The 109,485-nt window shown below is 66.7% G+C and carries 112 protein-coding genes, 1 tRNA gene, 1 other RNA gene, 1 pseudogene and 1 riboswitch (1 of these 116 only partly in view); of the genes and pseudogenes, 57 read left to right on the forward strand and 58 right to left on the reverse strand.

Annotation, left to right across the window (positions count from 1 at the left end; genetic code table 11):
• Positions 1 to 335: pseudogene (locus ABGI63_RS16485) on the forward strand (methyl-accepting chemotaxis protein); the annotation flags it as partial.
• A gap of 6 nt (positions 336 to 341) precedes the next feature.
• Here the strand turns inward: ABGI63_RS16485 and yihG are convergent.
• Positions 342 to 1,265 carry a 1-acylglycerol-3-phosphate O-acyltransferase, YihG family gene (gene yihG, locus ABGI63_RS16490; protein ID WP_349743437.1) on the reverse strand — a complete coding sequence of 308 codons (924 nt, stop codon included), beginning with the start codon at positions 1,263 to 1,265 and terminating at the stop codon, positions 342 to 344.
• Between the two features lie 52 nt (positions 1,266 to 1,317).
• Here yihG and ABGI63_RS16495 point away from each other — a divergent pair, with 52 nt between their 5' ends.
• Positions 1,318 to 1,968 carry a gamma-glutamylcyclotransferase gene (locus ABGI63_RS16495; RefSeq protein ID WP_349743439.1) on the forward strand — a complete coding sequence of 217 codons (651 nt, stop codon included), beginning with the start codon at positions 1,318 to 1,320 and terminating at the stop codon, positions 1,966 to 1,968.
• Here the strand turns inward: ABGI63_RS16495 and ABGI63_RS16500 are convergent.
• Positions 1,945 to 2,574: a nucleotidyltransferase family protein gene (locus ABGI63_RS16500; protein ID WP_349743441.1), complete on the reverse strand. Its 630-nt coding sequence runs from the start codon at positions 2,572 to 2,574 to the stop codon at positions 1,945 to 1,947. The two genes, ABGI63_RS16495 and ABGI63_RS16500, sit on opposite strands and share 24 nt — an antisense overlap.
• Positions 2,575 to 2,725: 151 nt before the next feature.
• Here ABGI63_RS16500 and pdxH point away from each other — a divergent pair, with 151 nt between their 5' ends.
• Positions 2,726 to 3,364: a pyridoxamine 5'-phosphate oxidase gene (gene pdxH, locus ABGI63_RS16505; RefSeq protein ID WP_349743442.1), complete on the forward strand. Its 639-nt coding sequence runs from the start codon at positions 2,726 to 2,728 to the stop codon at positions 3,362 to 3,364.
• Positions 3,365 to 3,391: 27 nt separating this feature from the next.
• Here the strand turns inward: pdxH and ABGI63_RS16510 are convergent, their stop codons facing one another.
• The 6 genes from ABGI63_RS16510 to ABGI63_RS16535 are packed head-to-tail and all read right to left on the reverse strand — an operon-like array spanning position 3,392 to position 10,288.
• Positions 3,392 to 3,913, reverse strand: a complete 522-nt coding sequence (locus ABGI63_RS16510) for a DUF3299 domain-containing protein (protein ID WP_262972845.1) — start codon at positions 3,911 to 3,913, stop codon at positions 3,392 to 3,394.
• Positions 3,903 to 4,178 carry a hypothetical protein gene (locus tag ABGI63_RS16515; protein WP_269841457.1) on the reverse strand — a complete coding sequence of 92 codons (276 nt, stop codon included), beginning with the start codon at positions 4,176 to 4,178 and terminating at the stop codon, positions 3,903 to 3,905. Before ABGI63_RS16515 ends, ABGI63_RS16510 begins: the two co-directional genes overlap by 11 nt.
• Before the next feature lie 21 nt (positions 4,179 to 4,199).
• Entirely contained in the window at positions 4,200 to 5,408 is a 1,209-nt protein-coding gene (locus tag ABGI63_RS16520) for an FtsX-like permease family protein (protein WP_349743443.1), read from the reverse strand.
• Positions 5,405 to 6,073 (reverse strand): ABC transporter ATP-binding protein, encoded by a 669-nt coding sequence (locus ABGI63_RS16525; RefSeq protein ID WP_349743444.1) that lies wholly within the window; start codon positions 6,071 to 6,073, stop codon positions 5,405 to 5,407. The genes ABGI63_RS16520 and ABGI63_RS16525 overlap by 4 nt, the downstream gene beginning before the upstream one ends.
• 10 nt (positions 6,074 to 6,083) lie before the next feature.
• Positions 6,084 to 6,617: a peptide-methionine (S)-S-oxide reductase MsrA gene (msrA, locus tag ABGI63_RS16530; RefSeq protein WP_349743445.1), complete on the reverse strand. Its 534-nt coding sequence runs from the start codon at positions 6,615 to 6,617 to the stop codon at positions 6,084 to 6,086.
• Between the two features lie 53 nt (positions 6,618 to 6,670).
• A complete protein-coding gene (locus ABGI63_RS16535) occupies positions 6,671 to 10,288 on the reverse strand; it encodes a DUF748 domain-containing protein (RefSeq protein WP_349743447.1) in 3,618 nt (1,205 codons plus the stop codon).
• 63 nt (positions 10,289 to 10,351) lie between these two features.
• Between ABGI63_RS16535 and ABGI63_RS16540 the strand changes: the two genes are divergently transcribed.
• Positions 10,352 to 11,152: a YdcF family protein gene (locus tag ABGI63_RS16540; protein ID WP_349743448.1), complete on the forward strand. Its 801-nt coding sequence runs from the start codon at positions 10,352 to 10,354 to the stop codon at positions 11,150 to 11,152.
• Between the two features lie 229 nt (positions 11,153 to 11,381).
• On the opposite strand, the gene ABGI63_RS16545 is transcribed toward ABGI63_RS16540, so the two are convergent.
• Complete coding sequence (locus ABGI63_RS16545) at positions 11,382 to 12,935, reverse strand: UbiD family decarboxylase (protein WP_349743449.1); 1,554 nt, start codon at positions 12,933 to 12,935, stop codon at positions 11,382 to 11,384.
• Positions 12,936 to 13,203: 268 nt separating this feature from the next.
• Here ABGI63_RS16545 and ABGI63_RS16550 point away from each other — a divergent pair, with 268 nt between their 5' ends.
• The 17 genes from ABGI63_RS16550 to tolA all read left to right on the forward strand — a co-directional run bounded on the left by ABGI63_RS16550 (position 13,204) and on the right by tolA (position 27,358).
• A complete protein-coding gene (locus tag ABGI63_RS16550) occupies positions 13,204 to 14,061 on the forward strand; it encodes a lytic transglycosylase domain-containing protein (protein WP_349743450.1) in 858 nt (285 codons plus the stop codon).
• Between the two features lie 44 nt (positions 14,062 to 14,105).
• Positions 14,106 to 14,228: riboswitch (ZMP/ZTP riboswitch) on the forward strand.
• A gap of 63 nt (positions 14,229 to 14,291) precedes the next feature.
• Positions 14,292 to 15,542, forward strand: coding sequence for a serine hydroxymethyltransferase (gene glyA / locus ABGI63_RS16555; RefSeq protein WP_349743451.1), 1,251 nt, complete (start codon positions 14,292 to 14,294; stop codon positions 15,540 to 15,542).
• A 14-nt stretch (positions 15,543 to 15,556) separates the two neighbouring features.
• Complete coding sequence (gene nrdR, locus ABGI63_RS16560; RefSeq protein WP_137943482.1) at positions 15,557 to 16,000, forward strand: transcriptional regulator NrdR; 444 nt, start codon at positions 15,557 to 15,559, stop codon at positions 15,998 to 16,000.
• A gap of 108 nt (positions 16,001 to 16,108) precedes the next feature.
• Positions 16,109 to 16,660 (forward strand): GspH/FimT family pseudopilin, encoded by a 552-nt coding sequence (locus ABGI63_RS16565; RefSeq protein WP_349743452.1) that lies wholly within the window; start codon positions 16,109 to 16,111, stop codon positions 16,658 to 16,660.
• Positions 16,661 to 16,763: 103 nt separating this feature from the next.
• Positions 16,764 to 17,222: a type IV pilin protein gene (locus ABGI63_RS16570; RefSeq protein ID WP_349743453.1), complete on the forward strand. Its 459-nt coding sequence runs from the start codon at positions 16,764 to 16,766 to the stop codon at positions 17,220 to 17,222.
• The gene (locus ABGI63_RS16575; protein WP_349743454.1) at positions 17,219 to 17,884 is read left to right on the forward strand and encodes a prepilin-type N-terminal cleavage/methylation domain-containing protein; all 666 of its coding nucleotides are present in this window, start codon (positions 17,219 to 17,221) and stop codon (positions 17,882 to 17,884) included. Before ABGI63_RS16570 ends, ABGI63_RS16575 begins: the two co-directional genes overlap by 4 nt.
• Positions 17,885 to 17,886: 2 nt before the next feature.
• Positions 17,887 to 19,206, forward strand: a complete 1,320-nt coding sequence (locus ABGI63_RS16580) for a pilus assembly PilX family protein (protein WP_349743455.1) — start codon at positions 17,887 to 17,889, stop codon at positions 19,204 to 19,206.
• Entirely contained in the window at positions 19,203 to 20,417 is a 1,215-nt protein-coding gene (locus tag ABGI63_RS16585; RefSeq protein WP_349743456.1) for a type IV pilus modification PilV family protein, read from the forward strand. The genes ABGI63_RS16580 and ABGI63_RS16585 overlap by 4 nt, the downstream gene beginning before the upstream one ends.
• 44 nt (positions 20,418 to 20,461) lie before the next feature.
• Complete coding sequence (gene ribD, locus ABGI63_RS16590; protein WP_349743457.1) at positions 20,462 to 21,577, forward strand: bifunctional diaminohydroxyphosphoribosylaminopyrimidine deaminase/5-amino-6-(5-phosphoribosylamino)uracil reductase RibD; 1,116 nt, start codon at positions 20,462 to 20,464, stop codon at positions 21,575 to 21,577.
• A 48-nt stretch (positions 21,578 to 21,625) separates the two neighbouring features.
• A complete protein-coding gene (gene ribBA / locus ABGI63_RS16595; protein WP_349743458.1) occupies positions 21,626 to 22,717 on the forward strand; it encodes a bifunctional 3,4-dihydroxy-2-butanone-4-phosphate synthase/GTP cyclohydrolase II in 1,092 nt (363 codons plus the stop codon).
• 22 nt (positions 22,718 to 22,739) lie between these two features.
• Positions 22,740 to 23,204: a 6,7-dimethyl-8-ribityllumazine synthase gene (gene ribH / locus ABGI63_RS16600; RefSeq protein WP_349743459.1), complete on the forward strand. Its 465-nt coding sequence runs from the start codon at positions 22,740 to 22,742 to the stop codon at positions 23,202 to 23,204.
• Positions 23,204 to 23,701: a transcription antitermination factor NusB gene (nusB, locus tag ABGI63_RS16605; protein ID WP_349743460.1), complete on the forward strand. Its 498-nt coding sequence runs from the start codon at positions 23,204 to 23,206 to the stop codon at positions 23,699 to 23,701. Before ribH ends, nusB begins: the two co-directional genes overlap by 1 nt.
• An 18-nt stretch (positions 23,702 to 23,719) precedes the next feature.
• Positions 23,720 to 24,904 carry a pyridoxal phosphate-dependent aminotransferase gene (locus tag ABGI63_RS16610; RefSeq protein WP_349743461.1) on the forward strand — a complete coding sequence of 395 codons (1,185 nt, stop codon included), beginning with the start codon at positions 23,720 to 23,722 and terminating at the stop codon, positions 24,902 to 24,904.
• Complete coding sequence (gene ybgC, locus ABGI63_RS16615) at positions 24,904 to 25,314, forward strand: tol-pal system-associated acyl-CoA thioesterase (RefSeq protein ID WP_349743462.1); 411 nt, start codon at positions 24,904 to 24,906, stop codon at positions 25,312 to 25,314. The genes ABGI63_RS16610 and ybgC overlap by 1 nt, the downstream gene beginning before the upstream one ends.
• Entirely contained in the window at positions 25,311 to 26,006 is a 696-nt protein-coding gene (gene tolQ, locus ABGI63_RS16620; RefSeq protein ID WP_266004919.1) for a protein TolQ, read from the forward strand. The genes ybgC and tolQ overlap by 4 nt, the downstream gene beginning before the upstream one ends.
• Before the next feature lies 1 nt (position 26,007).
• Positions 26,008 to 26,442: a protein TolR gene (gene tolR / locus ABGI63_RS16625; RefSeq protein ID WP_349743463.1), complete on the forward strand. Its 435-nt coding sequence runs from the start codon at positions 26,008 to 26,010 to the stop codon at positions 26,440 to 26,442.
• 13 nt (positions 26,443 to 26,455) lie between these two features.
• The gene (gene tolA, locus ABGI63_RS16630; protein ID WP_349743464.1) at positions 26,456 to 27,358 is read left to right on the forward strand and encodes a cell envelope integrity protein TolA; all 903 of its coding nucleotides are present in this window, start codon (positions 26,456 to 26,458) and stop codon (positions 27,356 to 27,358) included.
• Here tolA and ABGI63_RS16635 read toward each other — a convergent pair.
• From ABGI63_RS16635 to ABGI63_RS16650, 4 genes are read right to left on the reverse strand one after another with little or no spacing between them, the layout of a single operon-like run.
• The gene (locus ABGI63_RS16635; RefSeq protein ID WP_349743465.1) at positions 27,336 to 27,830 is read right to left on the reverse strand and encodes a DoxX family protein; all 495 of its coding nucleotides are present in this window, start codon (positions 27,828 to 27,830) and stop codon (positions 27,336 to 27,338) included. The two genes, tolA and ABGI63_RS16635, sit on opposite strands and share 23 nt — an antisense overlap.
• Positions 27,830 to 28,594, reverse strand: coding sequence for an HvfC/BufC family peptide modification chaperone (locus ABGI63_RS16640; RefSeq protein ID WP_349743466.1), 765 nt, complete (start codon positions 28,592 to 28,594; stop codon positions 27,830 to 27,832). Before ABGI63_RS16640 ends, ABGI63_RS16635 begins: the two co-directional genes overlap by 1 nt.
• Positions 28,591 to 29,460, reverse strand: coding sequence for an MbnB/TglH/ChrH family RiPP precursor modification enzyme (locus tag ABGI63_RS16645; protein ID WP_349743468.1), 870 nt, complete (start codon positions 29,458 to 29,460; stop codon positions 28,591 to 28,593). Before ABGI63_RS16645 ends, ABGI63_RS16640 begins: the two co-directional genes overlap by 4 nt.
• Positions 29,461 to 29,479: 19 nt before the next feature.
• Positions 29,480 to 29,752, reverse strand: coding sequence for a BufA1 family periplasmic bufferin-type metallophore (locus ABGI63_RS16650; RefSeq protein WP_349743469.1), 273 nt, complete (start codon positions 29,750 to 29,752; stop codon positions 29,480 to 29,482).
• Positions 29,753 to 29,874: 122 nt separating this feature from the next.
• Here ABGI63_RS16650 and ABGI63_RS16655 point away from each other — a divergent pair, with 122 nt between their 5' ends.
• Together ABGI63_RS16655 and ABGI63_RS16660 are read left to right on the forward strand one after the other, a co-directional pair.
• A complete protein-coding gene (locus ABGI63_RS16655; protein ID WP_349743470.1) occupies positions 29,875 to 30,438 on the forward strand; it encodes a sigma-70 family RNA polymerase sigma factor in 564 nt (187 codons plus the stop codon).
• On the forward strand, positions 30,435 to 30,635 hold the full coding sequence (locus ABGI63_RS16660; protein ID WP_349743471.1) for an anti-sigma factor family protein: 201 nt from the start codon (positions 30,435 to 30,437) through the stop codon (positions 30,633 to 30,635). The genes ABGI63_RS16655 and ABGI63_RS16660 overlap by 4 nt, the downstream gene beginning before the upstream one ends.
• A 16-nt stretch (positions 30,636 to 30,651) precedes the next feature.
• Here ABGI63_RS16660 and pcp read toward each other — a convergent pair whose 3' ends face one another.
• Complete coding sequence (gene pcp / locus ABGI63_RS16665) at positions 30,652 to 31,290, reverse strand: pyroglutamyl-peptidase I (RefSeq protein WP_349743472.1); 639 nt, start codon at positions 31,288 to 31,290, stop codon at positions 30,652 to 30,654.
• A gap of 125 nt (positions 31,291 to 31,415) precedes the next feature.
• Here pcp and ABGI63_RS16670 point away from each other — a divergent pair, with 125 nt between their 5' ends.
• From ABGI63_RS16670 to selD, 6 genes are all read left to right on the forward strand, one after another.
• Positions 31,416 to 32,384, forward strand: a complete 969-nt coding sequence (locus ABGI63_RS16670) for a TRAP transporter substrate-binding protein (protein ID WP_349743705.1) — start codon at positions 31,416 to 31,418, stop codon at positions 32,382 to 32,384.
• A gap of 19 nt (positions 32,385 to 32,403) precedes the next feature.
• Complete coding sequence (locus ABGI63_RS16675) at positions 32,404 to 32,916, forward strand: TRAP transporter small permease (RefSeq protein WP_349743473.1); 513 nt, start codon at positions 32,404 to 32,406, stop codon at positions 32,914 to 32,916.
• A gap of 4 nt (positions 32,917 to 32,920) precedes the next feature.
• A complete protein-coding gene (locus tag ABGI63_RS16680; RefSeq protein WP_349743475.1) occupies positions 32,921 to 34,225 on the forward strand; it encodes a TRAP transporter large permease in 1,305 nt (434 codons plus the stop codon).
• 103 nt (positions 34,226 to 34,328) lie between these two features.
• Positions 34,329 to 36,860, forward strand: coding sequence for a GspE/PulE family protein (locus ABGI63_RS16685; protein ID WP_432767432.1), 2,532 nt, complete (start codon positions 34,329 to 34,331; stop codon positions 36,858 to 36,860).
• A gap of 92 nt (positions 36,861 to 36,952) precedes the next feature.
• Entirely contained in the window at positions 36,953 to 38,107 is a 1,155-nt protein-coding gene (locus ABGI63_RS16690; RefSeq protein ID WP_349743476.1) for a sigma-54-dependent Fis family transcriptional regulator, read from the forward strand.
• A 40-nt stretch (positions 38,108 to 38,147) separates the two neighbouring features.
• On the forward strand, positions 38,148 to 39,206 hold the full coding sequence (selD, locus tag ABGI63_RS16695; protein WP_349743477.1) for a selenide, water dikinase SelD: 1,059 nt from the start codon (positions 38,148 to 38,150) through the stop codon (positions 39,204 to 39,206).
• Between the two features lie 47 nt (positions 39,207 to 39,253).
• On the opposite strand, the gene ABGI63_RS16700 is transcribed toward selD, so the two are convergent.
• Positions 39,254 to 39,724, reverse strand: coding sequence for a CBS domain-containing protein (locus ABGI63_RS16700; RefSeq protein WP_137943506.1), 471 nt, complete (start codon positions 39,722 to 39,724; stop codon positions 39,254 to 39,256).
• Between the two features lie 95 nt (positions 39,725 to 39,819).
• On the opposite strand from ABGI63_RS16700, the gene ABGI63_RS16705 reads away from it, so the two are divergent.
• The 4 genes from ABGI63_RS16705 (at position 39,820) to ABGI63_RS16720 (ending at position 47,224) form a co-directional block, all read left to right on the forward strand.
• A complete protein-coding gene (locus ABGI63_RS16705; protein WP_349743479.1) occupies positions 39,820 to 41,127 on the forward strand; it encodes an O-acetylhomoserine aminocarboxypropyltransferase in 1,308 nt (435 codons plus the stop codon).
• Complete coding sequence (locus ABGI63_RS16710) at positions 41,124 to 41,930, forward strand: alpha/beta fold hydrolase (RefSeq protein WP_349743481.1); 807 nt, start codon at positions 41,124 to 41,126, stop codon at positions 41,928 to 41,930. Before ABGI63_RS16705 ends, ABGI63_RS16710 begins: the two co-directional genes overlap by 4 nt.
• A gap of 66 nt (positions 41,931 to 41,996) precedes the next feature.
• Positions 41,997 to 46,811 carry an NAD-glutamate dehydrogenase gene (locus ABGI63_RS16715; protein WP_349743482.1) on the forward strand — a complete coding sequence of 1,605 codons (4,815 nt, stop codon included), beginning with the start codon at positions 41,997 to 41,999 and terminating at the stop codon, positions 46,809 to 46,811.
• A 92-nt stretch (positions 46,812 to 46,903) separates the two neighbouring features.
• Positions 46,904 to 47,224 carry an Mpo1-like protein gene (locus ABGI63_RS16720; protein WP_349743484.1) on the forward strand — a complete coding sequence of 107 codons (321 nt, stop codon included), beginning with the start codon at positions 46,904 to 46,906 and terminating at the stop codon, positions 47,222 to 47,224.
• Here the strand turns inward: ABGI63_RS16720 and ABGI63_RS16725 are convergent, their stop codons facing one another.
• Complete coding sequence (locus tag ABGI63_RS16725; protein WP_432767433.1) at positions 47,225 to 48,178, reverse strand: NAD-dependent epimerase/dehydratase family protein; 954 nt, start codon at positions 48,176 to 48,178, stop codon at positions 47,225 to 47,227.
• Positions 48,178 to 49,383 carry a glycine C-acetyltransferase gene (gene kbl / locus ABGI63_RS16730; RefSeq protein ID WP_349743486.1) on the reverse strand — a complete coding sequence of 402 codons (1,206 nt, stop codon included), beginning with the start codon at positions 49,381 to 49,383 and terminating at the stop codon, positions 48,178 to 48,180. The genes ABGI63_RS16725 and kbl overlap by 1 nt, the downstream gene beginning before the upstream one ends.
• Before the next feature lie 95 nt (positions 49,384 to 49,478).
• Here kbl and ABGI63_RS16735 point away from each other — a divergent pair, with 95 nt between their 5' ends.
• Positions 49,479 to 50,057, forward strand: a complete 579-nt coding sequence (locus ABGI63_RS16735; protein ID WP_349743488.1) for a helix-turn-helix domain-containing protein — start codon at positions 49,479 to 49,481, stop codon at positions 50,055 to 50,057.
• Here ABGI63_RS16735 and ABGI63_RS16740 read toward each other — a convergent pair.
• Complete coding sequence (locus ABGI63_RS16740) at positions 50,034 to 51,281, reverse strand: YihY family inner membrane protein (RefSeq protein ID WP_349743489.1); 1,248 nt, start codon at positions 51,279 to 51,281, stop codon at positions 50,034 to 50,036. The two genes, ABGI63_RS16735 and ABGI63_RS16740, sit on opposite strands and share 24 nt — an antisense overlap.
• Positions 51,282 to 51,300: 19 nt before the next feature.
• Between ABGI63_RS16740 and ABGI63_RS16745 the strand changes: the two genes are divergently transcribed.
• Both ABGI63_RS16745 and ABGI63_RS16750 read left to right on the forward strand, forming a co-directional pair.
• Positions 51,301 to 51,714: a DUF2069 domain-containing protein gene (locus ABGI63_RS16745; protein WP_137943514.1), complete on the forward strand. Its 414-nt coding sequence runs from the start codon at positions 51,301 to 51,303 to the stop codon at positions 51,712 to 51,714.
• A complete protein-coding gene (locus tag ABGI63_RS16750; RefSeq protein ID WP_349743490.1) occupies positions 51,711 to 53,111 on the forward strand; it encodes an FAD-binding oxidoreductase in 1,401 nt (466 codons plus the stop codon). Before ABGI63_RS16745 ends, ABGI63_RS16750 begins: the two co-directional genes overlap by 4 nt.
• Positions 53,112 to 53,124: 13 nt before the next feature.
• Here ABGI63_RS16750 and ABGI63_RS16755 read toward each other — a convergent pair whose 3' ends face one another.
• The 26 genes from ABGI63_RS16755 to ABGI63_RS16880 all read right to left on the reverse strand — a co-directional run bounded on the left by ABGI63_RS16755 (position 53,125) and on the right by ABGI63_RS16880 (position 80,456).
• Positions 53,125 to 56,343, reverse strand: a complete 3,219-nt coding sequence (locus tag ABGI63_RS16755; RefSeq protein ID WP_349743491.1) for an efflux RND transporter permease subunit — start codon at positions 56,341 to 56,343, stop codon at positions 53,125 to 53,127.
• A 1-nt stretch (position 56,344) separates the two neighbouring features.
• The gene (locus ABGI63_RS16760; protein ID WP_349743492.1) at positions 56,345 to 57,505 is read right to left on the reverse strand and encodes an efflux RND transporter periplasmic adaptor subunit; all 1,161 of its coding nucleotides are present in this window, start codon (positions 57,503 to 57,505) and stop codon (positions 56,345 to 56,347) included.
• A 168-nt stretch (positions 57,506 to 57,673) separates the two neighbouring features.
• Positions 57,674 to 58,120: a DUF1178 family protein gene (locus tag ABGI63_RS16765; protein ID WP_349743493.1), complete on the reverse strand. Its 447-nt coding sequence runs from the start codon at positions 58,118 to 58,120 to the stop codon at positions 57,674 to 57,676.
• A 25-nt stretch (positions 58,121 to 58,145) separates the two neighbouring features.
• Positions 58,146 to 58,745, reverse strand: a complete 600-nt coding sequence (locus ABGI63_RS16770) for an NUDIX domain-containing protein (RefSeq protein WP_349743494.1) — start codon at positions 58,743 to 58,745, stop codon at positions 58,146 to 58,148.
• Positions 58,735 to 59,043, reverse strand: a complete 309-nt coding sequence (locus tag ABGI63_RS16775) for a DUF2818 family protein (protein ID WP_349743496.1) — start codon at positions 59,041 to 59,043, stop codon at positions 58,735 to 58,737. Before ABGI63_RS16775 ends, ABGI63_RS16770 begins: the two co-directional genes overlap by 11 nt.
• A gap of 13 nt (positions 59,044 to 59,056) precedes the next feature.
• Positions 59,057 to 60,538, reverse strand: coding sequence for an NADH-quinone oxidoreductase subunit NuoN (gene nuoN / locus ABGI63_RS16780; RefSeq protein ID WP_349743498.1), 1,482 nt, complete (start codon positions 60,536 to 60,538; stop codon positions 59,057 to 59,059).
• A gap of 16 nt (positions 60,539 to 60,554) precedes the next feature.
• Complete coding sequence (locus tag ABGI63_RS16785; protein ID WP_349743499.1) at positions 60,555 to 62,036, reverse strand: NADH-quinone oxidoreductase subunit M; 1,482 nt, start codon at positions 62,034 to 62,036, stop codon at positions 60,555 to 60,557.
• A gap of 19 nt (positions 62,037 to 62,055) precedes the next feature.
• Complete coding sequence (gene nuoL / locus ABGI63_RS16790; RefSeq protein WP_349743501.1) at positions 62,056 to 64,107, reverse strand: NADH-quinone oxidoreductase subunit L; 2,052 nt, start codon at positions 64,105 to 64,107, stop codon at positions 62,056 to 62,058.
• A gap of 5 nt (positions 64,108 to 64,112) precedes the next feature.
• Positions 64,113 to 64,421 (reverse strand): NADH-quinone oxidoreductase subunit NuoK, encoded by a 309-nt coding sequence (gene nuoK / locus ABGI63_RS16795; protein WP_137943576.1) that lies wholly within the window; start codon positions 64,419 to 64,421, stop codon positions 64,113 to 64,115.
• 2 nt (positions 64,422 to 64,423) lie between these two features.
• On the reverse strand, positions 64,424 to 65,077 hold the full coding sequence (locus ABGI63_RS16800) for an NADH-quinone oxidoreductase subunit J (RefSeq protein ID WP_262972804.1): 654 nt from the start codon (positions 65,075 to 65,077) through the stop codon (positions 64,424 to 64,426).
• A 58-nt stretch (positions 65,078 to 65,135) separates the two neighbouring features.
• Positions 65,136 to 65,624 (reverse strand): NADH-quinone oxidoreductase subunit NuoI, encoded by a 489-nt coding sequence (gene nuoI, locus ABGI63_RS16805; RefSeq protein ID WP_137943525.1) that lies wholly within the window; start codon positions 65,622 to 65,624, stop codon positions 65,136 to 65,138.
• Between the two features lie 10 nt (positions 65,625 to 65,634).
• Positions 65,635 to 66,744 (reverse strand): NADH-quinone oxidoreductase subunit NuoH, encoded by a 1,110-nt coding sequence (nuoH, locus tag ABGI63_RS16810; RefSeq protein ID WP_349743502.1) that lies wholly within the window; start codon positions 66,742 to 66,744, stop codon positions 65,635 to 65,637.
• Between the two features lie 16 nt (positions 66,745 to 66,760).
• Positions 66,761 to 69,088: an NADH-quinone oxidoreductase subunit NuoG gene (nuoG, locus tag ABGI63_RS16815; protein ID WP_349743503.1), complete on the reverse strand. Its 2,328-nt coding sequence runs from the start codon at positions 69,086 to 69,088 to the stop codon at positions 66,761 to 66,763.
• Positions 69,089 to 69,106: 18 nt separating this feature from the next.
• Positions 69,107 to 70,459: an NADH-quinone oxidoreductase subunit NuoF gene (gene nuoF, locus ABGI63_RS16820; protein ID WP_349743504.1), complete on the reverse strand. Its 1,353-nt coding sequence runs from the start codon at positions 70,457 to 70,459 to the stop codon at positions 69,107 to 69,109.
• Positions 70,460 to 70,467: 8 nt separating this feature from the next.
• Positions 70,468 to 70,974, reverse strand: a complete 507-nt coding sequence (locus tag ABGI63_RS16825) for an NADH-quinone oxidoreductase subunit NuoE family protein (protein ID WP_171018300.1) — start codon at positions 70,972 to 70,974, stop codon at positions 70,468 to 70,470.
• An 8-nt stretch (positions 70,975 to 70,982) separates the two neighbouring features.
• A complete protein-coding gene (locus ABGI63_RS16830; protein ID WP_349743505.1) occupies positions 70,983 to 72,236 on the reverse strand; it encodes an NADH-quinone oxidoreductase subunit D in 1,254 nt (417 codons plus the stop codon).
• Between the two features lie 3 nt (positions 72,237 to 72,239).
• On the reverse strand, positions 72,240 to 72,833 hold the full coding sequence (locus ABGI63_RS16835) for an NADH-quinone oxidoreductase subunit C (protein ID WP_349743507.1): 594 nt from the start codon (positions 72,831 to 72,833) through the stop codon (positions 72,240 to 72,242).
• Positions 72,834 to 72,846: 13 nt separating this feature from the next.
• Positions 72,847 to 73,323 carry a NuoB/complex I 20 kDa subunit family protein gene (locus ABGI63_RS16840; RefSeq protein ID WP_046113908.1) on the reverse strand — a complete coding sequence of 159 codons (477 nt, stop codon included), beginning with the start codon at positions 73,321 to 73,323 and terminating at the stop codon, positions 72,847 to 72,849.
• A 27-nt stretch (positions 73,324 to 73,350) separates the two neighbouring features.
• The gene (locus ABGI63_RS16845; RefSeq protein ID WP_137943531.1) at positions 73,351 to 73,710 is read right to left on the reverse strand and encodes an NADH-quinone oxidoreductase subunit A; all 360 of its coding nucleotides are present in this window, start codon (positions 73,708 to 73,710) and stop codon (positions 73,351 to 73,353) included.
• 212 nt (positions 73,711 to 73,922) lie between these two features.
• Positions 73,923 to 74,007: transfer RNA gene (locus ABGI63_RS16850), tRNA-Leu, on the reverse strand.
• A 155-nt stretch (positions 74,008 to 74,162) separates the two neighbouring features.
• Entirely contained in the window at positions 74,163 to 74,534 is a 372-nt protein-coding gene (gene secG, locus ABGI63_RS16855) for a preprotein translocase subunit SecG (RefSeq protein ID WP_269841419.1), read from the reverse strand.
• A gap of 62 nt (positions 74,535 to 74,596) precedes the next feature.
• Entirely contained in the window at positions 74,597 to 75,337 is a 741-nt protein-coding gene (gene tpiA / locus ABGI63_RS16860; protein ID WP_137943533.1) for a triose-phosphate isomerase, read from the reverse strand.
• Positions 75,338 to 75,351: 14 nt separating this feature from the next.
• Positions 75,352 to 76,338, reverse strand: a complete 987-nt coding sequence (locus ABGI63_RS16865) for an NAD(P)H-quinone oxidoreductase (protein WP_349743508.1) — start codon at positions 76,336 to 76,338, stop codon at positions 75,352 to 75,354.
• Between the two features lie 10 nt (positions 76,339 to 76,348).
• Positions 76,349 to 78,490, reverse strand: a complete 2,142-nt coding sequence (gene pnp, locus ABGI63_RS16870) for a polyribonucleotide nucleotidyltransferase (RefSeq protein WP_262972798.1) — start codon at positions 78,488 to 78,490, stop codon at positions 76,349 to 76,351.
• A 226-nt stretch (positions 78,491 to 78,716) separates the two neighbouring features.
• Entirely contained in the window at positions 78,717 to 78,977 is a 261-nt protein-coding gene (gene rpsO, locus ABGI63_RS16875) for a 30S ribosomal protein S15 (protein ID WP_416234705.1), read from the reverse strand.
• A 201-nt stretch (positions 78,978 to 79,178) separates the two neighbouring features.
• Entirely contained in the window at positions 79,179 to 80,456 is a 1,278-nt protein-coding gene (locus tag ABGI63_RS16880) for a branched-chain amino acid ABC transporter substrate-binding protein (RefSeq protein ID WP_349743509.1), read from the reverse strand.
• A gap of 121 nt (positions 80,457 to 80,577) precedes the next feature.
• On the opposite strand from ABGI63_RS16880, the gene ABGI63_RS16885 reads away from it, so the two are divergent.
• Positions 80,578 to 80,985, forward strand: coding sequence for an Hsp20/alpha crystallin family protein (locus ABGI63_RS16885; RefSeq protein ID WP_349743511.1), 408 nt, complete (start codon positions 80,578 to 80,580; stop codon positions 80,983 to 80,985).
• 6 nt (positions 80,986 to 80,991) lie between these two features.
• Here ABGI63_RS16885 and tsaD read toward each other — a convergent pair whose 3' ends face one another.
• From tsaD to uvrB, 9 genes are all read right to left on the reverse strand, one after another.
• Positions 80,992 to 82,035, reverse strand: coding sequence for a tRNA (adenosine(37)-N6)-threonylcarbamoyltransferase complex transferase subunit TsaD (gene tsaD / locus ABGI63_RS16890; RefSeq protein WP_349743513.1), 1,044 nt, complete (start codon positions 82,033 to 82,035; stop codon positions 80,992 to 80,994).
• Positions 82,036 to 82,037: 2 nt separating this feature from the next.
• Complete coding sequence (fdx, locus tag ABGI63_RS16895) at positions 82,038 to 82,376, reverse strand: ISC system 2Fe-2S type ferredoxin (RefSeq protein WP_349743515.1); 339 nt, start codon at positions 82,374 to 82,376, stop codon at positions 82,038 to 82,040.
• A gap of 14 nt (positions 82,377 to 82,390) precedes the next feature.
• A complete protein-coding gene (hscA, locus tag ABGI63_RS16900) occupies positions 82,391 to 84,247 on the reverse strand; it encodes a Fe-S protein assembly chaperone HscA (RefSeq protein WP_349743516.1) in 1,857 nt (618 codons plus the stop codon).
• 2 nt (positions 84,248 to 84,249) lie between these two features.
• Positions 84,250 to 84,768, reverse strand: a complete 519-nt coding sequence (hscB, locus tag ABGI63_RS16905; protein WP_349743517.1) for a Fe-S protein assembly co-chaperone HscB — start codon at positions 84,766 to 84,768, stop codon at positions 84,250 to 84,252.
• A 75-nt stretch (positions 84,769 to 84,843) separates the two neighbouring features.
• Entirely contained in the window at positions 84,844 to 85,167 is a 324-nt protein-coding gene (gene iscA, locus ABGI63_RS16910) for an iron-sulfur cluster assembly protein IscA (RefSeq protein WP_349743518.1), read from the reverse strand.
• A gap of 12 nt (positions 85,168 to 85,179) precedes the next feature.
• Positions 85,180 to 85,566 carry a Fe-S cluster assembly scaffold IscU gene (iscU, locus tag ABGI63_RS16915; RefSeq protein WP_137943544.1) on the reverse strand — a complete coding sequence of 129 codons (387 nt, stop codon included), beginning with the start codon at positions 85,564 to 85,566 and terminating at the stop codon, positions 85,180 to 85,182.
• A 26-nt stretch (positions 85,567 to 85,592) separates the two neighbouring features.
• The gene (locus tag ABGI63_RS16920) at positions 85,593 to 86,813 is read right to left on the reverse strand and encodes an IscS subfamily cysteine desulfurase (RefSeq protein WP_349743520.1); all 1,221 of its coding nucleotides are present in this window, start codon (positions 86,811 to 86,813) and stop codon (positions 85,593 to 85,595) included.
• 29 nt (positions 86,814 to 86,842) lie between these two features.
• A complete protein-coding gene (locus ABGI63_RS16925; RefSeq protein ID WP_137943546.1) occupies positions 86,843 to 87,376 on the reverse strand; it encodes a Fe-S cluster assembly transcription factor in 534 nt (177 codons plus the stop codon).
• A gap of 195 nt (positions 87,377 to 87,571) precedes the next feature.
• On the reverse strand, positions 87,572 to 89,704 hold the full coding sequence (gene uvrB, locus ABGI63_RS16930; protein WP_349743521.1) for an excinuclease ABC subunit UvrB: 2,133 nt from the start codon (positions 89,702 to 89,704) through the stop codon (positions 87,572 to 87,574).
• A gap of 136 nt (positions 89,705 to 89,840) precedes the next feature.
• Between uvrB and ABGI63_RS16935 the strand changes: the two genes are divergently transcribed.
• From ABGI63_RS16935 to ABGI63_RS16975, 9 genes are all read left to right on the forward strand, one after another.
• Complete coding sequence (locus ABGI63_RS16935; protein WP_349743522.1) at positions 89,841 to 91,043, forward strand: amino acid aminotransferase; 1,203 nt, start codon at positions 89,841 to 89,843, stop codon at positions 91,041 to 91,043.
• A gap of 128 nt (positions 91,044 to 91,171) precedes the next feature.
• A complete protein-coding gene (locus ABGI63_RS16940; protein ID WP_349743523.1) occupies positions 91,172 to 92,464 on the forward strand; it encodes a polyhydroxyalkanoate depolymerase in 1,293 nt (430 codons plus the stop codon).
• A complete protein-coding gene (gene rsxB / locus ABGI63_RS16945) occupies positions 92,461 to 93,129 on the forward strand; it encodes an electron transport complex subunit RsxB (protein WP_349743524.1) in 669 nt (222 codons plus the stop codon). The genes ABGI63_RS16940 and rsxB overlap by 4 nt, the downstream gene beginning before the upstream one ends.
• Before the next feature lie 24 nt (positions 93,130 to 93,153).
• On the forward strand, positions 93,154 to 93,816 hold the full coding sequence (nth, locus tag ABGI63_RS16950) for an endonuclease III (RefSeq protein WP_349743525.1): 663 nt from the start codon (positions 93,154 to 93,156) through the stop codon (positions 93,814 to 93,816).
• 15 nt (positions 93,817 to 93,831) lie between these two features.
• Positions 93,832 to 94,047, forward strand: a complete 216-nt coding sequence (locus ABGI63_RS16955; protein WP_349743526.1) for a cell division protein ZapB — start codon at positions 93,832 to 93,834, stop codon at positions 94,045 to 94,047.
• Positions 94,044 to 94,352 (forward strand): cell division protein ZapA, encoded by a 309-nt coding sequence (locus ABGI63_RS16960; protein WP_137943553.1) that lies wholly within the window; start codon positions 94,044 to 94,046, stop codon positions 94,350 to 94,352. The genes ABGI63_RS16955 and ABGI63_RS16960 overlap by 4 nt, the downstream gene beginning before the upstream one ends.
• 15 nt (positions 94,353 to 94,367) lie before the next feature.
• Positions 94,368 to 94,545: non-coding RNA, 6S RNA (ssrS, locus tag ABGI63_RS16965), on the forward strand.
• Positions 94,546 to 94,573: 28 nt separating this feature from the next.
• Positions 94,574 to 95,032 (forward strand): EVE domain-containing protein, encoded by a 459-nt coding sequence (locus ABGI63_RS16970; protein WP_349743527.1) that lies wholly within the window; start codon positions 94,574 to 94,576, stop codon positions 95,030 to 95,032.
• A gap of 6 nt (positions 95,033 to 95,038) precedes the next feature.
• The gene (locus ABGI63_RS16975; protein WP_349743528.1) at positions 95,039 to 95,851 is read left to right on the forward strand and encodes a sulfite exporter TauE/SafE family protein; all 813 of its coding nucleotides are present in this window, start codon (positions 95,039 to 95,041) and stop codon (positions 95,849 to 95,851) included.
• Here the strand turns inward: ABGI63_RS16975 and ABGI63_RS16980 are convergent.
• Positions 95,843 to 96,877 carry a GGDEF domain-containing protein gene (locus ABGI63_RS16980; protein ID WP_349743529.1) on the reverse strand — a complete coding sequence of 345 codons (1,035 nt, stop codon included), beginning with the start codon at positions 96,875 to 96,877 and terminating at the stop codon, positions 95,843 to 95,845. The two genes, ABGI63_RS16975 and ABGI63_RS16980, sit on opposite strands and share 9 nt — an antisense overlap.
• Positions 96,878 to 97,178: 301 nt before the next feature.
• Here ABGI63_RS16980 and ABGI63_RS16985 point away from each other — a divergent pair, with 301 nt between their 5' ends.
• The 7 genes from ABGI63_RS16985 to ABGI63_RS17015 all read left to right on the forward strand — a co-directional run bounded on the left by ABGI63_RS16985 (position 97,179) and on the right by ABGI63_RS17015 (position 102,412).
• Complete coding sequence (locus ABGI63_RS16985; protein WP_349743530.1) at positions 97,179 to 98,411, forward strand: BaiN/RdsA family NAD(P)/FAD-dependent oxidoreductase; 1,233 nt, start codon at positions 97,179 to 97,181, stop codon at positions 98,409 to 98,411.
• Between the two features lie 180 nt (positions 98,412 to 98,591).
• Complete coding sequence (gene rpsU / locus ABGI63_RS16990; RefSeq protein WP_007833691.1) at positions 98,592 to 98,804, forward strand: 30S ribosomal protein S21; 213 nt, start codon at positions 98,592 to 98,594, stop codon at positions 98,802 to 98,804.
• Positions 98,805 to 98,941: 137 nt separating this feature from the next.
• The gene (locus ABGI63_RS16995; protein ID WP_349743531.1) at positions 98,942 to 99,388 is read left to right on the forward strand and encodes a GatB/YqeY domain-containing protein; all 447 of its coding nucleotides are present in this window, start codon (positions 98,942 to 98,944) and stop codon (positions 99,386 to 99,388) included.
• Between the two features lie 11 nt (positions 99,389 to 99,399).
• Positions 99,400 to 99,741, forward strand: coding sequence for a protein tyrosine phosphatase family protein (locus ABGI63_RS17000; protein WP_349743532.1), 342 nt, complete (start codon positions 99,400 to 99,402; stop codon positions 99,739 to 99,741).
• A 190-nt stretch (positions 99,742 to 99,931) separates the two neighbouring features.
• A complete protein-coding gene (locus ABGI63_RS17005; protein WP_349743533.1) occupies positions 99,932 to 100,471 on the forward strand; it encodes a TRAP transporter small permease subunit in 540 nt (179 codons plus the stop codon).
• Positions 100,468 to 101,967, forward strand: a complete 1,500-nt coding sequence (locus ABGI63_RS17010; RefSeq protein WP_349743534.1) for a TRAP transporter large permease — start codon at positions 100,468 to 100,470, stop codon at positions 101,965 to 101,967. The genes ABGI63_RS17005 and ABGI63_RS17010 overlap by 4 nt, the downstream gene beginning before the upstream one ends.
• 7 nt (positions 101,968 to 101,974) lie before the next feature.
• Positions 101,975 to 102,412: a hypothetical protein gene (locus ABGI63_RS17015; protein ID WP_349743535.1), complete on the forward strand. Its 438-nt coding sequence runs from the start codon at positions 101,975 to 101,977 to the stop codon at positions 102,410 to 102,412.
• A gap of 89 nt (positions 102,413 to 102,501) precedes the next feature.
• Here ABGI63_RS17015 and ABGI63_RS17020 read toward each other — a convergent pair whose 3' ends face one another.
• Positions 102,502 to 103,587 carry a TRAP transporter substrate-binding protein gene (locus ABGI63_RS17020; protein WP_349743536.1) on the reverse strand — a complete coding sequence of 362 codons (1,086 nt, stop codon included), beginning with the start codon at positions 103,585 to 103,587 and terminating at the stop codon, positions 102,502 to 102,504.
• A 198-nt stretch (positions 103,588 to 103,785) separates the two neighbouring features.
• The gene (pmbA, locus tag ABGI63_RS17025) at positions 103,786 to 105,177 is read right to left on the reverse strand and encodes a metalloprotease PmbA (RefSeq protein ID WP_272644464.1); all 1,392 of its coding nucleotides are present in this window, start codon (positions 105,175 to 105,177) and stop codon (positions 103,786 to 103,788) included.
• Positions 105,178 to 105,256: 79 nt separating this feature from the next.
• On the opposite strand from pmbA, the gene yjgA reads away from it, so the two are divergent.
• The 3 genes from yjgA to ABGI63_RS17040 are packed head-to-tail and all read left to right on the forward strand — an operon-like array spanning position 105,257 to position 106,849.
• Positions 105,257 to 105,805: a ribosome biogenesis factor YjgA gene (yjgA, locus tag ABGI63_RS17030; protein ID WP_349743537.1), complete on the forward strand. Its 549-nt coding sequence runs from the start codon at positions 105,257 to 105,259 to the stop codon at positions 105,803 to 105,805.
• Positions 105,798 to 106,376, forward strand: coding sequence for a molybdopterin adenylyltransferase (gene mog, locus ABGI63_RS17035; RefSeq protein WP_349743538.1), 579 nt, complete (start codon positions 105,798 to 105,800; stop codon positions 106,374 to 106,376). The genes yjgA and mog overlap by 8 nt, the downstream gene beginning before the upstream one ends.
• Positions 106,373 to 106,849, forward strand: a complete 477-nt coding sequence (locus ABGI63_RS17040) for an FKBP-type peptidyl-prolyl cis-trans isomerase (protein WP_349743539.1) — start codon at positions 106,373 to 106,375, stop codon at positions 106,847 to 106,849. The genes mog and ABGI63_RS17040 overlap by 4 nt, the downstream gene beginning before the upstream one ends.
• Positions 106,850 to 106,852: 3 nt before the next feature.
• Here the strand turns inward: ABGI63_RS17040 and cysE are convergent, their stop codons facing one another.
• Together cysE and ABGI63_RS17050 are read right to left on the reverse strand one after the other, a co-directional pair.
• The gene (cysE, locus tag ABGI63_RS17045; RefSeq protein ID WP_349743540.1) at positions 106,853 to 107,629 is read right to left on the reverse strand and encodes a serine O-acetyltransferase; all 777 of its coding nucleotides are present in this window, start codon (positions 107,627 to 107,629) and stop codon (positions 106,853 to 106,855) included.
• A gap of 98 nt (positions 107,630 to 107,727) precedes the next feature.
• Positions 107,728 to 108,453 carry an RNA methyltransferase gene (locus ABGI63_RS17050; RefSeq protein WP_349743542.1) on the reverse strand — a complete coding sequence of 242 codons (726 nt, stop codon included), beginning with the start codon at positions 108,451 to 108,453 and terminating at the stop codon, positions 107,728 to 107,730.
• Positions 108,454 to 108,573: 120 nt separating this feature from the next.
• Between ABGI63_RS17050 and ABGI63_RS17055 the strand changes: the two genes are divergently transcribed.
• A protein-coding gene (locus ABGI63_RS17055) for an inositol monophosphatase family protein (protein ID WP_349743543.1) crosses the window boundary here: on the forward strand, positions 108,574 to 109,485 show its 5' portion. It continues 21 nt past the right edge of the window; 912 of the gene's 933 nt are visible here — the first part of the coding sequence; the start codon lies at positions 108,574 to 108,576; its stop codon lies off the right edge, out of view.

The raw sequence follows: 109,485 nt of genomic DNA on the forward strand, positions 1-109,485 counted from the left end.
CCCAGCGCGCCGGCGAGGCCGCGCGCGAGATCAAGACCCTGATCAGCGACACCACCGAGCGCACCGAGGCCGGCTCGCGCCAGGTGCGCGAGACCGGCCAGACCCTGCAGCAGATGGTGGCCGAGATCCAGCAGCTGAGCGGCCTGATGCTGCGCCTGGACCAGAGCTCGGGCCAGGACGGCCAGGACATCAGCGAGCTGCAGCTCCAGGTGCAGGAACTCGACCGGGTGGCGCAGCAGAACGCGGCCCTGGTCGAGGAGATGGCGGCATCCAGCGAGCAGCTGAAGGACCAGGCCGGCCGGCTCGCGCAGGCGGTGCAGGTCTTCAGCGTCTGAGCGCGCTCAGTCGGCCGGCGTCGTCGCTGCCGGCGTTGCGGTCGCAGCGCCGGCCTTGGCCGGCAGCACGCTGTCGATCAGCGCATCCTTGTCGCTCCACTGGCCCTTGATCCAGTTGGAGATGCGCACCAGCTGGCGCTTGTCCTCCATCGGATTGCCGCCCACCAGCTCGGCCGGTATCGCGCGCTGCTGCACCCGCACGATCACCGGGCCGCAGCGGCCGCTGAGCAGCTGCCAGAAGCTGGGCGCGCCCTCGGGGTAGATCAGGGTCACGTCGAGCATGGCCTCGAACTGCTCGCCCATGGTCGCCAGCGCCATTGCCAGCGCGCCGACGCGGGGCTTGAGCAGATGGCGATAGGAGCCGTTCTGCTCGGCATGCTTGGCGGCGGTGAAGCGCGTGCCCTCGACGAAGTTGATCACCGTCGTCGGCATGGTCTTGAACTTCTCGCAGGCCTTGCGCGTGGTGGCCAGGTCGGCCGCCTGCGAGGCGGCGTTGCGGCCGCGCTTCATGAAGGGGAAGTCCAGCGCCCACCAGGCCAGGCCGATCACTGGCACCCACATCAGCTCGCGCTTCAGGAAGAATTTCAGGAAGGGAATCCGCCCGTGGAAGATGCGCTGCAGCACCAGGATGTCGACCCAGGTCTGGTGATTCGGCGACACCAGGTACCAGCCGCGCCGGTTCAGGCCGTCCAGCCCCTGCACATCCCAGCGCTGCGGGTTGACCAGGGCGATCCAGCCGTTGTTGACCGCCACCCAGCCGGCCGCGATGCCGTTGAGCAGCTCATTGCACAGCCGGCGCACGGCCGGCAGCGGCAGCAAGAGCTTGAGCAGGGCCGGCGGCATCATCAAGGCCACGCCGGTGACGGTGTTGAGGGCGAGCAGCAGGCCGGTCAGGGCGCCAAGCAAGGGAGCGGGTATCAGCTTCAGCATGGCCCGCAATGTAGCGCAAGCCCGGGCCGAGGTTCTTTGGCATCATGTCGTGATGTCTGATTCATGTCCGGATGATGAAGCCCTGCAACGCCCTCAGCTGCTGGCCCAGCACCTGGCCCGGCTGCGCGCCGGGGGCCGACCCCAGGACCTCTGGCTGTTTGCCTACGGCTCGCTGATCTGGCGGCCCGAGATCGAGGTGGCCGAGCAGCAGCTGGCGCGGGTGCGCGGCTATCACCGAGCGCTGCGCATGCAGTCACGGCTTTATCGCGGCACGCCCGAGCAGCCCGGCCTGGTGCTGGCCCTGCTGTCGGGCGGCAGCTGCCAGGGTCTGCTGTACCGGGTGGCGGCCGCGCAGGCCGAGACCGCGCTGCGCCAGCTGTGGGCGCGCGAGATGGTGACCGGGGTGTATGAGCCGCGCTGGCTGCGCTGCCATGGCGCGCTCGGCGAGCAGCGCGCGCTGGCCTTCACGCTGTCGCGCCGCAGCAGCCATCTGACCGACCCGCTCGACGAGGGCCAGCTCCTGCAGGTGTTCCGCCATGCCCAGGGCCGCTACGGCAGCACGCTGGACTATCTGCAACGCACCGTGCACAGCTTGCGCGGCCACGGCATCCGCGACCGCGAGCTGGAGCGCCAGTACCATCTGGCCGCCAGCCATGGGCTGTGCGAGCCGCTGCGCGAGTCAGTCGGGCAAGGCGGAGGATGAGGCGGCTGAGGACGCGCGCAGCCGCGCCAGGTCCTCGGTCGTGTCGATGTCCAGCAGCACGCCGGGATCGTCCACCTCCAGGCCTTGCGAGGGGTAGCGCGCGATCAGCCGGCGTGCGCCCTCGTCGCCCTGCAGCCCGACCAGCTCGGAGAACAGCTCGGCGTTGAAGCCCACCGGATGGCCGCGCCGGCCCTTGTACTGGGCAAAGCTGATCGGGTACTGCTCCAGCCCCTCGGCCACCCTGAGGATGCTGCTGGCGCGCAGCATCGGCATATCGGCCGGCACGATCAGCCAGCCCTCGGCGTCGCCGGTCGCGGCCACACCGGCCGCGATCGAATGCCCCATGCCGACCGGGCTGGGGCGGCCCTTCTCGTCGAGCTCAGGCATCACGATGATGTCGCGCACGGCCACCGTGTCGCGCACCGCGCCGGCCAGGTTTTCGCTGGTCACCACCACCACCCGCAAGCCGGTCTGAACCGCATTCTTCAGGGTTTGAGACAACAAGGTCTCCGGCCCCAGCGCCTGCTCGAGCTTGTGCCCTTGGCCACGAAAGCGCATGCCCCGTCCTGCCGCCAGCACGACGACTACCGGCCGTCGTTTCATCATTCGCCCTGATCCTTCACAAAGTCCCCCGAGGCGCTGACCGGTCTGTGCCGGCTCGCCCGTTACTACCGTTGACAGCATGCCCACCGCCCCGGGGCCCTGCCAGTGGGGCGTTTACCTAAGGCTTTCTACGCGCTCGGGGCATACTGCCCCCATGAGCAAACTCTCTGATCTACGCAAAAGCTATGAGCTCGGCGAGCTCGACGAGACCCAGGTGGCGGACCGGCCGCTGGCCCAGTTCAAGCTGTGGCTGGAGCAGGCGCTGGCGGCCGAGCTGCCCGAGCCGAACGCGATGACGCTGGCCACGGTGGGCGCCGATGGCCGGCCGTCGACCCGCATCGTGCTGATCAAGGACTGCGACGAGCGCGGCATCGTCTGGTACACCAATTACGACAGCCGCAAGGGCCGCGAACTGGCCACCCATCCCTTCGCCGCGCTGCAGTTCCACTGGGTGGAGCTGGAGCGGGTGGTGCGCATCGAGGGCCGGGTCGAGCGGGTCGACGCGGCCCAGTCCGACGCCTACTACCGCTCGCGCCCGCTCGACTCGCGCCTGGGCGCCTGGGCCTCGCCGCAAAGCCAGGTGATCAGCTCGCGGGCGGTGCTGGTGGCCAATGCAGCCAAGGCCGCCGTCCAGCATGGCCTGAACCCGGAACGCCCGCCGCACTGGGGCGGTTATCGCCTGGTGCCGGAGCGCTGGGAGTTCTGGCAGGGCCGCAAGTCGCGCCTGCATGACCGCATCAGCTACCGGCTCGGCGACACCGGCCAGTGGCTGCGCGAGCGGCTGGCGCCCTGAACGCGGCCCCTAACCAGCCTATCCGGCCTACTCGGCCGGCTGCGCGTCCAGCACCCGGTAGAACAGGCCGTAGGGATCGTTGCTGAGCACGGCCATCTGGCCTTCGACCGTGACCGGCTCCAGCGTGTAGCGCACCGGGGTCTTGCTGCGCACCTCGATCAGGCCTTCTGGGCCGGCCGGCACGCAAAACGAGCAGCTGGTCGGCACCGAGGACAGCAGGAAATGGCGCTGCTTGTCGCCCGGCTCCAGCGGCATCATGAAGCCCTGCACCTTGACCTTCTGCTTGTCCAGCGCCTGCACGCCGGCCGGGAAGCTGGGCACCAGCCGCTTTTTCTCGGCCTTGACGGTGACCGAGGACAGCAACGGCCAGGACACCACGCCCTCGCGTTCCTGCAAGGGCTTGATCGGGCTGCGCGGGTCGTGATAGCCGGGGCCCTGGCCCAGCGCGGTGGCGGCATTGCTCGATGGTTGTTGCTGAGCCTGCGCGCCCAGGCTCAGGCAGGCCGCCAGCAGCAAGGGGACATGGCGCGACAGTCGTTCAATGTTCATGTTTCAACCCACAGTACTTGCCGATGGCCAGGCCGCGGCAGGCGGCCAGCAGCGTCTTCTGGCAGCGTTCCTCGGTCTCGCCCGATTCCAGGCAGCGCGCCGCGTCCTCATGGGCCTTGGACATCGCGCGGTGGCGTTCGATGTCCTTCTTCGCGTGCTCGCTGAGCGCGGGCTTGGCCGGCGCCGGCTTCGATTGTGCCTGGGCCGCGCCGCTGAGGCCGGCCGCCAGCCAGAAGGCCGCCAGCACGAGGTGCTTGTTATTCATCGCATTCCTTTGTTGCTCGGTTCAATGAGGGGCTTGCAGCAGCTCGGTGACATCCAGCTTGTAGGCCCGCCAGGCCGGCCAGGCCGCGCTGGCCAGGGCCAGCAGCAGGGCCAGCGCCGGCACCAGGGCCTCCCAGGCCGACCACCCACTGCCGCTGATGCGCAGCGACTGCTGCGACGCCAGCACCCAGCCTAGCAAAGCCGTCAAGCCATGGCCCAGGGCCAGACCCAGCAGGCTGGCCAGCAGCGCCAGCCACAGCCCCTCCAGGCTGACCAGGGCCGCGACCCGCCAGGCCGGCGCGCCCAGCATACGCAGCATCGCCAGATCGCCCTGGCGCTCGCGCACCGCATGCAGCAGGGCGACAAAGACCGACAGCGCCGCCGCCAGCAGCAGCACCGCGCCAAAACCGCGCAACACCTCGGTGCCGACGCCCACCATGCGCAGCAGCCTGGCGGTCTCCAGCGCCGGCGCGGCCGCCTGCAGGCCGTCCTGGGCATTGACCCAGCGCGGCAACGCGATCGCGGCCAGCGGGCTGCGGTAGCTGAGCAGGGCCATCGTGATCTCGCGCTCGGCCTCCAGCGCCGCGCGGTCCTCGGCATCGACCGCATGCATATCCTCATGCACCTGCCAGACCGAGGCTAGATCGGTCAGCACCAGCCGGTCCAGCACGCCACCGGTCTCGGCCAGCAGACCGACGACGGTGTAGCGGTGCTCGCCGTGCTCATGGCCCTGCTCGCCCAGGCCATGGCTGCCGGCAAAGCGGTCGCCCAGCTTCAGCCCGGTGCGGCGCGCCGCCTCGGCGCCCAGCACCGCCTGCAGCGGCTGCTGCCAGAGCTGGCCCACAGCCAGCCGGGTCTGGTAGAGATCGAGATAGTCGGGCGTGGTGCCAACGATGCGAAAGCCGCGCAGGCTGTCGCCCAGCGAGATCGGCACCGCGCGCGCCACCAGCGGCTGGGCACGCAGCGCGTCGAGCGTGGCCAGCGGGATATTGCCGGTCGGCACATCGAGGTGGAACACGCCGGCCAGCATGATCTGCATCGGACTGCCCTTGGCGCCGACCACCAGATCGATGCCGGCCAGATCGCGCCGCACCCCGCCCTCGATCTGCTCGCTGACCAGCAGCACAAAGGTGATCGCCGCCAAGCCCAGGCTCAAGAGCAGCAGATTCAGCGCCGACACCAGCGGCCGCGCCCACAGATAGCGCCAGGCCAGGCTTGCCAGACTGGTCATCGTGCGGCCTCGCTCGTGTTCACCAACTTGGGCAACCGCATGTCTTGCAGCTCGCCGCCCAGGGCCTGGGCCACCCGGCTGTCGTGGGTGGCCAGCACCAGGGTCGCGCCCTGCTCCCGCGCGGCCTGGCTCAGCAGGTTCAAAGCGGCGCCAGCGCTCTCGTCGTCAAGATTGGCGGTCGGCTCGTCGGCCAGCAGCAGCTTGGGCCGGCGCAGCAGCGCGCGCGCCAGCGCCACCCGCTGGGCCTGGCCCAGGCTGAGCTGATGCGGCCGGCGCTGCGCCAGGGACTGCAGTTCCAGGCGCTGCAGCAGCTCGTCGACGCGGGCATGATCAAGAGGCAGGCCGGCACTCAGATACGGCAAGGCCAGGTTGTCGCGCACCGTCAGCGCCGCGCTCAGGTGCAGGCGCTGCGGCACAAAACCGAGGCAGGCACCGCGCCAGGCGTCGCGCTGGCTCGGGCTCAAGCGTCCCAACTCGGCGCCGGCCATCTGCAGCCGGCCGGCGCTGGCGCTGAGCAGGCCGGCCATCAAGGCCAGCAGGGTCGATTTGCCGCTGCCCGAGGCGCCGCGCAGCAGCAGACCCTGGCCGGGCGGCAGACTGAGGTCGGCAAAGGCAATCTCCGGTCCCTGCGCATAGCGGTAGCGCAGGCCCTGCAGCACTATCATGGTCGCTCAGTCACTCACGCACATGGCGCGCGAAGCTCGCCAGAAACTTGTCCACCTTGCCGGCGACGACGAAAGCGCAATAGCCCTGCTCGGGGTTGCGGGCGTAGTAGTGCTGGTGATAGGCCTCGGCGGTGCTGTAGTTGCGCTCGGGCAGCAGCTCGGTGACGACCCGGCCCTGGTGGAAGGCCTGGATCTCGTCCAGCACCTCGCGCGCCACGGCCAGCTGCTCGGGACTGCGGTAATAGATGCCCGAGCGGTACTGGGTGCCGACATCGGCCCCCTGCGCGTTCAAGGTGGTCGGGTCGTGGATGGTGAAGAAGATCTCGAGAATCTCGCGCAGCGAGATCAGCCGCGCATCGAAGCTGACACGCACCACCTCGGCATGGCCGGTCCGGCCCGAGCAGACCTGCTCGTAGCTGGGGCGGTCGACATGGCCATTGCAATAACCCGACTCCACCGCAGTGACGCCGCGCACACGCTCATACACCGCCTCCAGGCACCAGAAGCAGCCTCCGCCAAGGGTGATGGTGTCTGTGTGGCTCATGCTGTCATCGAAGGTCGGGCTGGGCTGGGGCCGCCAGCATAGCCCAGAGTCGCTCACTGCGTCGCCAGCGCCAGCTCCACATGCGGGGTCCAGGTCTTGCCCGCCTCGGCCGCGTGCAGCTTGGGCGAGGCCAGGAACAGCCGGGCGTTCGGCACGCCCTTGGCGATCAGCGCGTCGCGCACCACGACGGCGCGCTCCAGCGCCAGCTGGCGCAGCGCCTCCTCGCTGACCTCGTGGCTGGCCGCCAGCATGGCCTGCATCTCAGCCGCCGGCACCTCCTTGAGCATGCCGACCAGATTGCGCGGCCGGTTCGGCAGGCTGCTGGCCTTGTAGACCACGCGCAGCAGGCGCTGGCGCTCGGCTTCGCTGAGCTGGAGCGCGCCGGCCTCGGCAGCCGCCTGGCCGCTGGCGTTCTGCTGGCGGCGCAGCTCGCGGCGGTGCTCGGCCAGCAGCGATTGCTCGACCTTGACCGCCTGCACCGCCGCACGCTCGGCCGCCGGGTCGGCCCAGCCGGTCAGCGTCAGGTTGAGACTGGGCCGGTCGGCCAGCGCCTTGGCCAGCTTCTCAAGATTGGCCGGCGCGCTGTCGGCCAGGCCGGTGCTGCCGGGCCGGAACTCGGCCTGGCTCAGGTCGGTCGAGCCACCACCGGCCAGCAGCGAGAACGGCGAGGTCAGCGCCTTGCCCAGCAGATTGACGATGAGCCGGAAGATCAGCCCGCCGATGCTGAACTCGGGGTCATCCAGCGAGCCGCTGACCGGCAGGTTCAGATCGATCACGCCATTGCCGTCCTTCAGCAAGGCCACGGCCAGCAACACCGGCAGCTTGGTGGCATCGGGGCTGTCGATGCGCTCGCCAAAGGTCAGCTGGTTCAGCACCAGCTGGTTGTCGGCCTGCAAGGCGCCACCCGGCGCGATGCGGTAGTGCACGCGGGTCGAGAGTTTGCCGCGATCGATCGCATAGCCGGCGTATTTGCCGGCATAGGGCGACAGCGGCGCCAGCTCGATGTCGGTGGCGCTGGCCTGGATGTCCATCAGCAGCGGTGCGCCGGCCGGGTTCAGCTCGCCCTTGATCTCCAGCAGCCCGGTGCCGGCCACCTTGCCGCTCAGGTTCAGCGGTGCCATCTGCGTCTGGCCGCTGGCGAAGGCGCCGAGGCTGCCGCGCAGCTCGCTGAGCTTGGCGCTGTAGTTGGGCTTGACAAAGCGGTCGCTGAAATCCACGCTGCCGCCGGCCAGGCGGGTCTGGCCGATCTGCAGCTGCAGACCCGGCCCGGGCGAGGCGGCAGCAGCAGGCTTGGGCGCACGTTCGCCCAGATTGAAACGCCCCTGCTCATCGATGATCAGCCGGGCGTAGAAGTCGCTGAGGCTGGCCTCGCCGATATCGAGCTTCAGCGGGGTGGCGGGCCGCAGGTCCAGCTTGAGGCCGGCCAGATTCAAGGCCTGCCAGCTCAGCAGCTCTTCATCGATGCGGCGCGCACCGTCGGCCTCGGCCCGGGTATGCAGCAGCCGCAGATCGGCCAACAGCAGATCGCCCTGCACCTGCGCCGCCAGACCCTGAGGGCCTTGCGCCAGCGCCAGCGTGCCGCGAAAACCCGCCTCGGCGCGGCGCAGATGCAGGCCCAGCGCCGGGTCCAGATAGGGATCGAGCAGCTGCAGCGGCAATCGCTCGGCGCGCAGGCTGCCGCGCGCCGAGGGCTGCGGCGACAGTGCCAGCTCGCCCTCCCATTGCAGCTTGCCCAGCATGGCGGCCGCCGCGCCCCCGCTGCGGCGCTGGCCGCCGGCAGGCCGGCCCAGCTGCGCAGACAGCTGCAGCGGCGCACGCGCCTGCCCCAGCTTCTGCGCCCGCAGCCGCAGCTGCTCCAGCACCAGCAGATGGGGCTGACCGGGCACGCCGGCCAGCGGCTGCACGGCCGCATCGGTAAAACGCAGCGCGCCGCCATCGATCGCCAACGCCGCCAGCTGGGCCGACCAGGGCGCCCCCGGCTCTGCGGCCTTGTCCGGCATCAAAGCCAGCGCGCTCAGCACACCATCGGCCGAGCGCTGCAGGGCCAGGCGCGGTTCGCGCAGGCTCAGCTGGCCGAGCATCAGGCGCCGCGCCGCCGGCTCCAGCACCAGCTCATCCAGGCTCAGCTCCGCCATGCTGAGCAGTTCCTGCCGGCCGCTGCCGGCCAGCAGTTGCTGGGCCCGCAGCGCGTCGAGCTTGATGCCCGTGATCGTCAGCTTGGCGCGCTGCCCGGCGTTGGCCGCCAGGGGCTGGGCAAGATCGAGCCGCAGCTGGCCCGCCAAGCGCCCCTGCATGGCCAGCGGCAGCTCGGCCTGCAGATAGGGCGACAACCATTCGAGGGCCAGGTCTTGCCATTGGCCCGTCAGGCTCAGTGCCTCGGCCGTCAGCTCGCCGCTGCCGGACAGGGTGGCGGGCTTGCCACCCTTGAGCTTGTCCAACTTGGCCTCGAAGCTCAGGCCGGTCTTGTCACGCAGCGGCCAGCTCAGCGCACTGAGCTTCAGCCCCAGCTCGCTGAAACCCAGTTCGGCGGCCGGCCGCAAGGAGTCGTCGCGCCAAGCCAGGCCAGCCTGGCGCAGCTCGAACTGCTTCAGCGCGAAACGCCATGCGGACGGCGCATCGGGCCCCGGCCCGGGCTTGGCCGGCGGCGCAGCAGCGAACTGCGGCAGCAGCAGACGGCCGGCGGCATCGCGCTGCAAGGCCAGCTTCGGTCCCGTCCAGACCAGCGTGTCGAGCAGCAGCTGCTTCTTCAGCGGCTGCACATCGCCTAGCCCCAGCTGCAGCCTGTCCCACACCAGCCAGGACTTGTGTTCGCCCAGGGCCAGACCCACCTCGTCGACATCGACGCGGCCACCGAGCTTGAGTTCGGGCACCTGGCCCGGCGGCTGCGAGAACAGCAGCTGCAGCTCGGCGCTGAGCCGGCCGCGCTCGGGCCGCAGCGGCAGCTGCTGGGGCCAGTACGCCAGATAAGGCGCCAGATCGAAGCCCTTCAGGCTGAAGTCCAGCCGTGCCTGCCGCGTCTGCGCAAACGGCAGGGCCTGGGCCTTGGAGCCGAAGGCCACACCATTGAGCCGGCCCGAGAGCTGCGGCTCGACACGAACCTCGACATGGGCATCGAGCAGGGACACAAAGGGCAGATCGATGCGCAGATCGCTCAGCTCGTGGCGCCGCCCCATCGGCTGGTCGTCCAGCAAGACCTGGCCCCCGGCGAGGCTGAGGTTGTAGAGCGCCAGGCTCGCCCCGCCCTCGGGCTCCGCCTTCGCCGCAGGCTGGCTCCAGCGCTTGAGCAGATCGTCGATGTCGTAGCGACCGTCGGCCACGCGGCTCAGGCGCAGCAGCGGGCGCTCGATGTGCAGCGAGTCCAGCACCGGGCTGCGATGCCAGAGCGAGCGCAGCGACAGCGTCGCCTCGGTGCTGGCAATCTCCAGCAAGGCCGCATCGCCGGGCGCAGCGCCGGCCACCTTGACCCCATCAAGCGCCAGACCCAGGCGCCAGGGCTGGAATCGCGCCTTCTCCACGCTGACTTCGCGGCCGAGCGCCTGGCTGGCCAGGCGCATGCCGGCGCCTTCGACCCACCAGGGCACGGCCCACCAGGCCAGGCCGCACAGGACAAGAATGACGAGGGCCGAGCCGGCCAGACGCCGCAACCAGGGACGAGCGATGAGGGATGACATGCGCGTCGATTATCGGGGCAGGCGCGACAGGACATCAGCCGGTTTGCGGCATCATGCGCGACCATGAATGCCTTGCTCCAAGCCCTGCAGGATCTCAAGCCCCTCGTCCAGGTCCTGCTGCTACCACCGGTGCCGCTGATGCTGGTGCTGGTGCTGGCTGCGGTGCTGCTGCGCCGGCACCGGCGGCTGGGCCGCGGCGTGTTCGTGTTGGGGCTGCTGGGGCTGTGGTTCTCGTTCACCGAGGTCGCGGCCGATCAGTTGCAGCAATGGCTGTTGGGCGTGCCGGCAGCGCTGACAACGGCCCAAGTCGATGGCCTGCGTCACGGGGCGCCGCAGCACAGCGCCATCCTGGTGCTGGGTGCCGGCGTGCTGCAGATCGCGCCCGAGTACGACGGGCCGACCCTGAAGCCACTGACCCTGGAGCGCCTGCGCTACGGCGCCTGGCTGGCGCGGCGCAGCGGCCTGCCGCTGGCCTTCAGCGGCGGTGTGGGCTGGGGCGGCCGGCCGGGCGATGTCGGCGAAGCGCCGGTGGTACAAGCCGTTGCCAGGGACGAGTTCGGGATCGCGCTGCGCTGGGCCGAAGGGCGCGCACGCGATACCCGCGAGAACGCCGCGTTCAGCCTGCCGCTGCTGCTTCAGGCCGGCATCACCCGCGTGGTGCTGGTCACCCATGGTCACCACATGCCGCGTGCCGAGCGGGCTTTCCGCGAGGCGGCGGCCGGGCGCATCGAGCTGCTGCTCGCGCCGGTGGACGTGCGCGCCGACACCGCCTACCTGCCCAGCGAGTGGGTGCCGTCCAGCGAGGGCTTCAGGCGGCTGCGCTATGTGGTCTACGAATGGCTGGGCCTGCTGGCCGGCAAATGAGCGCATGGCGCCCGATATCTTGCGGACCTCGAAATTCTGCGGCCCCAAAAGACGGACCCCTCCCAAGCACGAGGCCGGGAGGGGTGGATGGCTGACGCCATCTTTGGGGCTCTGCAGCTATCTGCCGCAGGGCTCCTGGCGCGCAGAGACTGCGCCAGAGGGTGTACCTGTTAGACAGGCCTCACAACAGTAGGCGAGCAATAGCGGGGCTTCAAGCCTGGGACGAACCCTAGGCTGTAAACAAACGTTGGTAGAGCTCGCTCATGCGGCGATCCACCTCGGGTGTCATCGTGATGCTGCGGCCCCATTCGCGATTGGTCTCGCCGGGCCACTTGTTGGTGGCGTCCAGCCCCATCTTGCCGCCCAGGCCGCTGACCGGCGAGGCGAAGTCTAGATAGTCGATCGGCGTCTGCTCGACCAGCGTGGTGTCGCGCACCGGGTCCATGCGGGTGGTGATGGCCCAGATCACTTCCTTCCAGTCGCGGATGTCGACATCGTCATCGACCACGACGATGAACTTCGTGTACATGAACTGGCGCAGAAAGCTCCACAGGCCGAACATCAGGCGCTTGGCATGGCCCGGATAGGCCTTCTTGATCGAGATCACGGCCATGCGGTAGCTGCAGCCCTCGGGCGGCAGATAGAAGTCGACGATCTCGCTGAACTGCTTTTGCAGGATGGGCACGAAGACCTCGTTGAGCGCCACGCCGAGGATGGCCGGCTCGTCCGGCGGCTTGCCGGTATAGGTCGAGTGGTAGATCGGTTCAGGCCGCTGGGTCAGGCGCTGAACCTCGAAGACCGGGAACCAGTCCTGCTCGTTGTAATAGCCGGTGTGGTCGCCGAACGGGCCCTCCAGCGCGTGCAGATAGCCGCCCTTCTCCTTCAGCGGGATGCCGTCCTCGCTGAAGCCGGTGTAGCCGGCGGCGGCCACCGGGATATGGCCTTCCAGCACGATCTCGGCGCTGGCCGGCACCTGCAGCATGCGCCCCGCCTCGCCGACACCGCTGTCCACCACCTCGGTGCGCGAGCCGCGCAGCAGGCCGGCGAACTGGTACTCGGACAGCGAATCGGGCACCGGCGTCACCGCGCCCAGGATGGTGGCCGGATCGGCCCCCAAGGCCACCGCGATCGGAAAGGGCTGACCCGGGTTGGCCAGCGCGAAGTCGCGGAAATCCAGCGCGCCGCCGCGATGGGCCAGCCAGCGCATGATCAGCTGGCGCCGGCCGATCAGTTGCTGGCGGTAGATGCCCAGGTTTTGGCGCAGGCGCGGATTGGCAATGCTCTGCGGCCCGCGGGTCACGACCAGCCCCCAGGTGATCAACGGCCCGATATCGCCGGGCCAGCAGGTCTGGATCGGCAGCGACTTCAGATTGACGTCCCCACCTAAAAATTCCTGCTCCTGGCACGGTGCGCGGCGCACGGTGCTGGGCTTCATGTCCCACAAGGACTTCAGCATCTGCAGCATGCGGCCGGCATCCTTCAGCCCCTTGGGCGGCTCCGGCTCCTTCAGGCTGGCCAGGACGTGGCCAACATCGCGCAGCTCCTGCAGGCTTTGCGCACCCATGCCCAGCGCCACCCGGCGGGTCGTGCCAAACAGATTGGTCAGCGCCGGGGTCTGGTAGCCGGCGGGCTTTTCGAACAGCAGCGCGGGCCCCTCGGCACGTAAAACTTTGTCACTGAGGGCCGTCACCTCAAGTAGGGGGGATACCGGCTCGCTGATGCGGCACAGCTCGCCCATCCCCTCTAAACCGTGCAGAAAGTCGCGAAGATCTCGGTACTTCATAACCAATAGTAATTTAGCAAGAGGCCCATAAGCTTGACGGGTTATTTTTGATCCTTAGAATCCGCCTACCCTGATGACTTCAGGGTTAACCCGTGTCTTCGCCTTGGGACGGAGAAGACACCCCGCTGCCGATGGACCCGGCCCCGGAGTTCTGCCACCTCGAGCGGCAGGGCTTCATGGGATGCCGGCCCATTATCACTGCCATGCGAGGCTGACCTGCCCCTAGCGGACCGGTCGGCCATATGTGGCGGAGAAGAAAAGGAGTCGCATGACAGCGCGTCGTGATTTGTTATCCCTCGCCCGCAGCGCCACTGCGGCCACATCCTTGTTCATCAAGGACATTGGCCACGGCCTGCTGGTGGTCAGCCACAACACCCTGGCCCTGGTCGGCCTGGCCGTGGTGGCTGTTTTGCTGATGTTCAGCAGCCAGGCGGATTTGCGCCACAAGCTCGAGACCGAGGCATTTGGCTGGCTCAATGCCCGCCAGGAAGCCCGTGCCGAGGCCTCCGGAGACACCCTGACCGGCTTCAGCGAGCCCGATGCGCTGAGCCGCGCCACGGCCGCCGATCCCAAGGACCTGTCGCGCCAGCAGGCGGCGGTCGCCATGTGGCTGTCGCGCCGCTACCGCGTCGCGCCCGAGCCGATCAGTCGTCTGGTGCAGGAGGCCTGGACCGTGGGGCAACGCGCCCGCGTCGAACCGACCCTGATCCTGGCCATCATGGCCATCGAGTCGGGCTTCAACCCTTTTGCCCAGAGCTCGGTCGGGGCCCAGGGCCTGATGCAGGTGCTGACCCGCGTGCATGACGACAAGTACGAGGCCTTTGGCGGCAATCTGGCCGCCTTCGACCCGATCACCAATCTGCGCGTCGGCGTGCAGGTACTCAAGGAGTGCATCCAGCGCGCCGGCGGCATCGAGGAAGGGCTGCGCTACTACGTCGGTGCCGCCAATCTGCCCGACGACGCCGGCTACGCCAACAAGGTGCTGGCCGAGCACGAGCAGATGAAGTCGGTGATCGCCGGCCGCCCTTATGTGCCCGCACCCAAGCCGATCCGCGAGGTCAATAGCACGCCCGCAACGACACCTGCGGCGCCCGCTGCGGCCGACCAGATCGCGCTGCTGAACTGAAACAGCTTTTGCTCGACGCCGGGCCTGCAGCCTCCGCTACACTGCAGGCTTCGCGCGACTGGCGATCAAGGTCACAGCCGTGACCCGAGGTGGTGGACCACCGGGGAGCGCGAACGGTCAAGGGTGAGCAGCCCGGCCGCCATCAGCCGTTCGCCTGGGCAGCCACGCCGCGCCGTCGCTCAAGCGTCGGCGTGCGCCGTGACTCCAACCCTAGACCGCCACCATCCATCATGTTTGATCGCAACACCTCGACCCTCGCCCAAGTGGACCCCGATCTGTGGGCCGCCGTCCAGCAAGAGAACCAGCGCCAGGAAGATCACATCGAGCTGATCGCTTCCGAGAACTACACCTCGCCGGCCGTGATGCAGGCGCAGGGCAGCCAGCTGACCAACAAGTACGCCGAGGGCTATCCCGGCAAGCGCTACTACGGTGGCTGCGAGTATGTGGACGTGGTCGAGCAACTGGCCATCGACCGCCTGAAGCAGCTGTTCGGCGCCAACTTCGCCAATGTCCAGCCCAACTCCGGTTCGCAGGCCAACCAGGGCGTGTTCTTCGCGCTGCTGCAGCCCGGTGACACCATCATGGGCATGAGCCTGTCCGAGGGCGGCCACCTGACCCATGGCATGCCGCTGAACATGAGCGGCAAATGGTTCAACGTGATCTCCTACGGCCTGAACGCCAAGGAAGAGATCGACTACGAGGCGATGGAAGCGCTGGCCCGCGAGAAGAAGCCCAAGCTGATCATCGCCGGCGCCTCGGCCTACAGCCTGCGCATCGACTTCGAGCGCTTCGGCAAGATCGCCAAGGAAATCGGCGCCTATTTCATGGTGGACATGGCCCACTATGCGGGCCTGATCGCCGCCGGCGTCTACCCGAACCCGGTGCCGCATGCCGATGTGGTGACCTCGACCACGCACAAGAGCCTGCGCGGCCCGCGCGGCGGCATCATCCTGATGAACGACGAGGCGATCGCCAAGAAGATCAACTCGGCGATCTTCCCCGGCATCCAGGGCGGCCCGCTGATGCATGTGATTGCCGGCAAGGCCGTGGCTTTCAAGGAAGCGCTGACGCCCGAGTTCAAGAGCTACCAGGAACAGGTGGTCAAGAACGCCAAGGTGCTGGCCGACACGCTGATCGAGCGCGGCCTGCGCATCGTCTCCGGCGGCACCGAGAGCCATGTGATGCTGGTGGATCTGCGCCCCAAGGGCCTGACCGGCAAGGAGGCCGAGGCCATCCTGGGCGCCGCCCACATGACCTGCAACAAGAACGGCATCCCGAACGACCCGCAGAAGCCGATGGTCACCAGCGGCATCCGCCTGGGCACGCCGGCGATGACCACGCGCGGCTTCAAGGAAGAACAGGTGCGCATCACCGCCCACCTGATCGCCGATGTGCTGGACAAGCCGCATGACGAGGCCAATCTGGCCGCCGTGCGCGAGAAGGTCGCGGCGCTGACGCGCGACTTCCCGGTCTACCGCTAAGCCGCCGCCCGCCGATGCGCTGCCCCTTCTGCTCCCATGCCGAAACCCAGGTGGTCGAAACCCGGGAGTCGGATGAAGGCGATGTGGTGCGGCGCCGGCGGCGCTGCCTGGGCTGTGACAAGCGCTTCACCACCTACGAACGGGCGGAGATCGCGATGCCCGTGGTGGTCAAGAAAGACGGCACCCGGGCCGACTTCGACCCGGCCAAGCTGCGCGCCTCGATGCAGCTGGCGTTGCGCAAGCGACCGGTCAGCATCGAGCAGGTCGATGCCGCGCTGGCCCGCATCGAGGAAAAGCTGCTGACCAGCGGCGCCCGCGAACTGCCGTCGACCAAGATGGGCGAGCTGGTGATGCGCGAACTCAAGCGCATCGACAAGGTCGCCTATGTGCGCTTTGCCTCGGTCTACCGCAGCTTCGAGGATGTGGATGAATTCCGGCAGCTGATCCGCGATATTTGAATCTTCCCTCCAAGGGGGTGCCAGGCTCCCCCCTTTGGCAGGACAGAAAGCGCCGGCCCGGCCCTCTAGATTGGATTCATGCCCGATGAATCCAGTCCGGAGCCGACCATGCCGCAAGCCCCTCACCCCCCGCATCACCTCCGTGGTCTCAGCCTGATCGAGGTTTGCGTCGTCTGCCTGATCCTGGCGGTACTGCTGAGCCAGGCGATTCCGTCGATGCAAAGACTCAGGCTCGGCCAGCATGTCCGGGGCACCGCCCAGACCCTGATGACCGATCTGCAGCAGGCGCGCAGCGTCGCCGTGATTCAGGGCAAGGCCGTGCATATGCGCTTCAATGCGGGTGATGGCGGCAGTTGCTACATCGTCTACAGCGGCCCGAGCGACGGCTGCCACTGCGACAACGCGGGCCAGACCCGCTGCACCGATGCGGCTGCCCTGGCCAAGGTCGAATGGCTGCCCGCCACGCAGGCCACGACGATACGCGCCAATGTCGAAAAACTCAGCTTCCAGGCCAGGCAAGGCGCGGTGACCAGCACCGGCAGCATCGATATTGCCGCGCCTGGCGGCCCCTCGATTCGCCATATCGTCGCGATCACCGGCCGCGTGCGCTCGTGCTCACCCGATGGCAGCGCGGGGCGCCTGCCGCGCTGCGCCGGCTGAACTGCCCCCTAACCCAAGGAAGCGTGGATCAACGGTCAGATATTGCCGACGAGCGGCCGACCCTGTTCGAGAGTCGCTGCGCACCGCGTCCACATAATTTTCCATGTCCATGCTACCGCCCTCTGCGCCCCAGGCTGCCGTCGGCCCGACAGGCAGTCATGGCTTCACGTTGGTCGAGCTGATGCTGGCGGTGGTGATCGCCGGCATCCTGGCTGCTGTCGCCCTGCCCTCCTTCCAGCACATGGTGCAAAAAGGCCGGCGTGCCGACGCCGTGGCCACCTTGTCGGCGGTGCAGCAGGCACAGGAGCGCTGGCGCGCCAACCGGGCGACCTACACCGAAAAGCTGAGCGATCTGCAGTTCAGCAGCGATCAGTCGCTCGACAAGCATTACGTGATCAAGATCGTGCTGACGAACGACGGCGCCACCGGCTACACCATCGAGGCGAATGCGCTGGAAAGCAGCCCCCAGGCCAAGGACAGCGCCTGCGCCAAGATGTCCATCACGATGAGTGGTGGCCAGATGCAATACCTGCCCACCACCGGCGGATGCTGGTCCAGATGACTTCCGCAAGCATCAAGGGCCTGAGCCTGATCGAGATGATGGTCGGCTTGACGGTAGGCATGATTGTCGTCGCCGGCGCCTCGCTGATGATGGTGGGCCAGTTGGAGGACCATCGCCGCCTGATGCTGGAAACCCAGGTGCAGCAGGACTTGCGGGCGGCGGCCGATCTGGTGCTGCGCGATATGCGCCGCGCCGGTTTCAACAGGCGTGCGGAAGACGGCGTCTCGGCGCCCGGCATGGCGACCCAGGCCAATCTCTATGCGATGGCGCGCCTGGACAAGGACGGCCAGCTGCTCTACAGCTACAGCCGGGCCAAGGGCGAGGCCGACGAGGACGGCAAGGTCGCCAACAACGAGGAGTTCGGCTACCGCGTTCGGTCCAAGGAGTTGCAGTTCCGCCATGGCGGCAACTGGCAGCCGCTGACGGACCCCAAGACCCTGGAGATCACCAGCTTCGAGCCGGAGCTGCTGGTGCAGCGCGTCAAGCTGGATGAGTTCTGCCAGCGCCCCTGCCCGATCGGTGCCACCGACTGCCCGCCTAGCATGGAGGTCCGGGAACTGCGGCTGACGCTGAGTGGCAAGGCCGCGCATGACGCGCGGGTGGTGCGCAGCGTCACGGTCAGCACCCGGCTGCGCAATGACGCCATCGAGGGAGGCTGCTGATCATGCGCTGCGCCGCCAATCAGCGTGCCATGGGGCAACAGGGTGCGGCCACCCTGGTGGTCGTGATGGTGCTGTTCTTCATCATGGCGATGATGGCCGCCTTCGCGAACCGCAATCTCGTTTTCGAGCAGCGCATCGCGAGCAACTACTACCGGGCCGGCCTCGCGCTGGAAACCGCCGAAGCCGGCGGCGAATGGGTGCTGAACGCGCTGAACGGCGTTTTCATCGATGCCAGCTGCAAGAACAGCGGTGCCATGGGCTCGAGCTTCCGTGAGCGCTATCTGGATATCGGCGCCGATCGCGCCATCAGCACCGACGCTGACGAGGACGCCAGCTTCAATCCGCTGAATCCCGCGTCCGGCGACCCCTATGTGGCCGCCGGCATCAGCACGGAGGCTGCGGGCTGGGCCTACCAGTGTCCGGCCGATGGCGTGCTGGTGTCGCCGGCGCCGGCCGCCGCCCATCGCTTGCAGCCGATGTTCGTGGTACGTTTTCGGCCCCGCGACCGCGCCGGTGTCGTGAATGTGGAGGTGAGCAGCTGCACCGACATCATCAAGAACTGCAACCGCCAGGCCTTTGCCGCCCAGGCCGATCTGGCCAAGAGCGTGCTCTTCTTTGATGCGGCCCTGGTCAGCGCCTTGAAAGTGCCACCCGCCAGCCCGCTGACGGTGCGCGGCGCGGTCGACCTGGGGGCCACGGGGCTGGGGCTGCACAACACCGATCCGGCACTCAGCGGCTTGCTGATGCAGGCCGGGCTGGGCTACCAAGGCAGCATCAGCCGGCTCAGCAGCGTGCCTGGCACGCCGACACGCGATGCCTTGATCAGCGGCGACGAGACGCTGCGAAGCCGCGATGGCAAACCGGTCGATATGTTTCAGCTGTTTTTTGGCATGTCACCGATGACTTATCGCCAGCAACCGGCGATGCGGGAGCTGATCTGTGCGGACGATTGCAGCGCCAAGCTGCAAGAGGCCTATGCCAGCGGCCAGCGCATGCTCTGGGTCGAGGGTCCGGCCGAGATCCGCAGCAATATCACGCTGGGCACCGCGGCGGACCCCTTCTTGCTGGTGGTCAACGGTGCCCTGCGCTTGGATGGCCCGATGCTGCTGAACGGGCTGATCTATGCCCGTGGCAACACGTCCTGGAACAACACCGTCGGGGCCCAGCCGGCCGTGCTGACCGGCGCCCTGCTCAGCGACGGCGACCTGGTCGCCAGCGGCACGGCCGACATCGTCTATCACGCGGACCTGATCAACACGCTGAGCAACCGGCGCGGTAGCTTTGTCCGCGTGCCGGGCAGCTGGTCGGATGGCACGGAATGAAACGCAGCCGCCGCCTCTTCGGTCGATACGCTGATGCTCAAGCGGGCGTGACCCTGATCGAAGCGCTGGTGACCCTGCTGATCATGTCCTTCGGCATGCTGGCCCTGGTCGGGCTGCAGGGCCATATGCGGCGCAGTGCCGATCTGGCCAAGCAGCGCAGCGAGGCGGTGCGCCTGGTTCAGCAAGACCTTGAAACCATACGGTCCTTCTCCGAACTGGCGCTTCCAGCGGATGCGCAAGCGCATGTACGCGCGTTCGCGCAGATCGCCGATCTCAAGCGCGTCGGCGCCGGCGACCCAGAAAGCAATGCGAGTTTCACATTGAACCGGGTGTTGGCGCAGCGCCCCGGCGAGCCACTGTCGGTGCAGGTCACGGTGAGCTGGGAGGATAGGACGGGCACCGTGCAGCAAGTGATCATGGGCAGCTTCATCACGCCGACCGATCCGCGGCTCAGCGGCTCGCTGGCCATTGCCCCCGAGGGCGACCCGACTCGCCGTCCGCAGGGCCGTCACCTCACGATACCGCCGACAGCCAAGGACTTGGGCGATGGTCACAGCGTCTTCAAGCCGCCGGCCACCAGCAGCGGCGTGGCCTGGGTGTTCAACAATCAGACCGGCCGCATCGTCAAGCTGTGCCAATTGCCGGACCACACGGTCGGCACGGCCCAGATCACGCGGGACGACGTCGCGGCCTACTGCAGCACGGTCTCGAACAGCTATCTGCTCAGCGGCGCGGTGCGCTTTTCGACCGACGCGACCGCCGACTCGGAGCTGGCACTCAGCCCCGCCCTGCCCCTGAGTCCGGCCATCATCACGGCAGGCACGAGCAAGCCGCCCGCCCCGCCGCCGCACGATTGCTTCAGCAACGCCCCGCTGGCCGGGCCTGTCGCGAGGCCCGAGGGGGTGGTTTTCTACTGTGCGGTCTACCCCAATCTCGACGGCGTCGCATGGACCGGCCGGCTGATCCTGAACGGCATCGAACTCGGCCATGCCGGCTACCGCATCTGCCGCTATAGCGCCGACTACAACGGCGACAAGACCATCAGCAATGTCGAACACCCGCTGGACTATGTTGACGTCAAGGGCGCGCTGACCCGGCAGAACTTCCTGGTCGTCGCCGGCAGCCAGTCCTGCCCGGTAGGTCGTACGCCCAACCCGGCCGATGGCCTGTTCTACGACAGCAAGACCATCGTGCACCAGGAGAAGCTCTGAGCTCCGGGATGAACACCGGGACCCTGGCCGGCTAGACTGCCGCCATGCACAGCACCGCCCCGCACCGCAGCGACGAATCGGCCATGCGCCATGCCCTGGTCCTGGCCGAGCAGGCCATCGGCCTGAGCGACCCCAATCCGCGTGTCGGCTGCGTGATCACCGATGCCGAAGGCCGGGTGCTGGGCAGCGGTCATACCCAGGCCGCCGGCCAGGCTCATGCCGAGGTGATGGCGCTGCGCGACGCCCAGGCGCGCGGCGCCGACCTGCGCGGCGCCACCGCCTACGTGACGCTGGAGCCCTGCTCCCACCACGGCCGCACGCCGCCCTGCTGCGATGCCTTGATGGCCGCCGGGCTGAAGCGGGTGGTGGCGGCCATCGGCGACCCGAATCCGCTGGTGGCGGGTCAGGGCATGGCCCGCCTGCAGGCCGCCGGCATCGCGACCGAGACCGGCCTGCTGGCCGAGGCCTCGCGCGAGCTCAATATCGGCTTCTTCTCGCGCATGCAGCGGGGCCGGCCGTTCGTGCGACTGAAGGCCGCCGCCTCGCTGGACGGCCGCACCGCCCTGCCCGACGGCCAGAGCCAATGGATCACCGGCGAGGCGGCGCGCCGTGACGGCCACGCCTGGCGGCGCCGTGCCAACGCGCTGCTGACCGGCATCGGCACGGTGCGCGACGATGACCCGCGGCTTGATGTGCGCCTGGTCGAGACCGCGCTGCAGCCGCTGCGCGTGGTGGTCGACTCAAGGCTGGAAATCTCGCCGGCGGCGCGCCTGCTGCCGCCCCCCGGGCCGGTGTTGATCTACGCGGCCCAGGCCCATGACAAGCGCGAAGCGGCCTTGCGGGCGGCCGGAGCCGAGATCGTCTTCATGCCCGATGCCCAGGGCAAGGTCGATCTGACGGCGCTGCTCGATGATCTGGGCCAGCGCGGCATCAACGAGCTGCATATCGAGGCCGGCCACAAGCTCAATGGCTCGCTGGTCCGGGCCGGCCTGGTCGACGAGCTCCTGATCTATCTGGCGCCCAAGCTGCTGGGCCAGGGCCGCGAGATCGCGGCCTTCGGCCCGCTGGCCAGCCTGGAGCAGGCGCTGCAGCTGGAATGGCGCGGGGTGTCCCAGATCGGCTCCGACCTGCGCTTGCTGGCCCGCCCCAAAATCCTGTAGAGCCCCGACTCGGGCAAAACCCTGCCCCGCCCGCCTACAATGCCGGCCATGCCGATATCTCCTGTTCCCGAGCTGGTCGCCGAGCTGGCGGCCGGCCGTATGGTCATTCTGGTCGATGAAGAAGACCGCGAAAACGAGGGCGACCTCGTGCTGGCGGCCGACCATGTGAGCCCCGAGGCGATCAACTTCATGGCCAAGTTCGGCCGTGGCCTGATCTGCCTGACCCTGACCAAGGAGCGCTGCGAACGACTGCAGCTGCCGCCGATGGCCACCCGCAACGGCACCAAGCACGGCACGGCCTTCACCGTCTCGATCGAGGCCGCCACCGGTGTCACCACCGGCATCTCGGCCGCCGACCGGGCCCGCACCGTGCAGGCCGCCGTGGCGCGTCATGCCAGGGCCGAAGACCTGGTCCAGCCCGGCCATATCTTTCCGCTGCAAGCCCAGGACGGCGGCGTGCTGATGCGCGCCGGCCATACCGAGGCCGGCTGCGATCTGTCGCAGATGGCCGGCCTGAGCCCCAGCGCCGTGATCTGCGAGATCATGAAGGATGACGGCACGATGGCGCGCCTGCCCGACCTGGAGCTGTTCGCCCAGGAGCACGGCCTGAAGATCGGCACCATTGCCGACCTGATCGAATACCGCAGCCGCAATGAGTCGCTGGTCCAGCGCGTCACCGAACGCCGGCTGCAGACCGCCCAAGGCGAGTTCGCCTGCCATGTGTTCAGCGACCGCACCGGCGCCGTGCACATGGCCCTGGCCCATGGCGGCTGGACCCCCGACGACGAGGTGCTGGTGCGCGTGCACGAGCCGCTGTCGGTGCTGGACCTGCTGGAAGCCGGCCCCTGCAGCCACTCCTGGCCCCTGCCCGCCGCGCTGGCCGAGATCCAGCGCACCGGCCAGGGCGTGGCCGTGCTGCTGAACTGCGGCGAGGACAGCGAAGCCCTGCTGCAGCGCCTGCAGGACGCTCCCAGCACGCCGCCGCGCCGCATGATGGACCTGCGCACCTATGGTGTCGGCGCGCAAATTCTGCGCGAGCTCGGCATCCATAAGATGAAGCTGCTCGGCAGCCCGCGCCGCATGCCCAGCATGACCGGCTACGGGCTGGAAGTGACCGGCTTCGTCGGCCCCAACACATAACAACAAGAGAGAGAAGAACCAGATGCAAGCATCCGACAAGGGCCAGGCGGCCTCGCTCGACGGCCGCGACCTGCGCATCGGCCTGGTACAGGCCCGTTTCAACGATGCCATCACGAGCAAGCTGGCCCAGACCTGTGTGGCCGAGCTGCTGGCCCTGGGCGTGGCCCAGGACCATATCCGTCACGTCACCGTGCCCGGCGCGCTGGAGGTGCCGGTGGCCCTGCATGCGATGGCCGAAAGCGAGGATTACGACGCGCTGATCGCGATCGGCTGCATCATCCGCGGCGAGACCTACCACTTCGAGCTGGTCGCCAACGAGAGCGGTGCCGGCGTGACCCGGGTCTCGCTGGACTACCAGGTGCCGGTGGCCAATGCCATCCTGACGGTCGAGAACGAAGCCCAGGCCTGGGTCCGCGCCGAGGAAAAAGGCAGCGATGCCGCCCGCGTCGCGGTCGAGATGGCCAATTTGATGGAAGCACTGCGCTGATGTCCGACGACAAGAAGACCCCGACGGCCCCCCCTCCCGCGGTGAAGAAGAAGGCGCCTGCCAAGTCGGCCCGCCGCCGCTCGCGCGAGGCCGCTTTGCAAGGCCTCTACCAATGGCTGGTGTCCGGCGAGGACGGTGCGGTGATCGAGGCCCATCTGCGCGAGCAGGACGGTTTCGGCAAGCTCGACAAGCCGCATTTCGAGGCCCTGCTGCATGGCTGCATCCAGGAGGCCGCCGATCTGGACGCCGTGCTGGCCAGGCATGTGGACCGCAAGACCACCGAGCTGTCGCCGATCGAGCATGGCGTGCTGATGATCGGTGCCTACGAGCTCAAGCACTGCGTCGACATCCCCTACAAGGTGGCGATCAATGAGGCGGTCGAGCTGGCCAAGTCCTTTGGTGGCACCGACGGCCACAAGTATGTGAACGGCGTGCTCGACCGCGCCGCCGGCGATCTGCGGCCCACCGAGGTGCAGGCCGGTCGCGGCGGTCGCTGAACCCGGCTTGACGCGCCCATGAAGCTGGCCGGCCGGCTCGACCATATCGAGCCTTTCTACGTGATGGAATGCGCCAAGGCGGCTGCCGAGATCGCGCGCAGCCCGGCCTGCGACCCGGCCCGGGGCGGCCGGCCGATGATCTATCTGAACATCGGCGAGCCCGACTTCACCGCGCCGCCGGCCGTGCAGGCCGCAGCGAGCGCCTGTATCGACGGCGGCCGCACCCAGTACACGCCGGCCACCGGCCTGCCGGCGCTGCGTGAGGCACTGAGCCGCTGGTATCGCGAGCGCTTCGCGCTGGACATCGCGCCCGAGCGCATCGTCATCACCGCCGGCGCCTCGGCCGCGCTGCAGCTGGCCTGCCTGGCGCTGTTCGAGCGCGGCGACCAGGTGTTGATGCCCGACCCCTGCTACCCCTGCAATCGCCATTTCGTCGCGGCCGCGGATGCCGAGGCCGTGCTGCTGGCCGCCGGTCCCGAGCAGCGCTTCCAGCTCAGCGCCGCGCAGATCGAGCAGGCCTGGACCGCGCACACCCGCGGCGTGCTGCTGGCCTCGCCCAGCAACCCGACCGGCACCTCGATAGCGCCCGAGGAGATGCAGGCCATCGTGCAGGCGGTGCGTGCGCGCGGCGGCGTCAGCATCGTCGACGAGATCTATCTGGGCCTTAGCTACGACGAGCGCTTCGGCCACAGCGTGCTGGCCTATGGCGACGACCTCATCTCGGTCAACAGCTTCTCGAAGTACTTCGGCATGACCGGCTGGCGCCTGGGCTGGCTGGTGCTGCCACCGGCCCTGGTGACACCGATCGAGAAGCTCGCGCAAAACCTCTTCATCTGCGCCTCCAGTGTGGCCCAGCATGCGGCGCTGGCTTGCTTCGAGCCGGCCGTGATCGCCGAGTTCGAGCGCCGCCGTGCCGAGTTCCGCGCCCGTCGCGATTTCATCGTGCCGGCCCTGCAGCAACTCGGCTTCAAGGTGCCGGTGCTGCCCGATGGCGCCTTCTATGTCTGGATGGACTGCTCGGCCTTCTCCGACAGCAGCTGGGACTTCTGCTTCGAGATGATGGCCAAGGCCCATGTGGCCCTGACCCCGGGCCGTGACTTCGGCAAGCTCGGCGCCGAGCGCTGGGTGCGGCTGTCCTTTGCCAGCAGCCTCGACGATCTGCAGCAGGCCGTCACCCGGCTGGCCCAAGTCTTGAAGGCATGATGAGCGATTTCGAGCACGGGCTGCGGGTCTACTGGGAAGACACCGATGCCGGCGGCGTGGTGTTCTATGCCAACTATCTGAAGTTCTTCGAGCGCGCCCGCACCGAGTGGCTGCGCGCGCTGGGCTTCGAGCAGGAGCGCATGCGCCATGAAGAAGGCGTGATGTTCATCGTCAGCGCCACCTCGCTGCGCTATCTGAGCCCGGCGCGGCTGGACGATTTTTTACATGTCTCGGTGGCCTTGCGCGAGCGCGGCCGTGTCAGCATGACGCTTTATCAGCAGGCCCGGCGCGGTGAGCTGCTGCTGGCCGAGGGCGAGATCCGCATCGGCTGCGTCGGCGCCCGAGACTTCAAACCGAGCCGCATCCCGGCCTCCATCCAACAAGCGCTGGATTCCCTGAACCCACCATGAATCAAGACCTGTCCATTGTTGCCCTGATCATGCACGCCAGCCTGCCCGTGCAGCTGGTGATCGTCGGCCTGCTGGCGATGTCGCTGGCCAGCTGGAGCGTGATCTTCAACAAGTTCTTCGCGCTCTCGCGCATCAAGGCCGGCAACGAGGGCTTCGAGTCCGAGTTCTGGTCCGGCAAGAACCTCAACGAGCTCTACAACAGCGTCAACGGCCGTCAGGGCGGCGCACCGCTGGAGCGCATCTTCGCGGCCGGCATGCGCGAGTTCCTGAAGCTGCGCGAACGCCGTGTCGCCGAACCGACCGCCCTGCTCGACGGCGCGCGCCGCGCGATGCGCGCGAGCTACCAGCGCGAGCTCGATGCGATGGAGAGCCATCTGTCCTTCCTCGCCTCGGTCGGCTCGGTCTCGCCCTATATCGGCCTGTTCGGCACCATCTGGGGCATCATGCACGCCTTCGTCGGCCTGTCGAACCTGCAGCAGGTGACGCTGGCGACCGTGGCGCCGGGCATTGCCGAGGCCCTGGTGGCCACCGCGATCGGCCTGTTCGCCGCCATCCCTGCGGTACTGGCCTACAACCGATTCGCCCGCCAGATCGACCGCAGCGCGATCACCTTGGAGACCTTCATCGAGGAGTTCTCCAACATCCTGCAGCGCAATGCCGGCACCCCTGCCGGCCACCACGGAGCCGATTGAGATGGCAGCCATCGGCCAGCGCAGCGGCTCGCGCCGCCGCACCATCAACGAGATCAATATGGTGCCCTTCATCGATGTGATGCTGGTGCTGCTGATCATCTTCATGGTCAGCGCGCCGCTGATCACGACCGGCCTCGTGGATCTGCCCAGCGTCGGCAAGAGCCGTCAGCAACCCGATCAGGTGATCCATGTGATCGTCGGCGCCGACGAAAAGCTCAAGCTCAAGATCGACAAGGACGAGCCGCAGGACATCGTTCTCAACCGTCTGGCCGAGCGCGTCAAGCAGGCCCAGGCCGGCAAGGAGAACAGCCCGGTCGTGATCTCGGCCGACAAGGCCGTCAAGTACGAGGCCGTCGTCAAGGTGATGGATGTGCTGCAAAGCGCCGGCATCCAGAAGGTCGGCCTGGCCGTCAAGAGCGGCGCAGCCAGCAACTGAGACAGCGTCCCGCATGAGCAGCAGCACCTTCGCGCCCACCGGCTTCGACGCGAGCCGCCCGCCGCCCTCGGCCGGCCTGGGCCGCGGCTTCGCGCTGGCCCTGCTGGCCCATGGCCTGCTGATCATCGCGCTGACCGCCGGCGTGCAATGGCGCTCCAAGACCGAGCCGGCCTTCGAGGCCGAGCTGTGGGCCGCTGTGCCGGTGGCAGCGGCGCCGCGCGAGGAGGCCCCGCCGCCCGAGCCCGAGCCGGTCGTCAAGCCCGCGCCAGCCAAACCCGAGCCCCCGCCGCCCGATCTGCAGGCCCAGCGCGATGCCGAGATCGCGATTGCCAAGGCGCGGGAGAAGAAGCGCGAAGAGCTGGAAGCCAAGCGCCTGGCCGAGCTGGAAGAACAGCGCAAGCAAAAACTGCGCGAGCTGCAGGAACAGAAAGACAAGGCGGCCAAAGACGCCAAGACCCTGAAGGAGCAACAGGCCAAGGAGCAAAAGCTCAAGGACGACAAGGCCCGCCAGGACAGCAAGAAGGCGGAGGCCCTGGCCGACAAGCGTGCCGAGGCGCAGCGCCAGGAAAACCTGCGCCGCATCCAGGGCATGGCCGGCGCCAGCGGCGGCCCGCAGGCCACCGGCACGGCGCTGCAGAGCGCCGGCCCGTCGCCGAGCTATGGCGGCCGCATCAAGGCGCGCATCCGGCCCAACATCATCTACAGCGAGTCCGGCGCCGGCAATCCGGTCGCCGAGGTCGAGGTGCGCGCCGCCGCCGATGGCCACATCATCGGCCGCAAGCTGCTGAAGTCCAGCGGCGATGCCGAGTGGGACAAGGCCGTGCTGCGCGCGATCGACAAGACCGAGATCCTGCCGCGCGATGTCGATGGCCGCGTGCCCTCGGTGCTGGTGATCAGCTTCCAACCGAAGGACTGAAGCGGCAGATCAAGGCGTCGGCCGACCAGCGGCCCGCGCCCCAAAGCAGGACCGTCAGCAGCAAGGCGCCCCAGAGCTGATGGCCCAGCAGTGCCGCTGGCGCAATCTCGCTGAGGCTCAGCACAGCGACGATATTGACCGCGCTCAGCCCCAGCGCGGCAAAGCGACCGCCCAGGCCCAGCGCCAGCAGCACCGGCAGCAGCAACTCGCCGCCGGTGCCCAGCCAGGCCGCCAGCTCGGGTGACAGCAGGGGCACGCGGTACTCGTCCTCGAACAGCAAGAGCGTCGTCGACCAGTCGCGGATCTTGGTCAGGCCGGACAGAAAGAAGACCTGGGCCACATGGAGCCGCGCCGCCAGCAGCGCCAGCGAGCGCAGCTGGTGGGTCAACGCGGCCAGCGGCGCGGCCATGGCCAGTGGCCGCTCCAGGCCGGGATCGCTGACTGCGCGCAGCAGCAAAGCGGGAATGCTCATCATGAGGGCTCCGTGACTGGGATGACCGCCTGCAGCCAGGCCTCGGACAAGGCGGCCTGCAGCCAGGCGGCGAAGTCGAAGCCGGCATGGGCGGCCAGGGTTTGATCGAGGGCCTGCTGCAGGCTCCGGCCCTGCTGCAGCGCCTTCATGAACAGCGCCTCGTCGGCGGCAAGCAGACGGGCCTCGGCCCGCCAGCCCTGCCGCCACACCAGCACGATGAGGTGTTCGTCGGCGCTGCCAGCCAGGTCCAGCGGCCACCGCGCCGCCGCCGAACCGAGCAGCGACAGCAGCTGCAAGCCGGGCCGCAGCCGCAGGCAAAACCGGTCCGCTTCCTGCTCGGCGAGCAGTTGCAGCGAGATGGCATCGAGTTCAGCGTCCAAGGCCCGCTCGGCCTGATGTGCGGCCCATTCCAGCCGCGCCAGATCAGGCAGCCAGGCCGGCATGCCGGGCTGATCGCGCAAAAACTCGGGCAAGGCCTGACCCCAGCAGCCCAGATCGCCCCGCTGCGGTGGGCAGGCACGCCAGAAGGCCCAGGCCATCGCGGCGAACTCGGTCTCGCCGAGTGCTGCTTGCATTCGAGCGAACACCGAGGCCAGGGTCTGGGCGGCCAGCGCCTTGGCATGGCCGCGATAGGCTTGCAGACCCCGGGGCAGTGATACGGCGCCCAGGGCCCGGGCCCCAGGCGGCGGCGCTGCGGGAGGAGGTGTTTGCAGCAGCGCCTGCAGCAGTGCCTGCTGGCGGCGCAGTTCGGCCGCGCGGCTCATCGCGGCGCCGCCGCGCGCAGGCAGTCCTGCATCAGCGAGGCTTCGTCCAGCAGCACGGCGAGCTCGGGCAGGTCGGTGTCCCACTCGATCAGGCTGGGCACGGCGCCCAGGCGCTGCAGCGCGTGGCGGTAGACCTGCCACACCGGCGCGTGAACCCGGCTGCCATGGTCGTCGATGACGATACCGTCCAGCCGCGCATAGCCGGCCAGATGGATCTCGCCGACCACGCCCGGGTCCAAGGCATCGATCCAGGCGCAGGCCGCGCGCACCGCCGCCTCGTCATCGGCGCCCCGGTTCAGCGCATTGACCACCAGATTGTTGACATCCAGCAGCAGGCCGCAGCCGCTGCGCCGCACCAGCGCATTGAAGAACTCGGGCTCGGCGATCCGGTCATCCTCCCAGGCCAGGTAGGCGCTGAGGTTCTCGACCAGCAACGGACGGCGCAGCCGCTCCTGCACCGTCTGCACATTGGCCACCATGACGTCCAGGCTGCTTTCGCTGAAGGCGATCGGCAGCAAGTCATTGGCATGCAGCACCGGCCCGGCATCCATGCCGGGCACACGGGCAAAGCTCGCGTGGTCGGAGACGCGCAGCGGCTGCACTGCCTCGACCAGGCGGGCCAGCTGATCCAGATGCCAGGGATCGAGCCCGGCCGCCGAGCCCAGCGAAAGCCCGACACCATGCAGGCTGATCTCGTAATGCTCGCGTGCCCGCAGCAAGACCTGGCGCGCCGCCCCCCCGGGCGCGAAGAAGTTCTCCGAGTGCAGCTGCAGAAAGCCCAGATCGGGCCGCTGCTGCATCAGCGCCTGGTAGTGCGGCTGGCGCCAGCCGATACCGACGCTTGCGATGGCGGGAGCTTCATGCATGGGGGACGGACCCTGGCGCTTACTTCTTGGCCTTGGCTTCCTCGGCCGTCATGCCCTTCATCGCCTTGCATTCGCCCTTGGCCACATACTTCCATTCCTCCGGCGCGTTGTCGACCTTGGACTGACCGGCGCAGGAGTGGGTGCCGCTGAGATTGGCACAGTCGTTCTGGCCGGCCTTGGCCACGCCATAGCATTTCTCCTTGGCAGCCTTGTCCTGGGCCACGGCCTGGCCGACCGCGCCCATCGAGAGGGCGGCGGCGAGTGCGGAGGAAACGAGGTGGGATGTCTTCATGAGAGCTCCTTGAGGTGTCAGGGTTGAGATCGAGGCCGACGCATCATGCGTTGGACACCTGTGTGTCGCAAGTGCCGGCCAAGTCCTTACACTGCGCCCATCGAAAATTCCGAGCCCTGTTGATGAGCGACCACGCCAAGGCCATCGAAGCGCTGCGTCCGCAGCTGCTGAAGTACGCGCGCCTGCAGCTGCGCAACGCCGCCTGGGCCGAGGACGCGGTGTCCGAGACCATCCTCGCGGCGCTGGAGAAGCCGCAGGCTTTCGGCGGGCAGTCGCAGCTCAAGACCTGGCTGGTGGGCATCCTCAAGCACAAGCTGATCGACCAGATCCGCCGCAACTGCCGCGAGCTGTCGACCACCGCCGAGGACGGCGTCGATCTCGACGACGAGCTCTTCCATCCCGACGGCCACTGGCGCGAGACCCCGCAGGATTGGGGCGACCCCGAGCAGGCCTTGCGCCAGCTCGAATTCATGAAGGTGCTCGAGGCCTGCGTCGAGCTGCTGCCCGGTCAGCAGGGCCGCCTGTTCATGATGAGGGAGTGGCTGGAACTGGACAGCGACGAGATCTGTAAGGCTTTGGCCATCACGCCGACCAATCTCTGGGTCATGCTGCACCGCGCCCGGCTGCGGCTGCGTGATTGCCTTCAACTCAACTGGTTCGCGGGCCCATCGGCGCCCGCCCGATGATCATGCTGCTGCGCCGTTCCTGCAAACAGGTCACCCATCTCGTGCTGCAGGCCGAGGACCGCGCGCTGCCGCTGCGCGAACGCCTGGCCGTGCGCCTGCATATGCTGGTCTGCCAGGCCTGCCCGCGCTTTGCCGACCAAGTGGCCCTGATGCGCAGCGCCAGCAAGCGCTGGCGGACCTATTCGGAATCGGAGTGAGCGACAGCGACGCTGGCTAGGCAATCGCCCCGCCCGTCTCGCGCAGATCACGCTCGTTCTGCAAGGCCAGCGCCAAGCTGATGCGCACGCCCTCGATCATGCTGGCCAGCGCCATGCTGGGCTGGCCGTTGCTGCGGGCGGCCTGCTCGGGCAGATAGGGAATGTGCAGAAAGCCGCTGCGCACGCCGCTGCCGGCGAGCCGGTGCTGCAGGCCGTAGAACAGATGGTTGCAGACAAAGGTGCCGGCGCTCTGCGACACCGAGGCCGGCAGGCCCGCCGCGCGCAGGCCGTGGACGATGGCCTTGATCGGCAGGGTCGAGAAATAGGCCGCCGGCCCGCTCTCCAGCACCGGCATATCGATGGGCTGGGCCCCGGCGTTGTCGGCGATGCGGGCGTCGTCGACATTGATCGCGACCCGCTCCAGCGACAGATCGCTGCGCCCGCCCGCCTGGCCCAGGGCCAGCACCAGGCCCGGCCGCAGCTCGGCCAATGCCTGGTCCAGCACGCGCAGCGACTGCCCGAACACGCAGGGCAGCTGGCGCGCCACGATGCGCGCCGGGCCCAGCATCTCGCCGTCCAGCGCACGGGCGATTTCCCAGGCGGGGTTGATGGCCTCGCCCCCGAAGGGCTCGAAACCGGTCAGCAGAATATTCATGGCTTCATGGCTGGCTGTCGAATCGGCCCGATGCTAACCCGCCGACTCGGGGTGACTACCAATCGGCAAGCGCGCCGGTACGCCCCATGCTCGCACTGTTGCCCCGCTGAAGGAGTGTTCGCATGATGACGACTCGATCGATGCTGGCCGCCGGCCTGCTGGCCCTGGCGACTGCGGCCTCGGCCCAGACCAAGTGGGACCTGCCCTCGGCCTACCCGGCGAGCAACTTCCACACCGAGAACCTGATGCAGTTCGCCACCGATGTCGACAAGGCCACGGCCGGCAAGCTCAAGATCACCGTGCACGCCAATGCCTCGCTGTTCAAGGCCAATGAGATCAAGCGCGCGGTGCAGGGCGGCCAGGCCCAGATGGGCGAGATCCTCCTGGGCATCTTCGAGAACGAGAACCCGATCTTCGGCGCCGATGGCGTGCCGATGCTGGCCACCGGCTATGCCCAGTCGCGCAAGCTGGCCGAGGCCCAGAAACCGCATCTGAACAGGGTGCTCGGTGCCCAGGGCATGCAACTGCTCTACACGGTGGCCTGGCCGCCGCAAGGCATCTACGTCAAGAAGGAGATCGGCTCGGTAGCCGATATGCGCGGCATCAAATGGCGCGCCTACAGCCCGGCCACCGCCAAGATCGCCGAGCTGATCGGCGCCCAGCCGGTCACGATACAGGCCGCCGAGCTGAGCCAGGCCCTGGCCACCGGCGTGGTCGAGTCCTATATGTCCTCCGGTGCCACCGGCTACGACAGCAAGACCTACGAGAGCATCAAGTACTTCTACGACACCCAGGCCTGGTTGCCCAAGAATGCGCTGATCGTCAATAAAAAGGCCTTCGATGCGCTGGACAAGCCCAGCCAGGAGGCGCTGCTGAAGGCCGCCGCCGAGGCCGAGGTGCGCGGCTGGAAGATCAGCCAGGAGAAGAATGACTGGTACAAGAAGGCGCTGACCGAGAAAGGCATGAAGATCATGCCGCCCTCGCCCAAGCTGATGCAGGACATGAGCCAGGTCGGCGCCAGCATGCTGGCCGACTGGGAGAAGAAGGCCGGCGCCGAGGGTCAGGCCTTGCTGGCCGCTTTCCGCAAGCCCTGAGCCCACCGGCAGCCGCCTCTTGCGACGCCTGCTCGACGCCCTCTACGACGCTGCGGCCGCGCTGGCCGCGCTGTGCATGGTGGGCCTGCTGCTGATCGTGCTGGGCGGCGTCGCCGGGCGGCAGCTGGGCTTTTATCTGCCCGGCAGCGATGCCTATGCCGGCTATCTGATGGCGGCCTGCGGCTTCCTGGCCCTGGCCCACACGCTCAAGCGCGGCGAGCACATCCGCGTGACCCTGCTGATCAACGCGCTGCAGGGCGGCCCGCGCCGCGCGCTGGAGCGGTTCGCGCTGATGGTGGCCAGCCTGCTGGCGCTGATCGCGGCCTTCTACAGCGTCCGCCTGGTCTGGCAGTCCTGGAGCTTCCAGGACATCTCCACACTCAACGACGCCACGCCGCTGTGGCTGCCGCAGCTGTCGATGGCGATCGGCAACGCGGTGCTGGCCGTCGCCCTGCTCGACGAGCTGCAGCTCGAATGGCGCGGCCGGCGCAGCAGCCCCGCGGACGCCGGCGAAGCGCTGCACAACGAATGAGCCGATGAATGATCTCGCCATCACCGCAGTGCTGATACTGGCCCTGTTCGCCATCCTGGCCAGCGGAGTCTGGATCGGGCTGGCGCTGTCGGGCGCGGCCTGGCTGGCGATGCAGCTCTTCGGCAGCCGACCGGCCGGCGACGCGATGGCCGTGACGATCTGGGGCTCGGCCTCCAGCTGGACCCTGACCGCGCTGCCGCTGTTCATCTGGATGGGCGAGATCCTGTTCCGAACCCGGCTGTCCAGCGATATGTTCAAGGGCCTGTCGCCCTGGGTGCAGGCCCTGCCCGGCCGACTGCTGCACACCAATGTGGTCGGCTGCGCGATCTTCGCGGCCGTCTCCGGCTCCAGCGCCGCCACCTGCGCCACCATCGGCAAGATGACCCTGCCCGAGCTGCAGCGCCGCGGCTACCCGGACGATATCGCGATCGGTTCGCTGGCCGGGGCCGGCACCCTGGGCCTCTTGATCCCGCCGTCCATCATCATGATCGTCTACGGTGTCAGCGCCGATGTCTCGATCGCCGAGCTCTTCATCGCCGGTGTGCTGCCGGGGGTGATGCTGGCGCTGCTGTTTTCCGGCTATCTGGTGTTCTGGGCCTGGCGCCACCCGGCCCTGGTGCCGCCGGCCGATGCGCCCATGAGTCTGGCCGCCAAGTTCAAGGCCTCGGGCAGCCTGATCCCGGTGCTGCTGCTGATCGGCGCGGTGCTGGGCTCCATTTATGCCGGCATCGCCACGGCCACCGAGGCGGCCGCCGTGGGCGTGCTGGGCGCGCTGATACTGTCGGCCGCCCAGGGTTCACTGAGCTGGGCCAGCTTCATGGATGCACTGCTGGGCGGCACCCGGCTGTACTGCATGATCGCCTTGATACTCGCCGGCGCCTCCTTCCTGACCCTGGCGATGGGCTATCTGGGCCTGCCGCGCCATCTGGCCGAGTGGATCGCCGGCCTGGGCCTGCCGGCCTGGGGGCTGCTGATGGCGCTGACCCTGTTCTACATCGTGCTGGGCTGCTTCCTGGACGGCATCTCGATGGTGGTGCTGACCATGGGCGTGATCCTGCCCACCGTACTGAAGGCCGGCATCGACCCGCTGTGGTTCGGCATCTTCATCGTGCTGGTGGTCGAGATGGCCCAGATCACGCCGCCTGTGGGTTTCAATCTCTTCGTGCTGCAGGGCATGACAAGGCGCGAGATCGGCTATATCGCCCGGGTCGCACTGCCCTTCTTCTTCCTGATGCTGGCCGCGCTGGCGCTGATCTACTTCGTGCCGGACATCGTCACCTACCTGCCCCGACGCATGCGTGGCGGCTGAGGAACTGGCCGGCGCTGAGCGCCCTGTTCCGCCGGCAAGCGCGTTCACAATCGCATATGCTGCTCGGGCACCAGCCCCCTGAACATCCAACCCGGAGACCCCGATGCCCGATCCGTCCGCGCCGCTCGACTGGCCTTATGCCAAGGCCCAGGACATCGCGCGTGAGCCCGCCGATGAGCAGCACTTCCAGTGGCCGACGCCGCCCTATGCGGCCTACCCGCAGCCGCAGCCGCAAAGCGCACCCGAGCCCTGCGAGATCCTGGGCCTCAACAACAGCCGCACCACCGGCCATGTGATCCTGATCGCCGCGCAGGAGCGGGTCGCCCAGGTCACGGTGCCGCCGGCGCGCAGCGCGATGCCGCTGAAGTTCGCTCAGTTCCGCGCGCTCAAGCTCCTGCGCCCGATCCCGGCCGCGCCGCGCGAGGCGATCGCGATCGACGACCCGCTGGCGATGGACCAGCGACCGCGCAGCGAGTTCAAGCTGGCCTTCCATGGCGGCGGCGAGCTCAAGGGCACGACCATCGGCCACTACCAGGACGATCTGGGCCTCTATCTGTTCCCGCCGGTTTCGGCCGGCGACGATTCGGTGCTGCGCGTCTTCGTGCCGCGCGAGGTGCTGGCCGGTTTCGAGATCGGCGAGCGCATCGGCGCCCTGCTGCTGCGCGACCAGAGCGTCAGTCCGGAGCAGGTCGAGGCGGTGGTCCAGGAGCAGAACGATCTGCGTTCGCGCCGCGTCGGCGACATCCTGGTGGCCAAACAGGTGGTCTCGGCCGAGCAGCTGATGCAAGCCATCGAGCAGCAGGCCAAGATGCCTATGGTGCGCATCGGCGAGGCCTTGCTGGCACTCGAATTGATCACGCAGGAGCAGCTCGACCAGGCGCTGGAGCAGCAGCGCTCCGACCGCTCGGTGCCGCTGGGCCAGCTGCTGGTGCGCAAGGGCGTGGTGACACGCCAGCAGCTGCAGTCGGCGCTGGCCCGCAAGATGGGCTATCCGCTGGTCGATGTGGAGAACTTCCCGATCGAGGCCGACGCGGTGCGCAAGCTGCCGCACTCGGTGGCCAAGCGCCTGGAGGTGCTGCCGCTGGTGCTGCGCGACGGCAAGCTGATCGTCGCGATGGAAGACCCGACCCGGCGCGACGCGATCGACGAGGTCGAGTTCATCTCGCAGCTCAAGGTCGTGCCGACCCTGACCAAGGTCGGCACGCTGGTGTTCGCGCTGCCCACCGTCTACGAGCGCTTCGGCAAGGACAGCGGGGCCTCGACCAGCGAGCTGCGCATGCCCTCACTGAACCTCGATTTCGAGCCCGACACCGCCGGCAAGCTGATCGAAACCCTGGAGCGCGACAGCCAGGAAAAATCCATCCGCGAGGACGATACGCCGATCGAGCAGTCGGACAACTCGCTGGTGCGCCTGATCAACAGCATGATTATCGAGGCCCACAGCCAGGGCGTCTCCGACATCCATATCGAGACCTACCCCGGGCGCGAGAAGCTGAAGATCCGCTTCCGCCGCGACGGCTCGCTGCAACCTTATCTGGAACTGCCCTACACCTATCGCAATGCGATGATCGCGCGCATCAAGATCATGTGCGATCTGGACATCTCCGAGCGCCGCAAGCCGCAGGACGGCAAGATCAACTTCTCGCGCTTCTCGCCCCAGCACAGGCTGGAGCTGCGGGTCGCGACGATCCCAACCAATAACGGCCTGGAGGATGTGGTGATGCGCATCCTGTCCTCGGCCAAGCCCATCCCGCTGGAGAAGCTGGGCCTGTCGGCCCACAATCTGAGCGAGCTGAAGGCGGCGGTCAGCCGGCCCTACGGCATGGTACTGTGCGTCGGCCCGACCGGTTCTGGCAAGACCACCACGCTGCACTCGGCGCTCAGCCATATCAACCAGCCCGAGCGCAAGATCTGGACCGCCGAGGACCCGATCGAAATCACCCAGAACGGCCTGCGCCAGGTCCAGGTCAACCCCAAGATCGACTGGACCTTTGCCAAGGCCTTGCGCGCCTTTTTGCGCGCCGATCCGGACGTCATCATGGTGGGCGAGATCCGCGACGAGGAGACCGCCCAGATCGCGGTCGAGGCCTCGCTGACCGGCCACCTGGTGCTCTCCACCCTGCATACCAACAGCGCGCCCGAGACCGTGACCCGGCTGCTGGACATGGGCATGGACCCGTTCAACTTTGCCGATTCGCTCTTGGCCGTGCTGGCCCAGCGCCTGGTCAAGCGCCTGTGCCCGCATTGCCGCAAGAGCGAGCCCCTGCCCGAGGCCGAGCGGCAGGAATGGCTGGACGACTATCTGCACAGCTTCCCCGCCGACCAGCGCCCCGACCGCCAGGCCTTGCTGGGCGAGTGGCAGACCAGCTATGGCGAGAACGGCCGGCTGCTGCGTTACAGCAGCCCCGGCTGCGCCAAATGCGAGAACACCGGCTTCAAGGGCCGTGCCGGCCTGCATGAGTTGCTGACGGTGAGCAAGACGGTGCGCCGCCTGATACAGACCGGGGCCCGGGCCGAGGAGATCCAGCATTGCGCGCTGGCCGAGGGCATGCGCACCTTGCGCCAGGACGGCATCGTCAAGGTGCTGGCCGGTGTCACGACCCTGGCTGAGGTGCGGGCCACCAGCAATACCTGACCCCCGGCAGCGGCGTCGACCCCAGACAAGCCCGCTTGTCAGCGGCAGGCAAAGTGATTCATATTGGGGCACCCCAGGTCCGGAGTCCCGTCATGGCCCAGCCGCCGCTCAGCCCCAGCCTCGCGAGCCCCGCGTTCGCCAGCCATCCGCGCATGCTGGTCGATGCCCGCCATTCGCAGGCCATCGCCAGCTCGCACGAGCGTTGCCTCGCGTTCGGCCTGAGCCAGGACAGCGCCCCCGATCTGAAGCGCATCGCCCCGGCCGGCCTGCAGGAGCTGCAGCAGCGCAATGCGCGGCTGTGTGCCCAGGCCCTGCCGGTGATGGACATGCTTTACGAGCAGCTGATGCATGCGCAAAGCATGGTGCTGCTGACCGATGCCAGCGGCTGCGTGCTGCATGCGCTGGGCGACCCGGGCTTTCTGGAGCGTGCCAACCAGGTGGCACTGGCGCCGGGCGCGCTCTGGGCCGAGGCCGACAAGGGCACCAATGCGGTCGGCACGGCGCTGATGACCGAGGGCGCGACCCTGGTCCACGGCCAGGAGCACTTCCTGCGCGCGATGCAGTTTCTGACCTGCTCGGCCGCGCCGATCTTCGACCACAAGGGTGCGTTGCTGGGCGTCATCGATGTCTCGGGCGAGCGCCGCTCCTACCATCCGCACACGCTGGCCCTGGCCAGCATGTCGGCCCGGCTGATCGAGGGCCAGTGGTTTGCCGATCGCTTCCGCCACAGCACGCGGCTGCATTTTCACGCCAGTGCGATGGGCCTGGGCACCCTGCACGAGGGCCAGCTGGCGCTGGACGAGGACGGCCGGGTGCTGGGCGCGAACCGGCGCGCGCTGGAGCTGCTGGGTCTGGGCGCGATGGCGCTGCGGCGCGAGAACCTGGCCAGCCTGTTCGGCTGCAGCCTGGGTCAGCTGTCCCAGCAGGCCCGGCAGCAGGCCGAGCTGCGCCTGCCCCTGCAGCGAGGCGGCGAAGCGCTGTACGCCAAGCTGAGCCTGGCCCAGGCCGAGCTGGGCCAGCAGCGCCGCGAAACCAGGGAGGAGCTCGGGCTGCTGGACAGCGCACCGTTGCCGCTGTCTGCGGCCCCGGCACCGCTGCCCGTGCAGGCCGGCCACAATCTGCGCCAGACCGAGATGCAGGCCATCGCCGCGGCCGTGCAGGCCGCCGGCGGCAATCTCTCGGAGGCCGCCCGCCAGCTGGGCATAGGCCGCAGCACCCTGTACCGCAAGCTCCGGGAGATGAGCTGAACTCGTATCATGGCGGCCGACCCCACCCGCATCGGCGCCCATGAACGACATCCCCTCCCAACCCCGCCTCAGCAGCCTCTCGCACGGGGGCGGCTGCGGCTGCAAGATCGCGCCGGGCCTGCTGTCCGAGATCCTGAAGAACAGCGGCGCCAGCGCCATCGTGCCGCCGCAGCTGCTGGTGGGCATAGAGACCGCCGATGACGCCGCCGTCTACCAGCTCAATGAGGAGCAGGCCCTGGTCGCGACCACCGATTTCTTCATGCCCATCGTCGACGACCCCTTCGACTTCGGCCGCATCGCCGCCACCAATGCGATCAGCGATGTCTATGCGATGGGCGGCCGGCCGATCTTGGCGCTGGCCCTGGTCGGCATGCCGATCAAGGTGCTGTCCAGCGAGACCATAGGCCGCATCCTGGCCGGCGGCCAGGCGGTCTGCGCGGCGGCCGGCATCCCGATCGCCGGCGGCCACACCATCGATTCGGTCGAACCGATCTATGGCCTGGTCGCGCTGGGCCTGGTCCACCCGAAGCGCATCAAGCGCAATGCCGACGCCCGCGCCGGCGATCTGCTGGTGCTGGGCAAGCCGCTGGGCGTGGGCGTGCTGTCGGCGGCGCTGAAGAAGGAAGGGCTCGACGCCGCCGGCTATGCGCAGATGATCGCGTTCACGACCCAGCTCAACACCCCCGGCCCCGACCTGGCCGCGCTTGACGGCGTCCACGCGATGACCGACGTGACCGGCTTCGGCCTGGCCGGCCATGGACTGGAACTGGCGCGCGGCGCCCAGGCCCGGGTCGTGATCGACTGGCCGGCGGTGCCCTTGATCGCGGGCGCGCGTGCGCTGGCCGCCCAGGGCTTCGTCACCGGGGCTTCGGGCCGCAACTGGGACAGCTATGGCGCGCAGATCGAGCTGCCCACGGGCTTTGCGGCCGAGGACCGGGCCCTGCTGAGCGATCCGCAGACCAGCGGCGGGCTGCTGGTGTCCTGTGCGCCCGAGGCGCTGGACGCCGTGCTGGCGCGCTTTGCCGCCCATGGCTTCGGCCATGCGGCGGTGGTCGGCCGGGTCGAGGCCGGAGCGCCGGGCCTGAGCGTCCGGGCCTGAATGACAAAGCGGCCCGCAGGCCGCTTTGTCGCCATCACCGTGCCGGCTCAGAACTTGGATTCGCCGGCGCTTTCCGGGTTTTCCTCGACCGGCCAGTCGCGGATATAGGCCTTCAGCATGCGGTTCTCGAAGTCCTGGCCATCGACCACCGCCTTGGCCACGTCGTAGAACGAGATCACGCCCATCAGCGTGCGGCCGTTGAGCACCGGCATATAGCGGGCATGGCGGCCCAGCATCATGCGGCGCACCTCGTCGATCTCGGTCTCGGGCGTGCAGGTCAGCGGATGGTCGTCCATCACGCTGCGCACCAGCGAGTTGCCGACGCTGCCGCCGTTCTTGACGATGGCGGAAATCACTTCGCGAAAGGTCAGCATGCCGACCAGATCGCCATGCTCCATCACGACCAGCGAGCCGACATCCATCTCGGCCATCGTCGTGACGGCCTGGGCCATCGGCTGGTCGGGCGTGATGGTGAACAGGGTGCCGCCCTTGACGCGGAGTATGTCGACGACTTTCATGGCTGCCTCCTCTTGTGCCGGGCCTCACCCGACAGCTGCTAAAACTGGTCCCCAACATAGCACACAATCCGCGCATCACACATCTCGGAGACACCATGTCCGGCTACTCAGACCCCGGCTTTGACACCCTGGCGCTACACGCCGGCGCCGCGCCCGACCCGAGCACCGGCGCACGCGTGACGCCGCTGCATCTGAGCACCTCCTTCGTGTTCGAGAACTCCGAGCACGCGGCGGCGCTGTTCAATATGGAGCGCGCCGGCCATGTCTACTCGCGCATCTCGAACCCGACCACGGCCGTGTTCGAGGAGCGGGTCGCGGCACTCGAAGGCGGGGTCGGCGCGATCGCCACCGCCAGCGGCCAGGCGGCCCTGCATCTGGCCATCGCGACCTTGGCCGGCGCGGGCTCGCACATCGTCGCCTCCGCCGCGCTCTACGGCGGCTCGCACAATCTGCTGCACTACACGCTGGCGCGCTTCGGCATAGCCACCAGCTTCGTCAAGCCCGGCGACATCGACGCCTGGCGCGCCGCGATCCGGCCGAACACCAAGCTGCTGTTCGGCGAGACCCTGGGCAACCCCGGCATGGATGTGCTGGACATTCCGACCGTCGCGGCCATCGCCCACGAGGCCGGTCTGCCGCTCTTGGTCGACTCGACGCTGACCACGCCCTATCTGCTCAAGCCCTTCGAGCATGGTGCCGATCTGGTCTACCACTCGGCCACCAAATTCCTGTCGGGCCACGGCACGGTGGTTGGCGGCGTGCTGGTCGACGGCGGCAATTTCGACTGGGACGCCGCGCATGCCAAACATGGCCGCTTCCCTGAGCTGTGCGAGCCCTATGCCGGTTTCCACGGCATGGTGTTCGCCGAGGAAAGCACGGTCGGTGCCTTTCTGCTGCGGGCGCGCCGCGAGGGCCTGCGCGACTTCGGCGCCTGCATGAGCCCGCACACCGCCTGGCTGATCCTGCAAGGCATCGAGACCCTGTCCTTGCGCATGCAGCGCCATGTGCAGAACGCGCAGCGGGTGGCCGAGTTCCTGGCCGGCCATGAACTGGTGGCGCGGGTCGGCTATCCGGGCTTGAGCAGCCACCCCGACCATGAGCTGGCACAGAAGCTATTGCCGCGCGGCTGCGGCTCGGTGTTCAGCTTCGATCTGAAGGGCAGCCGCGAGCAGGGCAAGCGCTTCATCGAGGCGCTGAAGATCTTCTCCCACCTGGCCAATGTCGGCGACTGCCGCTCGCTGGTCATCCACCCGGCCTCGACCACCCATTTCCGCATGGACGATGCAGCGCTGGCCCAGGCCGGCATCACGCCCGGCACGATACGGCTGTCCATAGGCCTGGAAGATGCCGACGACCTGATCGACGACCTCAAGCGCGCGCTCAAGGCCGCCAGCAAAGCATGAAGCTCACCGTCAACACCCACGAGGCCTATGCCTATGCCGGCGGCAAGCCTTTTGATGCCACCCTGCCCTGCGTCGTCTTCATCCATGGCGCGCTGAACGACCACAGCGTCTGGACCCTGCTGGCGCGCTGGTTCGCCCACCATGGCCACAGCGTGCTGGCGGTGGACCTGCCCGGCCACGGGCGCAGCGCCGGGCCGGCGCTGGCCGATGTCGAGGCGATGGCCGACTGGATCTGGGATCTGCTTGATGCCGCCGGCGTGCAGCGGGCCGCCCTGGTCGGCCACAGCATGGGCTCGCTGATCGCGCTGGAAGCGGCCGCGCGCCAGCCCGAACGCGCCAGCCATCTGGTGATGATGGCAACCGCCTATCCGATGAAGGTCTCCGAGCTCTTGCTGACGACCGCGCGCGCGGCCCCGCTGAAAGCCATCCAGATGGTCAACAGCTTCTCCTTCGCCGGCCTGGCGGCCAAGCCCTCCTACCCCGGCCCCGGCGCCTGGCTGCAGGGCGGCGAGATCGCGCTGAAGCGGCGCATACAGGGGCGGCAAACGGGGGTCAATCTGTTCGCCCATGACTTCGGCGTCTGCGACCGCTATGCCGGTGGCCTGGAGGCGGCGGCACGGGTGAGCTGCCCGGCCAGCTTGCTGCTGGGCGAGCGCGACCAGATGACCTCGCCGAAGCAGACGGTCGGCCTGATCGAGGCGCTCAAGGCCAGCGTCCATCGCCTGCCGGCCGGTCATAGCCTGATGGCAGAAACGCCGGACCAGACCCTGGCGGCTTTGCGACAGGCGCTTGGGGTGGATTGACGGGTATCTTTTCACTCGGCACCCGGCGACACTCGCCGGGCTGAGCCAACTCGACAGGAGAGCACCGTGCCGAACGAGATCAAGCAAACCAGCTTGCGAAGCGAGCGCCTGGACGAGGTCTTCAAGCTGGTGCGTGCCAAGCTGCCACCCGAGCAGCGCGAGACGCTGGTGGATTTCGTGCGGAGCTATTTCGGCCAGGTCGACCCCGAGGAACTGGCCGAACGGCAGGTGGCCGATCTGTATGGCGCGGCGCTGTCGCACTGGAGCTTCGCCGGCAAGCGTGAAGCCGGCCGGGCGCGGGTGCGGGTGTTCAACCCGACGCTCGCCGAGCATGGCTGGCAGTCGACGCACACCATCATCGAGATCGTCAACGACGACATGCCTTTTCTGGTCGACTCGGTGACGATGGAGGTCAACCGCAACGGCCTCACCCTCCACCTGATCATCCATCCGCTGCTGGCCGTCGAGCGCACCGCCGACGGCCTGCTGCGCGGCCTGGCGGACGGCGGAGGCACGCGGGAGTCCTTCATCCATGTCGAGGTCGACCGCATCCCCGAGCCGGCGCGACTGGAGGCCCTGGCTGCGGACATCGGCCGCGTGCTCGGCGATGTGCGCCTGGCGGTGAGCGACTGGCGGGCGACACGCCAGCGCATGCTCGACATCATCGAGGCGCAAAGCACGCAAGCCTCGCCGCTGGCGGCCGAGGAACTGGCCGAGGGCCAGGCCTTTCTGCACTGGCTGGCCGACAACCATTTCACCTTCCTCGGCTACCGCCGGCATGAGCTGTGCGTGGTCGACGGGCAGGACCGCCTGAACGTGGTGAGCGATTCCGCGCTGGGCATCCTGCGCGATGTGAACGCGCTCGATGCGGTGGCCTCTTTTGCGGCCCTGCCTCCCGAGGTGCGCGCCCATGTGCGCCGGCCCGAGCTGCTGGTGGTGACGAAATCGACCGCTCGCTCCACCGTGCACCGGCCCGGCTATCTCGACTATGTGGCGGTCAAGCGTTTCGCCGCCGACGGCACGGTCTGCGGCGAGGACCGCTTTCTGGGCCTGTTCACCTCGACCGCCTACAGCGCCAATCCGGCCGATATCCCGCTGCTGCGGCGCAAGGTCGCCGATGTCGTGACCCGGGCCGGTCTGGCGCCCGGCAGCCACGCCGGCAAGGCGCTGATCAACATCCTCGAAACCTATCCGCGCGACGAGCTGTTCCAGATCGGCGCCGACGACTTGCTGCAGACGGCCATGGGCATCCTGCACCTGGGCGAGCGTCAGCGCTTCCGCCTGTTCGTGCGGCGCGACCCCTTCGAGCGCTTTCTGTCCTGCCTGATCTACGCGCCGCGCGAGCACTACACGACCGAGTTGCGCCAGAAGTGGCAGGCCATCCTGGTGCAGGCCTTCCAGGGCGGCGGCTCCGAGTTCAATGTGCATCTGTCCGAGTCGGTGCTGGCGCGCATCCAGATCACGGTGCGCACCCAGCCCGGCCAGATCCCCGCCTTCGATGTGCGCGAGCTGGAGGCCCGTCTGGTCGCGGCCGCGCGGCGCTGGGATGACGATTTGCAGGCCGCGCTGATCGAGGCCTTTGGCGAGGCCCGCGGCGTGCAGCTGCTGCGCCAGTTTGGCGGCGCCTTTCCGGCCGGCTACCGCGAGGAGTTCGCGGCCCGGGCCGCCGTGCCCGATGTCGAGCTGATGAGCCGGCTCAGCGAGGCCGAGCCGCTGGGTATGAGCTTGTACCGCCGGCTCGAGGCCGCGCCGGGCAGCCTGCGCTTCAAGCTGATGCGCCAGGGCGAGCCGCTGATCCTGTCGGCCAGCCTGCCGATGCTGGAGCATATGGGCATGACGGTGCTGGACGAACACCCCTACCGCATCACGCCGCAGGGTTCGGAGGCGGTCTGGATCCACGACTTCGGCCTGGTGAGCAGCGTTGCCGGCGGCGAACCCGAGGTCGACAGCCTGCGCAAGGTGTTCGAGCCGGCCTTCGCCGCCGTGCTGCGCGGCGAGGTCGAGAACGACGACTTCAACCGCCTGGTCGTCGCGGCGCAGCTGCCGGCCGAACAGATCGTCGTGCTGCGCGCCTATGCCAAGTACATGCGGCAGATCGGTTTCGTGCTGTCGCAGAGCTTTATCGAGAGCAGCCTGGTGGCCCATGCCGAGATCGCCCGCCAGCTGGTCCGGCTGTTCCTGCTGCGCTTCGATCCCGATGGGGAGGCCGATGCCGATGCGCTCGCGAGCCAGGCTGCGGCGATCGAGACCGCGCTGGAGCGGGTCGACAATCTGTCGGAGGACCGGGTGCTGCGCCAGTACCTGGCGCTGATACAGGCCACCACCCGCACGAACTTCTGGCGCCGGGATGCTGCCGGACGGCCGCGCGGCTTTGTCTCGTTCAAGTTCGATTCGTCCAAGGTGCCGGGTCTGCCGGCGCCCAAGCCGATGTTCGAGATCTTTGTCTATTCGCCACGCTTCGAGGGCGTGCATCTGCGCGGCGGCCGGGTCGCGCGCGGCGGGCTGCGCTGGTCCGATCGACCGGAGGACTTCCGCACCGAGGTGCTGGGCCTGGTGAAGGCGCAGATGGTGAAGAACACCGTCATCGTGCCGGTCGGCTCGAAAGGCGGCTTCGTGCTGAAGAAGGCACCGCCGGCCAGCGACCGCGAGGCCTTCATGAAGGAAGGCGTGGCCAGCTACCAGGACTATCTGCGCGGCCTGCTCGACATCACCGACAACCGCGTCGGCGACGCGATCGTGCCGCCGCCCCGGGTGCGCCGCCACGACGCGGACGATCCCTATCTGGTGGTCGCCGCCGACAAGGGCACGGCCACCTTCTCCGACTACGCCAACGGCATCAGCAAGGAGTACGGCTTCTGGCTCGGCGACGCCTTTGCGTCCGGCGGCTCGGTCGGCTATGACCACAAGGCCATGGGCATCACGGCACGCGGTGCCTGGGAGTCGGTCAAGCGCCATTTCCGCGAGATGGGGCGGGACACGCAGAACAGCGCACTGACGGTGGTCGGCATCGGCGACATGTCCGGCGATGTGTTCGGCAACGGCATGCTGCTGTCGCGCCATATCCGGCTGCTGGCAGCCTTCGACCATCGCCACATCTTTCTCGACCCGCAGCCCGATGCCGAGGCTTCTTTTGTCGAGCGGGAGCGGCTGTTTCAGCTGCCGCGTTCCTCCTGGGCCGACTACGACGCCCGCCTGATCTCGGCCGGCGGCGGCGTGCATGCGCGCTCGGCCAAGTCCATCGCGCTGACGCCCGAGGTCAAGCAGGTGCTGGGCCTCGGTGTCGATACGCTGACGCCGACCGAGCTGGTCCACGCGATCCTGAAGGCACCGGTCGACCTGATCTACAACGGCGGCATCGGCACCTATGTGAAGGCCGCGCGCGAAAACCACGCCCAGGTCGGTGACCGCGCCAACGACGGCCTGCGCGTCAACGGCGGCGAGCTGCGCTGCAAGGTCTTTGCCGAGGGTGGCAATCTGGGCTGCACCCAGCTGGGCCGCATCGAGTACGCCTTGGCCGGCGGGCGCATCAATACCGACGCCATCGACAACTCGGCCGGCGTCGACACCTCGGACCACGAGGTCAATATCAAGATCCTGCTGGGCCTGGCCGGCAGCGACGGCGAGCTGACCGAGAAGCAGCGCAACAGCCTGCTGCCCGAGATGACCGGCGACGTGGCCGCGCTGGTCTTGCGCGACAACATCTTCCAGACCCAGGTGCTGTCGGTGACCGGCCGCATTGCGCCGCAGCTGATGGATGCGCAGACCCGCTTCATGCAGTTTCTCGAGAAGAGCGGGCGGCTGGATCGCGGGATCGAGTTCCTGCCGAGCGACGAAGAGATCGCCGAGCGGCGCGGCAAGGGCCAGGGCTTGACCAACCCCGAGCGCGCGGTGCTCCTGGCCTATAGCAAGATCTGGCTGTTCGACGAGTTGCTGGACTCGAGCCTGCCGGACGACCCCTGGGTGTCGACCGCGCTGGTGCGCTACTTCCCGGCGCTCTTGCAGCAGCGCTTCAGCGCCTATATGCAGCGCCATCCGCTCAAGCGCGAGATCATCGCCACCCATGTGACCAACAGCATGATCAACCGCGTCGGCAGCACCTTTGTGCACCGCCTGCTCGAAACCACCGGCGCGCGAGCCTTCGAGATCGTGCGCGCCTATCTGCTGAGCCGCGAGATTTTCGGCATGGTGAGTCTGTGGCAGAGCATCGAGTCGCTCGACAACCAGGTGGCCGACGAGCTGCAGTCGCAGATGCTGATCGACACCAGCCGCCAGCTCGAGCACGGCACCAAGTGGTTTCTGCGCTCTCGCCGCCTGGTCGACGATATGGACGCCACGATCGAACATTTCAGCGCCAACGTCGAGAAGCTCGGCGCCCGCCTGCCGCAGCTGCTGGATGCCGAGGAGCGGGCCCGGGTCGATGCCGCGGCGGCCCACTATGTGGCCGGTGGCGTGCCGGCCGAGCTGGCCGAGCGTGTCGTCAGCTTCGGCACGCTGTATTCGACGCTGGACATTGCCGAGATTGCCGGCAACGCACGCTGGCCGGTGGAACTGGTGGCCGCCATCTATTTCGATCTGGCCAACCGTCTGGGCCTGCCCTGGCTGCGCGACAAGATCGCCGCCCTGCCCGGCGATCAGCATTGGCAGATGCTGGCCAAGGGTGCGATGCTGGACGATCTGTGGGGCCTGCAGCGTGCCATCACCGCCACGGTGCTGGCCGGCGGCGAGGTCGAATCGCCGGAAGCCTTGCTCGAGACCTGGCAGGCCGGCAATGGCCGGGCGATCGAGCGCGCCGAGCAACTGCTTGACGAACTGCGCACGGTGCCGGCGCCCGACGCGGCAATGCTGGCGGTGGCCCTGCGGGAGCTGCGCAGCCTGGGCTAGGCCAGGAGACCCGATGGATGGGCTTTCACCAATGGCGACGATACGCCCCCAGGCATTGAATGCAGGCATCCGATGAACAAGCGCCAACCGCCATGAGCAGCACCGACAGCGTCAAGAGCATCCGCAGCTTCGCCGAGTTCTACCCCTTCTACCTGGGCGAACACAGCAACCGGACCTGCCGGCGCCTGCACTTCGTCGGCTCGACGCTGAGCCTGCTGTGCCTGGCCGCCGCGCTCTACACCGGCCAGTGGCGCTTTGCGCTGCTCGCGCTGCTGTGCGGCTATGGCTTCGCCTGGATCGGCCACTTCGGTTTCGAGAAGAACCGCCCGGCGTCGTTCAAGCGCCCGCTCTACAGCTTGATGGGCGACTGGGTGATGTACAAGGACATCTGGACCGGGCGCATCAAGTTCTGATCAGGCGGCCAGCAGCGGCCGCAGATTGCTCAGCATGTCCTGCGCCATCTGGCTCAGCTCGTAGTCGAGCTGCCAGCCCCAGTCGGCCCGCGCCGCGCTGTCGTCGATGCGCTGCGGCCAGCTGGCGGCGATCGCCTGGCGGAAGTCCGGTGCGTAACTGATCTCGAAGCCGGGGATGTGCTTGCGGATCTCGGCGGCGATCTCGCGCGGCGTGAAGCTGACGCCGGCCAGGTTGTAGCTGCCACGCTGCTTGATCTGCTCGGCCGGCGCCTCCATCAGCTCGATGGTGGCGCGCAGCGCGTCGGGCATATACATCATCGGCAAGGCCTGGGCCTCTTCGAGGAAGCAGCTGTAGCGGCCGGTCTTCAGCGCGGCGTGGAAGATGTCGATCGCATAGTCGGTGGTGCCGCCGCCGGGCGGGGTCTTCCAGCTGATCAGGCCCGGATAGCGCAGGCTGCGCACATCGACGCCGTGCTTGGCGTGGTACCAGGCGCACCAGCGCTCGCCGGCCAGCTTGGAGATGCCGTAGATGGTGGTCGGGTCCATCACGCAAGTCTGCGGTGTGTCCAGGGCCGGCGTGTTCGGGCCGAAGGCGGCGATCGAGCTGGGCCAGAAGATCTTGTCGAGCTTCTGCACCCGCGCCAGCTCCAGCACATTCAGCAGGCCCTTCATATTCAGGTCCCAGGCCCACATCGGGTGCTGCTCGCCGGTGGCCGACAGCGCGGCGGCCAGGTGGTAGATCTGGCTCACGCCATGGCGCTTGACCACGGCCGCCAGCGCGGCGGCGTCGGTGACGTCCAGCATCTCGTGGGTCAGCGCCGGCACCCGGCCCTCGGGCGCCAGATCACTGGTGATGACGGCGGTGTTGCCATGGCGCAGCGCCAGTTCCTGGGCCAGCTCGGTGCCGATCTGGCCGTTGGCGCCGATGATCAGAATCTTTGTTGTCATGCTCATCAGCCCTTGATCAGACCCAGCTCGCGACCGGCTTGTGTGAAGGCGGCCACCGCTTTTTCCAGATGCTCGCGCTCGTGCACGGCCGAGATCTGCACGCGGATGCGGGCCTGGCCCTTGGGCACGACCGGGAAGAAGAAGCCCACCGCGTAGATGCCCAGCTCCAGGATGCGGGCGCTGAGTTTTTGCGCCAGCACCGCGTCGTGGACCATGATGGGCACGATGGGGTGGCTGCCGGGCTTGATTTCGAAGCCGGCCGCCTGGATCGCCTCGCGGAAGTAGGCGGTATTGGCCTCCAGCTTGTCGCGCAGCGCGGTCGAGCCCTCCAGCAGATCCAGCACCGCCAGCGAGGCGCCGACGATGGACGGCGCCACGGTGTTGGAGAACAGATAGGGGCGCGAGCGCTGGCGCAAGAGTTCGATCACCTCCTTGCGGCCGGTCGTGAAACCGCCCGAGGCGCCGCCCAGGGCCTTGCCCAGCGTGCCGGTGATGATGTCGACCTGGCCGAAGACATCGCGATACTCATGCGTGCCGCGGCCGGTCTTGCCGAGAAAGCCGCTGGCATGGCACTCGTCGATGCCCAGCAGCGCGCCGAAACGGTCGGTGATCGCGCGGATCTTGTCGAGCTGGGCGATGGTGCCGTCCATCGAGAACACGCCGTCGGTGAACACCAGCGTGAAGCGCGCGCCGGCCGCCTTGGCCTCTTCGAGCTTGGCCTCCAGATCGGCCATATCGTTGTGCTTGTAGCGATAGCGCCTGGCCTTGCACAGGCGGATGCCGTCGATGATGGAGGCGTGGTTCAGCTCGTCGCTGATGATGGCGTCCTGCTCGCCCAGCAGCGGCTCGAACAGACCGCCGTTGGCGTCGAACGCGGCCGCGTAGAGGATGGTGTCCTCGGTGCCGAGGAACTTGGCCAGCCGGGCTTCGAGGGTCTTGTGGATGTCCTGCGTGCCGCAGATGAAACGCACCGAGGACAGGCCGTAGCCGTGGGTTCGCAGCGCCTCATGCGCGGACTCGATGACGGCCGGATGCGAGGACAGGCCCAGATAGTTGTTGGCGCAGAGATTGATCACCTTGCGGCCATCGGCGGTCTGCACCACCGCGCCCTGCGGCGTCGTGATGATGCGCTCGCTCTTGTAGAGCCCGGCCTCGCGGATGCCGGCCAGCTCGGCCCGCAGATGGGCGTAGAAATCGTCGCGTGTGCTCATCAAAGCTCTCCTGGTGCACAATCCACTAAACAGAACACAGTTCGATATATCGAATTGTTGTGCAGTATCTGAGATTAGCTTTTCAAGGTCAAGCCATGTCCGCCAACCTGTCCGAGTCTTTGGAGCCGCCCCGCGTCGGCGCCACCCTGCAGTCGCTGCGCCAGGCGCAGGGCCTGTCGCTGGACGAGTTGTCGCGCCGCGCCGGTGTCTCGAAGTCCATGCTGTCGCAGATCGAACGCAACCAGGCGAATCCGACCGTGGCCGTGGTCTGGCGCCTGGCGAACGCCTTGCGGGTGGAGCTGTCCGAGCTGCTCAGCGGCGAAAAGCCGGCCGCGCCGGCGATCGAGACCGTGGCCTCGCATGCGACGCCCAGCCTGGCCAGCCCGGACGGGCTGTGCGTGCTGCGCATCCTCGGGCCCATCGATCTGGCCGGACAGTTCGAGTGGTACGAGCTGACGGTGCAGCCCGGCGGCGCGCTCGAATCGGCCGCCCACGAGCCCGGCTCGCGCGAGCATCTGTCGGTGCTGGGCGGCGAACTGGAGGTCAGCGCCGGCGTGATCAGCCAGGCGCTGAAGGCCGGCGAGACGGCACGCTACGCCGTCGACGGCCCGCACGCGATACGCAATCGCGGCAGCGAGCCGGCCACCGCCTTACTGGTGGTGCTGCACCCCTAGCAACTCGGCCAGCGTGCAATCGGCCCAGTCGCCACGCGCCCACAGCGGCGCCAGGCTGCCGCCGGCACCGGCCAGCAGGGCCTGCAGCAGCGGCGCGGCGGGCGTCTCTTCGGGCGTGCGCAGCAGCACCAGGCGCGGTGCGCCCTCCTCCTCCAGCCGACCCAGCCAGTCCAAGCCCAGCAAGGCCTCCAGCGCCGGCTCCAGCTGCAGCGGATCGATGCGCAGGCGCCGCGCCAGCTCCTGGGCGGCAATGCCCGGCTCGCCGGCCTGGCGCGCCCGCCACAGCTCGCGCAAGGCCTCCAGCGCCAGCTCCAGCTGCAGGCCCGGCACCTCGGGCCGGTGCAGCATGCGCCCGCCCAGCGCCGGGATATTGGCGGCCAGCAAGGCGCCCAGCAGCATCACGACCCAGCCCAGATACATCCAGATCAGGAAGATCGGCACGGTGGCGAAGGCACCGTACAGCGTCGAGTAGGTCGGCACCTGCTTGACATACCAGGCCAGCAGGCTTTTGGTCAGGTCGAAGGCCAGCGCGACGAAGATGCCGCCGGCCAGCGCGTGGCGCCAGCGCACCTCGGTATTGGGCACATAGCGGAACAGCCCGGCAACGGCCAGGCTCAGCACCACCAGTTCGACGCCGTTGAGCAGCGCCGCCAGCCCGCCCGGCATGCCGCCCACAATGCCCTTGCCGGCGGTGATCGCATAGCCGGTCAGCGTCAGGCTGGCGCCCAGCAGCAGCGGCCCCAGGGTCAGCGCGGCCCAGTAGACCAGCATGCGCTGCATCATCGGCCGCGGCCGCTTGACGCGCCAGATGGTGTTGAGCGTGCGGTCTATCGTGAACATCAGCGCCAGCGCGGTGGCGCCAAGCACGACCAGGCCTACCAGGCCCAGGCGATTGGCCTTGGCGGCGAACTGGGTCAGCGCGGCCAGCACCGGCTTGGCGATATTGGGTGGGATCAGGCTTTGCAGGAAGTAGGTTTCCAGCGAGCGCTGGAAGCTGGCGAAGATCGGAAAGGCGGTGAACAGCGCCAGCATCACCGTCAGCAGCGGCACCAACGAGATCAGCGTCGTGAAGGTCAGGCTGCCGGCCGTCTGGCCCAGCCGCGCCTCGGCAAAGCGCAGGCGCAGGGTCTGCAGGGTGGCCAGCCAGGGCCAGCTCATCAGCGTGTTCAGAAAGCCGGCGGCGCTGTCCTCGGACGGCACGGCGGCAGGGGTTCTTGTCGTCATGCTGGCTATGATGCCAGCCATGTCCTCCCGCTCCGACAAACCACCGATCAAAACCTCCTCGCGCACCCAGGCCACGGCCCAGGAAGCGCTGTCCCGCAATCTGGCCCTGGGCGCGCTGGCCGCGCTCTTCCTGCTGTGCCTGGCCTGGGAGCTGTGGCTGGCACCGACCGGCCGCGGCACACTGGCCGTCAAGGCCTTGCCGCTGCTGATTCCCTTTGTCGGCCTGTGGCGCTACCGGCTCTACACCTTCCGCTGGCTGAGCCTGATGGTCTGGCTCTATTTTGCCGAGGGCGCGGTGCGCGCCACCAGCGATGTCGGTCCCTCGGTGCCGCTGGCCTGGGCCGAGCTGCTGCTCTCCAGCCTGATCTTCGTCGCCTGCGCAATGCATGTCCGTCAACGTCTGAACGCGGCCAAGCAGGCCGCCACACCATGAATCTGCTGAACGAATTGCGGGAGGCCCTAGGCGCCTCCCAGGTCCTGGTCGAGGGCGATCTGTCGGCCTACGAGATGGATTGGCGCCGCCGCTTTCCCGGCCGGGCCCTGGCCGTGGTCCGGCCCGGCAGCACGGCCGAGGTGGCCGCCGTCGTGCGCCTGTGCGCCACCTACGGCGTCAGCCTGGTACCGCAGGGCGGCAATACCGGCTTGGTCGGCGGCTCGACGCCCGACGCCAGCGGCACGCAGCTGCTGCTGAGCCTGGCCCGGCTCAACAAGGTGCGCGCCATCGATGCGGCCAATCTGACGATGACGGTGGAGGCCGGCTGCGTGCTGCAGACGGTGCAGGAGGCGGCGGCCGGCGCCGGCTTGCTGTTCCCGCTGAGCCTGGCGGCCGAGGGCAGCTGCACGATTGGCGGCAATCTGGCCAGCAATGCCGGCGGCACCCAGGTGCTGCGCTACGGCAATGCGCGCGATCTGTGCCTGGGCCTGGAGGTCGTGACGGCCGCCGGCGAGGTCTGGGAAGGCCTGTCGGGCCTGCGCAAGGACAACACCGGCTACGACCTGCGCGATCTCTTCATCGGCAGCGAGGGCACCTTGGGCGTGATCACCGCCGCGACCCTGAAGCTCTACCCCCGGCCGGCTGCGCGCATGACGGCGCTGGCCGCCTGCGACACGCTGGAAGCGGCCGTGGCGCTGCTGAGCCTGGCGCAGGCGCGGCTCGGCGCGGGCCTGACCGGCTTCGAGGTGATGAACCAGTTCTCGCTGGACCTGGTGCGCAAGCATTTCCCGCAGCTGCGCCAGCCGCTGCCGCCCAGCCCCTGGACCGTGCTGCTGGAGCTGTCCGACACCGAGAGCGAGGCCCACGCCCGCACGATGTTCGAAGGCCTGCTGGAGCGGGCGCTGGAGTCCGAACTCATCAGCGACGCGGCGGTGGCCGAGAGCCTGGAGCAGTCGCACGGGCTCTGGCATCTGCGCGAATCGATACCGCTGGCCCAGGTCGAGGAAGGCCTGAACATCAAGCACGATATCGCGCTGCCGGTGTCTCGCATCCCCGCCTTCGTGGCCGCCACCGATGCGGCGCTGGCGGCAGCCTTCCCCGGCGTGCGCATGGTGGACTTCGGTCATCTGGGCGACGGCAATCTGCACTACAACGTGCAGGCCCCCGAGGGCGTGGCCGCCGCCGACTTCCTGCGCGAGCACGAGGCGGCGATCAACCACATCGTCTATGACGCGGTGCTGGCCCAGGGCGGCTCGATCTCGGCCGAGCACGGCATCGGCCAGCTCAAGCGCGAGGAACTGGCCGAGCGCAAGAGCCCGGTCGCGCTGGGTCTGATGCGGGCAATAAAAAAGGCCCTGGATCCCCAGGGCCTGATGAATCCGGGCCGCGTGCTGTAGGCCCCAGCCGTCCTCAGTCGGCTCCCTGAGGCTGCGTGACCGCCGGGCGGCGGCCGCGCAGCCGGTCGACCAGCTTCATCACCATGCGGAAGATGAAGCGCAGCATCAGCAGGGTCAGGACGGCCTCGACAAAGGTCAGCGTGAAGGCCACGGCGGTGTTCCAGCGCGCCTCGCGGCGGCCGAACTTGGCGATCATGCGGTCCTTGGCGATCTCGATGCTGTCGTAGAAGCTCGGCACCATCAGCAGCGTCAGAAAGGTCGAGGTGATGGTGCCGCCGATGATGGCCACCGCCATCGGCCGATAGAACTCACCGCCCTCGCCCACGCCGATGGCCACCGGCAACATGCCGGCCACCAGGGCAAAGGTGGTCATCAGAATGGGCCGGAAACGCATGCGGCCGGCATGCATCAGCGCTTCCTCGCGGGGCACGCCCTTGGCCTCCTCCTGGCGTGCGGCGTCCAGCAGCAGGATCGCGTTCTTCGCCACCAGGCCGGCCAGCATGATGATGCCGATGAAGCTCATCAGGTTCAGCGTGCCGCCGGTCAGCAGCAGCGCCACGACGACGCCGATCAGCGACAGCGGCTGCGACAGCATCACGCCCAGCGGCGCGGTGAAGGAGCCGAACTGCATCACCAGGATCAGATACATCAGGCCTATGCCGGAGGCCAGGGCCACGGCCATCGCACCGAACACTTCTTCCTGGTCGGCCGAGGCGCCGGCCAGCTCGATGCCATAGCCGGGCGGGAACTGGATGGACTTGGCCAGCTTGACCGCATCGGCCGTCACCTCGCCGGCCGAGCGGCCCTGGGCATTGGCCGAGACCGCGATCATGCGCTTGCCGTCCGCATGCTGGATCTTGGACGGGCCCTTGCCCATGGTCACGGTGGCGATCTGCTCCAGCGGCACCATCATGCCGCTGCCGGCCACGGTGATCGGCAGGCGCTCGATATTGCTGGCGTCGACCCGGTCCTCCGGTGCCAGGCGCACCGCCACATCGCGGGTCTCGCCGCTGGGGTCGACCCAGTCGCCGACCTCGACGCCGGCAAAGGCCACGCGCAGGGCATTGGCGGCATCGCCGACCGAGATGCCCAGCGAGTTGGCCAGGCCGCGGTTGAGCTCGATCTGCAACTCGTCCTGCGGGTCCTGCTCGGACAGGCCCACATCCACCGCGCCGGGCACCTGGCGCAGCTTGGCCATGTAGTCGTTGGTGATCGCTAGCAGCTTGCGCGAGTCCTCGCCGGAGAAGCGGATCTGCACAGGCTTCTGCGCGCCATTGTTCAGATCGTCCAGCACCACATACTCGGCGCCGACCAGCCGGGAGACACGCGCGCGCAGGTCCGTCGCAATCTCGGCGGCCGAGCGCTTGCGCTCGGTGCTCTTGCCCAGGTCCACATAGATGCGGCCGCCGCTGACATTGACCTGGCTGTTGGTGGCCTTGGTCTCGGGAATCTCGCGTGCCAGCTTGGCGGCAGCCTCCATCTTCAGCTTCGAGTACTCGAGGCTGGAGCTGGCCGGGGTGCGCACCTCGACGGCAATGGTGCCGGCATCCGACGCCGGCAGGAAGCTGGAGCCGCCGAACTTGGCCTGCAGCGCGATCGCCAGCACAAAGCTCAGCACCGCGAACGCGGCCATCCAGCGCCGGTGATGCAGGGCCCAGGCGATCACCTGGCCATAGCGGTCGGCCTGGCGGTCGAACCAGTCATTGAAGCGCTGCAGATAGAGCGACAAGCCCTTCTTCGGCGCCTCATGATGGCCCGGAGGGTCGCCCCAGAAGGCCGACAGCATCGGATCCAGCGTGAAGGAGATGAACAGGCTGACCAGCACCGAGGCGACGACGGTGAGGCCGAAGGGGCGGAACCACTCGCCCGAGACACCGGGCATGAAGGCCACCGGCACAAAGACCGCGACGATGGAGAAGGTGGTGGCGGCCACGGCCATGCCGATCTCGGCCGTGCCGTTGAGCGCCGCGCTGCGCCGGTCGGCACCGCGCTCCATATGGCGCACGATGTTCTCGCGCACCACGATGGCGTCATCGATCAGCACGCCGATCGCCAGCGACAGACCCAGCAAGCTCATGAAGTTCAGCGTGAAGCCGCACAGCCAGACCGCGATGAAGGCGGCCACCACCGAGGTCGGCAGCGACAAGGCGGTGATCAGCGTCGAGCGCCAGGAGTTCAGGAACACATAGACGACCAGAATCGTCAGGCCGGCGCCGAACACCAGCGCATGGATCACATTGTTGAGGCTGTTCTCGGCGTCCTCGCCACCGTCCTGCGTGACCTCCAGCGTGGTGCCGGCCGGCAGGGTCTTGGCCGTCGCCGCGACCAGCTTGCGGATCTCGTTGGCCACCGCCACGGTCGAGGCATCCCGGGAGCGCGTCACCGACAGGCCCACATTCGGGTGGCCGTTGCGCACGCTGATGCTCTGGCGCTCGGCAAAGCCGTCGCGGATGCTGGCCACCTGGCCCAGACGCACCAGCTGCTCGCCCTGGCGCTTGACGACGATCTGCTCGAACTCGGCCGGCGATTCGATGCGCCCCAGCAGCCGGATGCTCTGATCCTGCATGCTGCCGCGCACCTTGCCAACCGGCGCGGTGGTGTTCTGGCTGCGCAGCGCGTTGACCACCTCGGTGACCGAGACGTTGAACTCGCGCAGCTTCTGCGCATGCAGCAGCACCGACAGCTCGCGGCTCAGCGCGCCGTTGACATTGACCGTGGCCACGCCGTTGATGGCGCGGAACTTGTCGGCCAGGTCATCCTCGGCCAGGCGCGAGATCTCGGCATGGCTCTGGCTGTTGGACGACAGCGCCAGCTGCATGATGGGCTGGGACGAAGGGTCGAAGCGCTGCAGCACCGGCTCGCGCATTTCCAGCGGCAGCTTGTGCCGCACTGCGCCGATGGCGTTGCGCACCTCGTCGGCCGCCTCGATCATGTTCTTGTCGAAGTTGAAGATCAGCACCATCTGGGCGCTGCCCTCATTGGCGGTGGCACGCACCTCCTTGACACCGGCGATGCTCTGAAACGATTTCTCGATGCGGTTGACGATCTCGCGCTCGGCCGTCTCGGGCGAGGCGCCCGGATAGTTGATGCTGACCACCAGCACCGGTTCCTCGACATCGGGAATCTGGTTGACGCGCAGCTTGTTGAGCGCCAGCAGCCCCAGGGCCATCAGGCTGATGATGATGACGATGGTCGCGACCGGCTTCTTGACACTGAAGTTGGAGAGAAACATCTCAACCTCCCCGGCTCGCGGAGGCCGATGCGGCGGCGGCAGCCGGCTTGGCAAACTCCACCGCACGACCTTCGCTCAGAGCATTGTTCGGATGGCGCAGCACCTGGTCGCCCGGCTTGAGGCCGACACTGACCTGGTAGAGGCCCTGGCGCTCGTCGCGCTCGCCCAGCTTGACGGCCACCCGGACCAGCTTGCCGTCCTGCACGCGCCAGACATAGGCCTGGTCGCCCTCGCGCTGGATCGCGCCATCGGCCAGCATCAGCGCGCTGGTGCTCTGGCTCTGTACCCGGCCCTCGGCGTAGAGGCCGGCCACGCCGGGCTGCTGCTCGCCGGCGAAATCAACCAGCACCTCGACCTGGCGCGTGGTGGGGTTGGCGGCCGCCGCGATGCGCCGCACCTTGCCCTCGAAATCGGACTGGGTATAGCCGTTGACCTTGAAGAAGACCGTCTGCTCCACCTTCAGCTCGCTCATGCGGTCGGCCGAGACCAGGCCTTCGAAACGCATGCTGCTCGGGTCTATCACCTTGACCAGCTCCTTGCCGACCTGGGCGGTATCGCCGGCCGAGACCTTGCGGTCGGAGACGATGCCGTCAAACGGCGCGCGGGCCTCGGTGCGCTGCAGCTGCTGGCGGGCAGTGGCCGCGCGTGCCTTGGCTTCCACCAGCTCGCTTTGCGCGTTGTTGCGGCGGATCTCGGCGTCTTCCATCGCCTGCATCGAACTCATGCCCTGGGCCTGCAGGGTCTTCATGCGCTGGAACTGGCGCTCGGCCTGCTCGAAGCTCTGCGCGGCGGCACGCGCCGCCTGCTCGGCCGAGGACAGGGTTTCGCGGATCGCGCTGTCGTCCAGCCGCACCAGCAGATCGCCGCGCCGGACCTTCTCGCCGTTTTCCTTGAACACCTGCAGCACCATGGCCTGCACCTCGGCGCGCAGATCGGCGCGCTTTTCCGGCTGGACCGAACCGGTGATCACCGGGCCGCTGGCATAGGTCGACAAGCCCATGGACTGCAGGTCTTCGGTGGACAGCAGCAGCGGCTTGGCGGCGGCCGGTGCCTTGGCCGCCTGGGCGGTGCCCGCGCCGTCGGCGCCGGGCTTGCCGCAGGCGCCCAGCAGGAGTATCAAAGAGCTGACGAGGACAAGGGCGGGCAGGCGATGGCGCATCATCTAGGGGGCTCCGGTATTGTTTTGCGAGCGCCTCCCATGAAGCGCACCAGCCGGGAATCTTGCCACGCGGGACGCGGCCGGCCCAGCCCGCTGCGACAAACGCAAGCTTTGCACCGCTGAACAGCGAAAACAGCGGACAGGCGGCGACCGAGGCGGCCGAGCCGCGTGCTACTGCAGCGTGCCCTTGAGCGCCTCGGGCACGGCCAGCGCCATCACCGCGATGCCCTCGTCGGCCAGGGCCACCGCTTCCTCGCGGCTGGCGCGGCCACGGATGCCGCGCTGCTCGACCTCGCCGTAGTGGATGCGGCGGGCCTCTTCGGCAAAGCGCTCGCCGACATCCTCGGTGCGGGCCAGCAGTTGCTGGACCGCCTGCAGGGCGGCCTGCTGGACCTGCTGCTGCGGATCGGCGGGCGGCGTGGGCTTGGGCTCGGCGGCAGGCCCGCGCAGATGCGAGACGTTCAGGCGCGGCGCGCTGGGCAGGCGCTGCACCTCGGTGGACGCGCAGACCGGGCAGCCGACCAGGCCACGGCCCAGCTGCGATTCGAAATCATTGGCTGAGCCGAACCAGCCCTCGAAGCGGTGCTCCCGCTTGCATGACAGATTCAAGACAAGCATGGTCGCGATGATAGGCAGGCCGGCCTCAGCCCGCCGGCTGCCAGTCCAATACCCATGCACCGGCCTGCCAGCGCTGCAGCCACAGCAGGCCGATCAGGGTCTTGGCATCGGTCATGGCGCCGCTGGCGGCCAGCGCGTCGAGCTCGGCCGGCGTGTGGGTGACCAGATCAAGGAATTCGCCCTCGTCGAGGCGACGCTCGCCGGCCGTCAGACCGCGTGCGAAGAAGATCTGAATGCCCTCGTCGGAATAGGCGATTGCGTTGTGCAGCACGCCGGCATGGGCCCATTCACGCGCGGTGTAGCCGGTTTCCTCGAGCAGCTCGCGCTGCGCGCAGCGCAGCGGCGCCTCGCCTGCATCGAGCTTGCCGGCCGGGAACTCCAGCATCACCCGGCCCATCGGGTAGCGGTACTGACGCTCCATCAGCAGCCGGCCGTCATCGAGCAGGGGCACGACCATCACCGCACCGGGATGGACGATGTACTCGCGGGCAGCCTCGGCGCCGTCCGGCAGGCGGATGCGGTCCCGGCGCACATCGAGAAAATGGCCGCGGTAGACCTGGGTCGAATCGAGCTGCAGCTCGCGCAGCGCCTCGTCCTTGTGGTTGCGCTTGTCCTCAGCCGCCATGTCGACCCCGCCGCAGATAGCACCAGACAAAGCCGGGGAAACCCAGCGTGATGAACAGGCACAGCGCGGCCGCATAGAACTCCCAGCCCTGCGGCTGGCGCTGGCCCTGGTAGGACTCCAGCGCGAAACCCAGAGCCAGGGTCAGCAGGGCCAGCAGCAAGAGCTCCAGCGCGCGCCAGCCAAAGGGCTTGGCGACGCGCTTGGGGCCCAGCAGCAGCACGCGGCTGCTGAAGTACGGCGCATTGGCCGCGATCACCGCGACAAGCAGCACCAGCCAGACGGCAGCGGACTGATCCATTCAGCGCGGCGCGTCAGGGAGCCAGCAGCTTGACGATGGCGGTGCCGCACATGGCCATCAGGCCGCCGGGCAGCAGACCGAACACCAGCACGGCGGCGCCATTGAGCGACATCACGGCGCGCACATCGGCCGGCGCGCTCAGCGGCGCGCTGTCGGTGGGCTCGTCGAAGAACATCACCTTGATGACGCGCAGGTAGTAAAAAGCCCCCACCAGCGACAGCACGACGGCAAACACCGCCAGCGCCAGATAGAGCTGGGAACCGGTGGTGACCATGGCTTGCAGCACGGCCAGCTTGGCGTAGAAGCCCGCAGTCGGCGGGATGCCGGCCAGCGAGAACATGAAGATGGTCATCACCAGCGCGAACCAGGGGCTGCGCTTGGCCAGGCCGGCCAGGTCCTTGATCTCCTCGGCCTCATGGCCCTGGCGCGACAGCAGCAGGATCATGCCGAAGGTGCCCAGCGTCGTCAGCACATAGGTGACCGAGTAGAACAGCGCCGAGCTGTAGGCATTGGCCATGCCGGCGTGGTTGTCGCCGATCACGCCCGAGGCCATCGCCAGCAGCATGAAGCCCATCTGCGCAATCGTCGAGTAGGCCAGCATGCGCTTGAGATTGCTCTGCGCGATGGCCGCCAGATTGCCGATCACCAACGACACCACGGCCAGCACGATCAGCATCTGCTGCCAATCGAAGGCCAGGCCCAGCATGCCCTCCACCAGCAGGCGGATCGTGATCGCGAATGCCGCCAGCTTGGGTGCGGCGCCGATCAGCAGGGTCACCGCCGTCGGCGCGCCCTGGTAGACGTCGGGCACCCACATATGGAAGGGGGCTGCACCCAGCTTGAAGGCAAGACCTGCCACCACGAAGACCACGCCGAACACCAGCACCGACTTGTTCGGGGCGCCGGTGGCGATCACATCGAACACCTGCGGGATGTGCAGCGAGCCGGTGGCGCCGTACATCATCGACAGGCCGTAGAGCAGGAAGCCGCTGGCCAGCGCGCCCAGCACAAAGTACTTCATCGCCGCTTCGGTCGAGACCGCGTGGTCACGGCGCAGCGCCACCAGCGCATACAGCGACAGGCTCATCAATTCCAGGCCGAGATAGAGCACCAGGAAGTTGTGGGCCTGCAGCATCACCATGATGCCCAGCAGGGAGAACAGGCTCAGCGTGAACAGCTCGCCCTTCAGGATCTCGCGCTCGGCCGCATAGGGGCGCGCATAGACCAGGGTCACGAAGGTCGCAATGCAGGCGAAGAAGCCCAGCAGATGGCCCATCGGGTCGGACACCACCATGCCCTGCATCGCCGATTCGGTGACGCCGCCATTGAAGGCATTCAGATGCATGGCGCCGACAACCACCAGGGTCAGCTGGGTCAGCCAGTAGGTCGGGCGGCGTGCCGGGTCGGTGACCCACAGGTCCACCATGGCCACGACGCAGGCCATGGCCAGCAGGATGATTTCGGGATAAACCGCGAGCCAGTTCATAGTCGTCATTGTTGCTTGGCCCATCTCAGACTCCACCCAGCTTGCTGGTGGCCACATGCTTGAGCAGCTCGGTCACCGAAACCTGCATCACGTCGGTGAAGGGTTTGGGGTAGAGGCCCATGAACAGCGTAGCCAGGGCCAGCACGGCCAGCATCAGGAATTCACGCGCATTGATGTCGGTCAGCGCGCGCACATTGTCATTGGTCATCGGGCCGAAGTAGACGCGCTTGTACATCCACAGCGTGTAGGCGGCGCCGAAGATCAGCGCGGTGGCGGCGATCGCGCCAAGCCAGAAGTCGTACTGCACCGTGCCGATGATCACCATCCACTCGCCGACGAAACCGGCGGTGGCGGGCAGGCCGCAATTGGCCATCGCGAAGAACAGCGCGAAGGCGGCGAACTTGGGCATGGTGTTGACCACGCCACCATAGGCCGCGATCTCACGCGAATGCACGCGGTCGTAGAGCACGCCGATGCACAGGAACATCGCGCCGGAGACAAAGCCGTGCGAGATCATCTGCACCAGGCCGCCGGCCACGCCCAGCTCGTTGAAGATGAAGAAGCCCAGCGTCACGAAGCCCATGTGGGCGATCGAGGAATAGGCCACCAGCTTCTTCATGTCCTTCTGCACCAGGGCCACCAGGCCGATGTAGACCACCGCGATCAGCGACATCGCGATGATGACCCAGGACCAGTGGTGGGCCGCATCGGGCGCGATCGGCATCGAGAAGCGCAGGAAGCCGTAGGCGCCGAGCTTCAGCATGATGGCGGCCAGCACCACCGAGCCGCCGGTGGGCGCCTCGACGTGGGCATCGGGCAGCCAGGTGTGCACCGGCCACATCGGCACCTTGACCGCGAAGGCCGCCAGGAAGGCGAAGAACAGCAGCGTCTGCGCCGTCATCGGCAGCGGCAGCTTGTGCCAGGTCTGGATGTCGAAGGAACCGCCGGACTGGAAGTACAGATACAGCAGCGCGATCAGCATCAACAGCGAACCGGCCAGCGTGTAGAGGAAGAACTTGAAGGCCGCGTAGACGCGGTTGGCGCCGCCCCAGACGCCGATGATGATGTACATCGGGATCAGCGTGGCCTCGAAGAACACATAGAACAGCAAGCCGTCCAGCGCCGAGAACACGCCGACCATCAGACCCGACAGGATCAGGAAGGCGCCCATGTACTGATTGACGCGCTCCTCGATCACCTCCCAGGCGGCGATCACGACGATCACCGTGATGAAGGCCGTCAGCGGCACGAACCACATCGAGATGCCGTCGACACCCAGGTGGTACATCACATTGAAGCGCTCGATCCAGGCCAGCTTCTCGCTGAACTGCATCGCGGCGGTCGAGGTATCGAAGCCGGTGATCAGCGGCACGGTCACCGCGAAGCTCGCCAGCGCGGCGATCAGCGCCATCCAGCGTGCGTTGGTGGCCTGGCTGTCACGCCCCAGGGCCAGCAGCGCAAGGCCGCTGAAGATGGGCAACCAGATGGCAAGACTCAACAATCCCATTATTTTTCTCCGCCCTTGCTCACAGGCCCGCCAGGGCTCTGAATTGAGGGCCTATATAGGGCCACAGCTGCCAGCTCATCAGGCCGATCACGCCCAGAATCATCACCAGGGCATACCAGTACAGATGGCCGGTCTGAACACGGCGCACCAGGCCGGCGATACCGCCGATGCCACGGGCCGAGCCATTGATCAAGAGGCCGTCGATGAGGCCTTGATCGCCGCCCTTCCAGGCGGCCAGACCGAGACCGCGCGCGGCGCGGGCCAGCACGTTCTCGTTGAACCAGTCCATGAAGTACTTGTTCTCGAGCACGATGACCAGCGGACGCAGGATCTTGCCCAGCGCCACCGGGACCGCCGGCCAGACCATATAGAACAGATAGGCGGTCACGACACCGGCCACAGCCAGCCAGAACGGCAGGGTCATGAAGCCGTGCGTGGCCATCGCCACCGCGCCATGGAAGTGCTCGGCCAGCGAGGCCATGGCCGGATGCGCCGCCGTGTTGATGATGATGGCGTCCTTGAAGAAGTCGCCGAACAGCATCGGCTGGATCGCCAGGAAACCGATCACCACCGAGGGGATGGCCAGCAGCACCAGCGGCGCGGTCACCACCCAGGGCGACTCGTGCGGGGTGTGCGGCTCGTGATGACCGTGGTCATCATGATGGTCGTGCTCGCCAGGGAAGGGCTTGTGGTGGAAGTTTTCCTTGCCGTGGAAGACCAGGAAATACATGCGGAAGCTGTAGAAGGCCGTCACGAAGACGCCGGCCACCACCGCGAAATAGGCAAAGCTCGCACCCGGCAGCGTGCTGGCCTGGACCGCCAGGATGATGCTGTCCTTCGAGTAGAAACCGGCAAAGAAGGGCGTGCCGATCAGGGCCAGCGAGCCCAGCAAGGCGGTGATCCAGGTGATGGGCATGTACTTGCGCAGGCCGCCCATATTGCGGATGTCCTGGTCATGGTGCATGCCGATGATGACCGAGCCGGCGCCGAGGAACAGCAGGGCCTTGAAGAAGGCGTGCGTCATCAGGTGGAAGACCGCGACCGAGTAGGCCGAGGCACCCAGCGCCACCGTCATATAGCCGAGCTGCGACAGCGTCGAGTAGGCGACGACACGCTTGATGTCGTTCTGGATGATACCCAGAAAGCCCATGAACAGCGCGGTGATCGCGCCGATCACCAGCACGAAGTTCAGTGCGGTGTCGCTCAGCTCGAACAGCGGCGACATGCGGGCCACCATGAAGATGCCGGCCGTCACCATGGTGGCGGCGTGGATCAGCGCGGAGATCGGGGTCGGGCCTTCCATCGAGTCGGGCAGCCAGACATGCAGCGGGAACTGCGCGCTCTTGCCCATCGCGCCGATGAACAGGCAGATGCAGGCGACGCTGAGCATCATCCAGTCCGAGCCCCACAGCGGGGCGTTGAACTTGATCTGCGCCAGCTCATTGGCCTTGGCAAAGGTCTCGCCGTAGTTCAGCGAGCCGCCGTAGGCCACCAGCAGGCCGATGCCCAGGATGAAGCCGAAGTCACCGACCCGGTTGACCAGGAAGGCCTTCATGTTCGCGAAGATCGCGGTCGGCTTGGTGTACCAGAAGCCGATCAGCAGATACGACACCAGGCCCACCGCCTCCCAGCCGAAGAACAGCTGCAGCATGTTGTTGCTCATCACGAGCATCAGCATCGAGAAGGTGAACAGCGAGATGTAGCTGAAAAAGCGCTGGTAGCCCGGATCCTCTTCCATATAGCCGATGGTGTAGATGTGCACCATCAGCGACACAAAGGTCACAACGCACATCATCATCGCGGTCAGGCCGTCGACCAGGAAGCCGACCTCCATCTTCAGGCCGCCGATGACCATCCATTCGTAGATGGTCTGGTTGAAGCGGGCACCGTCGATGGCGACCGACTTCAGCACCATCGCCGAGATGATGAAGGAGATCAGCACGCCCAGGATGGTGATGCTGTGAGCGCCACGACGGCCGATCTGCTTGCCGAAGAAGCCGGCCGCGATCGCGCCGACCAGGGGTGCCAGCGGCACCGCCAGCAGCATGTTTTGTGAAAGTGTTGCGGACATAGTCATCAGCCCTTCAAGGCGTCCAGTTCTTCCACATTGATGCTGGCGCGGTTGCGGAACAGCACGACCAGGATCGCCAGGCCGATGGCCGACTCGGCGGCCGCCACGGTCAGGATGAAGAACACAAAGACCTGGCCGGCCATATCACCCAGATAGTGGGAGAAGGCGACGAAGTTCAGGTTGACCGCCAAGAGCATCAGCTCGATCGCCATCAGCAGCACGATCAGGTTCTTGCGGTTCAGGAAGATGCCGATCACCGACAGCGCGAACAGGATCGCGCCCAGGGTCAGGAAATGGCCAAGCGTGAGCGCCAGCATCATGCGCCTCCTTGCGTGTTGTCGGCGGCCGGGGTGGCGGCTTGCTCCACCGTCGGTGCCATCTTGACGATGCGCAGGCGCTGCGCCTTGGTGACCTTGACCTGCTCCGAGGCGTCCTGGCTGCGCGAGTCCTTGCGGCGACGCAGGGTCAGCGCGATCGCCGCGATGATGGCCACCAGCAGCAGCACGGCCGCGATCTGCAGCGGATACAGGTACTGCGTGTAGATCGCAATGCCCAGCAGCTTGGTATTGCCGAGCTTGACCGCGGCCTCGCTCAGCGGTGCGGCCTCGGTCAGGCGGAAACCGCCCATCAGCACGGCCGCCATCTCCAGCGCGATCAGCGCGCCGACCAGGCCGGCCAGCGGCAGATGCTTCCAGAAGCCCTCGCGAATCGCGCTAGCCCCTTCATCGGAGTTGATGTCCAGCATCATCACGACGAAGAGGAACAGCACCATCACGGCGCCGATATAGACCAGCACCAGGGTGATGGCCAGGAACTCGGCCTTCAGCAGCATCCAGATGCAGGAGGCATTGAAGAAGGCCAGGATCAGGAACAGGGCCGAGTGCACGGTGGATCGCGCCGTGATGACGCGAAACGCCGCGCCCAGAAGGACGGCCGAGAAGACATAGAACAGCGCGGTGATGGTATCCATGGGGTTCCAGCAGGCACAGCTTCAGACCGACACCCGCTTGAGCAGCGGGTGCAAGGCCTCAGCGGTACTTGGCGTCGGCCTCCTTTTGGGCTGCGATTTCTTTTTCGTAGCGGTCGCCGACGGCCAGGAGCATGTCCTTGGTGAAGTACAGATCGCCACGCTTTTCGCCGTGGTATTCGAAGATCGAGGTCTCGACGATGGAGTCCACCGGGCAGCTTTCCTCGCAGAAGCCGCAGAAGATGCACTTGGTCAGATCGATGTCGTAGCGCGTGGTGCGGCGCGAGCCGTCCTCACGCACATCGCTCTCGATCGTGATGGCCATCGCCGGGCAGACGGCCTCGCAGAGCTTGCAGGCGATGCAGCGCTCTTCGCCGTTCTCATAACGGCGCAGCGCATGCAGGCCGCGGAAGCGCGGCGACAGCGGTGTCTTCTCTTCCGGGAACTGCACCGTGATATTGCGCGACAGGAAATGCCGGCCGGTCAGGGCCATGCCCTTGAACAGCTCGGTGAGCATGAAGCTCTTGACGAAATGGCTGAAGGAGCTCATTGCTGCAGACTCACTTCCAGATATTGAACGGAGACTGGATCCACAGGCCAACGACGACCAGCCAGATCAGAGTCACGGGAATGAAGATCTTCCAGCCCAGACGCATGATCTGGTCGTAGCGGAAGCGCGGGAAAGTGGCACGGACCCACAGGAACATGGTCACGACAACAAAGGTCTTGCCGAACAGCCAGGCCCAGTTCCAGAGCGCCATCGTGTTCTGGATGAAGCTCGGCGTTTCCATGCCCAGGAGGCTGAAGGAAATCGGTGCCGACCAGCCGCCCAGGAACAGGATCACGGCCAGGGCCGAGACCAGGATCATATTGGCGTACTCGGCCAGGAAGAACATCGCGAAGGACATGCCCGAGTACTCGATCATGTGGCCGGCGACGATCTCCGATTCACCCTCGACCACGTCAAAGGGGTGACGGTTGGTCTCGGCCAGGCCGGAGATGAAGTAGACGACGAAGATAGGCAGCAGCGGCAGCCAGTTCCAGGACAGGAAGGTCAGGCCCATGTCGGCGAACATGCCCTTGGTCTGCAGCACAACGATGTCCGTCATGTACATGCTGCCCGACACCATCAGCACGACCACCAGGCAGAAGCCCATCGCGATCTCGTAGGACACCATCTGGGCCGAGGCGCGCAGCGCGCCCAGGAAGGCGTACTTCGAGTTCGAGGCCCAGCCGGCGATGATCACGCCGTAGACCTCCAGCGAGGTGATGGCCATCAGGAACAGCAGGCCGGCGTTGACATTGGCCACGGCCGCGTCGGGGCCGAAGGGGATGACCGCCCAGGCCGCCAGCGCCGGCATGATGGTCATGATGGGACCGAGGAAGAACAGGCCCTTGTTGGCCGCCGTCGGGACGATGATCTCCTTGAAGATCAGCTTCACCGCATCGGCGATCGGGGTCAGCAGGCCGTAGGGGCCGACGCGGTTCGGGCCCGGGCGGATCTGCGACCAGCCGATGGCCTTGCGCTCCCAGAGCGTCAGATAGGCCACGCAAATCATCAGCGGTGCGACCACCGCGATGATCTTGATCAGGCTCCAGAGCACCGGCCAGATCAGCGGAGAGATGCCGCCCAGCAGCGCAGCGCCACCTTGGTAGAGGGATTCAATCATTATTGTCCTCGTCGCCTCAGGCCTTGCTGACCGTCAGGGTGCCGAACATCGCACCCAGGGCCGCTGTTTCCACCAGACCGGCCGGCACCCGCAGCGTGTTGGCCGCCAGGCCGGCTTCCAGTCGGGCCGGCAGTTCGGCCGCGCCGGCGCCCTCCTGCGTGATGCGCACACGCGCACCCTCCGCCAGGCCCAGTTGTTCCCAGAGCTGCTTGGGCAGACCGGCCACCGCGGCGCCGCGCGCATCGGCCGTCAGCTGCAGCGAGGTCGAGTGGCGCACCAGCGCGTCGGCCGCATAGATGGGCACCGGCGCCAGGCGCTCGATGCCGGCGGGCGCAGCGGCCGTCTGCACGCTGGCCGTCGAGGCATTGCTCAGGCGCGCGCCCAGATCGGCACCAGCCCCCAGCACCTCGTTGCGCACCTGCTCCGAGCTCTCGTAGCCGAAGCCCTCGAGCGCCAGCAGATTGCCCAGCACGCGCAGGATCTTCCAGCCCGGACGGGTCTCGGCCAGCGGCGGCACGACGCCGACAAAGCTCTGCGCCCTGCCCTCGGCGTTGACGAAAGTGCCCGAGGTCTCGGTAAAGGGCGCGGTCGGCAGCAGCACATCGGCATACTCCAGACCACTCTTGAACGGGCTCATCACGACGACCATCTCGGCCGCAGCCAGGGCCTTGGCGGCGGCGGCGGCGTTGGCGCTGTCCAGCACCGGATCGGTGTTCAGCACCAGCACGGCCTTCAGTGCCTCGCCGCCCAGCATCTGGCCGGCATTCAGGCCGCCTTGCTGCGGCAGCGCGCGGGCCAGCTGGGCGCCGACCGTGTTGGCGGCTTCGCTCAGATAGCCGACGCTGGCGCCGGTCTGTGCGGCGATCCAATTGGCCAGCACCAGCAGGCTGGAAGCCTGCGGATGCTGGGCGGCCGCATTGCCCAGCAGCACGGCCTTGCGGGCGCCGGACAGCAGCGCGGCCGCAACGGCCTTGGCCGCTTCGGTCGCTTCGCCGGTGGCCGGAGCGGCAGCGCCGGTGCTGGCGGAGATCGCAGCGGCGATGTCGGCCAGCGACTGCAGCCAGGCGCTCGGTGCCACCGTGATGCGGGCCGCGACGGGCATCAGCCAGTCCTCTTCGCTGGCGTTCAGGCTCAGCACCTGGGCGCCGCGGCGGGTCGCCTGGCGCAGGCGCTGGGCAAACAGCGGATGGTCCTTGCGCAGCGAGGAACCGATCACCAGCGCACGGTCCAGCTCGGACAGCGCGGCAATCGGGCTGCCCAGCCAGCGCGCCTGGCCCGACTCGGCCACATTGGCGAAGTCGGCATGGCGCAGGCGGTGGTCGACGTTGTCGCTGCCCAGGCCGCGCACCAGCGCGGCCAGCAGGTGCAGCTCTTCGATCGTGCTGTGGGCCGAGCCCAGTGCACCGATGGCAGCGGCGCCGTGTTCGGCGCGCACCAGCTTCAGGCCGTTGGCCACGTACTCGAGCGCCGTGCTCCAGTCGACCGTCTTCCAGGCGCCGCCCTGCTTGATCATCGGCGCGCTCAGGCGCTGGTCGCTGTTCAGCGACTCATAGGAGAAGCGGTCGCGGTCGGCGATCCAGCATTCGTTGACGGCCTCGTTTTCCAGCGGCACGACGCGCATCACCTGCTTGCCCTTGACCTGGACGATCAGGTTGGCACCGGTGCTGTCATGCGGAGACACGCTCTTGCGGCGCGACAGCTCCCAGGTGCGGGCGCTGTAGCGGAAGGGCTTGCTGGTCAGCGCGCCGACCGGGCAGATATCGATCATATTGCCCGACAGCTCGGAGTCCACCGAGCGGCCGACAAAGGTCTGGATCTCGGCATGCTCGCCGCGATGCGCCATGCCCAGTTCCATCACGCCGGCGATTTCCTGGCCGAAGCGCACGCAGCGGGTGCAATGGATGCAACGGCTCATCTCTTCCATCGAGATCAGCGGGCCGACATTCTTGTGGAAGACCACGCGCTTCTCTTCCGAGTAGCGCGATTTGCTGCCGCCATAGCCGACCGCCAGATCCTGCAGCTGGCACTCGCCGCCTTGATCGCAGATTGGGCAGTCCAGCGGGTGGTTGATCAGCAGGAACTCCATCACGCCCTGCTGGGCCTTGACCGCCTTCTCGCTCTTGGTGCGGACGATCATGCCCTGGGTCACCGGCGTCGCGCAGGCGGGCATGGGCTTGGGCGCCTTCTCGACGTCGACCAGGCACATGCGGCAGTTGGCGGCGATCGAGAGCTTCTTGTGATAGCAGAAATGCGGGATGTAGGTGCCGGCCTTCTCGGCGGCATGCATCACCATGCTGCCCTCCAAGACCTCCACCTTCTGGCCGTCGAGTTCGATTTCAATCATGTCGTGTCCTGTCCTGCCTCAGACCGAGGCCGGCACCAGAGCCGTTTTGTGTTCGATCAGATGAACGAACTCGTTTTTGAAATTCTTGATCATCGCGCGCACCGGCATCGCGGCGGCATCGCCCAGCGCGCAGATGGTGCGGCCCTGGATGTTGTCGGCCACCGAGTTCAGCAAGTCGATGTCTTCCGCCCTGCCCTGGCCGTTGGCGATGCGCTCGACCACGCGGTGCATCCAGCCCGTGCCTTCGCGGCAGGGCGTGCACTGGCCGCAGCTCTCATGCGCATAGAAGTAGGACAGGCGCAGCAGGCTCTTGACCATGCAGCGCGAATCGTCCATCACGATGACCGCACCCGAGCCCAGCATCGAGCCGGCCTTGGCGATGGAGTCATAGTCCATCGTGCAGTTCATCATCACCTCGGCGGTCAGCACCGGCGACGAGGAGCCGCCAGGAATCACCGCCTTCAGCTGGCGACCCTTGCGCACGCCACCGGCCAGTTCCAGCAACTTGGCAAACGGCGTGCCCAGCGGGATCTCGTAGTTGCCGGGGCGCTCGACATCGCCCGAGACCGAGAAGATCTTGGTGCCGCCGTTGTTCGGCTTGCCGATCTCCAGATAGGGCTGGCCGCCGTTGCGGATGATCCAGGGCACCGCGGCGAAGGTCTCGGTGTTGTTGATCGTCGTGGGCTTGCCGTACAGGCCGAAGCTGGCCGGGAACGGCGGCTTGAAGCGCGGCTGGCCCTTCTTGCCTTCGAGCGACTCCAGCAGCGCCGTTTCCTCGCCGCAGATGTAGGCGCCGAAGCCATGGAAGGCATGCAGCTGGAAGCTGAAATCCGAACCCAGGATGTGCTCACCGAGGAAGCCGGCGGCGCGGGCTTCTTCCAGCGCCGCTTCAAAGCGCTCGTAGACCTCGAAGATCTCGCCGTGGATGTAGTTGTAGCCCACCTTGATGCCCATCGCGAAGGCGGCAATGGCCATGCCCTCGATGACGATGTGCGGGTTGTACATCAGGATGTCGCGGTCCTTGCAGGTGCCCGGCTCGCCCTCGTCCGAGTTGCAGACCAGGTACTTGGCACCGGGGAACTGGCGCGGCATGAAGCTCCACTTCAGGCCGGTCGGGAAGCCCGCGCCGCCGCGGCCGCGCAGGCCCGAGGCCTTGACCTCGGCGATCACCTGATCGGAGCTCATCGGCGCGCCGTCGGCCGTGCCCTCGCCCTTCAGGATCTTGCGCAGCGCCTGATAGCCGCCGCGCGCGACATAGTCCTTCAGACCCCAGTTGCTGCCGTCCAAATCGGCATAGATCTGGGCGCCGATATGGCGGTCGTGGAAACAGGTCTCGTCGCCCTTGGCTTGAAACTTGGAGAGATCCAGCATGCTTTCCCTCAGTTCTTCGCAGCGTTGGCCTTGAGCACGTCGACGAGTTCGTCGAGGCGCTGGTGGCTCATGAAGCTGCACATCTGGCGGTCATTGACCAGCATCACCGGTGCGTCGGCACAGGCGCCCAGGCATTCGCTCTTCTGCACGGTGAACAAGCCATCGGCCGTCGTGCCACCCTCGTCCACGCCGAGCTTCTTGCACAGATGCTCGAGCGCCTGCTGGCCGTCGCGCAGCTGGCAGGGCAGATTGGTGCAGACGTTCAGCTTGAACTGGCCCAGCGGACGCTGGTTGTACATGTTGTAGAAGGTCGTGACCTCGTACACGGCGATGGCGGGCATGCCCAGGTAAGCGGCAATGGCGTCCTCGCTGGCGCGCGACACATGGCCCTGCTCCTGCTGGACGATAGCCAGGCAGGCCATCACGGCCGACTGCTTCTGATCGCTCGGGTACTTCGCCACTTCGCGCGCGAAACGCGCGGCCGTGGCCTCGCTCAGGATGTATTCAGTGCTCATCGCTTCACTCACCGATCAATCTCGCCGAACACGATGTCCATCGTGCCGATGATGGCCACGGCATCGGCCAGCATATGGCCGCGCGCCATCTCATCCAGCGCCGCCAGATGCGAGAAGCCCGGTGCACGGATCTTCAGGCGGTAAGGCTTGTTGGCGCCATCGCTGACGATATAGATGCCGAACTCGCCCTTCGGGTGCTCGACCGCCGCATAGGCTTCGCCCTCGGGCACCTTGAAGCCCTCGGTAAAGAGCTTGAAGTGGTGGATCAGCTCCTCCATATTCGACTTCATGCCCACACGGGCCGGCGGCGCCACCTTGTGGTTGTCGGTGATGACCGGGCCGGGGTTCTTGCGCAGCCACTCGACGCACTGCTGGATGATGCGGTTGGACTGGCGCATCTCCTCGACGCGTACCACATAGCGGTCGTAGGTGTCGCCGTTGGTGCCGACCGGCACATCGAAATCGACGTGGGCATAGGCATCGTAGGGCTGGGTCTTGCGCAGGTCCCAGGGGATGCCGCAGCCGCGCAGCATCGGGCCGGTCAGGCCCAGGTTCAGCGCGCGCTCGGGCGTCAGCACACCGATGCCGACAGTGCGCTGCTTCCAGATGCGGTTGTCGGTCAGCAGGGTTTCGTAGTCGTCGACGTTCTTCGGGAAGCGCTTGCAGAAGTCCTCGATGAAGTCCAGCAAGGAGCCCGAGCGATTCTCATTGAGCATCGCAATGGTCTTGGCGTTCTTGATCTTGCTGACCTGGTATTGTGGCATCACGTCCGGCAGATCGCGGTAGACGCCGCCCGGACGGAAGTAGGCCGCATGCATGCGCGCGCCCGACACCGCCTCGTACATATCGAACAGGTCTTCGCGCTCGCGGAAGGCGTAGATCAGCACATTCATCGCGCCGCAGTCCAGCCCGTGCGCGCCCAGCCACATCAGGTGGTTCAGCAGCCGGGTGATCTCGGCAAACATCACGCGGATGTACTGCGCACGGATCGGCACCGCGATGCCCAGCATCTTCTCGATCGCCAGGCAGTAGGCCTGCTCATTGGCCATCATCGACACATAGTCGAGACGGTCCATATAGGGCAGCGACTGGATATAGGTCTTGCTCTCGGCCAGCTTCTCGGTGGCGCGGTGCAGCAGGCCGATATGCGGATCGGCGCGCTGGATCACTTCGCCGTCGAGCTCCAGCACCAGGCGCAACACGCCGTGGGCGGCCGGATGCTGAGGACCGAAATTGAGGGTGTAGTTCTTGATCTCGGCCATGGTTCAGAGTCCGCCGTAGTTTTCTTCGCGGATGATGCGCGGCGTGATCTCACGCGGCTCTATCGTCACCGGCTGGTAGATCACGCGCTTTTGCTCGGCGTCGTAGCGCATTTCGACATGGCCCGAGGTCGGGAAGTCCTTGCGCATCGGGTGGCCGATGAAACCGTAGTCGGTCAGGATGCGGCGCAGGTCTTCATGACCTTCGAAGATGATGCCGTAGAGATCGAACGCTTCGCGCTCAAACCAGTTGGCCGCGTTCCAGACAGGCGTCAGCGCCGCCACGAGGGGCAGGTCATCGTCCGGGCAGAACACCTTCAGCCGCACACGCCAGTTCTTGCTGACCGACAGCAGATGGGTCGCGACGGCAAAGCGCGGGCCTTCGTAGCCACCGTTGCCATAGTCGCTGTAGTCCAGGCCGCAAAGATCGATCAGCTGCTCGAACTTCAGCTCGGCGTGATCACGCAAGGTGGTCGCCACCGCCAGATAGTCGGCCGCCGCCACCTGGATGGTGATCTCGCCGAACTCGCGCTTGAGGCTCTGGATCTGGCCGCCCAGCGCTGCTTCCAGCGCGGCTTGCAGGGTGTCAAGTTTGCTCATGAATGCCTAACCTTCAGCGCGCGATGGTGTTTTCGCGGCGGATCTTGGCCTGCAGCTGCAAGATGCCGTACAGCAGGGCCTCGGCCGTCGGCGGACAGCCCGGCACATAGACATCGACCGGCACGATGCGGTCGCAGCCGCGCACCACCGAGTAGCTGTAGTGATAGTAGCCGCCGCCATTGGCGCAGGAGCCCATCGACAGCACCCAGCGCGGCTCGGCCATCTGGTCGTAGACCTTGCGCAGCGCCGGCGCCATCTTGTTGCACAGGGTGCCGGCCACGATCATCAGATCGGACTGCCGCGGGCTGGGCCGGAACAGCATGCCGAAGCGATCGATGTCATAACGGGCCGCGCCCGCATGCATCATCTCGACCGCACAGCAGGCCAGACCAAAGGTCATCGGCCACAACGACCCGGTCTTGGACCAGTTGATCAACTTGTCGACCGAGGTGGTGACAAAGCCCTCTTTCAAAACGCCTTCGATGCCCATGGGGTGTGCCTTCGGGTCAAGCCTTGTTTATTCCCAGTCCAGGGCGCCTTTTTTCCACTCGTAGGCAAAACCCACGACCAGAATGCCGAGGAAAATCATCATGGCCCAGAAACCCGCCGCACCAATCTCGCGCAAGGACACAGCCCAGGGAAACAGGAAGGCGATTTCCAGGTCAAACAAAATGAACAGAATGGCCACGAGGTAATAGCGCACATCGAATTTCATGCGCGCGTCTTCAAAAGCCTCGAAGCCGCATTCGTAAGGGGAGTTCTTGGCCTGATCCGGCCGGTTCGGTCCGAGCAGAAAGCCCAGCACCTGGGGCGCCACGCCGACGCCTGCGCCGACCAGGATGAAGAGGATGACGGGTAGGTACTGATCCAAGTTCATGGTTGACGCTCTAGTGATCCACCGCAGCACCTCCAGGCACCGCAGCCGAATTTCGAAAAAAAGCAACGGGCGCGCCGCCAGCGAAATCATTCGCTTACGGACCGCGCCCGCCTTGTCCCCTACAGCAAGCCTCCTCGGAGATACCCGCTGCGACAGGGCGCTTCGATCAGCAGATTCAGGGCTCCAGCCCGAAGAATGCTAACCGATTGATCTGGTGCCGTCGGCGAGACTCGAACTCGCACAGCTTTCGCCACTACCCCCTCAAGATAGCGTGTCTACCAATTTCACCACGACGGCTGTCAATTACTTTCGCTACTGCCTGGTGGCTTGAGGTTTGCTCCCAGACAGCCTCGAATTCTATACCGAAAATCCCTAGCTTCTGAAGAGCTGATGAAGGATTTTGCCAAGCTCATGCAGGTCTTGTGCGCCCTGCATGACGAGGCTCAAGGTGCTCAGTTCGAGGCAGCGGAGGCGGCCGGCAGCGCCGCAGGCACGGCGCCCGGAATCGCCGCAGCGCCCGAAGCCGGCGCGCTCGCCGGCGCCGCGCGGTCCAGCACGCTCTCACCACCAGCGGCCGCGCCGGCGCGCTGGTTGCCCATATAGGCCAGCGCCAGCGTGCAGGCAAAAAACACCGTGGCGCAGATCGCCGTGCTGCGCGACAGGAAGTTGGCGCTGCCGGTCGCCCCGAACAGACTGCCCGAGGCACCACTGCCGAAGGAGGCGCCCATATCGGCGCCCTTGCCATGCTGCACCAGCACCAGACCGATCATCGTCAACGCACTCAGCAGCTGAACGATCAGCACCAGATTCATGAAAACTTGCATCTCAATTCACTCCAAAGATTCTTCTTGATGCCGCGCACCGGCGCGGCATGTCTGTTTATTCGTCAATGCGCCGCGCGGCAGATGGCGGCAAAATCCGCTGCCTTCAAGGCCGCGCCGCCGATCAGGCCGCCATCGATATCGGGCTGGGCAAACAGCTGCGCGGCATTGTCGGCCTTGACGCTGCCGCCATAGAGAATGCGCATCGAATCGGACTTCTGCGTGGCCGCATGCAGCTGCGTGCGCAGCACCGCATGCACCGCCTGCGCCTGTTCGGGCGAGGCCGTCAGCCCGGTACCGATGGCCCAGACCGGCTCATAGGCCAGCACGATCTCGCCGATGCAATGCGTCAGCGTGTGGATCACCGCCGCCAGCTGGCGCTTGACGACCAGCTCGGTCTGACCCGCCTCGCGTTCGGCCAGCGTTTCGCCGACGCAGACGATGGGCGTCACGCCATGCGCCAACGCTGCCTTGGCCTTGTCGGCCACCAGTTGATCGCTCTCCTGGTGGTAGGCACGGCGCTCGGAATGACCGACGATCACATAGCGGCAGCCGATATCGGCCAGCATCGCCGACGAGACTTCGCCGGTGTAAGCGCCCTGCTCGTGTGCCGAGCAATCCTGGGCACCGAAAGCGATGGCCGCGCCGGTCAGCGCCAGCGCGGTTTCGCTGATGTAGGGAAACGGCACGCAGACCGCCACATCGGCACTCCACGGCCCCGCTTCTTTCAGACCGGCCAGCAAAAGCGCATTGGCAGCGCGGCTGCCATGCATCTTCCAGTTGCCCACGACCAGTTTCTTGCGCATCGAATACTCCAGACTTACCAGCTCAGCACGATCTTGCCGACATGCTCGCCCGACTCCATCAAGCCGTGGGCGGCCGCGGCCTGATCGGCAGCAAAAGTGCGATAGATGACGGGAACAACTGCTCGCGACACCAGCAGCGGCCAGACGCGCTCACGCAGCGCGCTGGCGATGCCGGCCTTGAACGCCAGCGAGCGCGGCCGCAGGGTCGAGCCGCTGATCGTCAGCCGACGACGCAGCACGGCACCGGCATCGAACCTGGCGTCCACCCCACCCTGCACCGCGATGATGACCATGCGGCCATCGTCGGCCAGGCATTGCACACCGCGCTCCACATAAGCCCCGGCCACCATGTCCAGGATCACATCGACGCCACGCCCTTCGGTCGCCGCCTTGACCTCGGCGACGAAGTCCTGGGTCTTGTAGTTGATCACGACATCCGCACCCAGCTTCAGGCAGGCTTCGGCCTTGTCGGCAGTGCCGACCGTGACCAGCACCCGCGAGCCCAGCGCCTTGGCGATCTGGATCGCCGTGACGCCGATGCCGCTGCTGCCGCCATGCACCAACAGGCTTTCGCCCGGCTGCAGGCGCGCCCGCTCGAACACATTCGACCAGACGGTAAAAAAGGTCTCCGGCAGGCTGGCGGCCTCGGCCATGCTCCAGCCCGCCGGCACCGGCAGACATTGCGCGATCGGCGCCACGCACAGCTGCGCATAGCCACCGCCAGCCACCAAGGCGCAGACGGCATCGCCCAGCTTGAGGCCGGCGGCAGCCAGCTCGGCCGCATCGCCAGCCACAATCCGGCCGGCCACCTCCAGGCCCGGCAGATCGCTGGCACCCGCCGGCGGCGGATACGCCCCCTTGCGCTGCAGCACATCGGGGCGGTTGATGCCATAGGCCTCGACCGCGATCAAGAGCTCCCCAAGCCCGGCAACGGGATCGGGCCGCTCGATGAGCTGCAACACTTCGGGGCCGCCGGGGCGGCTGATGGCAATGGCCTTCATGCGTCCTTGCTTACTCTTGCGGCGCAGCGTCTTCCTGAGGAGCCGCCACCGGCGCCGCATCGCGGTCCAGCAGCGCCTTCATCGACAGCTTGATGCGACCCTTCTCATCGGTCTCCAGCACCTTGACCTTGACGATCTGGCCTTCCTTCAGGAAGTCGGTGACCTTCTCGACACGCTGATGGGCGATCTGGCTGATGTGCAGCAGACCATCCTTGCCGGGCAGCAGGTTCACCAGGGCACCGAAGTCCAGAATCTTGGTGATCGGGCCTTCGTAGATCTTGCCGATCTCGACTTCGGCGGTGATCTCCTGGATGCGACGCTTGGCGTGCTCGGCCTTGTCGGCATCGGTCGATGCGATCGTGATCGTGCCGTCTTCACCGATGTCGATGGTCGTGCCGGTTTCCTCGGTCAGCGCGCGGATGGTGGCGCCGCCCTTGCCGATCACGTCACGGATCTTTTCCGGATTGATCTTGATGGTGTACAGACGCGGCGCGAACTGCGACACCTCGGTATTGGCCACGCCCATCGCCTCGACCATCTTGCCCAGGATGTGCAGACGCGCTTCCTTGGCCTGAGCCAGTGCGACCTGCATGATTTCCTTGGTGATGCCCTGGATCTTGATGTCCATCTGCAGCGCGGTGATGCCGCCGGTGGTGCCGGCCACCTTGAAGTCCATATCGCCCAGATGATCTTCATCGCCCAGGATGTCGGTCAGCACGGCGAAGCGGTTGCCGTCCTTGATCAGGCCCATCGCGATGCCGGCCACATGGGCCTTCATCGGCACGCCGGCATCCATCAGCGCCAGGCAGCCGCCGCAGACCGAAGCCATCGACGAAGAGCCGTTGGACTCGGTGATCTCCGACACCAGACGCATCGTGTAGGGGAAGTCTTCCTTGCTCGGCAGTGCGGCAATCAGCGCGCGCTTGGCCAGGCGGCCGTGACCGATTTCGCGACGCTTGGGCGTGCCGAAACGGCCTGCCTCGCCGGTGGCGAAGGGAGGCATGTTGTAGTGCAGCATGAAGCGGTCTTCGAACTCGCCGGCCAGCGCGTCGATGCGCTGCGCGTCACGGTCGGTGCCCAGCGTGGCGACCACCAGGGCCTGGGTCTCGCCGCGGGTGAACAGCGAGGAGCCGTGGGTACGCGGCAGCAGGCTGTTGCGGATTTCGATGGCGCGCACGGTGCGGGTGTCACGGCCGTCGATGCGCGGCTCGCCGGCCAGGATCTGGCCACGCACGATCTTGGCTTCGATCTCGAACAGCAGGGCTTCGATGGCGACGCTGTCGAAGGCCACGCCTTCGGCCTTCAGGGCGGCCATCACATCGGCGTAGGCCGCGCGGCAGGCCTGGGTGCGGGCCTGCTTGTTGCGGATCTGGTAGGCGGCTTCGAGCTTGGCCTTGGCCAGGCCGTCGATCTTGGCGATCAGGGCCTCGTCCTTGGCAGGCGGCTGCCAGTCCCAGGCCGGCTTGCCGGCGTCACGCACCAGCTCATTGATCGCGGCGATCGCGACATTACCCTGCTCGTGGCCGAACACCACGGCGCCCAGCATCACTTCTTCGCTCAGGCCGGCGGCTTCGGACTCGACCATCAGCACGGCGGACTGCGTGCCGGCGACCACCAGGTCCAGCTGGCTGTCCTTCAGCGCGGTCTGACCCGGGTTCAACACGTACTCGCCATTGACATAGCCGACACGGGCCGCACCGATGGGGCCGTTGAACGGGATGCCGCTGACGGCCAGCGCGGCGCTGGTGGCGATCATCGCGGCGATGTCGGCCTGCACCTCGGGGTTCAGGCTGACGACATGGACGATGACCTGGACTTCGTTGTAGAAGCCTTCAGGGAACAGCGGGCGGATCGGACGGTCGATCAGGCGGCAGGTCAGCGTCTCCAGCTCGCTGGGGCGACCTTCGCGCTTGAAGAAGCTGCCGGGGATCTTGCCGGCGGCATAGGACTTCTCGGTGTAGTCGACGGTCAGCGGGAAGAAGTCCTGGCCGGCCTTGGCCTCGGTCTTGGCCACCACGGTGGCCAGCACCACGGTGTCATCGATATTCACCAGCACGGCGCCGGTGGCCTGGCGAGCGATCTCGCCGGTTTCCATCGTGACGGTGTGGGCACCCCACTGAAAGGTCTTCGTGACTTTATTGAACATGCTCATGCTCATCTCCTCTTGATGTCATGCCGCTTGCGGTGCGGCTCAGGACCGGGAGTGAGACTGGGTTTGGCGGGATGCCATTCCAGAGAATCTGCTTCACATCGAACGATGCAGAGGCCTTGGAATGACACAGCAGCGCCACGTCAGCTCAACTCCAACTGAAAGCGTAAAAGACAAAGAGCCTGTGCTGGACGTTGACCCAGACAGGCTCCTTGATCTCACACGCGAATTACTTGCGCAGGCCCAGCTTCTGGATCAGCGCGACGTAACGGGCGGCGTCCTTGCTCTTCAGATAGGCCAGCAGGCTCTTGCGCGTGTTGACCATCTTCAGCAGACCACGACGACCATGGTGGTCCTTCATGTTTGCCTTGAAGTGGGGGGTCAACGAGTTGATGCGCGCGGTCAGCAGAGCCACCTGGACTTCCGGCGAGCCGGTGTCGTTGGCGCTGCGGGCGTTCGACTGAACGATTTCTGCTTTATTGATGGTCATATGCGTTTCCAGCATTCGGATTCCGCTGGAACGACAACAAGGCCAATGCCCTGCCACGCACACAGACGGTTTCCATGGTTTTACTTGCGGTCACGGGTGAAACCGACCCGAGCCGTGCCTTGATTTCACTCACCCGGGCTCCCCTACGGGCTAGCTCGGCGAGCAAAACCTGCGGATTATAGACCAAGTCGGCAGCATGCTTCAGTGAGCCGGTCTGGGCATCTGGCATCGGTGCGGCTGCTCGGCCCGGGCCTCGTCCACAAAGCGCACAGTACGGAAGCCATAGCCTGAGCCCTCGTTGTCGTGGCGCGCGCCGGGCGAGCCGGCGCGCTTCATCACGCTGACGTAGAGCGGCTGGATGAACTGGTGGTCGGCCGCGCGCATCCGGCCCTGCCCGACGCCGCCCAGCGTCTTGCCGTCGTACGTCAGGCCCTCCATCGCCCGGGCCACGGCCGTCACATCCAGCGACTTCGCCCGCTCGATGCCGGCCACCAGCACCTCGACCATGGCCTGCATGCGCGCGTGAACATAATCATCCTCGGGCTTGGGAAAGCGCGCGCGGAATGCGGCGTAAAAGCGATCCGAGCTGGGCGTGCCGACATTCGGATGCCATTCAGCCACGGCCACCACCCTGTCGATGCCCGCATCACCCAAGGCGGCCGGCACACCGAGCGCATTGCCATAGAAGGTGTAGAAGCGCGCGTTCAGACCCACATCCTTGGCCGCCTTGATCAGCAGCGTCAGATCATTGCCCCAGTTGCCGGTCAGCACCGCCTGCGCACCACTGGCCTTGATCTTGGTGACATAGGGCATGAAGTCCTTGACCCGGCCGACCGGGTGCAACTCGTCGCCGACGATCTCGATATCGGGCCGCTTGGCCGCCAGCATCTCGCGGCCCTGCTTCAGCACATGCTGGCCGAAGCTGTAGTCCTGGCCGATCAGGTAAAGCTTCTTGATCGAGGCCTCCTCGCGCAACTCGTCCGTCAGCGCGGCCAGGCGCATATCGGCATGGGCATCGAAGCGGAAATGCCAGAAGCTGCATTTCTCGTTGGTCAGCGCCGGATCGACCGCCGAGTAATTCAGGAACAGCGCACGCCGCTGGGGTTCGCGCTCGTTGTGCTTGTTCAAGGCATCGATCAAGGCGGCGGCCGTGGCCGAGCTATTGCCCTGCAGCACGAACGAGGCCTTCTGATCGACGGCCGAGCGCAGCATGGACAGCGCTTCCTCGGTCGCCCCCTTGCTGTCCAGCCGCAGCAACTGCAAGGGCCGCGCACCGCCCGGCAGCTTGACACCGCCTCTTGCGTTGACACGCTCGGTGGCCCAGACCAGGTTGCGGTGGACCGCCTCGCCGGCATTGCCGAAGGGACCGGACAGGCCCTCGACCAAGGCCAGCTTGATCGGCTCGGCCGCGCCGGCAAGCAGCGGCGCGGCCAGCAAAAGGGCGGCCAGATGGTGACGAGAAGGGAAGTTCCAAGCCATGAGGAAGTGAATTTTTGAGGGCTATTGAATTGAGAAAAGCCGCGCCAAGCTTGGTTGGCATGGGGGCTGCGCCCTGAAAGATCCAGCAGCGATTTCTAGCCAACTCATTGTAGGAGCTGCCATGTTTGTGATTCCCGTCTCCCGTCATTCCGCCGATCTGTCGCGCCACATCGAGCGCCTGTTCAACACCGACGCCGTCGCCTTGCGCAGCCCGGCGCTGGACGTCAGCGAGACCGATACCGCCTACACCTTGCAGCTCGATCTGCCGGGCGTGGCCAAGGAGGCCGTCAAGATCAAGATCGAAGGTCGCCGCGTCAGCATCGATGCCGAGCAGACCCGCGCCGCCGAAAAGGCCGAGGGCGAGCGGGTGCTGTACCGCGAGCGTTCGGTGACGCGCTTCTCGCGCACGCTGGCTCTGCCGCAGGAACTCAACAAGAACGACTCGAGCGCCAAGCTGGACAACGGCGTGCTGACCCTGACCCTGGTCAAGCGCCAGCCGGACAATGCCGGCGAACTCAGCGTCAGCTGAGCCGAGTCAGGGCGAGCCGAGCGCCCAGCGCGGGCGCACCTCGAAACCGCCGCCCTGCGGCTGCAGCGTCGCCATGCCGCGCTGCAGCCGCATCGCGGCGGCCATCGCAATCATCGCGCCGTTGTCGGTGCACAGGCTCAGCTCCGGGTAGTGCACGCGCACGCCGCGCTTGGCGCAGGCGGTGTTCAGCTGCTGGCGCAGCAGGCTGTTGGCACCGACACCGCCGGCCACCACCAGGCGCTTGAGCCCGGTGTTCTTCAACGCCAGCAGCGACTTCTTCACCAGCACCTCGACGATGGCAGCCTGGGTCGAGGCTGCCAGATCGGCGCGCTGCTGATCGCTGGGCGCCTCACCGAGCTTCTTCACCTGCGTCAGCACCGCCGTCTTCAAGCCCGCAAAGCTGAAGTCGGGCTTGCCGCTGTGCAGCAGCGGGCGCGGCAGCGCAAACGCCGCAGGGTCGCCCTGCTCGGCCAGCCGGGCCAGGTGCGGGCCGCCGGGATAAGGCAGGCCCAGCAGCTTGGCGCTCTTGTCGAAGGCCTCGCCGGCCGCGTCATCGATGGTCTCGCCAAGGATCTCGTACTGGCCGACATCATCGACCCGCATCAGCTGCGTATGGCCACCGGACACCAGCAGTGCGACGAAGGGGAACTCGGGCGCATCGACCGACAGAAAGGGCGACAGCAAATGGCCTTCCAGATGGTGCACCCCCAGGGTCGGCTTGCCCAGCGCCGCCGCCAGCGACACCGCGACACCGGCGCCCACCAGCAGGGCCCCGGCAAGACCCGGCCCCTGGGTATAGGCGATCACATCGATATCGGCCAGCTCGACGCCGGCCGCAGCCAGCACCTCGCGCGTCAGCGGCAGCACACGGCGGATATGGTCGCGCGAGGCCAATTCGGGCACGACACCGCCATAGGCCTGATGCATGCTGATCTGGCTGTGCAGGGCCTGGGCCAGCAAGCTGGGCACGCCCTGGGCACCCGGCTCGGGCACGTCGACCAAGGCCACGCCGGTCTCGTCGCAGGACGACTCGAAGCCCAGGACCTTCATGTTCAGTGATTCTCTTTGGCGTGATTGATCGAGTACTTCGGGATCTCGATGGTCACGTCTACTTGCCCCAGGATGGCCTGGCAGCTCAGCCGCGAATCGGGCTCCAGGCCCCAGGCGCGGTCCAGCATGTCTTCCTCGCCCTCCTCCATCTCGGACAGCGTGCGGCCACCTTCGCGCACGATCACATGGCAGGTGGTGCAGGCGCAGACCTGGTCGCAGGCATGCTCGATCTCGATATGGTTGTCCAGCAGCGCCTCGCAGATCGAGGTACCGGCCGGCGCCGTCACGGTCTTGCCCTGCGGGCAGTACTCGGCATGGGGAAGGATTCTGATGATGGGCATGGAGCGTCCCCTGTTCACATCTGTTCGATATTGCGGCCGGTCAGCGCCTGCTGAATGCCACGATTCATGCGTTCGGCAGCGAAGGCTTCGGTGCCCTTGGCCAAGGTCTCGACGGCCGCGTTGATCGCATCCGCCTCCTCGCCCTCGGCGGCCAGGGCCAGCTGCTTCAGCAGCTCGGCCACGGCAGCACGCTGCGCCTCGTCCAGCAGATCGCCATCGGCAGCCAGCGCCGACTGCGTGGCCAGCGACATGCGCTCGGCCTCGACACGGGCCTCACGCAGCTTGCGCGCCTGCATATCCGATTCGGCGCTGGCAAAACCGTCCTTCAGCATGCCGGCGATCCGATCGTCACTCAGGCCGTAGCTCGGCTTGACCTGAACCGCCGCCTCGACACCCGAGCCCAGCTCCTTGGCCGAGACGCTCAGCAAGCCGTCGGCATCGACCTGGAAGGTGACGCGGATGCGCGCGGCGCCGGCCACCATGGCCGGGATGCCGCGCAGCTCGAAGCGCGCCAGCGAACGGCATTCGCTCACCAGCTCGCGCTCACCCTGCAAGACATGAACAGCCATCGCGGTCTGCCCGTCCTTGAAGGTCGTGAAGTCCTGCGCCTTGGCCACCGGAATCGTCGCATTGCGCTCGATGATGCGCTCGACCAGGCCGCCCATGGTCTCGAGGCCCAGCGACAGCGGGATCACGTCCAGCAGCAGGATCTCGCCATCGGCCGCATTGCCGGCCAGCTGATTGGCCTGGATCGCCGCGCCGAGCGCGACGACCTCGTCGGGATTCAGATTGGTCAGCACCTCGCGGCCGAACAGCTGACCGACTGCGGTGCGCACGCCGGGCATGCGGGTCGAACCGCCAACCATCACCGTGCCCTGCACCTCCTCGGCCTTCAGCCTGGCGTCGCGCAGCACCCGCTTGACGGCGGCCAGCGTCTTGTCGACCAAGGGTTTGGTCAGCGCATCGAACTGCTCGCGGCTGAGCGCGACATCGAGCGCGCCCGCATCCAGCGCACACTGCAGCCGGGTCTGCGGCACATCGGACAGCGCCTCCTTGGCCAGGCGTGCGGCCATCAGCACCGCACGCTTGTCATGCGCGCTGACGGCCTCCAGCCGGGCCTCGGCCAACGCCCAGTCGGCCAGCAGGCGGTCGAAGTCATCGCCGCCCAGGGCCGCATCGCCACCGGTCGCCACCACCTCGAAGACGCCGCGCGTCAGGCGCAGCAGCGAGATGTCGAAGGTGCCGCCGCCGAGGTCATAGACCGCATACAAGCCCTCGCTGGCATTGTCCAGTCCGTAGGCAATGGCCGCAGCGGTGGGCTCGTTGATCAGGCGCAGCACATTCAGGCCGGCCAGTTGCGCGGCATCCTTGGTGGCCTGGCGCTGAGCATCGTCAAAATAGGCCGGCACCGTGATCACGGCACCGAAAATGTCGTCGGCAAAGCTGTCCTCGGCACGGAAGCGCAAGGTCGCCAGGATCTCGGCCGAGACCTCGACCGGTGACTTCAGGCCGTCGCGTGTCGCGATCGACAGCATGCCCGGCGTGTCCTCGAAGCAGTAAGGCAGCTTGTCGCGGTTGCTCACATCAGCCAGCGAGCGGCCCATGAAGCGCTTGACCGAGACGATGGTGTTCTCCGGATCGTCGGCCTGGGTCTCGAAGGCCGCCGCGCCGATCTGGCGCCGGCCGTCTTCCAGATAGCGCACGGCCGAGGGCAGGATGACGCGCCCTTGCTCATCCGGCAGGCATTCGGCCACGCCATGGCGCACCGAGGCCACCAGCGAGTGGGTCGTGCCCAGGTCGATGCCCACCGCGATGCGGCGCTCATGCGGGTTGGGCGACTGCCCGGGTTCGGAAATCTGCAACAAAGCCATTTTTACTGTCCTAGGGCGTCCAGCCTCTTGTCGATATCGGCACGGAATCGGGCAATGAACATCAGGGCCCGGACCTGCTCGGCCGCCGCCGGCGCGTCGTCCGCCTCATCGAGCAGGTGCTGCACATCGGCCAGCAAGCCGCGCTCGCGCTGCTCGACCTCGGCATCCAGGGTCTCGACCGCAGCCAGGCCGTCGGCCTCGTCCAGGGCCTCGCGCCAACTCATCTGTTCCATCAGAAAAGCCGTCGGCATGCGGGTGTTCTCGTTGACTCGCAGCGGCACGCCGCGCAACTCGCACAGATAGGCGGCGCGCTGGAGCGGGTCGCGCAGGCGCTGGTAGGCCTCATTGACGCGCACGGCCCACTGCATCGCCAGCCGCTGCGACGATGCGCCCTCGGCGGCGAACTTGTCGGGGTGAACCTGGGCCTGCAAGGCCTTCCAGCGCGCATCGATCTCGACACGCTCTTGGGCCTGGCGCTCGGGCAGGCCAAACAGCTTGAAGTCGTTGTCGTCGAGTCGCATGCGATGAAGCTTGTTTACAAAGCAGCCAAGAAAAAAGCGCGGCTGATGGCCGCGCCCTGCGATGGAGCCGCGATTTTAGACGCGGAAGGATTCACCGCAGCCGCAGCGGTCTTTCTCGCGCGGGTTGCGAAACTTGAAACCCTCATTGAGGCCTTCGCGCACGAAATCCAGCTCGGTGCCTTCCAGATAGGGCAGGCTTTTGGGGTCGATCAGGATCTTGACGCCATGACCCTCGAAGACCACATCCTCAGGCGTCACATCGTCGGCGTACTCGAGCTTGTAGGCCAGGCCCGAGCAGCCGGTGGTCTTGACGCCCAGACGCACGCCCACGCCGCGTCCGCGTTTGGCGATATAGCGCGTCACATGGCGCGCGGCCGCCTCGGTCAGAGTCACAGACATGCCGCTGATCCCTTACTGCGTGTGCTTGGCGCGGTAGTCATCGACCGCGGCCTTGATCGCGTCTTCGGCCAGGATGGAGCAGTGGATCTTCACCGGCGGCAGGGCCAGCTCTTCGGCGATCAAGGTGTTCTTGATCTCCAGTGCCTGGTCCAGCGTCTTGCCCTTGACCCACTCGGTCACCAGCGAGCTCGACGCGATCGCCGAGCCGCAGCCATAGGTCTTGAACTTGGCATCCTCGATCAGTCCGGTGGCCGGATTGACCTTGATCTGCAGCTTCATCACATCGCCGCAGGCCGGTGCGCCGACCATGCCGGTGCCGACCGAATCGTCGCCCTTTTCGAAGGCGCCGACATTGCGGGGGTTTTCGTAGTGATCAACGACTTTTTCACTGTAGGCCATGATGTTTCTCCAACGTTGTTCTTGAATCAGTGGGCAGTCCACTGGATGGTCGAGATGTCGATGCCATCCTTGTACATATCCCACAGCGGCGATAGCTCACGCAGCTTGGCGACACGGTCCTTCAAGACCGTCACCGCATAGTCGATCTCTTCGACCGTCGTGAAGCGGCCGATGGTCATGCGCAGCGAAGAGTGCGCCAGCTCATCGCTGCGGCCCAGCGCGCGCAAGACATAGCTGGGCTCCAGGCTGGCCGAGGTACAGGCCGAGCCGGACGACACCGCCAGCCCCTTGACGCCCATGATCAGCGACTCGCCTTCCACATAGTTGAAGGAGATGTTCAGGTTGTGCGGCACGCGCTGCACCAGATCGCCGTTGACGAAGACCTGCTCGATGCCGCTGAGGCCGTCCAGCAGACGCTGGTGCAGCATGCGGATGCGTGCGCCCTCCTCGGCCATCTCGTTCTTGGCGATCTCGAAGGCCAGGCCCATGCCGACGATCTGGTGGGTGGCCAGAGTGCCCGAACGCATACCGCGCTCATGGCCGCCACCGTGCATCTGGGCTTCCAGGCGCACGCGCGGCTTGCGGCGCACGAACAGCGCGCCGATGCCCTTGGGGCCATAGGTCTTGTGCGAGGCCAGGCTCATCAGATCGATGGGCAGCTGGGTCACATCGATCGCGATCTTGCCGGTGGCCTGGGCCGCATCGACATGGAAGATGATGCCCTTCTCGCGGCAGATATTGCCGATCGCGACCACATCCTGGATCACGCCGATCTCGTTGTTCACAAACAGCACCGAGGCCAGGATGGTGTCGGGGCGCAGTGCGGCCTTGAACTTGTCCAGATCCAGCAGGCCGTTTTCCTGCACATCCAGATAGGTGACCTCAAAGCCCTGGCGCTCCAGCTCGCGGCAGGTGTCCAGCGTAGCCTTGTGCTCGGTCTTCAAGGTGATGATGTGCTTGCCGCGCGTCTTGTAGAACTGCGCCGCACCCTTGACCGCCAGATTGATCGACTCGGTTGCGCCAGATGTCCAGACGATTTCGCGCGGGTCGGCATTGATCAGCGAGGCAACCTGCTCGCGCGCCTTCTCGACCGCCGCTTCCGCTTCCCAGCCCCAGGCATGGCTGCGCGAGGCCGGATTGCCGAAATGCTCGCGCAACCAGGGGATCATCGCTTCGACCACACGCGGGTCCACCGGCGTCGTCGCGCCGTAATCCAGATAGATGGGGAAGTGGGGCGTCATGTCCATGAGATGCGACTGCTCTTTGATTTGTTGGATTACTTGTTGAAGGCGTTGCCGAGGGCAAACACCGAATTCGGCGCGGTGATGCGGATGGGCTTGACCACCGGCGTCGTCGAGATCGCCCGCTTGATCGGCGCTTCCTCTATCGTCACGCCCTTAGCCAACTGGTCCTCGACCAGCTTGCGCAGCGACACCGAGTCGAGATACTCGATCATCTTGGCGTTCAGACTGGTCCAGAGTTCATGCGTGATGCATTTGCCGGTGTCCTCACCCATGCAGTTTTCCTTGCCGCCGCAACCGGTCGCATCGATCGGTTCATCGACCGCGACGATGATGTCGGCCACCGTGATCTCGTCGGACTTGCGGCCCAGCGAGTAGCCGCCACCGGGTCCGCGCGTGCTCTCGACCAATTCGTGCCGACGCAGCTTGCCGAACAGCTGTTCCAGATAGGACAGCGAGATCTGCTGGCGCTGGCTGATCGCCGCCAGCGCGACCGGGCCGCCGTTTTCACGCAGCGCCAAATCGATCATCGCGGTGACAGCGAAACGACCTTTGGTTGTGAGACGCATGAGACTCTCCTTCGGTCCAACAGACCATGGGGCGGTACAACAACAAAACCAGCAAGCTGAGCGACCCGGCACCCGCCCGGCGCGAAGGGGTAAACCCTTGGGTATGCCTGAGCATTTTACTCAATTATTAAGAAGCTTGCTGGGCGCGCTCCCGGGCACCCAGCACTGGCGCGCCGAAACGGCGCAATCTGACAGTCAGGCGCGACCGCGCGGCACCGGTTTCGCGCTGTCCGGCGGCACCAGATTGTCGTGCACGACGGCACCGAAGGCCTGCTCGCGCAGCTGCGCCAGCTGATCGCGCACCCGCGCGGCCTTCTCGAACTCCAGATTGCGGGCATGCTCCAGCATCTGGCGCTCCAGTTGGGCAATGCGCTTGCCCAGGTCCTTCTCGGACAGCTCCTCGACGGCGGCCGCCTGCACCAGCTTGTCATCGTCGCGTCCGGGCTTGTCGGAGTAGACGCCTTCGATCAGCTCCTTGATGCGCTTGTTCAGCCCGCGCGGCGTGATGCCATTGGCCTCGTTGAAGGCGATCTGTTTGGCGCGCCGGCGCTCGGTCTCATCGATGGCCTTGCGCATCGAGTCGGTGATGCGGTCGCCGTAGAGGATGGCCTTGCCATTGAGGTTGCGCGCGGCCCGGCCTATGGTCTGGATCAGGCTGCGCTCGGCACGCAGAAAGCCTTCCTTGTCGGCGTCCAGAATGGCCACCAGCGACACCTCGGGAATGTCCAGGCCCTCGCGCAGCAGGTTGATGCCCACCAGCACATCGAAGGCGCCCAGGCGCAGATCGCGCAGGATCTCGACTCGCTCCACCGTGTCCACATCCGAGTGCAGATAGCGCACCTTGACGCCGTTGTCGCTCAGATAGTCGGTCAGCTGTTCGGCCATGCGCTTGGTCAGCGTGGTGATCAGCACCCGCTCATTGACATCGACGCGCAGCCGGATCTCGCCCAGCACATCGTCGACCTGGTGGGTGGCCGGCCTCACCTCGATGATCGGATCAACCAGACCGGTAGGCCGCACCAACTGCTCGACGACCTGGCCGGCATTCTCCTTTTCGTAAGCGGCCGGCGTGGCCGAGACGAACACCGCCTGGCGCATCTTGCGCTCGAACTCGTCGAACTTCAGCGGCCGGTTGTCCATCGCCGAGGGCAGCCGGAAGCCGTACTCGACCAAGGTGGTCTTGCGCGCCCGGTCGCCGTTGTACATGCCGCCGAACTGGCCGATCAGCACATGGCTCTCGTCCAGGAACATCAGCGCATCGGGCGGCAGGTAGTCGACCAGGGTCGGTGGCGGCGAGCCAGGCTCGGCACCGGACAGATGGCGGGTGTAGTTCTCGATGCCCTTGCAGTGGCCCACCTCCTGCAGCATCTCCAGGTCGAAACGGGTGCGCTGCTCGATGCGCTGCGCCTCGACCAGCTTGCCGTCCTTGACGAAATGGGCGACACGGTCGCGCAACTCCTGCTTGATGCCGCCCATCGCCGCCAGCACGCGTTCGCGCGGCGTCACATAGTGACTGCTCGGGTAGACGGTGAAGCGCGGGATCTTCTGGCGGATCTTGCCGGTCAGAGGGTCGAAGAGCTGCAGGGTCTCGACCTCGTCGTCGAAGAGCTCGATGCGCAGCGCCAGCTCCGAGTGCTCGGCCGGAAACACATCGATGGTGTCACCGCGCACGCGGAAGTGCCCGCGCGTGAACTCCATCTCGTTGCGCGTGTACTGCATCCGTATCAGCTGGGCGATCACATCGCGCTGGTCCATCTTGTCGCCGCTGCGCAGCGTCATCACCATCTGGTGGTAGTCGGCCGGATTGCCGATGCCGTAGATGGCCGAGACCGAGGCGACGATCACGACATCGCGGCGCTCCAGCAGGCTCTTGGTGCAGGACAGGCGCAGCTGCTCGATGTGCTCGTTGATCGCGCTGTCCTTCTCGATGAAGAGATCGCGCTGCGGCACATAGGCCTCGGGCTGGTAGTAGTCGTAGTAGCTGACGAAATACTCGACCGCGTTCTTCGGGAAGAACTCGCGAAACTCGCTGTAGAGCTGGGCCGCCAGCGTCTTGTTGGGCGCGAAGATGATGGCCGGCCGGCCCAGCCGGGCGATCACATTGGCCATCGTGAAGGTCTTGCCCGAGCCGGTCACGCCCAGCAGGGTCTGAAAGCTCAGGCCGTCGTTGATGCCCTCGCAGAGCTGGGCGATGGCCGTGGGCTGATCACCGGCCGGCGCAAAGGGCTGGAAGAGCTGGAAGGGCGAGCCTTCGAAAGACACGAATTCGCCCTTCGGCTCCTCGCTAGGGCTTTCGGGGTTCTCAATGGCGACGGGGGCAGATTGCATCGGGGTTTCCCAGGACTCGGGCCGCAAGCCCTCTAGAATTCGCAGGCTTGCGCATCATCAACAGCCCGACAGGGTAGCGCAGGCGCCGTTCGATTGTTCGAACGCTCTTGCCACCGTCATGTCAGGAAAGCCGTCCATGTCCTTGTTTGCCGCCGTCGAAATGGCCCCCCGCGACCCCATCCTGGGTCTGAACGAGCAGTTCAACGCCGATACCAACCCCGCCAAGGTGAATCTGGGGGTCGGCGTCTACTACGACGAGAACGGCAAGCTGCCCCTGCTGAAGTGCGTGGCACAGGCCGAGGCCACGATGCAGGCCGACCCGAAGGCGCGCGGTTATCTGCCGATCGACGGCATCGCCGCCTATGACAAGGCCGTTCAGGGCCTGGTGTTCGGTTCTGAGAGCGCCATCCTGGCGGCCAAGCGTGTGGCCACCGTGCAGGCCATCGGCGGCACCGGCGGACTGAAGATAGGTGCCGACTTCCTGAAGCGCCTGAACCCCGGCGCCACCGTGCTGATCTCCGACCCCAGCTGGGAGAACCACCGCGCGCTGTTCACCAACGCCGGCTTCCCGGTTCAGACCTACCCTTATTACGATGCCGCCAAGCTGGGCATCAACTTTGACGGCATGCTGGCCGCGCTGAACGGCGCTAGCGCCGGCACCGTGGTCGTGCTGCACGCCTGCTGCCACAACCCGACCGGCTATGACCTGAGCCCCGCCCAATGGGAGCAGGTCGTCGCCACCGTCAAGGCGCGTGGCCTGGTCGCCTTTCTGGACATGGCCTACCAGGGCTTCGGCGAAGGCATCGCCGAAGACGGCGCGGTGGTCCAGCAATTCCTCGCCGCCAATCTGGACTTCTTCGTCTCGACCAGCTTCTCGAAGAGCTTTTCGCTCTATGGTGAGCGCGTCGGTGCGCTGAGCGTGGTCTGCGCCTCGGCCGAGGAGACCAGCAAGGTGCTGAGCCAGCTGAAGATCGTGATCCGCACCAACTATTCCAACCCGCCAACCCATGGCGCCCAGGTGGTTGCGAACGTGTTGTCGACCCCGGCACTGCGCGCGCTCTGGGAAGAGGAGCTGGCCGGCATGCGCCTGCGCATCCGCGCAATGCGATCGGCGCTGGTGGCTGCATTGCAGGCGGCCGGCATCACCCAGGACCTGAGCTTCGTGACCCGCCAGAAGGGCATGTTCAGCTACTCCGGCCTGAATGCCGCGCAAATGCAGCGACTGCGCAGCGAGTTCGGCATTTATGGTGTCGATTCGGGCCGTATCTGCGTGGCCGCGCTGAACGAGAAAAACCTGCCGGCTGTCGCGCAGGCGATGGCGGCGGTGCTGCGCGGCTGACAATCTGCCCGCTGGATTGAGTGGTCATGCGCAGTTTTAACGGCTTTGCCACCCGGCAAGCCGCATAATGCTGCACCGCACCATTTCTTTTGCAGTACTGTCACCCCACAAAGCTACCGAGGTCCTCCATGCTGTATCAGCTCTACGAAACCCAGCGCGCGCTGATGAGTCCTTTTGCGGAGTTCGCAGGCGCCTCGGCCAAGCTTTACAGCCATCCGCTCTCGCCCTTCGCCCATGGCCCGATGGCCCATCGGGTCTCGGCCGGGCTGGATCTGATGCACCGGCTGGCCAAGGACTACGAGAAGCCCGAGTTCGGGATTCGCGGCGTCGAGGTCGACGGGATCGAGGTGGCGGTGCAGGAGCTGGTGCCGGTCGAGCTGCCCTTTTGCCGGCTGCTGCGCTTCAAGCGCTACACCGATGATCTGGCGGTGCTGGCCAAGATGAAGGACCAGCCCACCGTGCTGGTGGTGGCGCCGCTGTCGGGCCACCACAGCACCCTGCTGCGCGACACCGTGCGCCAGCTGCTGAAGGACCACAAGGTCTTCATCACCGACTGGACCGATGCGCGCATGGTGCCGTTGGACCAGGGCGCCTTCCATCTGGACGACTACATCGCCTATGTGCAGCAGTTCATCCGTCATATCGGCGCGGCCGAGTGCCATGTGATCTCGGTCTGCCAGCCCACCGTGCCGGTGCTGGCCGCGATCTCGCTGATGGCGTCGAATGGCGAGACCACGCCGCGCAGCATGACGATGATGGGCGGCCCGATCGACGCCCGCAAGAGCCCCACGGCCGTCAACAATCTGGCGATGAACCGCAGCTTCAGCTGGTTCGAGACCAATGTGATCTACCGGGTGCCGACCAATTTCCCGGGTGCGCAGCGCGCGGTCTACCCCGGTTTTCTGCAGCACACCGGCTTTGTCGCGATGAATCCGGACCGGCATCTGAGCTCGCATTACGACTATTTCCTCGACCTGGTGCGCGGCGACGACGACAGCGCCGAGTCGCACCGCCAGTTCTACGACGAGTACAACGCGGTGCTGGACATGCCGGCCGAGTACTACCTGGACACCATCAAGACCGTGTTCCAGGACTTCGCCCTGGTCAACGGCACCTGGGAGGTCAAGGGCCAGCCGGTGCGCCCGCAGGACATCCAGGGCACGGCCCTGCTGACCATCGAAGGCGAACTCGATGACATCTCGGGCGCCGGCCAGACCCGTGCCGCGCATGAGCTGTGCTCGGGCATCGCCCCCGAGCACCAGTACCACTATGACGCGATCGGCGCCGGCCACTATGGCATCTTCTCGGGTCGCCGCTGGCGCGAGAAGGTCTACCCCGAGGTGCGCGACTTCATCCTCAAGTACGAGCACCCGGTGACCGCGCCTGCACGCAAGACAGCACGGAGCAAGAAGTCCGCTTGAGCGTCTTGGCCCCGACCGCCGATCTGGTCGCCCGCATCGATGCGGCGCTGCCGCAGACCCAGTGCACGCGCTGCGGCTATCCGGACTGCCTGAGCTATGCGCAGGCCGTCGCGTCCGGCGCGGCCGGCATCAACCAGTGCCCGCCCGGCGGGGCCGAGGGCGTCGCGCGCCTGGCCGCCCTCACCGGCCAGCCCGCGCTGCCGCTGAGTGCCGAGCATGGCGTCGAGGGCCCCCGTCAACTGGCGGTAATCGACGAGGACTGGTGCATAGGCTGCACGCTGTGCATCAAGGCCTGTCCGGTCGATTGCATCGTCGGCGCCCCCAAGGCCATGCATCTGATCGTCAACGAGCAATGCACCGGCTGCGAGCTGTGCATCCCTGCCTGCCCGGTCGACTGCATCTCGCTGCTCAATGTCAGCGGCGAGCGGACCGGCTGGCAGGCCTGGAGCGCGGCCCAAGCCGACGAGGCCCTGCAGCGCTACCGCTTCCATCAGCAGCGCCTGCCCCGCGCCCGGCAGGAGAACGAGGCCCGGCTGCAGGCCAAGGCCGAGGCCAAGCTCGCCAATCTGGCCGAGGCCAGCAAGCTCACGGACCCGGCCGCGCTGGACCGCAAGCGCAGCATGATAGAAGCCGCGCTGGCGCGTGCCCGGGCCCAGCGCGATTGAGACCCAGGCCCTCGGGCATACGCCATGAACAAGCAAGACATCGCCGCCTTCTTCGCCACCCTGAAGGCGGCCAACCCTTCGCCGCAGACCGAGCTGGAATACAGCAGTGTGTTCGAGCTGCTGGCCGCCGTGCTGCTGTCGGCCCAGGCCACCGATGTCGGCGTCAACAAGGCCACGCGCCGGCTCTATCCGGTCGCCAACACGCCGGCCAAGATCCTGGCGCTGGGCGAGGACGGCCTGGCCGGCTACATCCGCACCATCGGCCTGTACCGCACCAAGGCCAAGAATCTCTACAAGACCTGCCAGATCTTGATCGAGCAGCATGGCGGCCAGGTGCCGCGCTCGCGCGAGGCGCTTGAAGCCCTGCCCGGCGTCGGCCGCAAGACCGCCAATGTGGTGCTCAATGTCGCCTTCGGCGAGCCGACGATGGCGGTGGACACGCATATCTTCCGGCTCGGCAACCGCACCGGCCTGGCGCCGGGCAAGAACGTGCTGGAGGTCGAGCACGGTCTGCTCAAACGCATTCCGGCCGAGTACCTGGTCGACGCCCATCACTGGCTGATCCTGCATGGCCGCTATGTCTGCCAGGCCCGCAAGCCCTTGTGCGGCCAATGCCAGGTGCGGCCCTTCTGCGATCTGGGCCGCGCGCTGGGGCCCTCTACAATCGGCGCCAATCCCGCCCCATGATTCACTTAGGAAGCCATGCCTAGCATCACCGATCTTCTCGACCGGGTAGAGCGCCTGCTGCTGCGCCATGAGGAGTTGAAGCGCACCAACGCCCTGCTGCAGGAGCAGGTGCAAAGCCTGGGCCAGGAGCGCGACAGCCTGCGCTCCCGCCTTGGCGCGGCGCGGCTGCGCATTGATGCGCTGCTGGAGCGGCTGCCTGTCGAGAGTGAGTCCGGAAAGAACAAGTCATGAAGCAAATGGAAGTCACCATCATGGGCCAGAGCTATTTGCTCGGCTGCCCCGAGGGTGGAGAAGCGACGCTGAGCCGTGCGGTCAGCCAGGTGGACCGCGAGATGAGCGCGATCCGCGATGCCGGCAAGGTCAAGGCGCGCGAGCGCATCGCCGTGCTGGCCGCGCTTAACCTGGCCTACCAGCTCGCCGATGGCCCGGCCGCCGCCACGCCGGCACGCGCCGACGAGAGCCAGACCGCCCCCGAACTCGAAGCGCTGATTCGCCGTCTCGATGAAGCCCTTGGCCACGACGGCCAATTGCTTTGAGCGCATAGAATGCGAGGGTCCATCGCGTTCGCGTGAGTCTTATATTTCCTTGACCGATGCTCTATGAGCAAGGGCTTGGAACATCGCCCGGTTGGTGTGATCGTCTCGCGTCAGATGAACCCGAAGCTTGGCTGACCTCGCCCACCTGAATCCCCGGGTTCAGGAATGCGGCTCACGGCTCGCGGTGGACACCTTACACAAGCACGGGCCCGCTCCACACCTTGAACTACTGGTTGATGAAGTCCGAGCCCGACGAGTGCTCGATCGACGATCTCGCTGCCGCACCGGACCACACCGTTCCCTGGATCGGCGTGCGCAACTACCAGGCCCGCAACTTCATGCGCGATGCCTTTGCGCTCGGTGACGGCGTGCTGTTCTATCACTCGTCCTGCCCGCAGCCCGGCATTGCCGGCATCGCCGAGGTCGCCAGCACGGCCTATCCGGATGCCAGCCAGTTCGACCCCGCCGGCCCCTACTTCGATCCCAGATCCACGCCCGAGGCGCCGCGCTGGCTGCATGTCGATGTGCGCTTCGTGCGCAAGACGCGGCTGCTGAGCCTGGCCGAGATGCGCGCCGAGCCCGCCCTGACCCAGATGCGCACGCTGCAAAGCGGCAACCGTCTTTCCATCACCCCGGTCACGGCCGCGGAATGGACCCTGATCCTGAAACTGCTGGCCTGAGTACCGATGACCTTCGACCCCGTTTTGCTGATCGAGTTGCTGATACTGGGCCTGTGCTCGGGCTTTCTGGCTGGCCTGCTGGGCATCGGCGGCGGCATGCTGATGGTGCCCATCCTGACCTGGATGCTGTCCAAGCAAGGCGTCGGCGCCGATATGGCAGTCAAGATGGCGATCGCCACCTCGATGGCCACCATCATGTTCACCTCGATCTCCAGCGTGCGCGCCCATCACAAGCGCGGCGCGGTACGCTGGGATCTGGTGCGCGGCCTGGCGCCCGGCATCCTGATCGGCGGCCTGGTCGCCGGCGCCGGCATCTTCGCGCTGCTCAAGGGTGCCTGGCTGGCGCTGTTCTTTGCCGGCTTCGTCAGTTTCTCGGCCTTTCAGATGCTGCTGAACAAGAAGCCGGCACCGAGCCGCCAGATGCCGGGTACCGCCGGCCAGATTGCTGCCGGCGCCGGCATCGGCATGCTGTCGGGCCTGGTGGGAGCGGGCGGCGGCTTTGTCTCGGTGCCCTTCATGACCTGGTGCAATGTGGCGATGCACAACGCCGTCGCCACCAGCGCCGCCTTGGGCTTCCCGATCGCGCTGGCCAACACGCTGGGCTATGTGGTCGGCGGCTGGCATCTGGCGCCGGCACTGCCGGGCGCGGTCGGCTATCTCTTCATGCCGGCCCTGCTCGTGATCGCCGCGGCCAGCGTGACGATGGCGCCGCTCGGTGCACGCGCCGCCCATGCGATGAATGTGGCCCAGCTGAAGCGGGCCTTCGCGATGCTGCTCTTCGTGCTGGCCGCTTATATGCTCTACAAGGGCCTAAGCTAAGGCGCCAAAGGGGATAGGCGCCAGCACCACCTGGTTGCCGCCGCGGCGCAGCGCTTCCTGCACCGCGGTCTCGCTGGCCGCGACCAGCTCTTCCTGCTTGGACGCGGTATGCGGGAAGCTCGCCACCCCCATGGACAGCGACAGTCCCAGGTCCTGGCCATTGAGCACCACGATCTGGGCGGTGCACTGGCGCCGCAGCTGCTCCATGCGGGCATGGGCCGTGGCCAGACCGACGCCGGACAAGAGCACCGCGAAAGTCTGTTCGCCGACGCGGCAGGCCGCATCCATCGCCCGGGTATTGGCCCGCAGCATGCGACCCAGCCCCTCGAGCATGCGCTGATGCGCCTCGTCGCCGAGCGCCTGCACGGCGGCCGGCGCCGGATCCAGTGCGATCAGCACCAGCGCGAACTCGCGGTGCTCCCGGGTCGACAAATCGATCTCGCGCAGCAGCTGATCATCGAACTGGGCCCGCAGATAGAGGCCCGAAACCTCGTCGCGGCCGCTGCCGGCCTGCATCTCGCGGCGGATCTGCTCCAGCGCTTTCTGCTGCTGCTCGATCTGGTTCAGCGCACGCTGCAAATGGGTCTCGCGATGGCGCTCCTCGGTACGCTCCGACCACATCGAGATCAGGTACTCGGCGCCCAGCGGCATGCGGGTGACGGCAAACTCGCGCCGCCGCCCACCCAGCTCCAGCCGATGCTCGCTGACCACCACCGAGCGTTGAGCCATCACGGTCTGCTCGACCCGGCGCATCGCCACCACCTCGTCGGCCCGCATCAGATCGCTGTCGCCGCTGCCGACGATGCTGCTGTCATGCCGTTCGAACAGCGCATTGATACCGAGGCTGGCGTAGACATAGCGCCCGGTGGCCAGCGACTTGACGGCCATGAAAGCACCCAGCGGCTCGACCAGACCCAGCAGGCCGGCCGCGACTTCGGTATCGGCCAGTTGCAGGCTGGCAAGCCATTGACCGAAGCCGCTGACTTGTGGCGAAGCACCGGGGTGCGGGGCGGCTGAGGTGTCCATGAAATCCTGGCAAATCTGGCAATAGGCGCGCTGTCCGGCGGGGACATGGCACCGAGGCTGATGGGGCAATGTAGAGGGCCACAGCAGCTGCGGGCAAGTGCGGGACACCCCCCTGTTTGCTGAGCCCCCCCTAGCTTGAAGGGAGTGATGGTAGCGAAGAACCTCAGCCCTCGAATGAAGAGCGGCGCTTTTCATGCCGGCTCACTCGGGCAATGGCCCCAAAAGAGCAATGGCCCGGCAAATACAATCCGCAGCTTGCGGCCATCGCGGCCGAACCGCCCTTCCCTGCCTCAGTGCTCGCATGCAAACTTTTGATCTCGTCGTGGTCGGCGCCGGTGCGGCCGGCCTTTTTTGTGCAGGCATTGCCGGCCAGCGCGGGCTGAAGGTCCTGCTGATCGACCACGCACCACGCCTGGCCGAAAAGATCCGCATCTCGGGAGGCGGTCGCTGCAACTTCACCAACCGGGAGGCGACGCCGGCCAACTTCCTGTCGGAGAATCCAGCCTTCTGCCGTTCGGCGCTGGCCCGCTACACGCCGCAGGACTTCATCGCCCTGGTCAACAAGCACGGCATCGCCTTCCATGAGAAGCACAAGGGCCAGCTGTTCTGCGACCAGTCCAGCGAGCAGATCATCCAGATGCTGGTGCGGGAGTGCGAGGCCGGCGGCGTCGAGCGCCGCCAACCCTGCACGGTGGCCGATGTCAGAACGGTCGATGGCGGCGGCTTCGAGCTCGACACCAGTGCCGGAACGCTGCGCAGCGCCAAGCTGGTCGTGGCCAGCGGCGGCTTGTCCATTCCCAAGATCGGCGCCAGCGACTGGGGCCTGCGCCTGGCCAAGAAGCTGGGTCATGCCATCGTCGAGCCCCGCCCCGCCCTCGTGCCGCTGACCTTCGATGCCCAGGAGTGGGCGCCGTTTGCCGATCTGTCCGGCCTGTCGCTGCCGGTGGTGGTGTCGACCGGCGCCGGCAAGCAGCGCGGCCGCTTCGTCGAGGACCTGCTGTTTACCCACCGCGGCCTCAGCGGCCCGGCCATTCTGCAGATATCCAGCTACTGGCTGGAGGGCCAGGCCTTGCAGATCGATCTGGCGCCCGAACGCGATCTGGCCGAGGCCCTGCGCAGCGCCAAGAGCGGTTCACGCCGCCAGCTGGGCAATGAGCTGACCGAGCTGTTTCCGGCCCGGCTGGCCCAAGCCTGGCTGGCGCGCCTCGGGATGGAGGCAAGCCGGCCGATCGCCGAATGCAAGGACAAGGACTTGCAGCAGCTCGCCAGCCAGTTGCAGGCCTGGCAGCTCAAGCCCGACGGCAGCGAGGGCTGGCGCAAGGCCGAGGTGATGCGCGGCGGCGTCGACACCCGCGAGCTGAGCTCGCAGACCCTGGAGAGCAAGCGCGTGCCGGGCCTGTTCTTCATCGGCGAGGTGGTCGATGTGACCGGCTGGCTGGGAGGCTACAACTTCCAGTGGGCCTGGGCCAGTGCGGCGGCCTGTGCCCGCTCGCTCGAGCCCTCGGCGGCGGCCCCGGCAGTGATTTCCGCCTGAACTCTCGCCAAGTCTTGAAATCCTGGCTATAATCGCGGTCTTTGCTAGCAAACCCTGCGCGTCGATTCGGAAGCAGAATCCGGATTCTTCTGCTTCAGGCTCTGCATTCAGTGCCGCCTACGGGCAGCACCAATAACGAGTCTGGCGAACACCGAGCGCATATTAAGGAACCATAGTTTCATGACCACCATTCGCGTCAAAGAGAACGAGCCTTTCGATGTGGCACTGCGCCGCTTCAAGCGCACCATCGAAAAACTGGGCCTGCTGACCGACTTGCGCGCCCGCGAGTTCTACGAGAAGCCCACCGCCGAGCGCAAGCGCAAGAAGGCTGCCGCCGTCAAGCGCCACTACAAGCGCGTGCGCAGCATGCAGCTGCCCAAGAAGCTGTACTGAGCATCCCCGTGCTCCGTCGTGGGCCGCCCCGAACCTAGTGTTCATGGCCGACCCTCGGAACAAAGCCCGCACAGGACGCTGCTGCGGGCTTTTTCTATTTCTGCGACGCTTATGCCCGTCACACCAAAGGAATTGATATGAGCTTGAAAGACCGCATCACCGAAGACATGAAGGCCGCGATGCGCGCCAAGGAAGCCGACAAGCTGACGACCATCCGCATGCTGCTGGCGGCGGTCAAGCAAAAAGAGGTCGACGAGCGCGTGGTGGTCGACGATGTGGCCCTGGTGGCCATCGTCGACAAGCTGATCAAGCAGCGCAAGGACTCGCTGAGCCAGTTCACCGCCGCCGGTCGCATGGACCTGGCCGACAAGGAAGCCGCCGAGCTGACCGTGCTGGAGGCCTATCTGCCGCAGCGCCTGTCGGCCGAAGAGATCCAGGCCGCCGTCAACGCCATCGTCGCCGAGCTGGGCGCCAAGGGCCCCGGTGACATGGGCAAGGTGATGGGCGCGGTCAAGGCCCAGCTGACCGGCAAGGCCGATATGGGCCTGGTGTCGGCCGCGGTCAAGCAGGCACTGAGCCAGTAAGGAGTCGCACCATGAGTCTGCCGACCCAAGCCCTGACGCCTGAATTCTGCGTGGCCCCGCAACTGGAGCCGGCCGCGATGGCCGAGGCCGCCGCCGCGGGCTTTCGCAGCGTGATCAACAACCGCCCCGACTTCGAAGGCGGCCCCGATCAGCCGACCAGCGCCGCGGTCGAAGCCGCCGCACGGGCCGCGGGACTCGAGTACCGCCACCTGCCGGTCAACGGCGCCTACCAGTCGCCGGAAGAGATTGCAGCCTTCAAGCTGCTGGTCGACAGCCTGCCCAAGCCCATCCTGGCTTTCTGCCGCTCGGGCGCGCGCTCGACCCGCCTGTTCGCTGCGGCCAGCCAGCTCTGAGCAGCACAGGCGGCTGACGCATGGCTTGCGCCACGCCTCCTGTGTGCTCAGGGTGATTCCCTAGCCAACTTCGGCCGCGCCTAACGCCGCGCTTGCTATGCTCTTCGGTTTGCTCAGGCGCCACGACAGCGCCCGATGCACGCAGTCTTGAAGATCGGTTTGCTGCTGGCAAAGCCGGCAAGGAGTGGGAATGAAAGCCTTATTGGCCCTGGCCAAATGGATAGACAGGTTCAACGATGGCTTTGGCGCCATTGCCAAATGGGCGGTGCTGGCGGCCTGCCTGATCAGCGCCGCCAACGCCGGCGTGCGCTACGCGCTGAACTACAGCTCCAACGCCTTCCTGGAAATCCAGTGGTATCTGTTCGCGGCCGTCGTGATGCTGGGCGCCTCCCAGGTCCTGCGCCTGAACGAGCATGTACGGGTTGACGTCCTGTACGGCCGCTATCCGACACGGATGAAGGTCTGGGTCGACCTGCTGGGCCTGCTGATCTTCATGATTCCGGTGATGGGCGTGATGCTCTATCTGTCCTGGCCGATGTTCGAGCGCATGTATGAGAGCGGCGAGATGTCCAGCAACGCCGGCGGCCTGATCCGCTGGCCGGTGATGCTGCTGATCCCGCTGGGCTTCGGCCTGCTGATCCTGCAAGGCCTGTCCGAGGCGATCAAGCGCATCGGCTGGCTGACCCACAAGTACGAGATGGACACGCACTACGAGAGGCCGCTGCAATGAGCATGGAGAACTTCGCCCCGCTGATGTTCGCGGGCCTCATCTTCGTGATGCTCATCGGTTTTCCGGTCGCTTTCTCGCTGTCGGCCCTGGGCCTGCTGTGCGGCTTCATTGCCATCGAGATGGGCTGGTTTCCGGCCGCCTTCATGTCGAACCTGCCGCTGAACGTGCTGGGCATCCTGTCCAATGAGTTGCTGCTGGCGATCCCCTTCTTCACGCTGATGGGCGCCATCCTGGAGAAGTGCGGGCTGGCCGAGGACCTGCTGGACTCGATGGGCCAGCTGTTCGGCCCGATGCGCGGCGGCCTGGGCTATGCGGTCATCGTGGTCGGCTTCATCCTCGGCGCGATCACCGGCACCGTCGCCGGCCAGGTCATTGCCATGGCCATGATCGCACTGCCCGTGATGATGCGCTACGGCTACAACATGCGCTACGCCACCGGCGTGCTGGCCGCCTCCGGCACGATCACGCAGCTGGTGCCGCCCTCGCTGGTCTTGGTGGTGATGGCCGACCAGCTCGGCCGCTCGGTCGGCGATATGTACAAGGGCGCCTGGGGACCGTCGATTCTGCAGGTGCTGATCTTCGCGATCTACACCTTCATACTGACCCGCGTGCGCCCCAGCTATCTGCCGGGCCTGCCGCCCGAAGCCCGCACCCTGCAAGGCTGGGCGCTCTGGAAGAAGTGCCTGCGCGGCATCATCCCCTCGGCCATCCTGATCTTCGCGGTGCTGGGAAGCATGGGCGGCCTGCCGGGCATCACGACGGCGATCTGCACCCCCACCGAGGCCGGCGCCATGGGCGCGGTCGGTGCCTTTGTGCTGGCCGCCCTGCACCGTCGCCTGAGCTGGCCGCTGATCAGCGCCAGCGTCGCCGGCACGATGCGCATCACCGCGATGGTGGTCTTCATCCTGATCGGCTCGCGCGTGTTCTCGCTGGTGTTCCAGGGCGTCGACGGTGCCAAGTGGATCGAGCATCTGCTGAGCAATCTGCCGGGCGGCCAGACCGGCTTCCTGATCGTCGTCAACATCTTCATCTTCTTCCTGGCCTTCTTCCTCGACTTCTTCGAGATCGCCTTCATCATCCTGCCGCTGCTCGGCCCGGTGGCCGACAAGATGGGCATCGACATGATCTGGTTCGGCGTGCTGCTGTGCGTCAATATGCAGACCAGCTTCATGCACCCGCCCTTCGGCTTCGCCCTGTTCTATCTGCGCGGCATCTCGGACAGCCTGTTCAAGAATGGCGCCCTGCCCGCCAAGGTGCAGTCCAAGGACATCTACCTCGGTGCGATTCCCTTCGTGCTGCTGCAGGTGCTGCTGGTCGTGATCGTGATCTTCGTGCCGCAAACCGTCACGGTCTTCCTCGACAAGGCCGAGGTCATCGACCTCGACAAGGTCGTGATGCCCGATGCCGAGCCGCTGGCGCCGAATCAGGATCAGGCGCCATCGATGGAGGAGCTGTTCGCCGATCCGGCGGCCAGCGCCGCCAGCGCAACACAGTGAGACGTCGATGAGCGATGAGCTGAGCGCCGAAGGGCCGTCTTTCCCGAAGACGACCAAGCTGCTGGCCAGCGCGATGATGCTGGCCCTGCTGGTCTGGGGCTGGCGCGCCGCCGACGAGATCGCCGGGGCAGAGATGGGCATCGGCGGCTTCGGCTTCCTGCTGGCCACCTTCGGCGTGCTGGCGTGCTGCTACGCCGGCATGCTGCGCGGCCGCACCTCGATCAGCATGACCCATATCAGCCAGCGCTGGCTGTGGACCAAGCGGGTGGCGCTGGCCGAGGTCAGCCAGGCCAAGCTGATCCATGTGCCCGGCCTGAACTGGCTGATCGCACCGCGCCTGATGGTCAAGGTGCGCGGGCGCGGGCTCTATACCTTCCATATCGCCGACCCTGCGGTGCTGGCGCTGGCGCAGCGACTCGGCCTGGGCTGCGTCAATCCTTACTGAAAGACGCACTCCTCGCTCCCAAAGCAAAAAGAGCGGCCCGTGGGCCGCTCTTTCCATTCAGACGGGGCGCAAGCCACCGTCCTTGCAAATCACAGCTTCTGACCGGCCATGAAGGAGTCGAAGCGGCCTTCCGCGAACTTGAACCACAGCACCTGGTCGCGCTGGAAGGCGCGCAGGTCGGCGTAGATCTTCTTCCACTCGGGGCTCTTGGCGTTGTTGGCCTCGAACACTTCCATCGAGGCCTTGAACGAGGCGTCCAGCACCGCTTGCGAGAAGGGCATCAGCTTGGTCTTGGCACCCACCAGCTGCTTCAGCGCGGTCGGGTTCAGCGCATCGTACTTGGCCAGCATATCGGTGCTGGCCAGCGCCGAGGCGGCGTCAATGATGGCCTTGTACTCGCTCGAGAGCGCGTCATAGGCCTTCTGGTTGACGAAGAAGTCGACCTCGGGGCCGCCTTCCCACCAGCCGGGGTAGTAGTAGAACGGCGCGACCTTGTTGAAGCCCAGCTTCTGGTCGTCATAGGGGCCGACCCACTCGGCCGCATCGATGGTGCCCTTCTCCAGCGCCTGATAGATCTCGCCGCCAGGAATGCTCTGCGGCACGGCGCCGAGCTTCTGCATCACCTCGCCGATCAGGCCGCCGCCCAGGCGCATCTTCATGCCCTTGAAGTCGGCCACCGACTTGATCTCCTTGCGGTACCAACCGCCCATCTGGCAGCCGGTGTTGCCGCCGGCGAAGCTGAGCATGCCGTAGTTGGCATAGAACTCATTCATCAGCTTGCGGCCGTTGCCGTGCATCATCCAGGCGTTCATCTGGCGCGAGTTCAGCCCGAAGGGAATCGCCGAACCCAGCGCGAAGGCCGGGTTCTTGCCATAGAAGTAATAGGGCACGGTATGGGCCATCTCGACCGTGCCGTTCTGCACACCGTCGACCACGCCGAACGGGGGCATCAGCTCGCCGCCGCTGTGCACCGAGATCTCGAACTTGCCGCCCGACATGGCCTTGACGGCCTTGGAGAACACCTCGGCACCGCCGTAAATGGTGTCAAGCGATTTCGGGAAGCTGGAGGCCAGGCGCCAGCGCACATTGGCCTGAGCCTGCACAAAGGCCGGTGCCGTACCGGCCGCCAGCACGCCGGCCAGACCGGCCTGTTTAACAAAGGAACGACGCTCCATCTTTTATCTCCTCGGTAATAGATACATGGTCAGCGGCCCGATTCTAGGAGGCCGCCTCTAGCGTCTTACCGGGAGAAACCCGTGAAAACCAGGGTGACAAAGCGCAAATTCAGGCGTAGCAAAAAACCGCCGCAAGCAGGCTTTCACCACACTGACAGAGGCCCGAAAAACATCATCGGACGCGCAGAAAATCCGCGCTCAGCTGCCCGCCAGCTTCATGCGCGCGATCAGCACCGAGCCTATGGTCTTGCTGCCGACCGTGTAGGCATCGGTGCCGACGCCGACGATCTGCCGGAACATCTCGGGCAGGTGGCCGGCAATCGTCACCTCGTGCACCGGGTAGGCGATCTCACCGTTCTCGACCCAGTAGCCGCTGGCGCCGCGCGAGTAGTCGCCGGTCACATAGTTGACGCCCTGCCCCATCAACTCGGTGACGAAGAGGCCACGGCCCATGCGGCGCAACATGGTCCGCAGGTCGTCGCCCGGCGCGGTCCAGCGACTGGTCAGGCGCAGATTGTGCGAGCCGCCGGCATGGCCGGTGGTGCGCAGGCCCAGCTTGCGCGCCGAATAGGTGGACAGGAAATAGCCCTGCAGCACGCCGGCCTCGACGACCTGGCGCGGCCGCGTGATCACGCCCTCGTCGTCGAACGGCGAGCTGCCCTTGCCCTTCAGCTCATGCGGATCCTCGCTGACATCCAGGTGCTCAGCCAGCACCGGCTTGCCCAGGCTGTCGAGCAGGAAGCTGGCCTTGCGGTACAGCGCGCCGCCGCTGGTGGCCTGCACCAGCGCGCCCAGCAGACCGGCCGCCACCGTGCTCTCGAACAGCACCGGCACCTCGGCCGTCTTGACCTTGCGCGACTTCAGGCGCGACAGCGCGCGCTCGGCAGCATAGCGGCCGACAGCCTCCGGCGCGGCCAGTTCGGCGGCATCGCGCATCGAGCTGTACCAGGAGTCGCGCTGCATGCCGGCGCCGCGACCGGCGATCGGCGCCACCGAGAGCGAGTGCCGCGAGCTGGCATAGCCGCCGCGAAAGCCGCGGCTGTTGCCGGAGAAGAAGTGCGACTGCTGGGCCGACACGGCCGCGCCCTCGGAATTGGTAATGCGCTTGTCGGTGCCCAGCGCGGCGGCCTCGCAGCGCATCGCCAGCGCGGCCGCGCCCTCGGCATCGATGGCCCAGGGGTGGAACAGGTCCAGCTCGGGGCGGGCCGTGGCGTCGAGGGACAGGTCTTGCTCGTCGGGCAGGCCGGCCACCGGATCTTCGGCGGTGAAGCGGGCAATGTCGAAGGCCGCGCGCACCGTGTCCTGCAAGGCCTTGGCCGAGAAGTCCGAGGTGCTGGCATTGCCGCGGCGCTGGCCCACATAGACCGAGATGCCCAGCGACTTGTCGCGGTTGCGCTCGACATTCTCCAGCTCGCCCTTGCGCACCGAGACCGACAGGCCGCAGCCCTCGGAAACCTCGGCGCCGGCGTCGCTGGCGCCCAGGCGCTTGGCCTCGGCCAGCACCTCGTCGACCAGCTCGCGGAAACGTTCCTGGCTGTAAGCGAAGCCGGCTTCGGCGGTGGGGACGGGGGCGTGGGTGGGCTTGGGCATGGAGGGGCGGGACGCGGGAGATCGGTTGTGGGCGACAATCATACGGGCGCCGGCGCTGCCCGCCTGATCAGAGAGCCTTATGACCTACCCGCAAGAAGAGAACATTCCGGACGACGACGACTTCTACGATCGTCCCAGCAAGACCCAGAAGAAGAAGGACTCCCATGAGCTCCAGTCGCTGGGCGAAGATTTGCTGACCCTGCCGGCCGACCGCGTCGCGCCGCTGGGCCTGCCGGAAATCCTGCTCGACGCCGTCAAGGCCGCCAAGAAGATCACGGCCCATGAAGCCCGGCGCCGCCAGATGCAGTACATCGGCAAGCTGATGCGCAAGGTCGACCCCGAGCCGATCAAGGAGGCCGTGGCCGCCTTCAAGCTGGGCCATGCCAAGGACAGCCTGGCCCTGCACCAGAGCGAGCGCTGGCGCGAGCGCCTCTTGGCCAGCGACGAGGAGTTGCAGGCCTTCGTCAGCGCGCATCCCGAGGTCGATGTGCAGCAGCTGCGCAGCCTGGTGCGCGCGGCCCGCAAGGATGCCGCTGCGGCGCCCGAACAGCGCAGCGGCCGCGCCTTCCGCGAGCTGTTCCAGCTGATCAAGACCGAGCAGCTGCGCGTGGAGCCGACCGATGAGTGAGCAGGCGGTCCGCATCGGCATCGTTTCGATCAGCGACCGAGCCTCCAGCGGCGTCTACGAGGACAAGGGCCTGCCGGCGCTGCAGGACTGGCTCACGGCCGCGCTGCTGAACCCCATCGAATTCGAACCGCGCCTGATCCCCGACGAGCGGCCGCTGATCGCCGCGACGCTGCGCGAGCTGGTCGATGAGGCGAAGTGCGACCTCGTGCTGACCACCGGCGGCACCGGCCCGGCCCTGCGCGACGTGACCCCGGAAGCCACGCTGGATGTCGCCGACCGCGAGATGCCGGGTTTCGGCGAGCAGATGCGCCAGATCTCGCTGCATTTCGTGCCCACCGCCATCCTGTCGCGCCAGGTCGCGGTGATACGCGGCCAGAGCCTGATCATCAATCTGCCGGGCCAGCCCAAGGCCATCGCCGAAACCCTGGCCGGCCATGAAAAGGCCAGCGGCATCTTCGCCGCCGTGCCCTATTGCATCGACCTGATCGGTGGCCCCTATCTCGAAACCCGCGACGAGGTCTGCCAGGCCTTCCGTCCGAAATCCGCGCTCAAGAAGCCAGCAAACCCATGAAGATCCAGAAAGACACCATCGCCATCGTCAAGCTCAAGGTCGCCGACCATCTGGGCCGCCTGATCGAAGAATCGAAGGAGCCGATGGCCGTGCTGATCGGCGGCTACGGCAACACCCTGCCGGCCGTCGAAGCAGCCTTGCTGGAACAGGAGGCCGGCTTCCAGACCACGCTGAACCTGACGCCCGAGACCGCCTTCGGCGTACGCGACGAGAGCCTGCTGCGCAGCATCGCGAAGAAGGACTTCCCGCCCGGCGTCAAGGTCGGGGGCCAGCTGGAAATCCGCGAGCAGGACGGCCACACCCATGTCTACAACGTCGCCAAGATCAAGGGCGATACCGTGATCCTGGACGGCAATCACCCGCTGGCCGGCATGGGACTGAAGGTGACGGTCAAGGTCGTGTCGGTACGCGCCGCCAGCGCCGAGGAAGTGGCCCATGGTCACGCTCACGGCGACCATGGACACCATCATTGATCGCTACTTGCCGATCAGCTGATTGAGTTTGGCGGCCTCGAAACACTCGGTACGGGCCGCATCCGAGGGCACGCAGTCCTTGTCGGAGCTGCGCGCCTTGGCCAGGGTCTCGATGGCCTGCCACAGCAGCGCGATCTGGTGGTCCTGGCCCGAGGCGTTGTCGATCAGGCCGCGCAGGGCCTGGGACAAGGGATCGTCGCTCTGCGTCACGCCATAGGCCGAGAAACCCATGCGAGCCGCCTGGGCCTCGCGCTCGGCATCAAGCTTGGCCTCGATGATGCGCGCCGGATTGCCCACCGCAGTCGCGCCCGGCGGCACCGGCTTGGTCACCACGGCCAGCGAGCCGATGCGCGCACCGGCACCGACGGTGAAGCCGCCCAGCACACAGGCATTGGCACCGACGATGACGCCGGCCTCCAGGGTCGGGTGGCGCTTGGCCCCCTTGATCAGCGCCGTGCCGCCCAGGGTCACGCCCTGGTAGATCGTGCAGCCCTCGCCAATCTCGGCCATCTCGCCGATCACGACGCCCATGCCATGGTCGATGAAGACCTTGCGGCCTATGGTCGCGCCGGGATGGATCTCAATGCCCGTGAGGAAGCGGCCGCAGTGCGAGATGAAGCGCCCCAGCCATTTCAGGCCATGGGTCCAGCACCAATGGGCACGGCGATGCAGCACCAGCGCATGCAGACCCGGATAACAGGTCAGCGCCTCCCAGGCAGAACGGGCGGCGGGGTCTCGCTCAAGAATGCAGGCGATGTCTTCGCGAAGGCGCTGGAACATGGGGAATCGAGGCAAAGTGGCCAGCCAGTTTAGTTGCGACTACACATCCCTGCGGGATATGCGTCTTCTCTGAAGCGCAAGTGCTTGAGCGGCCGCGCTCAATCCTCGCTGGCGTGGGGCTTGACCATCTGGCGCGCGATGCCGCGCAGGATATGGACCTCCTCGCGGGTCAGTTGGGCACGGTTGAAGAGCTGATTGAGCCGGGGCATCAGCTTGCGCGGCGCGGCCGGGTCCAGAAAGCCGATCGTTTCCAGCGAGGCCTGCAGATGGCTCAGCAGGCCTTGCACCGCCTGGGCATCGGCCAGCTCGGGGTCGGGCGTGCGTGCCTGCACCGAGAAGCCGCCCAGCGCCTGGCGCAGGTCGTAGGCCAGCAGCTGCACGGCCTGGGCCAGATTCAGCGAGCCATAGTCGGGATGGGTCGGGATCGACAGCACCGCGTGGCAGCGGTAGACATCCTCGTTGCTCATGCCGTAGCGCTCGGAACCGAATACCAGGCCGATCTTGTGCTGCGCCTGTGCCAGCTCGGCGAACAGCGGGCGGGGCTCACGCGTCGGCGGGCCGAAGTCGCGCGGCGTCATCGCGGTGGCGCAGGCGAAGGTGACGCCGTCCAGCGCCTCCTCCAGACTCGCGACGATGCGGGCCCGAGCCAGGATATCGGCCGCACCGCTGGCCATCGCCACCGTGTCCTCGTGGCACAGGACATCGGCAAAACGCGGCCGCACCAGCACCAGCTCGGCAAAACCCATCACCTTCATCGCCCGCGCGGCGGCCCCCACATTGCCGGGGTGGCTGGTCTCAATCAGGATGAAGCGTGTGGAATCCACGGTGGCCCTTGCCGGTCTCGGCTAAAATACGCGATTATCTGCGGCCAGGGCCTCGCGCCTCGTTTCGCAACGCTCTTTCCTTTCGCCAGTCCACCCCATTCGTTTGCAGGTTCACCACGCATGACGCAAGTTGCTCTCCATCCCATGCTCAATGTCGCCATCAAGGCGGCCCGCGCAGCAGGTTCCATCATCAACCGCGCGTCCCTGGACCTCGACATCCTGAAGATCAACACCAAGTCGCCCAATGACTTCGTGACCGAGGTGGACCAGGCGGCGGAAAACGCCATCATCGAGATCCTGCTGCAGGCCTATCCCGACCACGGCATCCTGGCCGAGGAGTCGGGCCGCGAGCATGGCGCCAAGCATTCCGAGTTCGTCTGGATCATCGATCCGCTGGACGGCACGACCAACTTCATCCACGGCCTGCCGATGTACTGCGTGTCGATCGCGCTGGCGCACCGCGGCGTGGTGCAGCAGGCCGTCGTCTACGACCCGACCCGCAACGATCTGTTCTACGCGACCAAGGGTCGCGGCGCCTTCCTGAACGACCGCCGCCTGCGCGTCTCCAAGCGCACCCGCATGAGCGACGCGCTGATCGGCACCGGCTTCCCCTTCCGCCGCGGCGACAACTTCAAGCGCTATCTGAAGATGTTCGAGGAGATCATGCCGCTGTGCGCCGGCCTGCGCCGCCCGGGTGCCGCCGCGCTGGACCTCTGCTATGTGGCCGCCGGCTACTACGACGCCTTCTTCGAGACCGGCCTGAACCCCTGGGACGTGGCCGCCGGCTCGCTGATCATCACCGAAGCCGGTGGCCTGATCGGCAACTTCACCGGCGAGTCCGATTTCATGAACCAGCGCGAAGTGCTGGCCGGCAGCCCCAAGATCTACGGCCAGCTGGTGCCCATCCTGGCGCCCTATAGCCGCGTGATCAAGGCCGAAGAAGAGGCTGCCGAGGCCAAGCCCAGCGCCGCCGATGTCGTGGCCGCCGAGGTGGCTGCCGAACCGAAGAAGCGCGCCTCGGTGCGCATCAAG

The sequence above is a fragment of the Roseateles cavernae genome (assembly GCF_040187885.1).
Lineage (GTDB): Bacteria > Pseudomonadota > Gammaproteobacteria > Burkholderiales > Burkholderiaceae_C > Roseateles_E > Roseateles_E cavernae.

Bases quoted from the DNA above. Each gene is read 5' to 3' on its own strand.
- ABGI63_RS16760 (WP_349743492.1), bottom strand. From the start codon at position 57,505: ATGATGCGCCATCGCCTGCCCGCCCTTGTCCTCGTCAGCTCTTTGATA.
- ybgC (WP_349743462.1), top strand. From the start codon at position 24,904: ATGAGCGATTTCGAGCACGGGCTGCGGGTCTACTGGGAAGACACCGAT.
- kbl (WP_349743486.1), bottom strand. From the start codon at position 49,383: ATGAGCACACGCGACGATTTCTACGCCCATCTGCGGGCCGAGCTGGCC.
- ABGI63_RS16750 (WP_349743490.1), top strand. From the start codon at position 51,711: ATGAATCTGCTGAACGAATTGCGGGAGGCCCTAGGCGCCTCCCAGGTC.
- nusB (WP_349743460.1), top strand. From the start codon at position 23,204: ATGTCCGACGACAAGAAGACCCCGACGGCCCCCCCTCCCGCGGTGAAG.
- ABGI63_RS16740 (WP_349743489.1), bottom strand. From the start codon at position 51,281: ATGACGACAAGAACCCCTGCCGCCGTGCCGTCCGAGGACAGCGCCGCC.
- ABGI63_RS16685 (WP_432767432.1), top strand. From the start codon at position 34,329: ATGCCCGATCCGTCCGCGCCGCTCGACTGGCCTTATGCCAAGGCCCAG.
- ABGI63_RS16785 (WP_349743499.1), bottom strand. From the start codon at position 62,036: ATGGGATTGTTGAGTCTTGCCATCTGGTTGCCCATCTTCAGCGGCCTT.
- tpiA (WP_137943533.1), bottom strand. From the start codon at position 75,337: ATGCGCAAGAAACTGGTCGTGGGCAACTGGAAGATGCATGGCAGCCGC.
- ABGI63_RS17040 (WP_349743539.1), top strand. From the start codon at position 106,373: ATGAAGATCCAGAAAGACACCATCGCCATCGTCAAGCTCAAGGTCGCC.
- ABGI63_RS16720 (WP_349743484.1), top strand. From the start codon at position 46,904: ATGAGCAGCACCGACAGCGTCAAGAGCATCCGCAGCTTCGCCGAGTTC.
- ABGI63_RS16725 (WP_432767433.1), bottom strand. From the start codon at position 48,178: ATGAGCATGACAACAAAGATTCTGATCATCGGCGCCAACGGCCAGATC.
- fdx (WP_349743515.1), bottom strand. From the start codon at position 82,376: ATGCCCATCATCAGAATCCTTCCCCATGCCGAGTACTGCCCGCAGGGC.
- ABGI63_RS16635 (WP_349743465.1), bottom strand. From the start codon at position 27,830: ATGAGCATTCCCGCTTTGCTGCTGCGCGCAGTCAGCGATCCCGGCCTG.
- ABGI63_RS17010 (WP_349743534.1), top strand. From the start codon at position 100,468: ATGAGCATGGAGAACTTCGCCCCGCTGATGTTCGCGGGCCTCATCTTC.
- ABGI63_RS16985 (WP_349743530.1), top strand. From the start codon at position 97,179: ATGCAAACTTTTGATCTCGTCGTGGTCGGCGCCGGTGCGGCCGGCCTT.
- secG (WP_269841419.1), bottom strand. From the start codon at position 74,534: ATGCAAGTTTTCATGAATCTGGTGCTGATCGTTCAGCTGCTGAGTGCG.
- rpsO (WP_416234705.1), bottom strand. From the start codon at position 78,977: ATGACCATCAATAAAGCAGAAATCGTTCAGTCGAACGCCCGCAGCGCC.
- ABGI63_RS17005 (WP_349743533.1), top strand. From the start codon at position 99,932: ATGAAAGCCTTATTGGCCCTGGCCAAATGGATAGACAGGTTCAACGAT.
- ABGI63_RS16980 (WP_349743529.1), bottom strand. From the start codon at position 96,877: ATGGACACCTCAGCCGCCCCGCACCCCGGTGCTTCGCCACAAGTCAGC.
- ABGI63_RS16995 (WP_349743531.1), top strand. From the start codon at position 98,942: ATGAGCTTGAAAGACCGCATCACCGAAGACATGAAGGCCGCGATGCGC.
- ABGI63_RS16735 (WP_349743488.1), top strand. From the start codon at position 49,479: ATGTCCGCCAACCTGTCCGAGTCTTTGGAGCCGCCCCGCGTCGGCGCC.
- ABGI63_RS16550 (WP_349743450.1), top strand. From the start codon at position 13,204: ATGACAGCGCGTCGTGATTTGTTATCCCTCGCCCGCAGCGCCACTGCG.
- ABGI63_RS16775 (WP_349743496.1), bottom strand. From the start codon at position 59,043: ATGGATCAGTCCGCTGCCGTCTGGCTGGTGCTGCTTGTCGCGGTGATC.
- ABGI63_RS16500 (WP_349743441.1), bottom strand. From the start codon at position 2,574: ATGATGAAACGACGGCCGGTAGTCGTCGTGCTGGCGGCAGGACGGGGC.
- iscA (WP_349743518.1), bottom strand. From the start codon at position 85,167: ATGTCTGTGACTCTGACCGAGGCGGCCGCGCGCCATGTGACGCGCTAT.
- nuoH (WP_349743502.1), bottom strand. From the start codon at position 66,744: ATGATTGAATCCCTCTACCAAGGTGGCGCTGCGCTGCTGGGCGGCATC.
- ABGI63_RS16800 (WP_262972804.1), bottom strand. From the start codon at position 65,077: ATGGATACCATCACCGCGCTGTTCTATGTCTTCTCGGCCGTCCTTCTG.
- pnp (WP_262972798.1), bottom strand. From the start codon at position 78,490: ATGAGCATGTTCAATAAAGTCACGAAGACCTTTCAGTGGGGTGCCCAC.
- ABGI63_RS16520 (WP_349743443.1), bottom strand. From the start codon at position 5,408: ATGACCAGTCTGGCAAGCCTGGCCTGGCGCTATCTGTGGGCGCGGCCG.
- selD (WP_349743477.1), top strand. From the start codon at position 38,148: ATGAACGACATCCCCTCCCAACCCCGCCTCAGCAGCCTCTCGCACGGG.
- ABGI63_RS17015 (WP_349743535.1), top strand. From the start codon at position 101,975: ATGAGCGATGAGCTGAGCGCCGAAGGGCCGTCTTTCCCGAAGACGACC.
- nuoI (WP_137943525.1), bottom strand. From the start codon at position 65,624: ATGAGCTCCTTCAGCCATTTCGTCAAGAGCTTCATGCTCACCGAGCTG.
- ABGI63_RS16545 (WP_349743449.1), bottom strand. From the start codon at position 12,935: ATGAAGTACCGAGATCTTCGCGACTTTCTGCACGGTTTAGAGGGGATG.
- ABGI63_RS16880 (WP_349743509.1), bottom strand. From the start codon at position 80,456: ATGGCTTGGAACTTCCCTTCTCGTCACCATCTGGCCGCCCTTTTGCTG.
- ABGI63_RS16920 (WP_349743520.1), bottom strand. From the start codon at position 86,813: ATGGACATGACGCCCCACTTCCCCATCTATCTGGATTACGGCGCGACG.
- ABGI63_RS16680 (WP_349743475.1), top strand. From the start codon at position 32,921: ATGAATGATCTCGCCATCACCGCAGTGCTGATACTGGCCCTGTTCGCC.
- ABGI63_RS16830 (WP_349743505.1), bottom strand. From the start codon at position 72,236: ATGGCCGAGATCAAGAACTACACCCTCAATTTCGGTCCTCAGCATCCG.
- ABGI63_RS16755 (WP_349743491.1), bottom strand. From the start codon at position 56,343: ATGTTTCTCTCCAACTTCAGTGTCAAGAAGCCGGTCGCGACCATCGTC.
- ABGI63_RS16885 (WP_349743511.1), top strand. From the start codon at position 80,578: ATGTTTGTGATTCCCGTCTCCCGTCATTCCGCCGATCTGTCGCGCCAC.
- uvrB (WP_349743521.1), bottom strand. From the start codon at position 89,704: ATGCAATCTGCCCCCGTCGCCATTGAGAACCCCGAAAGCCCTAGCGAG.
- pdxH (WP_349743442.1), top strand. From the start codon at position 2,726: ATGAGCAAACTCTCTGATCTACGCAAAAGCTATGAGCTCGGCGAGCTC.
- mog (WP_349743538.1), top strand. From the start codon at position 105,798: ATGAGTGAGCAGGCGGTCCGCATCGGCATCGTTTCGATCAGCGACCGA.
- ABGI63_RS16940 (WP_349743523.1), top strand. From the start codon at position 91,172: ATGCTGTATCAGCTCTACGAAACCCAGCGCGCGCTGATGAGTCCTTTT.
- nuoF (WP_349743504.1), bottom strand. From the start codon at position 70,459: ATGCTGGATCTCTCCAAGTTTCAAGCCAAGGGCGACGAGACCTGTTTC.
- ABGI63_RS16745 (WP_137943514.1), top strand. From the start codon at position 51,301: ATGTCCTCCCGCTCCGACAAACCACCGATCAAAACCTCCTCGCGCACC.
- ABGI63_RS16495 (WP_349743439.1), top strand. From the start codon at position 1,318: ATGTCTGATTCATGTCCGGATGATGAAGCCCTGCAACGCCCTCAGCTG.
- iscU (WP_137943544.1), bottom strand. From the start codon at position 85,566: ATGGCCTACAGTGAAAAAGTCGTTGATCACTACGAAAACCCCCGCAAT.
- ABGI63_RS16575 (WP_349743454.1), top strand. From the start codon at position 17,219: ATGACTTCCGCAAGCATCAAGGGCCTGAGCCTGATCGAGATGATGGTC.
- ABGI63_RS16670 (WP_349743705.1), top strand. From the start codon at position 31,416: ATGACGACTCGATCGATGCTGGCCGCCGGCCTGCTGGCCCTGGCGACT.
- tsaD (WP_349743513.1), bottom strand. From the start codon at position 82,035: ATGAAGGTCCTGGGCTTCGAGTCGTCCTGCGACGAGACCGGCGTGGCC.
- nuoL (WP_349743501.1), bottom strand. From the start codon at position 64,107: ATGTCCGCAACACTTTCACAAAACATGCTGCTGGCGGTGCCGCTGGCA.
- ABGI63_RS16960 (WP_137943553.1), top strand. From the start codon at position 94,044: ATGAAGCAAATGGAAGTCACCATCATGGGCCAGAGCTATTTGCTCGGC.
- ABGI63_RS16515 (WP_269841457.1), bottom strand. From the start codon at position 4,178: ATGAATAACAAGCACCTCGTGCTGGCGGCCTTCTGGCTGGCGGCCGGC.
- ABGI63_RS17000 (WP_349743532.1), top strand. From the start codon at position 99,400: ATGAGTCTGCCGACCCAAGCCCTGACGCCTGAATTCTGCGTGGCCCCG.
- ABGI63_RS16865 (WP_349743508.1), bottom strand. From the start codon at position 76,338: ATGAAGGCCATTGCCATCAGCCGCCCCGGCGGCCCCGAAGTGTTGCAG.
- ABGI63_RS16845 (WP_137943531.1), bottom strand. From the start codon at position 73,710: ATGAACTTGGATCAGTACCTACCCGTCATCCTCTTCATCCTGGTCGGC.
- ABGI63_RS16525 (WP_349743444.1), bottom strand. From the start codon at position 6,073: ATGATAGTGCTGCAGGGCCTGCGCTACCGCTATGCGCAGGGACCGGAG.
- ABGI63_RS16975 (WP_349743528.1), top strand. From the start codon at position 95,039: ATGACCTTCGACCCCGTTTTGCTGATCGAGTTGCTGATACTGGGCCTG.
- ABGI63_RS16935 (WP_349743522.1), top strand. From the start codon at position 89,841: ATGTCCTTGTTTGCCGCCGTCGAAATGGCCCCCCGCGACCCCATCCTG.
- ABGI63_RS16925 (WP_137943546.1), bottom strand. From the start codon at position 87,376: ATGCGTCTCACAACCAAAGGTCGTTTCGCTGTCACCGCGATGATCGAT.
- ABGI63_RS16660 (WP_349743471.1), top strand. From the start codon at position 30,435: ATGATCATGCTGCTGCGCCGTTCCTGCAAACAGGTCACCCATCTCGTG.
- ABGI63_RS16650 (WP_349743469.1), bottom strand. From the start codon at position 29,752: ATGAAGACATCCCACCTCGTTTCCTCCGCACTCGCCGCCGCCCTCTCG.
- ABGI63_RS16580 (WP_349743455.1), top strand. From the start codon at position 17,887: ATGCGCTGCGCCGCCAATCAGCGTGCCATGGGGCAACAGGGTGCGGCC.
- ABGI63_RS17020 (WP_349743536.1), bottom strand. From the start codon at position 103,587: ATGGAGCGTCGTTCCTTTGTTAAACAGGCCGGTCTGGCCGGCGTGCTG.
- ABGI63_RS16585 (WP_349743456.1), top strand. From the start codon at position 19,203: ATGAAACGCAGCCGCCGCCTCTTCGGTCGATACGCTGATGCTCAAGCG.
- pmbA (WP_272644464.1), bottom strand. From the start codon at position 105,177: ATGCCCAAGCCCACCCACGCCCCCGTCCCCACCGCCGAAGCCGGCTTC.
- ribD (WP_349743457.1), top strand. From the start codon at position 20,462: ATGCACAGCACCGCCCCGCACCGCAGCGACGAATCGGCCATGCGCCAT.
- tolR (WP_349743463.1), top strand. From the start codon at position 26,008: ATGGCAGCCATCGGCCAGCGCAGCGGCTCGCGCCGCCGCACCATCAAC.
- ribBA (WP_349743458.1), top strand. From the start codon at position 21,626: ATGCCGATATCTCCTGTTCCCGAGCTGGTCGCCGAGCTGGCGGCCGGC.
- ABGI63_RS16710 (WP_349743481.1), top strand. From the start codon at position 41,124: ATGAAGCTCACCGTCAACACCCACGAGGCCTATGCCTATGCCGGCGGC.
- glyA (WP_349743451.1), top strand. From the start codon at position 14,292: ATGTTTGATCGCAACACCTCGACCCTCGCCCAAGTGGACCCCGATCTG.
- ribH (WP_349743459.1), top strand. From the start codon at position 22,740: ATGCAAGCATCCGACAAGGGCCAGGCGGCCTCGCTCGACGGCCGCGAC.
- yjgA (WP_349743537.1), top strand. From the start codon at position 105,257: ATGACCTACCCGCAAGAAGAGAACATTCCGGACGACGACGACTTCTAC.
- ABGI63_RS16640 (WP_349743466.1), bottom strand. From the start codon at position 28,594: ATGAGCCGCGCGGCCGAACTGCGCCGCCAGCAGGCACTGCTGCAGGCG.
- ABGI63_RS16770 (WP_349743494.1), bottom strand. From the start codon at position 58,745: ATGGCGGCTGAGGACAAGCGCAACCACAAGGACGAGGCGCTGCGCGAG.
- ABGI63_RS16510 (WP_262972845.1), bottom strand. From the start codon at position 3,913: ATGAACATTGAACGACTGTCGCGCCATGTCCCCTTGCTGCTGGCGGCC.
- ABGI63_RS16690 (WP_349743476.1), top strand. From the start codon at position 36,953: ATGGCCCAGCCGCCGCTCAGCCCCAGCCTCGCGAGCCCCGCGTTCGCC.
- ABGI63_RS16840 (WP_046113908.1), bottom strand. From the start codon at position 73,323: ATGGGCATCGAAGGCGTTTTGAAAGAGGGCTTTGTCACCACCTCGGTC.
- cysE (WP_349743540.1), bottom strand. From the start codon at position 107,629: ATGTTCCAGCGCCTTCGCGAAGACATCGCCTGCATTCTTGAGCGAGAC.
- yihG (WP_349743437.1), bottom strand. From the start codon at position 1,265: ATGCTGAAGCTGATACCCGCTCCCTTGCTTGGCGCCCTGACCGGCCTG.
- ABGI63_RS16835 (WP_349743507.1), bottom strand. From the start codon at position 72,833: ATGAGCAAACTTGACACCCTGCAAGCCGCGCTGGAAGCAGCGCTGGGC.
- msrA (WP_349743445.1), bottom strand. From the start codon at position 6,617: ATGAGCCACACAGACACCATCACCCTTGGCGGAGGCTGCTTCTGGTGC.
- ABGI63_RS16705 (WP_349743479.1), top strand. From the start codon at position 39,820: ATGTCCGGCTACTCAGACCCCGGCTTTGACACCCTGGCGCTACACGCC.
- ABGI63_RS16570 (WP_349743453.1), top strand. From the start codon at position 16,764: ATGTCCATGCTACCGCCCTCTGCGCCCCAGGCTGCCGTCGGCCCGACA.
- hscA (WP_349743516.1), bottom strand. From the start codon at position 84,247: ATGGCTTTGTTGCAGATTTCCGAACCCGGGCAGTCGCCCAACCCGCAT.
- tolA (WP_349743464.1), top strand. From the start codon at position 26,456: ATGAGCAGCAGCACCTTCGCGCCCACCGGCTTCGACGCGAGCCGCCCG.
- tolQ (WP_266004919.1), top strand. From the start codon at position 25,311: ATGAATCAAGACCTGTCCATTGTTGCCCTGATCATGCACGCCAGCCTG.
- pcp (WP_349743472.1), bottom strand. From the start codon at position 31,290: ATGAATATTCTGCTGACCGGTTTCGAGCCCTTCGGGGGCGAGGCCATC.
- ABGI63_RS16610 (WP_349743461.1), top strand. From the start codon at position 23,720: ATGAAGCTGGCCGGCCGGCTCGACCATATCGAGCCTTTCTACGTGATG.
- ABGI63_RS16765 (WP_349743493.1), bottom strand. From the start codon at position 58,120: ATGCTTGTCTTGAATCTGTCATGCAAGCGGGAGCACCGCTTCGAGGGC.
- ABGI63_RS16655 (WP_349743470.1), top strand. From the start codon at position 29,875: ATGAGCGACCACGCCAAGGCCATCGAAGCGCTGCGTCCGCAGCTGCTG.
- nrdR (WP_137943482.1), top strand. From the start codon at position 15,557: ATGCGCTGCCCCTTCTGCTCCCATGCCGAAACCCAGGTGGTCGAAACC.
- ABGI63_RS16825 (WP_171018300.1), bottom strand. From the start codon at position 70,974: ATGAGCACTGAATACATCCTGAGCGAGGCCACGGCCGCGCGTTTCGCG.
- nuoG (WP_349743503.1), bottom strand. From the start codon at position 69,088: ATGATTGAAATCGAACTCGACGGCCAGAAGGTGGAGGTCTTGGAGGGC.
- hscB (WP_349743517.1), bottom strand. From the start codon at position 84,768: ATGCGACTCGACGACAACGACTTCAAGCTGTTTGGCCTGCCCGAGCGC.
- ABGI63_RS16565 (WP_349743452.1), top strand. From the start codon at position 16,109: ATGCCGCAAGCCCCTCACCCCCCGCATCACCTCCGTGGTCTCAGCCTG.
- ABGI63_RS16535 (WP_349743447.1), bottom strand. From the start codon at position 10,288: ATGTCATCCCTCATCGCTCGTCCCTGGTTGCGGCGTCTGGCCGGCTCG.
- ABGI63_RS16540 (WP_349743448.1), top strand. From the start codon at position 10,352: ATGAATGCCTTGCTCCAAGCCCTGCAGGATCTCAAGCCCCTCGTCCAG.
- rpsU (WP_007833691.1), top strand. From the start codon at position 98,592: ATGACCACCATTCGCGTCAAAGAGAACGAGCCTTTCGATGTGGCACTG.
- ABGI63_RS16645 (WP_349743468.1), bottom strand. From the start codon at position 29,460: ATGCATGAAGCTCCCGCCATCGCAAGCGTCGGTATCGGCTGGCGCCAG.
- ABGI63_RS16700 (WP_137943506.1), bottom strand. From the start codon at position 39,724: ATGAAAGTCGTCGACATACTCCGCGTCAAGGGCGGCACCCTGTTCACC.
- nuoN (WP_349743498.1), bottom strand. From the start codon at position 60,538: ATGACGACTATGAACTGGCTCGCGGTTTATCCCGAAATCATCCTGCTG.
- nth (WP_349743525.1), top strand. From the start codon at position 93,154: ATGAACAAGCAAGACATCGCCGCCTTCTTCGCCACCCTGAAGGCGGCC.
- ABGI63_RS16955 (WP_349743526.1), top strand. From the start codon at position 93,832: ATGCCTAGCATCACCGATCTTCTCGACCGGGTAGAGCGCCTGCTGCTG.